Origin of the sequence: Methylobacter sp. BBA5.1 (genome assembly GCF_000746145.1) — a bacterium.
GTDB lineage: Bacteria > Pseudomonadota > Gammaproteobacteria > Methylococcales > Methylomonadaceae > Methylobacter > Methylobacter marinus.
The window spans coordinates 1-95,996 of record NZ_JQKS01000024.1 but is presented as its reverse complement, the minus strand read 5'-3'; the positions used below and the strand labels follow the sequence as shown (position 1 = coordinate 95,996).

At 50.7% G+C, this 95,996-nt stretch carries 88 protein-coding genes; 51 read left to right on the top strand and 37 right to left on the bottom strand.

Annotated features, from left to right (window positions below; translation table 11 throughout):
* Window positions 1-215 precede the first annotated feature (215 nt).
* From EK22_RS15505 to EK22_RS15490, 3 genes are all read right to left on the bottom strand, one after another.
* Window positions 216-839: a DUF1287 domain-containing protein gene (locus EK22_RS15505; protein WP_152565121.1), complete on the bottom strand. Its 624-nt coding sequence runs from the start codon at window positions 837-839 to the stop codon at window positions 216-218.
* A gap of 69 nt (window positions 840-908) precedes the next feature.
* Window positions 909-2,624, bottom strand: coding sequence for a di-heme-cytochrome C peroxidase (locus EK22_RS15500; RefSeq protein ID WP_051961925.1), 1,716 nt, complete (start codon window positions 2,622-2,624; stop codon window positions 909-911).
* Window positions 2,625-3,910: 1,286 nt separating this feature from the next.
* A complete protein-coding gene (locus EK22_RS15490) occupies window positions 3,911-4,306 on the bottom strand; it encodes a tautomerase family protein (protein ID WP_036252442.1) in 396 nt (131 codons plus the stop codon).
* A gap of 689 nt (window positions 4,307-4,995) precedes the next feature.
* Here EK22_RS15490 and EK22_RS15480 point away from each other — a divergent pair.
* From EK22_RS15480 to EK22_RS15415, 13 genes are all read left to right on the top strand, one after another.
* The gene (locus EK22_RS15480; RefSeq protein ID WP_036252440.1) at window positions 4,996-5,691 is read left to right on the top strand and encodes an HAD family hydrolase; all 696 of its coding nucleotides are present in this window, start codon (window positions 4,996-4,998) and stop codon (window positions 5,689-5,691) included.
* A 28-nt stretch (window positions 5,692-5,719) separates the two neighbouring features.
* A complete protein-coding gene (gene tkt / locus EK22_RS15475; protein ID WP_036252458.1) occupies window positions 5,720-7,792 on the top strand; it encodes a transketolase in 2,073 nt (690 codons plus the stop codon).
* A 343-nt stretch (window positions 7,793-8,135) separates the two neighbouring features.
* Window positions 8,136-9,155, top strand: a complete 1,020-nt coding sequence (rtcA, locus tag EK22_RS15470; RefSeq protein ID WP_036252456.1) for an RNA 3'-terminal phosphate cyclase — start codon at window positions 8,136-8,138, stop codon at window positions 9,153-9,155.
* On the top strand, window positions 9,152-9,916 hold the full coding sequence (locus EK22_RS15465; protein WP_235209424.1) for a DUF2272 domain-containing protein: 765 nt from the start codon (window positions 9,152-9,154) through the stop codon (window positions 9,914-9,916). The genes rtcA and EK22_RS15465 overlap by 4 nt, the downstream gene beginning before the upstream one ends.
* Before the next feature lie 18 nt (window positions 9,917-9,934).
* Window positions 9,935-11,587: a tetratricopeptide repeat protein gene (locus EK22_RS15460; protein WP_051961924.1), complete on the top strand. Its 1,653-nt coding sequence runs from the start codon at window positions 9,935-9,937 to the stop codon at window positions 11,585-11,587.
* A gap of 199 nt (window positions 11,588-11,786) precedes the next feature.
* The gene (locus tag EK22_RS15455) at window positions 11,787-12,983 is read left to right on the top strand and encodes a hypothetical protein (protein WP_036252437.1); all 1,197 of its coding nucleotides are present in this window, start codon (window positions 11,787-11,789) and stop codon (window positions 12,981-12,983) included.
* Window positions 12,984-13,244: 261 nt separating this feature from the next.
* A complete protein-coding gene (gene dusA / locus EK22_RS15445) occupies window positions 13,245-14,234 on the top strand; it encodes a tRNA dihydrouridine(20/20a) synthase DusA (protein ID WP_027147507.1) in 990 nt (329 codons plus the stop codon).
* Window positions 14,224-14,808 carry a GTP cyclohydrolase I FolE gene (gene folE / locus EK22_RS15440; RefSeq protein ID WP_255360593.1) on the top strand — a complete coding sequence of 195 codons (585 nt, stop codon included), beginning with the start codon at window positions 14,224-14,226 and terminating at the stop codon, window positions 14,806-14,808. The genes dusA and folE overlap by 11 nt, the downstream gene beginning before the upstream one ends.
* Before the next feature lie 9 nt (window positions 14,809-14,817).
* Window positions 14,818-15,801, top strand: a complete 984-nt coding sequence (gene hemH / locus EK22_RS15435) for a ferrochelatase (RefSeq protein WP_036252427.1) — start codon at window positions 14,818-14,820, stop codon at window positions 15,799-15,801.
* An 11-nt stretch (window positions 15,802-15,812) separates the two neighbouring features.
* Entirely contained in the window at window positions 15,813-16,010 is a 198-nt protein-coding gene (locus EK22_RS24335; RefSeq protein WP_036252425.1) for a hypothetical protein, read from the top strand.
* Window positions 16,007-17,605 carry a MutS-related protein gene (locus EK22_RS15425; RefSeq protein ID WP_036252423.1) on the top strand — a complete coding sequence of 533 codons (1,599 nt, stop codon included), beginning with the start codon at window positions 16,007-16,009 and terminating at the stop codon, window positions 17,603-17,605. Before EK22_RS24335 ends, EK22_RS15425 begins: the two co-directional genes overlap by 4 nt.
* Window positions 17,606-17,773: 168 nt before the next feature.
* Window positions 17,774-18,346, top strand: coding sequence for a transglycosylase SLT domain-containing protein (locus EK22_RS15420; RefSeq protein ID WP_020161034.1), 573 nt, complete (start codon window positions 17,774-17,776; stop codon window positions 18,344-18,346).
* 7 nt (window positions 18,347-18,353) lie between these two features.
* Complete coding sequence (locus EK22_RS15415; RefSeq protein WP_036252419.1) at window positions 18,354-19,217, top strand: HDOD domain-containing protein; 864 nt, start codon at window positions 18,354-18,356, stop codon at window positions 19,215-19,217.
* Here the strand turns inward: EK22_RS15415 and EK22_RS15410 are convergent.
* Window positions 19,214-19,798, bottom strand: coding sequence for a Maf family protein (locus tag EK22_RS15410; RefSeq protein ID WP_036252417.1), 585 nt, complete (start codon window positions 19,796-19,798; stop codon window positions 19,214-19,216). The genes EK22_RS15415 and EK22_RS15410 overlap by 4 nt on opposite strands.
* A 57-nt stretch (window positions 19,799-19,855) precedes the next feature.
* On the opposite strand from EK22_RS15410, the gene EK22_RS15405 reads away from it, so the two are divergent.
* The 14 genes from EK22_RS15405 to EK22_RS15345 all read left to right on the top strand — a co-directional run bounded on the left by EK22_RS15405 (window position 19,856) and on the right by EK22_RS15345 (window position 30,656).
* Entirely contained in the window at window positions 19,856-20,383 is a 528-nt protein-coding gene (locus tag EK22_RS15405; RefSeq protein ID WP_036252415.1) for a YceD family protein, read from the top strand.
* Complete coding sequence (gene rpmF, locus EK22_RS23745) at window positions 20,383-20,565, top strand: 50S ribosomal protein L32 (protein WP_081679042.1); 183 nt, start codon at window positions 20,383-20,385, stop codon at window positions 20,563-20,565. Before EK22_RS15405 ends, rpmF begins: the two co-directional genes overlap by 1 nt.
* 85 nt (window positions 20,566-20,650) lie before the next feature.
* Complete coding sequence (plsX, locus tag EK22_RS15400) at window positions 20,651-21,679, top strand: phosphate acyltransferase PlsX (protein ID WP_081917919.1); 1,029 nt, start codon at window positions 20,651-20,653, stop codon at window positions 21,677-21,679.
* Window positions 21,676-22,644, top strand: a complete 969-nt coding sequence (locus EK22_RS15395) for a beta-ketoacyl-ACP synthase III (RefSeq protein WP_020161039.1) — start codon at window positions 21,676-21,678, stop codon at window positions 22,642-22,644. The genes plsX and EK22_RS15395 overlap by 4 nt, the downstream gene beginning before the upstream one ends.
* A gap of 15 nt (window positions 22,645-22,659) precedes the next feature.
* Window positions 22,660-23,610: an ACP S-malonyltransferase gene (gene fabD, locus EK22_RS15390; RefSeq protein ID WP_020161040.1), complete on the top strand. Its 951-nt coding sequence runs from the start codon at window positions 22,660-22,662 to the stop codon at window positions 23,608-23,610.
* Window positions 23,603-24,331: a 3-oxoacyl-ACP reductase FabG gene (gene fabG / locus EK22_RS15385; protein ID WP_036252413.1), complete on the top strand. Its 729-nt coding sequence runs from the start codon at window positions 23,603-23,605 to the stop codon at window positions 24,329-24,331. Before fabD ends, fabG begins: the two co-directional genes overlap by 8 nt.
* A 145-nt stretch (window positions 24,332-24,476) precedes the next feature.
* Window positions 24,477-24,710, top strand: coding sequence for an acyl carrier protein (gene acpP, locus EK22_RS15380; RefSeq protein ID WP_020161042.1), 234 nt, complete (start codon window positions 24,477-24,479; stop codon window positions 24,708-24,710).
* Between the two features lie 90 nt (window positions 24,711-24,800).
* Window positions 24,801-26,045: a beta-ketoacyl-ACP synthase II gene (gene fabF / locus EK22_RS15375; RefSeq protein ID WP_036252411.1), complete on the top strand. Its 1,245-nt coding sequence runs from the start codon at window positions 24,801-24,803 to the stop codon at window positions 26,043-26,045.
* Between the two features lie 32 nt (window positions 26,046-26,077).
* The gene (gene pabC / locus EK22_RS15370; protein ID WP_036252409.1) at window positions 26,078-26,911 is read left to right on the top strand and encodes an aminodeoxychorismate lyase; all 834 of its coding nucleotides are present in this window, start codon (window positions 26,078-26,080) and stop codon (window positions 26,909-26,911) included.
* Window positions 26,908-27,906 carry an endolytic transglycosylase MltG gene (gene mltG / locus EK22_RS15365; protein ID WP_036252407.1) on the top strand — a complete coding sequence of 333 codons (999 nt, stop codon included), beginning with the start codon at window positions 26,908-26,910 and terminating at the stop codon, window positions 27,904-27,906. Before pabC ends, mltG begins: the two co-directional genes overlap by 4 nt.
* A complete protein-coding gene (tmk, locus tag EK22_RS15360) occupies window positions 27,903-28,526 on the top strand; it encodes a dTMP kinase (RefSeq protein WP_036252405.1) in 624 nt (207 codons plus the stop codon). The genes mltG and tmk overlap by 4 nt, the downstream gene beginning before the upstream one ends.
* Complete coding sequence (locus EK22_RS15355) at window positions 28,523-29,512, top strand: DNA polymerase III subunit delta' (RefSeq protein ID WP_036252403.1); 990 nt, start codon at window positions 28,523-28,525, stop codon at window positions 29,510-29,512. Before tmk ends, EK22_RS15355 begins: the two co-directional genes overlap by 4 nt.
* Window positions 29,513-29,516: 4 nt before the next feature.
* On the top strand, window positions 29,517-29,867 hold the full coding sequence (locus EK22_RS15350) for a PilZ domain-containing protein (protein WP_027147510.1): 351 nt from the start codon (window positions 29,517-29,519) through the stop codon (window positions 29,865-29,867).
* Between the two features lie 9 nt (window positions 29,868-29,876).
* Window positions 29,877-30,656, top strand: a complete 780-nt coding sequence (locus tag EK22_RS15345) for a TatD family hydrolase (protein ID WP_036252401.1) — start codon at window positions 29,877-29,879, stop codon at window positions 30,654-30,656.
* Window positions 30,657-30,853: 197 nt separating this feature from the next.
* On the opposite strand, the gene EK22_RS15340 is transcribed toward EK22_RS15345, so the two are convergent.
* A complete protein-coding gene (locus EK22_RS15340) occupies window positions 30,854-31,639 on the bottom strand; it encodes a methyltransferase domain-containing protein (RefSeq protein WP_036252398.1) in 786 nt (261 codons plus the stop codon).
* Window positions 31,640-31,798: 159 nt separating this feature from the next.
* Between EK22_RS15340 and EK22_RS15335 the strand changes: the two genes are divergently transcribed.
* Window positions 31,799-32,608, top strand: coding sequence for a PEP-CTERM/exosortase system-associated acyltransferase (locus tag EK22_RS15335; RefSeq protein WP_161786448.1), 810 nt, complete (start codon window positions 31,799-31,801; stop codon window positions 32,606-32,608).
* Window positions 32,598-35,531, top strand: a complete 2,934-nt coding sequence (locus EK22_RS15330) for a bifunctional diguanylate cyclase/phosphodiesterase (RefSeq protein WP_036252396.1) — start codon at window positions 32,598-32,600, stop codon at window positions 35,529-35,531. Before EK22_RS15335 ends, EK22_RS15330 begins: the two co-directional genes overlap by 11 nt.
* Here the strand turns inward: EK22_RS15330 and EK22_RS15325 are convergent.
* From EK22_RS15325 to EK22_RS15310, 4 genes are all read right to left on the bottom strand, one after another.
* A complete protein-coding gene (locus EK22_RS15325; protein WP_036252394.1) occupies window positions 35,479-36,699 on the bottom strand; it encodes a hypothetical protein in 1,221 nt (406 codons plus the stop codon). The two genes, EK22_RS15330 and EK22_RS15325, sit on opposite strands and share 53 nt — an antisense overlap.
* 11 nt (window positions 36,700-36,710) lie before the next feature.
* Window positions 36,711-37,187 carry a hypothetical protein gene (locus EK22_RS25300; protein WP_020161055.1) on the bottom strand — a complete coding sequence of 159 codons (477 nt, stop codon included), beginning with the start codon at window positions 37,185-37,187 and terminating at the stop codon, window positions 36,711-36,713.
* Window positions 37,188-37,245: 58 nt separating this feature from the next.
* Window positions 37,246-38,373 (bottom strand): aminotransferase class V-fold PLP-dependent enzyme, encoded by a 1,128-nt coding sequence (locus EK22_RS15315; RefSeq protein ID WP_036252392.1) that lies wholly within the window; start codon window positions 38,371-38,373, stop codon window positions 37,246-37,248.
* A gap of 105 nt (window positions 38,374-38,478) precedes the next feature.
* On the bottom strand, window positions 38,479-39,750 hold the full coding sequence (locus EK22_RS15310) for a hypothetical protein (protein ID WP_027147511.1): 1,272 nt from the start codon (window positions 39,748-39,750) through the stop codon (window positions 38,479-38,481).
* Window positions 39,751-39,855: 105 nt separating this feature from the next.
* Here EK22_RS15310 and EK22_RS15305 point away from each other — a divergent pair, with 105 nt between their 5' ends.
* Window positions 39,856-41,217 (top strand): TolC family outer membrane protein, encoded by a 1,362-nt coding sequence (locus EK22_RS15305; RefSeq protein ID WP_036252390.1) that lies wholly within the window; start codon window positions 39,856-39,858, stop codon window positions 41,215-41,217.
* Between the two features lie 31 nt (window positions 41,218-41,248).
* Here EK22_RS15305 and EK22_RS15300 read toward each other — a convergent pair whose 3' ends face one another.
* Both EK22_RS15300 and EK22_RS15295 read right to left on the bottom strand, forming a co-directional pair.
* Window positions 41,249-41,989 carry a class I SAM-dependent methyltransferase gene (locus EK22_RS15300; protein ID WP_020161059.1) on the bottom strand — a complete coding sequence of 247 codons (741 nt, stop codon included), beginning with the start codon at window positions 41,987-41,989 and terminating at the stop codon, window positions 41,249-41,251.
* The gene (locus tag EK22_RS15295) at window positions 41,986-42,285 is read right to left on the bottom strand and encodes a DUF1244 domain-containing protein (protein ID WP_036252388.1); all 300 of its coding nucleotides are present in this window, start codon (window positions 42,283-42,285) and stop codon (window positions 41,986-41,988) included. The genes EK22_RS15300 and EK22_RS15295 overlap by 4 nt, the downstream gene beginning before the upstream one ends.
* Before the next feature lie 118 nt (window positions 42,286-42,403).
* On the opposite strand from EK22_RS15295, the gene EK22_RS15290 reads away from it, so the two are divergent.
* The 5 genes from EK22_RS15290 to EK22_RS15270 are packed head-to-tail and all read left to right on the top strand — an operon-like array spanning window position 42,404 to window position 44,871.
* Window positions 42,404-42,733: a hypothetical protein gene (locus EK22_RS15290; RefSeq protein ID WP_020161061.1), complete on the top strand. Its 330-nt coding sequence runs from the start codon at window positions 42,404-42,406 to the stop codon at window positions 42,731-42,733.
* A gap of 21 nt (window positions 42,734-42,754) precedes the next feature.
* On the top strand, window positions 42,755-43,291 hold the full coding sequence (locus EK22_RS15285) for a septation protein A (RefSeq protein WP_020161062.1): 537 nt from the start codon (window positions 42,755-42,757) through the stop codon (window positions 43,289-43,291).
* 3 nt (window positions 43,292-43,294) lie between these two features.
* Window positions 43,295-43,597: a YciI family protein gene (locus tag EK22_RS15280; RefSeq protein WP_020161063.1), complete on the top strand. Its 303-nt coding sequence runs from the start codon at window positions 43,295-43,297 to the stop codon at window positions 43,595-43,597.
* Window positions 43,594-43,863, top strand: a complete 270-nt coding sequence (locus tag EK22_RS15275; RefSeq protein ID WP_020161064.1) for a BolA family protein — start codon at window positions 43,594-43,596, stop codon at window positions 43,861-43,863. The genes EK22_RS15280 and EK22_RS15275 overlap by 4 nt, the downstream gene beginning before the upstream one ends.
* Window positions 43,864-43,875: 12 nt before the next feature.
* The gene (locus EK22_RS15270) at window positions 43,876-44,871 is read left to right on the top strand and encodes a peptidylprolyl isomerase (protein WP_036252385.1); all 996 of its coding nucleotides are present in this window, start codon (window positions 43,876-43,878) and stop codon (window positions 44,869-44,871) included.
* A gap of 53 nt (window positions 44,872-44,924) precedes the next feature.
* On the opposite strand, the gene recJ is transcribed toward EK22_RS15270, so the two are convergent.
* On the bottom strand, window positions 44,925-46,670 hold the full coding sequence (gene recJ, locus EK22_RS15265) for a single-stranded-DNA-specific exonuclease RecJ (RefSeq protein WP_036252383.1): 1,746 nt from the start codon (window positions 46,668-46,670) through the stop codon (window positions 44,925-44,927).
* 285 nt (window positions 46,671-46,955) lie between these two features.
* Between recJ and EK22_RS15260 the strand changes: the two genes are divergently transcribed.
* The gene (locus tag EK22_RS15260; RefSeq protein WP_235209423.1) at window positions 46,956-48,302 is read left to right on the top strand and encodes an alkaline phosphatase PhoX; all 1,347 of its coding nucleotides are present in this window, start codon (window positions 46,956-46,958) and stop codon (window positions 48,300-48,302) included.
* 118 nt (window positions 48,303-48,420) lie between these two features.
* Here the strand turns inward: EK22_RS15260 and EK22_RS15255 are convergent, their stop codons facing one another.
* The 12 genes from EK22_RS15255 to prmB form a co-directional block, all read right to left on the bottom strand.
* Window positions 48,421-48,672: a hypothetical protein gene (locus tag EK22_RS15255; RefSeq protein ID WP_036252379.1), complete on the bottom strand. Its 252-nt coding sequence runs from the start codon at window positions 48,670-48,672 to the stop codon at window positions 48,421-48,423.
* A gap of 323 nt (window positions 48,673-48,995) precedes the next feature.
* The gene (thrC, locus tag EK22_RS15250) at window positions 48,996-50,090 is read right to left on the bottom strand and encodes a threonine synthase (protein ID WP_036252377.1); all 1,095 of its coding nucleotides are present in this window, start codon (window positions 50,088-50,090) and stop codon (window positions 48,996-48,998) included.
* A 10-nt stretch (window positions 50,091-50,100) separates the two neighbouring features.
* The gene (locus EK22_RS15245; protein ID WP_036252375.1) at window positions 50,101-51,411 is read right to left on the bottom strand and encodes a homoserine dehydrogenase; all 1,311 of its coding nucleotides are present in this window, start codon (window positions 51,409-51,411) and stop codon (window positions 50,101-50,103) included.
* Between the two features lie 42 nt (window positions 51,412-51,453).
* Window positions 51,454-52,638 (bottom strand): alanine transaminase, encoded by a 1,185-nt coding sequence (alaC, locus tag EK22_RS15240; RefSeq protein ID WP_020161074.1) that lies wholly within the window; start codon window positions 52,636-52,638, stop codon window positions 51,454-51,456.
* Window positions 52,639-52,760: 122 nt separating this feature from the next.
* Window positions 52,761-53,531: a 3-deoxy-manno-octulosonate cytidylyltransferase gene (gene kdsB, locus EK22_RS15235; RefSeq protein WP_081917918.1), complete on the bottom strand. Its 771-nt coding sequence runs from the start codon at window positions 53,529-53,531 to the stop codon at window positions 52,761-52,763.
* Window positions 53,528-53,719, bottom strand: a complete 192-nt coding sequence (locus tag EK22_RS15230) for a Trm112 family protein (RefSeq protein ID WP_020161076.1) — start codon at window positions 53,717-53,719, stop codon at window positions 53,528-53,530. Before EK22_RS15230 ends, kdsB begins: the two co-directional genes overlap by 4 nt.
* Window positions 53,712-54,710 (bottom strand): tetraacyldisaccharide 4'-kinase, encoded by a 999-nt coding sequence (gene lpxK, locus EK22_RS15225; RefSeq protein WP_036252373.1) that lies wholly within the window; start codon window positions 54,708-54,710, stop codon window positions 53,712-53,714. The genes EK22_RS15230 and lpxK overlap by 8 nt, the downstream gene beginning before the upstream one ends.
* Complete coding sequence (locus EK22_RS15220) at window positions 54,707-55,144, bottom strand: ExbD/TolR family protein (protein ID WP_020161078.1); 438 nt, start codon at window positions 55,142-55,144, stop codon at window positions 54,707-54,709. The genes lpxK and EK22_RS15220 overlap by 4 nt, the downstream gene beginning before the upstream one ends.
* Window positions 55,144-55,758: a MotA/TolQ/ExbB proton channel family protein gene (locus tag EK22_RS15215; RefSeq protein WP_020161079.1), complete on the bottom strand. Its 615-nt coding sequence runs from the start codon at window positions 55,756-55,758 to the stop codon at window positions 55,144-55,146. Before EK22_RS15215 ends, EK22_RS15220 begins: the two co-directional genes overlap by 1 nt.
* Window positions 55,759-55,835: 77 nt before the next feature.
* The gene (locus tag EK22_RS15210; RefSeq protein ID WP_036252371.1) at window positions 55,836-56,999 is read right to left on the bottom strand and encodes an MFS transporter; all 1,164 of its coding nucleotides are present in this window, start codon (window positions 56,997-56,999) and stop codon (window positions 55,836-55,838) included.
* Window positions 57,000-57,071: 72 nt separating this feature from the next.
* On the bottom strand, window positions 57,072-58,160 hold the full coding sequence (gene aroC, locus EK22_RS15205; RefSeq protein ID WP_036252369.1) for a chorismate synthase: 1,089 nt from the start codon (window positions 58,158-58,160) through the stop codon (window positions 57,072-57,074).
* Entirely contained in the window at window positions 58,160-59,092 is a 933-nt protein-coding gene (gene prmB / locus EK22_RS15200; protein WP_036252367.1) for a 50S ribosomal protein L3 N(5)-glutamine methyltransferase, read from the bottom strand. Before prmB ends, aroC begins: the two co-directional genes overlap by 1 nt.
* Window positions 59,093-59,190: 98 nt before the next feature.
* Here prmB and EK22_RS15195 point away from each other — a divergent pair, with 98 nt between their 5' ends.
* A complete protein-coding gene (locus EK22_RS15195; protein ID WP_020161083.1) occupies window positions 59,191-60,072 on the top strand; it encodes an HDOD domain-containing protein in 882 nt (293 codons plus the stop codon).
* Complete coding sequence (locus EK22_RS15190) at window positions 60,038-61,573, top strand: flagellar hook-length control protein FliK (protein WP_235209422.1); 1,536 nt, start codon at window positions 60,038-60,040, stop codon at window positions 61,571-61,573. Before EK22_RS15195 ends, EK22_RS15190 begins: the two co-directional genes overlap by 35 nt.
* 3 nt (window positions 61,574-61,576) lie before the next feature.
* On the opposite strand, the gene EK22_RS23240 is transcribed toward EK22_RS15190, so the two are convergent.
* From EK22_RS23240 to EK22_RS15175, 3 genes are all read right to left on the bottom strand, one after another.
* Window positions 61,577-62,230 (bottom strand): tetratricopeptide repeat protein, encoded by a 654-nt coding sequence (locus tag EK22_RS23240; RefSeq protein WP_152565120.1) that lies wholly within the window; start codon window positions 62,228-62,230, stop codon window positions 61,577-61,579.
* Between the two features lie 13 nt (window positions 62,231-62,243).
* Window positions 62,244-62,780, bottom strand: a complete 537-nt coding sequence (locus EK22_RS15180; protein WP_020161086.1) for a hypothetical protein — start codon at window positions 62,778-62,780, stop codon at window positions 62,244-62,246.
* 84 nt (window positions 62,781-62,864) lie between these two features.
* Complete coding sequence (locus tag EK22_RS15175; protein ID WP_020161087.1) at window positions 62,865-64,226, bottom strand: MFS transporter; 1,362 nt, start codon at window positions 64,224-64,226, stop codon at window positions 62,865-62,867.
* Between the two features lie 223 nt (window positions 64,227-64,449).
* Here EK22_RS15175 and uvrA point away from each other — a divergent pair, with 223 nt between their 5' ends.
* The 5 genes from uvrA (at window position 64,450) to EK22_RS15150 (ending at window position 72,953) form a co-directional block, all read left to right on the top strand.
* Window positions 64,450-67,266 (top strand): excinuclease ABC subunit UvrA, encoded by a 2,817-nt coding sequence (gene uvrA / locus EK22_RS15170; RefSeq protein WP_036252363.1) that lies wholly within the window; start codon window positions 64,450-64,452, stop codon window positions 67,264-67,266.
* A 116-nt stretch (window positions 67,267-67,382) separates the two neighbouring features.
* Window positions 67,383-67,799 (top strand): hypothetical protein, encoded by a 417-nt coding sequence (locus tag EK22_RS15165; protein ID WP_020161089.1) that lies wholly within the window; start codon window positions 67,383-67,385, stop codon window positions 67,797-67,799.
* A gap of 41 nt (window positions 67,800-67,840) precedes the next feature.
* On the top strand, window positions 67,841-68,656 hold the full coding sequence (locus EK22_RS15160) for a DODA-type extradiol aromatic ring-opening family dioxygenase (protein ID WP_036252361.1): 816 nt from the start codon (window positions 67,841-67,843) through the stop codon (window positions 68,654-68,656).
* A gap of 87 nt (window positions 68,657-68,743) precedes the next feature.
* Window positions 68,744-71,317, top strand: coding sequence for a glycoside hydrolase family 2 TIM barrel-domain containing protein (locus EK22_RS15155; protein ID WP_051961922.1), 2,574 nt, complete (start codon window positions 68,744-68,746; stop codon window positions 71,315-71,317).
* Between the two features lie 61 nt (window positions 71,318-71,378).
* Window positions 71,379-72,953 carry a phospholipase D family protein gene (locus EK22_RS15150; protein ID WP_036252357.1) on the top strand — a complete coding sequence of 525 codons (1,575 nt, stop codon included), beginning with the start codon at window positions 71,379-71,381 and terminating at the stop codon, window positions 72,951-72,953.
* Window positions 72,954-73,053: 100 nt separating this feature from the next.
* On the opposite strand, the gene EK22_RS15145 is transcribed toward EK22_RS15150, so the two are convergent.
* The gene (locus tag EK22_RS15145; protein WP_020161093.1) at window positions 73,054-73,380 is read right to left on the bottom strand and encodes a hypothetical protein; all 327 of its coding nucleotides are present in this window, start codon (window positions 73,378-73,380) and stop codon (window positions 73,054-73,056) included.
* A gap of 128 nt (window positions 73,381-73,508) precedes the next feature.
* Entirely contained in the window at window positions 73,509-74,201 is a 693-nt protein-coding gene (locus EK22_RS15140; protein ID WP_020161094.1) for a rhomboid family intramembrane serine protease, read from the bottom strand.
* Between the two features lie 299 nt (window positions 74,202-74,500).
* Between EK22_RS15140 and EK22_RS15135 the strand changes: the two genes are divergently transcribed.
* Window positions 74,501-75,841 (top strand): DEAD/DEAH box helicase, encoded by a 1,341-nt coding sequence (locus tag EK22_RS15135; RefSeq protein WP_020161096.1) that lies wholly within the window; start codon window positions 74,501-74,503, stop codon window positions 75,839-75,841.
* Window positions 75,842-75,894: 53 nt separating this feature from the next.
* Here EK22_RS15135 and EK22_RS15130 read toward each other — a convergent pair whose 3' ends face one another.
* Window positions 75,895-76,284, bottom strand: a complete 390-nt coding sequence (locus EK22_RS15130; RefSeq protein ID WP_020161097.1) for a response regulator — start codon at window positions 76,282-76,284, stop codon at window positions 75,895-75,897.
* A 281-nt stretch (window positions 76,285-76,565) separates the two neighbouring features.
* Between EK22_RS15130 and EK22_RS23740 the strand changes: the two genes are divergently transcribed.
* Entirely contained in the window at window positions 76,566-77,102 is a 537-nt protein-coding gene (locus EK22_RS23740) for a fibronectin type III domain-containing protein (protein WP_020161098.1), read from the top strand.
* On the opposite strand, the gene EK22_RS15125 is transcribed toward EK22_RS23740, so the two are convergent.
* Window positions 77,052-77,267 (bottom strand): DUF2905 domain-containing protein, encoded by a 216-nt coding sequence (locus EK22_RS15125; RefSeq protein ID WP_020161099.1) that lies wholly within the window; start codon window positions 77,265-77,267, stop codon window positions 77,052-77,054. The genes EK22_RS23740 and EK22_RS15125 overlap by 51 nt on opposite strands.
* A 210-nt stretch (window positions 77,268-77,477) precedes the next feature.
* Between EK22_RS15125 and EK22_RS15120 the strand changes: the two genes are divergently transcribed.
* From EK22_RS15120 to EK22_RS15100, 5 genes are all read left to right on the top strand, one after another.
* A complete protein-coding gene (locus EK22_RS15120) occupies window positions 77,478-78,188 on the top strand; it encodes a DUF5752 family protein (protein WP_020161100.1) in 711 nt (236 codons plus the stop codon).
* Window positions 78,185-79,426 (top strand): glycosyltransferase, encoded by a 1,242-nt coding sequence (locus EK22_RS15115; protein ID WP_036252354.1) that lies wholly within the window; start codon window positions 78,185-78,187, stop codon window positions 79,424-79,426. The genes EK22_RS15120 and EK22_RS15115 overlap by 4 nt, the downstream gene beginning before the upstream one ends.
* Complete coding sequence (gene treZ / locus EK22_RS15110) at window positions 79,426-81,273, top strand: malto-oligosyltrehalose trehalohydrolase (protein ID WP_036252352.1); 1,848 nt, start codon at window positions 79,426-79,428, stop codon at window positions 81,271-81,273. The genes EK22_RS15115 and treZ overlap by 1 nt, the downstream gene beginning before the upstream one ends.
* Before the next feature lie 6 nt (window positions 81,274-81,279).
* Window positions 81,280-84,159: a malto-oligosyltrehalose synthase gene (gene treY, locus EK22_RS15105; RefSeq protein ID WP_036252349.1), complete on the top strand. Its 2,880-nt coding sequence runs from the start codon at window positions 81,280-81,282 to the stop codon at window positions 84,157-84,159.
* 166 nt (window positions 84,160-84,325) lie between these two features.
* The gene (locus tag EK22_RS15100) at window positions 84,326-84,508 is read left to right on the top strand and encodes a PLDc N-terminal domain-containing protein (protein ID WP_020161104.1); all 183 of its coding nucleotides are present in this window, start codon (window positions 84,326-84,328) and stop codon (window positions 84,506-84,508) included.
* Window positions 84,509-84,606: 98 nt separating this feature from the next.
* On the opposite strand, the gene EK22_RS15095 is transcribed toward EK22_RS15100, so the two are convergent.
* From EK22_RS15095 to EK22_RS15085, 3 genes are all read right to left on the bottom strand, one after another.
* Window positions 84,607-85,458: a GNAT family N-acetyltransferase gene (locus EK22_RS15095; protein ID WP_036252347.1), complete on the bottom strand. Its 852-nt coding sequence runs from the start codon at window positions 85,456-85,458 to the stop codon at window positions 84,607-84,609.
* A 95-nt stretch (window positions 85,459-85,553) separates the two neighbouring features.
* Window positions 85,554-90,719, bottom strand: coding sequence for a RecQ family ATP-dependent DNA helicase (locus tag EK22_RS15090; RefSeq protein WP_036252345.1), 5,166 nt, complete (start codon window positions 90,717-90,719; stop codon window positions 85,554-85,556).
* A gap of 46 nt (window positions 90,720-90,765) precedes the next feature.
* Window positions 90,766-91,146 (bottom strand): DUF2784 domain-containing protein, encoded by a 381-nt coding sequence (locus EK22_RS15085; protein WP_036252343.1) that lies wholly within the window; start codon window positions 91,144-91,146, stop codon window positions 90,766-90,768.
* Window positions 91,147-91,389: 243 nt separating this feature from the next.
* Between EK22_RS15085 and EK22_RS15080 the strand changes: the two genes are divergently transcribed.
* Window positions 91,390-92,115: an SDR family NAD(P)-dependent oxidoreductase gene (locus tag EK22_RS15080; protein WP_036252444.1), complete on the top strand. Its 726-nt coding sequence runs from the start codon at window positions 91,390-91,392 to the stop codon at window positions 92,113-92,115.
* A 58-nt stretch (window positions 92,116-92,173) separates the two neighbouring features.
* Here the strand turns inward: EK22_RS15080 and EK22_RS15075 are convergent, their stop codons facing one another.
* The 3 genes from EK22_RS15075 to EK22_RS15065 form a co-directional block, all read right to left on the bottom strand.
* Window positions 92,174-93,247, bottom strand: coding sequence for a class I SAM-dependent methyltransferase (locus EK22_RS15075; RefSeq protein ID WP_036252341.1), 1,074 nt, complete (start codon window positions 93,245-93,247; stop codon window positions 92,174-92,176).
* A gap of 177 nt (window positions 93,248-93,424) precedes the next feature.
* Window positions 93,425-95,116: an FAD-dependent oxidoreductase gene (locus EK22_RS15070; RefSeq protein ID WP_036252339.1), complete on the bottom strand. Its 1,692-nt coding sequence runs from the start codon at window positions 95,114-95,116 to the stop codon at window positions 93,425-93,427.
* Window positions 95,117-95,714: 598 nt separating this feature from the next.
* A partial coding sequence (locus EK22_RS15065) for a transposase (RefSeq protein WP_036252337.1) occupies window positions 95,715-95,996 on the bottom strand: 282 nt, incomplete at its 5' end.

Sequence of the window (95,996 nt, the reverse complement as noted above, 5' to 3'; positions counted from 1 at the left end):
CTAGTACTCAGTCAATTTAATTATGGCGGATAAACTGTAGGTGCGAATTCATTTATGCCCTATGGGTACTTGTGCCCTTCAGGGTATTCGCACTATTCGCATGCTATGGATACTCCGCAAATTTTACTCGTCAGAACAAGGCTGACTGAGTACTAGCCTGCACGGCCGGTCAGATTGTCAATTTGAGGTTTAACGTTTGAGCTCAGGCAACCTGGTCAGCGACGGCTCGCTTGCGGCGAATGGTCAGGTGCTTCAGGCAAGTACCGGTAATGTCCGGTAATCGGATAGGCAAACAGCATGTCTTCTAAGCGGGGGCCTTGTCCGATGTTGTGTACGACCAGCGGCCGTTGTGCGTCCGAGGCTGTTTCGTCGGCGACGATCCCGATATGCGGCAGGTTGCCCGGCAGCATCCAGGAAACAATATCCCCGGGCTGATAAGTCTCCGCCCGGTCCGATACAAGCAATGCCTGCCCGTGCCGCGCGAAAAACACCTGCAGGTTGGGAACCCGGCGATGATCGATGTTTGCATCCGGCCGCTTCAAGCCCCATAGCTTTTTTGAAGGGTAGGCGCTGAAATTCGCGGCCATGTCTTCATGCACCAGCGCTTGCAGGTCAATTCCCAGCGCCCGGTAACTCCGGATGACAACATCGGTGCAGACGCCAACCCCCTCGGGAATATCGCCGCCGGGGTAGGGGATACGATAATAACTGCCGTCATAAACCACTTTGTGCGTGGTTCTCTCGATTGCCGCGGCTACAAGCTGGTCCGGCGCAATATCGGCAAGAACACTTGCCGGCAGACACAGCGCTGTCAGGATACATCTCGCAATACGTTTCATAGTCAATATCATCGATCTGGGTCAGCGGCCCGCAGGCATCGGCTGGTCTGCGAGCCGCTTGCCTGGATGCTACAAGGTCTTCATAAACTCGATCAGATCCCAACGCTCGTTGTCGGTAAGATCAGTGCCGTAATAATGCCCGGTGTTCAGGTTGCCTGGCAGGCGGGTGTCGAACAGGAAGGCGGTTTGGCCCGATTTCGAACGATAGCCGACTGTTTCCGGATCAAACTGGTGGCTTCCCACATAGAACGTTTGCTGACGTTCGCTTGGCGGCAACAGCAACTGATACAGATTTGGCACGGAACCGTTATGCAGATACGGGGCGGTTGCCCAGATGCCGTCCAGCGGGCGGGCGCGATAGGCGAGTAGATTCCTTGGCGTATACGGCGGCAATCCCTGTGCCTTAAGCCGGTAACCGATCAGCTCGGCGGTTTCCGCGGCACTGAACGGGGGCTGGGCGGTGGCGATGCCGTCGGATACGGCCATGCCGACCAGTATTGACAGCAACGCAGGCGCCGGAACTTCCGTTGCCCCGGTGAAAGGTGCCGGCAGAAACGGCGCCAAGCCGCCGGTATTCACCTTGCGGGTCGCGAAGTTGATGGCCATGGCCGGGTCGGTGCCAATCTCGCCGAGACCGGTCATCCGCGTTTCGATGAAGCTGACGCCGAAACGGTTTTCGGCCGTCGGCGTCATCGGGTAATGCCCGTTCGCGTCCGGCAGCGCATGACAAGCTTCGCAGCTGGGCTCGTCGCCGCGCGAAGCCGAATACAAGGCCCGGCCGCGAGCGGCTTTTTCGCTGTCGATCGGGCCCAGCGCCATGACCGGCCATTTGGGCGGGGTCAGGCTGTTCACCAGCTTCTCCAGTTCAAACAGCTCTCTCGGCCTGGCCGTGCTCCAACCCAGCTGGTCCAGCGGGCCGGTCAGATTGACGTGTCCGAATACTCCCAGCACCTCGCCGACATTACGGCCGAACGGATTATTGGCCGACCCGTTCCATTGTACCCAGTCCAGTTGCGGCGAGGTCCACAGGAACGGATAACTGACTGGCGCGTCGGGTACGCGGACATTGTCCGGTTGCTGCAGATCGCGGCCAAAGACCTCGTTCATGATGATGCCGAAGGCATCGACGCGGCCATAGCCGTACGGATGAGTGGGCGTGCTGCGTGCGTCATACTGCGCCAGCCAGGTCAGGTGATCGGACATTCGCGCCCGTAGCGCGGTCTTGTTCGCCTCGTTGGGGTCGGTCAATATCGCCTGGGCGAAGCGGTCGAATTTGTCCGGCTGCCCCAATGTCGCTTGCAGCGCCTGGATCAGGCTATGCTCGAACGCGGTGAAATCGCCCAGTGTCGGCGCGCCATCGATGCGGATAGTCCGGCCCTGATAGCGGATCTCTCCGGTATGGCAGGCGGCGCAGGTCATGCCGACCCAGTCCTCGCCATTGTCTACCGGTTCCCTGGCGAAGCCGATCGGTAAGCCGTCCGGATTGCCGGGCGTATAGGCCTCATCGTCGGCAAGATAACCAAAGCGCTCGATATTTTGGGTGCTGATGAACGGCTCGTCGTTGTTCGGCTGTTCCAGCGCCAGGAACCACGCATAGGGCAGAAGATAGGATCCCTGTGGCGTGAAATAAAAGCGTTGCCGTTCTGCGTCATTCCAGTTTTGATTTAAATAAATGGTTTCGTTACCGCTGGCATTGGCCGCCGCCGTTGCCGAAGCTTCGGCCTGGCCAAAACCGGACAAGATAGCGGCTAATAGACTGATTTTTTTTAAGTTGCGAAAGTGCATGTTTGACCCCCAATCATGTGAAATCCATCAAGAGCCACGCGAAGCCTCGCGGGCAATTGACTGTTTTTCGGTTATTATTTTTCCTTGTATCACTACGGGTAAAGCAAGTATCACCGCAGTAAAGTCTGGCGATTATTTAATCTCCCACGAAATTCAGGTAACGGGATGATTATTTTCAATATGGGCTGTTCCTGTAAGCCAGCCTTTCTTATCGTGTTTTAAAGAGTTGTTGTTTGGCACCGCTTTAATCGCGGCCATAATAGCTGTATCCCTCCTTGCATCGGCGACAGATAACCCATCGACTATCATGCCACTTGAGGAGCGCCTGCGAAAGCACGAAGGCGCTCATTCCTCCCAGCCACCAAGGCCATATCGGCACTTCAAGTACATATAGCATCAGGCCGGTCAGCATTAAAACTGACGAGAAGACGATAAATTGCCGAAACCTTTTCAGGCTCTCTGTCCTGGACGGTGAAAAGTCGATTGGCTCTGAGCATTTTCTGCACAGCATGTTTACATTTCCTTATTATTGTTATTAACCCGGATGTTTCATAAAACCACAGAGATCACGAAGAAAATCAAGGTATTGTCCTTTTCTTACCGTCACTTCATGAATTCATGCGAAAACATTAGCAAGCATTCGTGGTGAAATGTTCAGGTTAATCTTGACAATCACCAGGTTGAGCCCCGGCGCATTGAAGTTCCCTGTCTTATCGAGCGATAGTTCAAGTAGTGGCGAATAGCCGGACATGCCATCAAGCTATCTGCCTGATCTCGGCATAACCATTGAAGGAGATCGCTCGGGACGGAAGCTCGTGCTTGCGGCGCGAGCCAGGGTATCCAGGTCGTTCGGTGTGATGATTGGTCTGCTATCGAGAGTCGCACTGAAATAACGGTGGATCCCGGGAAGTATATATGAAAGTCCGCCGGTTATCAGTAACGCGACCACGCATGCACAGCAACTTCTATAGGTTAAGTTATAAGTTCCAATTGCCTGCCAGGCGGCCCATGCATGAAGAATCTCGTCCTCATCGAATACGCCTGTAAAGTTGTATTCTCGTGGCAGACGATTGCCCTCGCTGGCGCAGTCTACTCTAAACACTTCCGCGCTGCCGGGGACCGTATCTTCTCCGATAAGTATCTGATACGCGGCCTGGGAAGTAGCAACCGACCCGCTCCGCGGCCACCAGCTGATATAAGTGTTGCCGCAGGTCATTGCACCGTGGCCAACATTTCCACCGCTACCGATTACGCCCTCGCCGGGCCAGACATGTACTGTAACCAATTTATTTCTCCGTTCGTCTAAGGGTAAGTTTGAATCCACCGGCCTGTCCGCCTCGAATGCCCCAATTTTCTTTCGGGATTTCTCTGAGGAGAATCTTTACGTGGTCCTTGGGTATGCCGAAAGGCTCAAGGTTGTTAACGATGGATTTGTACAGATTTCGCTTTGCATCGAGAGAGCGGTCGGCAAATGCGTCAATGCTGATATGTGTATAAAAATCCGGTTGCTCACGTGCGGGCGGGTACGCGAAGCGGTGCGGTTTATGCACGATGAGGCGAACGTTCTTATCGCCCGGGACGATCTGGAAAGCTTCGCGCAAGGCCATGTGGACGGCCTCCATAAGAGCAACTTCTTGTTTTTGCGTGTATTGCCGCCGTACTTCAATTAAAACACTTGGCATTTTCTCTCCTTGTTGCGCTATCACTATAAATTTTTCGCATATCTTCCTTATTTTTTGCGCTCAAGGCAACAACGTTGTCATGGTGAGGTCATGGCTGCTAATGGCGTATGGTTTGGCCTGATTATTCAGTCAGTGTAGAGGCTGGGCACCAACAGTAGGTATCTTAAGCGACGATTTTTTGTCCGTCATGAGCGATTGATCAAGTGATGAAATTGAAGTCTGGCAAGACAATCAGACGGGACAACTTCACCAAGGCGATTACCAAGGGTACGAATAATAAAATTATGTTAATCAATGGGTTAATGCTTCGTGCTCTCGATTGCAGTTCCAGGCGCAATTCTACCGCCTTCATCCTCGGCGATTGCAAGCTTATGATTTACAGTGGCTTCAAAAAACTGGTCGAGTTATAGACTGGCTATTCAGGCAAGCGTAGCTTCGAGAACAGACTCAAGCTTTTGGAAAATGTGACCGTATGTTTGATACCGAACTGAGGCAATCGATCAAACGGTTCATCTTATGGGAAATTCAAACGATATGGACATGACCGTCAGAAGGCAATGATGCAGAACAGGAAAGGAGGGCATTGACATGGGCAGTAGCCGTAATCGCGCGGACATATCCGATGCCTGGGCGCTTGTCACCGCCGCCGCTGGCGGCAGGCTTGATTCCAGGCGCCAGAGGTCGGGGTTATGAGCGAGTCGGACGGTATTGTCTTTTTGCTGGACGTGGACAATACACTGCTCGATAACGACCGCGTGACAGACGACCTCAGGCGGCATCTGGAGCGTGAATTCGGCATTGTGAACAGTCAGCGCTACTGGACCATCTTTGAAAAACTGCGCGCCGAGCTGGGCTATACCGACTACCTGGGCGCGCTGCAGCGTTATCGGCTGGGCGCCATGGACGAGCCACAATTGCTGCTGATGTCCTCTTTTCTGGCTGATTATCCATTCGCGGATCGCCTGTACCCCGGAGCGCTTGAAGTGATCGAGCATCTGCGTCAGTGGGGATTACCTGTTATCCTGTCGGATGGCGATGTGGTGTTTCAGCCACGCAAGGTCCTGCGCTCAGGGCTTTGGGATGCGGTCGATGGCCATGTGCTGATCTACATTCACAAGGAGCAGATGCTGGATGCGGTCGAACAGCGCTATCCGGCCCGGCACTATGTGATGGTGGACGACAAGCTGCGCATTCTGGCGGCAATGAAAAAAATCTGGGATTACCGGCTGACGACGGTCTTTCCGCGCCAGGGCCATTATGCGCTCGATCCCGGCAACACCGCCGCTTACCCTCCGGCCGATCTGACCGTGGAACAGATCGGCGACCTGCTCCATGTCGATTTTTCCGGCTTGCTCGATGCCGCCGGGGCAGGGCCCGTCTCATGATCCGGCTTTTCTTTACGGGAGTGACAGCATGACCGATTCAGCCCAGCTCGACCTGCTTTGCATCAATACCCTGCGCACGCTGTCCATCGATGCCGTGCAGCAGGCGCAGTCCGGCCATCCCGGCACGCCGATGGGCGCGGCCCCGACAGCCTACTGCCTCTGGCAATGCTTTCTGCGTTTCGACCCGCAAGATCCCAACTGGCCGAACCGCGATCGCTTCGTGCTTTCGGCCGGCCATGCTTCGGTGCTGCTTTACAGTTTGCTGTATCTGTGCCGGGTCCAGGCGGCAAGCCCCAGTTACAAGGAAACCGGCCGGCTGGCCGTGACGCTTGACGACCTCAAGACCTTCCGGCAAATCAACAGCCGTTGCACGGGCCACCCGGAATACGGCTGGACATCCGGCGTTGAAACAACCACGGGGCCGCTCGGTCAGGGCGCTGCCACCAGCGTCGGCATGGCAATTGCGCAACGCTGGCTGGCGGCCACTTACAATCGCCCCGGTTACGAACTGTTCAACTATAACGTATATACATTATGCAGCGACGGCGACATCATGGAAGGGGTTTGCGCCGAGGCGGCATCCCTTGCCGGACACCTGAAGCTGTCCAATTTGTGCTGGATTTACGATGCCAACGATATCACTATCGAAGGCTCGACCCGGCTGACCTTCACGGAGGATGTGGCGGCGCGCTTTTTCGGCTACGGCTGGAATGTCGTTCACGTCAGCGATGCCAATGACCTGGAGATGCTGGCGCGCAGTTACGAGGTCTTTCTCAACACCGATGATTGCCCCACGTTGATCATCGTGCAGAGTCATATCGGCTATGGCGCCCCGAATAAGCGCGATACTAAAGAAGCCCATGGCGAGCCGCTGGGCGATGAGGAAGCTCGGCTGGCGAAGCAGGCCTACGGCTGGGACCCCGATGCGAGGTTTTATGTGCCGGATGAGGTTACCGCGCATTTCCAGTCCCGGTTTGGCCAGCGCGGCGCGGCGGCCCGTTCGGCCTGGGATGAGCGGTTTACGGCTTATCGCCGGCAGTTTCCGGATCTTGCCGGGCAGATCGACCGGATGCAGAACGGCGAGTTGCCCGAGGACTGGGATAGCGCGTTGCCTGATTTTCCGGCCGATGCGAAGGGCATGGCGACGCGTGTGTCATCGGGCAAGGTACTGAACGCCATAGCGGGAAAAATGCCCTGGCTGCTGGGCGGCGCGGCGGATCTGGCGCCGTCGACCAAGACGCATTTGAGCGCCGAACCGGCCGACGAATTTCAGGCGCCGGGGCAGGGGGGCGATTATGCCGGACGTAATTTACATTTCGGTCTGCGCGAGCATGCCATGTGTGCGATTGCCAGCGGCCTGAGCCTGTCGAAACTGCGGCCTTATGCCGCGAGCTTCTTCATTTTCAGCGATTACTGCCGCGCGGCGGTGCGGCTTTGCGCGATGATGGAACTGCCTGTCATTTATATCTGGACGCATGACTCGATCAGCCTGGGCGAGGACGGACCGACTCATCAGCCCGTCGAGCATCTTGCGTCTTTCCGCGCCATGCCGGGCATGGTTTTGCTGCGGCCGGCGGATGCGAACGAGGTGGTCGAGGCGTGGCGCGTCATCATGCGGCTCAAGGATCGCCCGGTCAGCCTGGTTCTGACCCGGCAGGCGGTACCGACGCTGAACCGTTCGAAATACGCGCCGGCAAGCGGCGTATCGCGCGGCGCCTATGTGCTTGCCGATGCCGCGGACCAGCAGCCCGATGTACTGTTGCTGGCGACCGGCAGCGAGGTTGCGCTTTGCATCACGGCATATGAACAGTTGATGTCGGAAGGCATCAAGGCGCGGGTAATCAGCATGCCGTCCTGGGAACTATTCGAGGCTCAGAGCCAGGAATATCGGGACAGCGTGCTGCCGCCTCGGATCAAAGCGCGCGTCGTCGTAGAGGCGGCCTCCAGCTTCGGCTGGGAGCGCTATGCCGGCTGCGATGGCGCCTTGTTCGGACTGCATGCCTTCGGGTTGTCCGCGCCGGCTAAAGTCGTTGCTCAACACTTCGGGTTCACAGCGGAAAATATCGTCGAGGCCGCCAAGGCGCAAATCAAGCGGCATTGAAAAAACAGTGCCGTAATTCAATAAGGCCGGTCTTCGGCAGACGCCGATAAATCTTTGCATTACCTGTTCTCATGGGGTTGGCCCGCGAACCACGGGCCATGCGCGTAAGCAGGCGGCTACTGTTCGATTTATATATTATTGTATTTATATCATAGACAAATAGGCGCCTATCCAATTATAAGACCTGAGCCATTCCGGGAGAAGCAGCGTCATGAAAAATATTCATATAAAACATATTATATCATAGACATATATACACGAGTTTGTCGCCTATTCCTTCCAAGGCCAGAGGCTTATAATGCTCGGTATGTAGTCATAAAAATACCGCTGCGAGGGTATGAATATGATCGAGATAGATGGCGCACAAGGCGAGGGTGGCGGACAGGTGTTGAGAACGTCGCTGTCCTTGTCCGCGAGTCTCGGGAAACCGATGCTTATCAAGAATATCAGACAAGGCAGAAAAAAACCGGGACTGATGCGGCAGCATTTAGCTTGCATCAACGCCATGGCTGAGGTCTGCGATGCGCGGGTTAAGGGTGCGGTCATTGGTTCCCGAATCATTGAGTTTATCCCGGGCGCAATAAAAGCCGGCGACTATCACTTTGTCATTGAAAGCGCCGGCAGCAGTACGCTGGTATTTCAGACGGTGCTGCCGGCCTTGCTGTTAACCGGCAAACCATCGCGGTTGATTCTTGAAGGCGGCACGCATAATCCGATGGCCCCCAGTTTTGATTTTATCCGGTATTGTTTTTTACCGGTTTTAAGGCAAATGGGAGCTGAATTCGATGTCGGGGTCGAGCGCTATGGTTTCTATCCGGCAGGTGGGGGAAGGTGGACAATAACCATCATGCCGGCGGCAAATTACCGCAAGATAGAACTGGACAGCCAGACGCAGCTGCTCGGTAAACGGGCAAAATGCATAGCGTCCCGCATACCCAGTCATGTGTTGGTTCGGGAAAAGCGACAATTATTGAAAAGGCTGAACTGGCCCGATGAAAGCATTACCCTGGAAACAGTTGAATCTCCAGGCCCAGGCAATATCATTTCCCTGCAAATGAATTATCAAAACGTTACAGAAATCTTTGAAAGTATTGGAACCCGCGGCATCAGTGCCGAACAGGTGGCCGATAGAGTCGTGGATGAACTGCACCGCTATCAGGCCATAGGCGCGCCGGTCGGCCGCTATCTTGCCGACCAGCTTCTGCTGCCGTTGAGCCAGGGAGCCGGCGGTTCGTTTGTGACTGGCCCGTTATCCGAGCATAGTCTGACCAATGTTGACGTCATACGGCAATTTCTTGACCTCGATATTGAGTTGATGGAAATAGAACCAGGCAGGCACTGGCGTGTAGTGGTGAACGTGTGAGAGGATATCGGCATGGTTTAAGTTTATGGCTGATTTTAATGCAGGTCGGTTGCACGCTGGTTACCGCCGGGCAACCGCCGCGAATTACGCCAAACGCAAGCATCAAGCCTGGTTTCGCCATCCCTTCCATACGTGAGCGCATGATTTATCTGGCGCATCAGGAATGGACGATATTTGGCCAGCCGGTTGCGGATTATACCAGTCAACCACCGGTGCTGGTCTTTCCGTCAGAAACGACGTTCAGCCATGAAACCCGGCCGCCGTTTTTATCACGTGTGATGTTGTACTGGTACACGGTTTCGTCATTGCCGATAGTGGGTTATGAGGGCGAACTGCGTCCCTGGTCGGGCGCTTTTATAATCTGGCTGGCGCGCAGCGCCGGCGTGCCGGAAAAAGATCTGCCTTCCACGCTACTGCATTGGGACTATATCGAACACGCCTTGTCAGCCGATTATAATGCCCGCTTCATCGCGCGCGACGCGCGTCAGTATTCGCCCAAGCCGGGAGATTTGCTTTGCGCGCCTCGCGAGGCGCGTTTCATTCAGCAGGTGAGTGCATTCGCACGGCTGAGACGAGGTCCTTATCACTGTGATCTCGTGGTGAACAGGCGCTCGGATAAACTAGACCTTATTGGCGGCAACGTGCTCGATGCGGTTTCCCTGAGCCAGGCCGCGCTGGATAACGAAGGTCACGTCATACCGACTATCGAGCGGCCCTGGCAGGTGGTCATCGAGCAGCGGGATATTGAATCCAAACCTTAAACTTATGAGGCATTAACTATGAAAACTCGACTCTTGTCACGTCCGCAACGAATTATCATTCCCCTGCTGATGTGCTTTTCGGTCAACGTGGCCGCCGGCAAGGCGACTGTGCGTTTGTTCGACGATCTGGGCACTCATCATTATCCTGTCTCGACCTTAAGCCCGCTGGCGCAGCGCTATTTTGACCAGGGGCTAATTTTGAGTTTCGGTTTCAATCACGCTGAAGCGGCGCGTTCCTTCCGCCAGGCGTACAGTCTCGATCCGGACTGCGCGATGTGCTATTGGGGCGAGGCGCTGGTGCTGGGTCCGAATATCAATGCACCCATGGACCCGGCTGTAGTGCCCCAGGCATATCAATCAGCTCAAAAAGCGCTGGAACTGTCTCAATCGAAACCGGAAAAAGAGCAGGCCCTGATCCGGGCATTATTCAAACGTTATGCACGGGAAATCTATCAGGACCGTACGGCGCTCGATCGATACTATGCTGCGGCGATGCGCGATGTAGCAAATCAGTTTCCCGATGACGCGGTCATCGCCTCCTTGTTCGCCGAGTCGCTGATGGATATGCATCCATGGGATTTTTGGACCAAGCAGGGCGACGCCAGACCATGGACGGCGGAAATCGTCTCGACGCTGGAACGGGCACTTGAGATAGATGCCAACAATCCCTTGGCAAATCATCTGTATATCCATGCCTTGGAAGCTTCGCCTTATGTCCAAAAGGCGGTCGCCAGCGCCGAGCGATTGCCGTCTTTAGTGCCCGGTTCGGGACATTTGGTGCATATGCCGGCGCATATCTATATTCGGGTGGGGCGTTATCGCGATGCGATAAGAGCTAACCAACAGGCGGTCAAAATTGACCGTGGTTACCTGAGTCATGCGCATGCCGAAAGTATTTATACGCTTGCTTATGTACCGCACAACCATCATTTCCTGTGGGCCGCCGCGATCAAAACCGGCCAAAAGGCTTTATCCTCAAATGCCGCCGCCGATACGGCATCTCAAGTCGATGCCGACATGATGCGAGAACCCGGATTCAGCGGCACATTACAGCATTTTTATATGATTCCGCTCTACACTAAGGCCTTGTTTGGCGAATGGGAGGCTATTTTGAATGAACCGGCGCCGGAAGCGGATCTGGTTTACGCCTGTGGCGTCTGGCATTACGCCCGCGGACTGGCAATGCTCAGGCAGGGAAGGGTAGATGAAGCTGTGCGCGAACTCAACAGTCTTGAAAAACTCATCGCGGATCCGGCGGCGGTTGAACTCACGGTTTTTGACTTGAATTCCGTGGCGCGGATTTTACAAATTGGGGCGGAAATATTACATGGCGAATTAGCGGCTCAGAATAAGAATTATGATGAGGCGGTTGCTCATCTCCAGAAGGCGGTAGAGATTGAGGACGCACTTAATTACACCGAACCCAAGGACTGGTATCTGCCGCCACGGCAAGTACTCGGTGCGGTACTGCTGGCGGCGGGCAGGGCAGGGGAAGCTGAACTGGCCTACCGGCAGGACCTGGTTGATCACCCGCAAAACGGCTGGTCGCTGTTTGGACTTGCTCGAAGCCTGCGAGAACAGGACAGGACTAAAGAGGCCGATGAGGTTCAGCAACAATTTGAGCAAGTCTGGGCGGACGCCGATGTCAAACTGGCAAGCTCGCGTTTTTGATATTATATTTTATTAAAGAAATATTATATCATAGACATATTTGTTTTTAATGACCCACCAGTCATATCTTCTGAGTCATCCACCAAGCGGACAAAGCTGAGGGCTTTTTGATCAAAAATTGTTTGTCGGTGGTTCCACCGCTCAGCGAGACCAGTTTTTACCGAAACGTTCAGACGTCTGTTTGTATCGAGATAAACCCATGAGTGAATATCAATATCACGAATTCAGAGCGGTCGATCGGCCGCTCACGCCACAACAACAAGCGGAACTGCGTAGCCGTTCCTCCCGCGCGACCATTACGGCGACCAACTTCATCAACGAATACCATTGGGGCGATCTCAAAGGCGATCCTCTCGATTGGATACAACGTTATTTCGACGCACACGTTTATTCGGCCAATTGGGGAACGTGCAGTTTGTTATTGCGTTTACCCATTTCGGCATTGGATAAGGCTACGCTGGACCCATTCACTCTGCCATCGCGAAGCGGTGCGCAATCCGGCTTTATCGATGCTTTTGGTGTAACGCCGACGACCGATCATTGGATAGTCTATTGGGGTTTTAATGACGATTCGCGTGAGTTAGAACGTTTTTGGAGTCATGAAGACGGCCCGGGGTGGATGGATAGTTTATTGCTGTTGCGGGACGAGTTATTGCGGGGCGATACTCGGCCGCTCTACTTAGGCTGGCTGGCGCGAGTGTGTAATGGAGAATTGGGTGATGACGATATCGAGCCGCCCATGCCGACAGGCTTGGGAACCTTAACCCCTGCACAATCCGACTTGACGGAATTTCTGCAAATCGATTCCGACTGGCTCGCCGCCGCCAGCGCCAGTCCTGCGTTACCCGATCATGAGACTATTGATCCGGATCTTGATGCATGGATTGCGTTGCAAACCCTGGAAAGCATGCAGGCAACGACACGTTTGTTGTTGGAAGGACGCAGTCAAGAAGCGGAGCGGGCACTGCGGCAGCGTTATCTGGCCTGGCAGCGGGAACATTCATCCAAACCAAAATCTTCTCCGCTTCCGCGTCGCACCGTTGCCGAAATCGATGCCGCTCGAGCAATAGCCAGGGTCCGGCGCCTTGATCTCGAACGGCAGAGGCGCGAGGCCGAGGAAGCCAAGCGTCGTGCCGAGCGCAAACAACAGCTGGAACGCCTTGGGGCTACTTCGGATATGGCTTGGGCGGCTATCGACCAAACGTTGCAACGCGGCTCAGGCCATGCTTATGATCAGGCCTTGCAAGCAGTGAAGGATTTGGCCGAGGCCATGGACCAAGCCGGGCGCAAAGCCGAATTTCAAACTAGCCTAATCAAATTACTCAGCGCACATGGCAAACGTGGCGCGTGGATGACGCGACTGGCCAAGGCAGGAATCCAGGCAGGAGAAATTTGATGGCGCACAAATACAATCCCATTCGAAAAATGGCTACCTTGCGTGTCACGCGATGTGAGTCATTAAATATTTCAGTCTAAAACAGGAGGACTTCAATAGCTTATGAATTTCGACCAAGAAATTTGTATGATAATAACTAATAGATCCCATTTTTTGGGCAATTTTGATTCTGAAATAGCCATAAATATTCTGGAAATAGACAAGAATATTCAAGATTTTTTTAAAACGAAGTAATCTTGCAAAATCGATTAAAATCAATAAATGCATTTAAAAAATTATAAGCCACATAGGTTTTGCGTGGCTCCGATGTTGGATTGGACTGACAGGCATTGTCGGTATTTTCACCGCCTGATTTCCCGGCATGCCTTGTTGTATACCGAAATGGTCACAACCGGGGCGTTATTGCATGGGGACCCCAGCCGGTTTTTACAATTCAATAACGCCGAACATCCCGTGGCGTTTCAATTAGGCGGCAGCGACCCAAAAGATCTTGCTGTCTGCGCAAAGATGATTGAAGACTGGGGTTACGATGAGGTCAATCTAAACGTCGGTTGTCCCAGCGACCGGGTTCAGAATGGGCGCTTCGGCGCCTGTTTGATGGCCGAACCGGAACTGGTGGGCGAGTGTGTGGCAACCATGCTTCAGGCGGTTTCGATTCCTGTAACGGTTAAATCGAGAATAGGTATTGATGAGCGCGATTCATATGAAGAGTTACTTGATTTTGTAATGACCGTGGCCAATGCCGGCTGCAATACCTTTATTGTTCATGCCAGAAAAGCCTGGTTAAGCGGATTGTCGCCCAAACAAAACCGGGAAGTACCGCCGTTACGCTACGATCATGTCTATCAATTAAAAAATGATCTGCCGGGGCTGGAGATTATATTAAATGGCGGTATCACCACGCTGGATCAGGCAGAAGAGGTGCTTAAACATGTTGACGGCGTCATGGTAGGGCGGGAAGCCTATCATAACCCGTACCTTTTAGCCGAGGTCGACAGGCGATTTTTTGATGAGGTGTGCAGGCCCAGATCGCGGCAAGAAGTTTTAAACTTGCTGATTCCCTATATCCAGCGGCAGCTTAAAAATGGTGTCCGGTTAAATAGCATATCACGGCACATTCTGGGGCTGTTTCATGGCGCACCGGGCGCCCGAGGCTGGCGCCGGCATATCAGTGAAAATGTTGGTAAACCCGGCGCGGACGAAAATGTCATTGTGGATGCATTAAAATCACTAATCAATGATGTATACTAGCCTGCTATTTTTTGTAATTGAGACTGAAACTATGGAAGAGCATTTTTCCAAAATTATCGAAGCAGTCGGTGAAGATCTAAACCGCGAAGGCCTGATCGATACCCCTAAACGCGCAGCCAAGGCTTTTAAATTTCTGAACAATGGCTACGATAAAACGCTGGAGGAAGTGCTAAACGGCGCTATTTTTACAGCGGACACCGAAGACATGGTTATCGTTAAGGATATTGAATTGTATTCTTTGTGTGAGCACCATTTACTGCCGTTTATCGGCAAATGTCATGTCGGTTACTTACCAAAAGGCAAAGTGCTTGGTTTGTCAAAGATAGCCCGTGTCGTCGATATGTATGCGCGACGTCTGCAAATTCAAGAAAAACTGACCAAGCAAATCGCCGATGCGATCGAACTTGCGACCGGCGCCAGAGGTGTTGCCGTGGTTATTGAGGCCAAACATCTATGCATGATGATGCGGGGCATCGAAAAACAGAATTCAATCATGACAACTTCGGTAATGACGGGGGTGTTCCGTAAGGAAATCAGTACGCGGTCTGAGTTTTTAAATCTGATTAACCGATAGGTTCTTCGCATGCCGCATCAAAGCGTCGCCACCAGGAAAACGGGCGTGCTATTGGTGAATTTAGGTTCGCCGGCCGCCCCGACTACATCAGACGTCCGGCGCTTTCTTAAGGAGTTTCTCGGCGATCCTCGCGTGGTTAATCTACCGCGCCCGTTATGGTGGATAATACTCCGTTTTTTTATCTTGCCTTTTCGTCCACGTAGATCGGCGGCGGCTTACCGTAAAATATGGGATAAAAAGGGCTCGCCACTGGTTTATCTGACCCGCCAATTGACTGAACAGGTCGCCGGGCGGTTAAACGCCGAGGGCATTGTAACGGACTATGCCATGCGCTATGGCGAGCCTTCCATCGCAAAGCAATTAAATTCCCTAAAAAAACAAGGTATTGACAATTTAATTGTTCTGCCTTTGTATCCCCAATACTCTTCGACAACGACGGCATCCGTTTACGATGATTTGATTCGGGAATTGAATCGGTGGCGATATTTGCCCAGTTTTCAATTTATCAGCGATTATTATCAGGATAAGCATTATATTACGGCGGTTGCCGAATCGATTGAGCGAACCTGGCGTGAACAAGGAAAAAACGATTTATTATTAATGTCCTTTCATGGTTTGCCTGAGCAGTTGACGAAATGGGGAGATCCTTATTTTCATCAGTGCCATAAAACCGCTGCCTTGATTGCCGAAAGACTGGGTCTCAACAAAGACCAGTGGCAAGTCGTTTTTCAGTCCCGCTTTGGCAAAGCACAATGGCTAAAACCTTATTGCGCGGAGACATTGCAAAGTCTTCCGAAACAAGGCATCAAAAAAGTTGATATGGTTTGTCCGGGATTTGCCGTGGATTGCCTGGAAACGCTGGAAGAGATCGCCATGGAAAACAAGCACTTGTTTATGGCCGCCGGCGGCGAAGTCTATCGCTATATACCGGCGCTTAATGATTCAACATCTCATGTTAATGCTATAGTTAAGCTATTCGAGCAAAGACTTTGAGAATTATAAATATGAGAGGATACGATCGAAACTGTGCAATATGCCGTCTGATGCGCAGCCTCGCTTATACAGGCATCGGTATGGGGATAGGCGGGGGAGCCGCTTATCTGATTGGTGCTTCAAAAGAAAATGTCATGCTATCCGGCATTGTTGTGGCCGCGATTATAGTTTTTGGTGTCCTTGATAAAAATAAAGAGCTAAAACGATGAAAGAAACCCTATTAGAAAGTTGGCGCGATAATGTCTGGCCTGAGGTTCAGTCCACCAAACCGCTGAAAACCGGTGAAGGCGTGATCGATGAAAGCGCCTTCAATACAATTGAAGTCAATGAAGTGTTTGATGCGGTCAATCATGCTTCAACGATGATCGGGCAAGCGGTCCTGTTCCGGTCCTTAACGCAACCGCTGGGTGTCTTGGAGGAAATCAAGGCCAAACAGGAAGCTGTCGAGGAACTGCGCAATAATTCGGCATTAAAAGAAAATCTCGAACATATTGTCCAAAACGCGGCGGCAAACGAGAAAAACTTTTATCTGCTATTATTCGGCGAATTCCTCGGTTCTTTCGGTACCGCCAGGGAAGAGCATGAAATCGAGGGTTATGGCTATTTACAGTATAAAAGAGGCATTCGTTTTATGCTTGAGCTGGTTGACCAGATTCAAATCAGCGAAGCGCCGAAAAGCGCTTATTTAAAGAATGTTTTTGACAAAATCAAAGCGTTTGCAGAATCCCGGGCCTATTCATTGATGGAAGGTCCTGCCTATATCACTGAAAACGGCATCAAATCAAAACAGGAAAGAGAAGGTTCATTATCACCAGCGATTATCTTTAAGCCCCGTATCTTCAAGCCGCTTTTGCTGACGCTGGTTTTCGGCATCATCTGGGTGTTGGCAAGTTTATTTCCAACAGACATGTTCAAAGTTTCAGTGGAAGCCATCCCTACCGCATCCATTTTCTTCATTCCTTTGTTATTAGTTTACTTTCCGGTTGTCGGCGGTTTTGACAGGGACAGTTGCATTATCCCGTTGAGAAACGAGTTCAAAAGCTCGCCGGCGGTCGGTGAGACGCTGGATGCGTTGGGCGAACTGGATGAATTGTTGTCGTTTATAAAATTTGCCGATGCTTTTGGCGGCGACATGGTTTTGCCGGAGTTGATTGAGGCCGATCATCATCGCATCAACCTGGCCGATGCCAGAAATCCGGTTTTGGGTAAGGAAAATCCTGATTATGTCGGTAACAATTTTATCCTGGATGACGACAAGCTGGTCCTGGTGACCGGTCCTAATAGCGGAGGCAAAACAGCATTCTGTAAGACCGTCACTCAAATTCAACTGCTGGCGCAAATAGGTTGTTATGTACCTGCCAGCTCGGCCACGCTTACCGTAGCCGACAGGATTTATTATCAGGTGCCGGAAATCAGTCATTTGGATGATGGGGAAGGCCGTTTCGGCACGGAACTGAAAAGAACCAAGGATATCTTTTTAACCACGACGGCTAAAAGCCTGGTAGTACTCGATGAATTATCCGAAGGGACAACTTTTGAAGAAAAAATGGAATCTTCTTCCAATGTGTTGAATGGATTTTATCGAAAAGGCAATAGCACTATATTGATCACCCACAATCATCAGTTGGTCGATAATTTTGTTGCCCAGGGTATAGGTGTGCCGCGCCAGGTTGAATTCGCCAATGAGGCTCCGACTTATAAGCTAATTCCCGGAATTTCCCGGGTGAGTCATGCTGATCGTGTCGCCAAAAAAATAGGGTTTTCAAAAGAAGACATAGACAATTATCTGTCCGATTCCAAATAAAAAACGGCACTGCTTCTGGCAGTGAAACCAAGTCTTTACTATCCTTATAAAGACGGCAAATTAATACCAAATTTCTCGCAATAGCCCCACTGTTATGGGGGACTGGTATTTTTTGGCAAAAAAAGGCTGCCCATGCGGCTTTATATCTGACTAGGGAAAATAACAAAAATGATAAGAGTCACTGTTGTTTTATTGTTTACCTTGCTTATATCCAATCAAGTGTTGGCCGATGTCTATAAATATATCGATCCCGAAGGGCATGTCTATTATACGGATGACCCTAAAAACAAGCTTTATAAGCGCATTATTCGAACAAGACCCAAGAGTTATTCAAAAGCATTGCCCTATGTAAGCGTGAACAAGAAAAAATATGCGGATATGATTGCCCAGGCGGCGGCTAAACATCAGGTCGACGAAAAGCTACTGCATGCCGTTATTCAAGCGGAATCCGCTTATGACGCCGCCGCCGTCTCATCGGCCGGTGCGGTTGGGCTAATGCAGTTAATGCCCGCCACCGCAAGACGCTATGGCGTAACTGACCGGCGTGATCCTGACCAGAATATTAATGGCGGAACCCGATACTTGAAGGATTTGCTGAAGATGTTTAATTCGAATTTGGATCTTGCCGTTGCCGCCTATAATGCCGGAGAAAATGCTGTAATAAAGTATCACAATTCAATTCCACCCTATCCGGAAACACGTAACTACGTGAAACAGGTTCTAGCGCTTTATAACAAATAAGTTTTCCATGACCGAAAATACAGCGAAGTACCTGGTGCAAGAGGGGCAGGAATTATTTTCTTTGCCGGACATCTATTATCAGCTTCGCGAGATGACCGGAAATCCTCGTTTTTCCATCAATGATATCGCCTTGGTGATAACCAAGGATCCGGCATTGAGCGCGCGATTACTGAAAATCGTCAACAGTGCTTTTTATGGCTGTCAGGCAAGAATTGATACGATTTCCAGGGCTATAACCGTCATCGGCAACGAGAATCTGCGCAGTTTGATTCTGGTGACATCGATAGTTAATACGTTCAATAGAATCCCGCATGACCTGGTGGATATGACGGCTTTTTGGCTGCGTAGCGTCAATTGTGCGGTGATAGCTCGCCTATTGGCTAAAAAATGTGCCGTGTTGCATTGCGAGCGGTTATTGTTAGCCGGATTGTTGCATGATATAGGTTCGCTGGTTTTATATACCCAAATACCTGACAAGTCGCTTCAGGTATTATTGGCGGCTGATCACAATCGCGGCCTTGTAGCCGGCCTGGAGCGGGACATAATAGGATTCACTCATGCCCAGGTTGGCGGGGAGTTAATTGAATCGTGGGGGCTGCCAGATTCATTATCGGAAGCAATACGATACTACTTAACACCAGAAAAAGCGCTGGTGCACAAGTTGGATGCGCATTTGCTGTATCTGGCAACTCGTTTGGCCGATGGTAAGGGACAACAGAGAGCCGTGCCGGAAATACTGGCCGAAATTTCCGATGAAACCTTGTCCATTGTCAGGCTGAGTGAATCGCAAATCGCTGAACTAATGAACCAGGCTGACAACGAGTTTGAACAGATATTTGAGTCGCTAGGCTCCGGCAAGCGCTTCCATTAAAGTACGTGCACATCAAATTTCTCCAATAACGAAATTAATTTTATCAACGGCAAGCCGATCAGGGCATTTGGGTCTTCACCCTGTATTTTTTCAAACAACGCAATACCCAAGCCTTCGGATTTAAAGCTGCCGGCGCAATCGTAAGGTTTTTCAAGATCGACATAATGTTCGATTTGTTGATACGTTAATGTCTTAAAGAAAACTGAGCAGATATCCAAATCGAACATGCAAAGCATGGTTTTACTGTTTACAATACAGATGCTGGTAAAAAAAGTAACTGTATTGCCCGATGCTATTTGAAGTTGCTCGATTGCCTTTGCCCGGTTGCCCGGTTTGTGTAATTGCTTGCCATTAAGCATCGCGACTTGATCCGAGCCGATAATAAGATGGGCAGGGTACTGTTGGCATAACGCCCACGCTTTGGCTTTCCCCAGGCGCAAAGCAAGATCTTGCGGTGATTCACGAGGCTGCTGCGTTTCATCTATTTCGGGACTGATCGCCGCAAAATCCAAATGAAGCTTTTTTAATGCAACTTGTCTATAGGAAGAACCCGAAGCCAGAATTAAGTTGTTGATTTTCATATTGGCAATTGTTGTAAGTTTGACGCAGTTATTGATTCCAGATATCATTGTATAGTTATGTTAGATCGATTGCCCGAATATATAGACCCTTTACAACTCGCGGACAAGCGCGCTGAACTTAAGGGCGAAATACCTTTAAGCAGTCTGGATCGTTTGGCGGATACACTGCTGAATGATACCGGGACTGTTGCTGTTGATCTTTTTTTTGGCCGAGAAGGACGACTGGCTAAAATTGAGGGACACATAGAGGCGATTTTGGAACTTGAATGTCAAAGCTGTTTGCAGGCTGTGAAGTGGCCTGTCAGTGCTGAAATCAAACTAGGTATTGTTACCTCAATAGATCAAGCAGATAGATTGCCCGAAGTTTATGAACCGTTACTGATTGATGAAGAAAAAATCCTTCTTAAGGATATTGTTGAAGACGAGTTATTGCTTGCGTTACCAACATTTCCAAAGCATCAGCATGACTGTTCTGTGCCGGACGCGGATTTTAACAAGGAAGCCTCATCATCCGAGGAAGTGCAATCACCCCCCGAAAATCCTTTTTCCATCTTAGCCAAACTTAAAAAAACTGGAGATTTATAATGGCAGTACAAAAAAGTAAAGTATCACGTTCAAGACGTGGTCAACGTCGTTCACATGATGCTTTAACCAGCAGAGCGCTCTCTCAAGACCCAATGACAGGTGAAACTCATTTGCGTCACCATGTTACTCCAGACGGTTTTTTCAAAGGTCGCCAAATTGTAACGACTGGCGACGAAGATTAATTAATCTTTCTCCCTTTTAGAATGATGATATGCCGAACCCGGCCGGGTTCGGCTTTTTTTAATACCTCCGGAGTCATTCGTAAGCGTGAGTTTAACAATTTCGATTGATGCGATGGGCGGGGACCATGGTCCCGAAGTAACCATTCCAGCATCATTGGATTGTTTGAAAAGCAATCCAGACTTAAAGCTGATTTTAGTGGGTGACGAAACCATTCTTAAACAGTATTTAGCGCAAAGCCTGCATAAATATAAAGACAGGCTGACTATCCAGCACGCATCGGAGTGCGTCGGTATGGATGAGTCACCGTCTAAAGCACTGAAAAATAAGAAAGATTCGTCAATGCGAGTAGCTATCAATCTGGTTCGTGACGGCCAGGCTGATGCCTGCGTTAGCGCCGGTAATACCGGAGCATTAATGGCTACGGCAAGGTTCGTTCTGAAAATGATTCCAGGCGTTGACCGCCCCGCCATTATTTCTACATTACCTTCGATCTATGGACATACCCATGCGCTTGATCTCGGAGGTAATGTCGATTGCAGTGCCGAGCATCTTTTTCAGTTCGCGGTCATGGGCGCCGAATTGGTTAAAGCTGTAGAGAACATCGAGAACCCGAAAGTAGGCCTGTTAAATATTGGCGAGGAAGATGTTAAAGGCAATGAACAGGTTAAAGCAGCGGCAAAGCTGTTGGATAACTCATTGTTAAACTATATCGGTTATGTAGAAGGCGATTCCTTAAATGCTGGCAATATTAAAGTTGATCTGATCGTTGCCGACGGTTTTGTCGGTAATGTTGCGCTGAAGTCAATTGAAGGTGCGGCTAAAATGATCGGGACTGCACTTAAAGAAGCCTTCGGTAAAAATATTTTAACCAAGCTGGCTGGATTGCTTGTTTATCCGGTGCTGAAGTCATTTAAAAAACGCATAGATCCTCGTCTCTATAACGGTGCCAGCTTCCTAGGATTACGTGGTTTGGTCATCAAAAGTCATGGCGGAGCCGATGTGCTGGCTTTTAAAACAGCCATTCATCTTGCCGAAGTAGAAATCAAAAAAGATGTTATCAGAAAAATAAGCGAGCAAGTTGAACAGACATTGGCCCGGAGAGAAAGCGCATGATCCGTTATTCAAAAGTAATCGGTACCGGCGGATATCTGCCGGAAGAGATTCGCACGAACGATCACATATCTCAAACTGTCGATACATCCGACAGCTGGATTTATGAGCGAACCGGCATTAAGAGCCGCCGAATCGCAGGGGTGAACGAGACCGCTTCAAGTATGGCGGAAATCGCGGCAAGACAAGCTATCGATGCGGCACAAATTGATCCTGAAGAAATTGACTTGATCATTGTGGCGACGGGAACGCCGGATCGTGTATATCCTAGCACCGGGTGTCTGTTGCAACAGCGTCTGGGAATCAAAAAATGCGTTGCTTTCGATATACAGGCAGCTTGTTCAGGCTCAATTTTTGCTTTGAGTATTGCCGATCAATATATTAAGTCAGGCGCGGCAAGAAAAGTGCTTGTTGTCGGCTCTGAAATCTGTTCGCGCGTTGTCGACTGGGCGGATAGAAGTACTTGTATTTTATTCGGTGACGGAGCAGGGGCCTTATTGCTAAGCTCCTCATCTGAAGCCGGTATTTTATCAACACATATCCATTCCGACGGCGAATACGAGGACTTACTTTATTGCCCAAATCCGCAGGCGGCCACGGAATTAAACAAAGACGAGTCCGGTTTCGTCAAGATGCGCGGCAATGAAGTGTTTAAAGTCGCAGTGAACACGTTGGGCCGTATCGTCGATGAGACATTGGCGGCTAATAATATGAAAAAGTCCGATGTCCATTGGCTGGTGCCTCATCAAGCCAATATACGTATTATCGCGGCAACAGCTAAGAAATTAAAAATGTCCATGGATCATGTTGTCCTGACACTTGAAAATCAAGGCAACACATCCTCGGCTTCCGTGCTTCTTGCTTTTAATGAAGCGATCCGCGACGGGCGCATTCAGCGCGGACAAGTGGTTCTGCTTGAAGCATTTGGAGCTGGATTCACATGGGGTTCCGCCTTAATTAAATATTAAAAGACAAACGCATTAATGAATAAACATAACTATAATTTGGCTTTTGTTTTTCCAGGGCAAGGTTCTCAATCCGTTGGCATGGTTTCAGCATTGGCGGAGAGCTATCCTGTAGTAAAACATACCTTCGAGCAGGCGTCCGATGCACTGGGTACAGATCTATGGGCTATTGTAGCCAATGGCCCTGAGGAAACACTTAACAAGACATATAATACACAGCCGGCCATGCTGGCCGCCTGTTTTGCTATCTGGGAAGCTTGGTGTAAGCAAAGCGATATCCGTCCGGCTTGGGTGGCAGGTCATAGTCTTGGCGAATATACCGCTCTGGTTTGCTCGGGTGCCGTATCTTTTGAAGACGCTATCAGACTGGTGGCCGCAAGAGGGCGATTGATGCAGGAAGCCGTGCCCGCCGGTGTAGGCGCCATGGCGGCAATTTTAGGGCTTGAAGATCATCAGGTCGTTAAAGTATGTGCCGACACGGCAGAAAATGAAGTTGTTTCCGCGGTTAATTTTAATGCGCCCGGACAGGTAGTCATTGCCGGGCATGCTGCGGCGGTTGAAAGAGCCATGACCGCAGCGAAAGAAGCTGGCGCTAAACGGGCATTACTACTGCCGGTTAGTGTGCCTTCGCATTGTGCATTAATGCAATCGGCAGCCGACAAGCTGGATGAACAATTGCAGAATACAACTATCAATGCACCGAAAATGACATTGATCCATAATGTAGACGTTACTGCCCATAGCGCGCCGGAAGTCATTCGAAGCGTATTAAAAGAACAGCTTTATAAGCCTGTGCGCTGGGTTGACACGATTAAGTTTATGCATGACCAAGGCGTTAAGCGATTCGTTGAGTGTGGCCCCGGCAAGGTGTTGATCGGCTTAAATAAACGTATCGTCAAAGATGCCGAGCATATGGCTATATATGATCCGGAAACGTTAAATAATGTATTGGAGCAGTTAAATGACTAAGCAAGTAGCTTTAGTAACAGGCGCCAGTCGGGGTATCGGCAGGGCAATTGCCGAAAGATTGGCCGAGGATGGTTTCTTTGTTCTCGGCACGGCGACTTCGGATAACGGGGCTGATTCAATTTCCGCCTATCTCGGTGAAAACGGCAAGGGTTTAAAACTTGATGTAGCCAACCCTGAATCGATTGCCGAAGTCGTAAAAGCCGTGAGTGATGAGTATGGTGCTCCCACCGTATTGGTCAACAATGCCGGCATTACGCGCGACAACCTGTTAATGCGCATGAAGGATGATGAGTGGGATGAAATCATCAATACGAATTTAACCTCAGTATTTCGCATGAGTAAAGCCGTGTTGCGAGGCATGATGAAAGCCAAAACAGGGCGCATCATTAATATATCTTCCGTGGTCGGAGCTACCGGCAATGCTGGTCAGGCAAATTACGCCGCGGCAAAGGCCGGCATGATCGGTTTTGCCAAGTCCATGGCCAAGGAAGTGGGATCGCGCAATATTACTATAAACACAGTAGCCCCCGGGTTTATCGATACTGATATGACCAAGGAATTGGGTGATGACATTAAAAACTCTTTATTAGCATCTATTCCTCTGGCCCGTCTCGGCGAAGCCAGGGAGATTGCTCACGCCGTTTCATTTCTGGCTTCGGAAGGTGCAGCTTATATCACCGGCGAAACCATTCATGTGAACGGTGGCATGTTTATGCCTTAATATTGTGACATTTTTGCAATATAAAGTATAATCCCCCCGCCGTCTGGAATTGCCGGAGACGGGATTTCTAGTAAAATTAATAACAATACTATTGTAAGTTTCGAACCAATCATTGATGAACTTACATTGTTTGAGGACAATAATTATGAGTAACATTGAAGAACGAGTAAAAAAAATTGTAGCAGAGCAATTGGGCGTTAAAGAAGATATCGCTACTGATGCTTCATTTGTAGACGATCTTGGTGCCGATTCTCTGGATACAGTTGAACTCGTTATGGCTCTTGAAGAAGAATTCGAATGTGAAATTCCAGACGATGAAGCTGAAAAAATTACCACGGTTCAGCAAGCTATCGATTACGTAGAAAAAAACGCGCAATAGTCTGTCTTTAGTGGATGAACTCTCTTGTTCATCCACTAACTAGTTTTAAAGTCTTTATTCCCTCCTATACATTTCTTACGGTACATTACATTGAGCAAACGTCGAGTCGTAATAACTGGATTAGGCGCTGTCACGCCTTTAGCTAACACTGTCGCGGAAACCTGGGACGGGATTATCAACGGTAGAAGCGGCATCACTCCAATTGATTCTTTTGACATATCTCCTTTCGCAACGACATTCGGTGGGGCCATCAGAAATTTCGACATTACTCAATATATTCCCGACAAAGATGCCAAACGTATGGATGCTTTCATTCATTATGGTATCGCTGCCGGTTGTCAGGCGATTGAAGATTCAGGTATTGAAGTTACCGAGGCAAATGCCGATCGTATCGGTGTGGCAATCGGGGCTGGCATTGGAGGTATTACCGGTATTGAAGAATGTTATGCCACTTATGAGAAAGGTGGTCCGCGCCGTATTTCGCCATTCTTTGTGCCAGGTAATATCATCAACATGATTTCGGGAAATCTTTCAATCAAATACGGATTGAAAGGCCCTAACTTTGCTATCGTAACCGCCTGTACAACAGGCACGCATAATATTGGCGATGCATCGCGCTTGATTAAATACGGCGACGCCGATGTTATGATTGCCGGCGGCGCGGAGCGCTGCACCACCTCTCCGACAGCCATGGGCGGCTTTGCTTCTGCAAAAGCTTTATCGCGCCGTAACGACGATCCTCAAGCCGCCAGTCGCCCTTGGGATAAAGATCGTGACGGTTTCGTATTAAGTGATGGTTCCGGTGTGGTTGTGCTTGAAGAACTGGAGCACGCATTAGCGCGCGGGGCAAAAATTTATGCCGAAGTAGTCGGTTATGGCATGAGTGGCGACGCTTATCATATCACTACTCCTTCCGCCGGCGGCGAGGGGGCTGCCCGTTGCATGCGTAATGCCTTGCGTGATGCCGGTTTGAACCCTGAGCAGGTTGATTATATCAATGCTCACGGCACCTCAACTCCTGCCGGGGATGTCGGCGAAACCCAGGCAATGAAAGCGGCCTTGGGCGGCCATGCTTATAAAGTCGCTGTCAGCTCAACCAAATCGATGATAGGGCACCTGCTGGGCGCAGCTGGTGGTATTGAGGCTGTGCTTACCGCATTGAGTGTCAAAAACCAGATTGCCCCGCCAACCATTAACCTGGAAAATCAGGATCCCGAATGCGATCTTGATTATGTTCCCAACACGGCCAGGGATATGAAAATCGATATCGCCATCTCTAATTCATTCGGTTTTGGCGGCACTAATGGATCAATAGTGTTTAAGCGCTACGCGTAAACGCATTATCAAATGCGACATGCTTCTTGCTGATGATTTTGATAAATGGCGAATGCAAGCGGCAAATTGAAATATCTGATCGTGGCTTTCAGTATGGCGACGGATTATTCGAGACAATAGAGGTCAAAAACGGCAAGCCAGTATTTTTTGATCGGCATTTAACGCGTTTAAACACTGGTTGCAATCGACTGCATATTCCTGTACCGGATCCTGAACTGCTTACTGCTGAAGTTTTCAGTCTTTGTAAGGATTCGGATCAGGCTGTACTCAAACTAATAGTAACGCGTGGATCAGGCGGGCGAGGCTATCGTCAGCCTGATCCAATCCTGCCTACCCGGGTATTGAGCCTCCATCCTTATCCTGATTACCCTTTTGCACACAAAGCGCAGGGCATTGCGGCCCGATTCTGCGACACTCGTTTAGGGTTGAACCCACTACTGGCAGGCATAAAACATATGAATCGACTCGAACAGATACTGGCACGAGCCGAATGGAATGATACCGCTATTCAGGAAGGAATTATGCTGGATATCAATGATCATATTATTGAAGGGACGATGACTAATCTTTTTTATGTGAAAGATAGTTCAGTCCATACCTCGCTACTGACTCATGCGGGTATTTCTGGGATTATGCGCGGCATAATCATGGAAATATTGTTACACAACGAGATTCCAATAAGTGAGCGGTTGTTTAATAAAGATGAATTTTTATCGGCTGATGAAATCTTTGTCAGTAATTCAATCATTGGTATATGGCCAGTCAACCAAATTGATAACAGCTATTTTCCGGTAGGTCCCATAACCAGGCAATTACAATCTTGTCTGGAAAAATTTAAAAGCGAAGCGGAGGCATCCAGGCCGTGAGCCATAAAATTATCGGATTTATGTTGTTAGCTTTCAGTTTTGCGGGAGGATGGGCATGGATGGATTATCAGCGCGCCGTGGAAAATCCTGTTGTGTTAGAAAAACAGGTTTATATTGATATCGAAAAAGGCGATTCGCTTGACCGAATAACAGACAAACTGATCGACCAGGACTTGGCGATAAAACCCTTGTGGTTCAAAGTCCTTGCTTACACAAGCAAATCGGCAAAAAAAATTAAAGCCGGAGAATACGAACTATCGCCTGGTTTAAATGCGCCGGAAATATTGGCGCTGTTCGTACAGGGAAAAACCAGGCAATATGCCATTACCTTTCCGGAAGGGTGGCGTTTTAAGGATGTATTGCAGGCAATCGAGAAAAATCCTTATCTTGAGCACACGTTAAACAGTACTGATTCTGAGGCTTTAATGCGGCAACTGGGAGCAGACGTAATACATCCTGAAGGCCTGTTTTTTCCCGATACCTATTTTTTTGAAAAAAACATGACCGATGTTTCTTTGCTAAAAAGAGCTTACGACAGGATGCAGCAGGTATTGCAACAGGAATGGCTCAATAAAGCCGAAAACCTCCCTTTAAAAAGTCCTTACGAAGCGCTGATTCTCGCTTCCATTGTTGAAAAAGAAACTGCGGTAGTTGAAGAGAGGCCGCTAATTGCCGGCGTATTTATCCGCCGATTGGAAAAGGGCATGCTGTTGCAAACAGATCCTACGGTAATTTACGGTATGGGTGATCATTACAATGGAGATATCACCTGGGACGATTTAAAAACAAGCACGCCTTACAATACTTATGTTATTGAAGGATTGCCACCTACCCCTATAGCGATGCCCGGAAGAGATGCTATTTACGCGGCATTACATCCCAATAGCGGAAACAGTCTGTATTTTGTGTCTCGAGGTGACGGCACACATATGTTTTCCTCAACCTTAAAAGATCATAACCGTGCAGTTGATATTTTTCAAAGGAAGAAAAAATGACCAGAGGGAAATTTATTACTTTAGAGGGCGGGGAAGGGGTAGGAAAAAGCACTAACCTGAACTTTATAAAAGGTTATTTACAGGACCATGGCATCGCTGTCATAACTACCCGCGAACCGGGCGGTACTCAACTGGCAGAGAAGATACGTCTGTTACTGTTGGATGCGGGCGACGAAAACATTTCGGAGTCAACGGAGCTCTTATTAATGTTTGCGGCAAGGTCTCAACATATCGGGCAGGTGATTGAGCCTGCGCTGGCACAAGGAAAATGGGTGGTTTGCGATCGCTTCACCGATGCCACTTATGCATATCAAGGTGGCGGGCGAAACATGGAAATCAGCACCATCAAGTGGCTGGAAAATCTTGTCCAGGACTCACTGAGCCCCGACTTGACATTGTTGCTCGATGCCCCTGTCGAGATAGGCATTGAAAGAGTGCGAGAGAGGGGAAAACTGGATCGTTTTGAATCGGAAAAAATCGATTTTTTTGAACGGGTCAGGCAGGCTTATCTGAGACGAGCCGAACTATATCCGGACAGAATCAAACTCATTAAAGCGAATCGGCCATTAAACGATGTGCAAAGTGCACTGGTTGATGTGCTTCGGCAACTAATAACATGAACTCAAATTCACTATTACCCTGGCTGCAACCGGACTGGGAACAGCTGTATAGTTACATTGCCCAGAAACGTGTTCCTCAGGCTTTGCTTATTACCGGTAATAAAGGCCTGGGAAAGCAACAATTGGCTAATCAATTCGCGCTTTCATTGCTGTGCGCAAACCCTCAGCCTAATGGTCTACACTGTGGTTATTGTGATAGTTGTAAGCTAATCAACGCCGAAACGCATCCTGATTATATCAACATTCAGCCCGAGGAAGCCGGCAAAAGCATCACAATTGCCCAAATTCGCAATTTAATTACACAGCTCACCTTAAAGCCTCAGTTTGAGGCTTATCGTGTCGTTATTGTCAATCCTGCCGAGCAGATGAATCATGCCGCGGCCAATGCCTTTTTAAAATGTCTGGAAGAACCGACAGAGCGCACTATTATTATATTAATTACCGATAAACCGGCAAAATTACTGGCAACTATAGTAAGCCGATGTCAAAAGATGGCTATAAATATTCCTGCCAAGGATATTACGCTCACCTGGTTGCAACGACATGTGCAGGAAGATACGGAACTGTTGTGCGGTCTGGCCAGAGGAGCGCCATTATTGGCCCAACAATATGCAGAAGAAGGTCATATAACTATACGTAATGAATGCTTCAAAACATGGTGGGGTATAGCAAAACAGCAGTGCAACCCTGTCATTGTTGCTGAAGATTGGCATAAACTGCCAGAAGCTCCATTGTTATTTTGGGTTACCTCCTGGATTATCGATATAATCAAGTGTTTTTATCTGGCAAATATTGAAAATCTGTACAATCCGGATTTGGAGAAACCCTTGAAAGAACTGTCACAACGATTAGAATTAACAAGAGTTTATAAATTGTACGATCTATTATTGGAGACTCGACGACGATTGGATTCTCCAGTCAATAAGCAATTGATGTTTGAAGAAATCTTAATAAAATGGTCTGAAATCAACTTGTTGAGCAAATAATACCATGGCAGAATCAGCACCAAGACAAGGTATATTGTCACTTTCAATCAAAGATAAAAACGCTTTATATGCGGCTTACATGCCTTTTGTGACCAACGGTGGTCTGTTTATTCCGACCAACCGAGACTATCAAATGGGCCAAGAAGTATTTATGCTGCTTAATTTAATGGAAGAAACCGAGCGACTTCCCATTGCCGGAAAAATAATCTGGAAAACGCCTCCGGGTTCCGAAGGCTACAGAGCAACAGGCATCGGTGTGCAATTCAGTGATCAGGATGGGGGCATGGCTCGCAACAAAATAGAGACCTACTTGGCCGGTGCTTTAGGTTCCGACCGCTCAACCCATACCATGTAATTTTATCGAATGCTCATTGACTCTCATTGCCATCTGGATCGCATAGACCTGAAGCCGTATCAAAATGATTTTTCCTGCTTCATGAAGGAAGCGGAAAATAATCAAATTGAACATATGTTATGCATAGCAATCGACTTGGAATCTTATCCGGCCATGCATGACTTGGTTTCAGGGTATTCTCAAATATCGCTGACCGTCGGCGTTCATCCCAATGTTAAGGATGGCAGGGATCCTGGCGTAGATGAACTCGTCGCTTTAGGACAGGAAAAAAAGGTTATCGCAATAGGGGAAACCGGATTGGATTATTTTCGCAGCGAAGGCGATCTTGGCTGGCAACAACAACGCTTCAGAAATCACATTAATGCAGCAAAAATATTAAAAAAACCTCTGATTATTCATACCCGCGAGGCCAAAGAAGATACATTGCGAATTTTGGAAGAGGAACGTGCTCAGGACATAGGCGGAGTGATTCATTGCTTTACCGAAGACTGGGATTTCGCCGAAAAAGCCCTGGATTTGAATTTTTTTATTTCTTTTTCCGGTATCGTGACGTTTAACAGTGCCAAGGCAATTAAAGAAGTAGCAAAAAAAATACCTACCGACCGCTTCCTCATTGAAACTGACTCGCCTTATCTAGCGCCGGTTCCGTTTCGCGGAAAAACTAACTATCCCACTTATGTACGTTATGTGGCTGAACATATAGCTGAATTAAGAAATACAAGTTTTGAACAAATCGCGAAACAGAGCTCGGAGAATTTCAAAAGGCTTTTTCAATTAGAATGTGGCTAAACAACCACCCGCTTGAGCGGGTGGTTGTTTAGCCACATTAGAGCATTTACCTATTTTGCATAAACGTAACACATATATGATCCGATCAAAAAACTTTCCTTGCCGTCAAAGACTTTATTCTGCCCCCGGCTTTGCGTTGATTGGTTTGACAGGAATCTTGCTGATGCTTGGGTAACAACGGCTCTACATGTGTCCAATTAATAAGGTTTAACTCCGTGTATCATTATTATGTTCACGCTGCAATAGAAAGCATTATCCAGAGCGGCTTGCCTCAATTCCACACGCCATTGATCTAATTCTTTTTGCGTAATGATGTTATCGGCTAAAGCTTTATTTTCAATAGTTTCCTGGACTGATAAAGCATAAAACAACTTTAGGTCATTAGTATAAAGGGGGAAAATATCAATTTGAATGTCATTGAAACGGGCATTGTTGAACAAGCGATATAAACTCCGCCCTGAATAGCCATTAGCAAAAAACTTTTCTAAACGATAGTTTAACAGTAATTTCTCTGTTTTTACTGAGTGACAATCAATAGACAGGCTAGCCCAGTCGGTATCGATGACCACGACGTTACCTTCTGGTTTTGTAACTCTGAACATTTCGGCCAGCACCTGTCTAGGGTTACTCAAGTGCATAAAAAGCCGCTCGCTTCGACAACTGTTAAAATAGTTGTCCGGAAAAGTTAAAGCGCAGGCGTTTTCTTGTTGAAAACGGATAATACGACTCATCTCTAAAACTTCTACTTGTTCCAATGCTTTTTTTAACATAGCCTCATCATAGTCCACGCCAATGACAGAGCCGTTTGGCGATACGAGTTTACCCAGCTCAATAGCATCAATGCCCGGGCCGCATCCCAGATCAAGAACTGTATCATTCTGTTTGATTTGCATTTTTTTGTAGCTAATTTGCTTAATAGATGAAAAAATTTCACCTGTTTTTTTTAGATAATCAATGTCAACAGGACCTTTAAATTCAGTCATATGATTTTTTCCTTTTAGGATAAATGTTTATTTTCTTCTATATTTATCTATAGAAAATGGACTAAAATCTCATCATAATTATATGAATAGATAAGAAATTTAACTAGATAAAATTTATGCATTATCATTCAATAATTAGGTATGTGTATTGATTATTTTATGAACTTAAAAAAAGGGATATGGATAGCTATGTTAGACAGAGAAGAAATAGGAAATCATTATTCAAAATATTTCCAGATGATCAATGTTAATACGGAAGAATTAAGAAAAATCGCCTATAAATTGCGATATAGAGTGTTTCATGAAGAATACGGCTATCACAATTTAGGCAATCCCTTAAATAACAATATGGAGATTGATGATTACGATGAATATTCTTTGCATAGTTTGTTATTTCATAAGCCCAGCAACCAGGCCATCGGTTATATACGACTAATTCCTCAAACAAAGAAACATAACAAATCATTGCCGATTAAAAAATATTATGGTGAGTCATTTGATTTCAGCAAGACTAGTCTGGATAGAATGCCGGAAATAAATATTGGTGAACTTTCGCGAATGGCTATTATTTCAGCATTCAGAAAGAGACTTTCTGATAATTACTATCTAAACCAGGAGCATACTAATCAATCTGAAAATATAACTCGTACAAATAAACGCTATCCTGTCAATTACTTACCCATGTGTCTTATTTCAGCAGCAATACATTTTTTGTTTATGGAAGATATAGAATATAGTTTTGCTATGATAGAAACGCGATTTGCAGTTCTATTACGCCATTTCGGCGTACAGTGTGATCAAATAGGAAAGCCCGTTGAGTGCTTTGGAATACGAGCCCCTTATGTATTTTATCGAGAAAATACCTACAGAAATTTAACGCCCGAATTTCGCAGTCTGTTTGATAAAATAAGTAGCGAATTAGCTGAACAAAGCGCTATAAAAAATACTCTAAATATTAATGCAAGATAAAACCAAGAAAAAAAGCAGATTCCTGAGTCTCACCTGGAAAGCAATTTTAGCCGTCAGCATTGCCATTCTGACATCTTCAGGCAGTGTTTTCATGTTCGGCAACCTGACATTAGAAAAAAATTATACACAGGAGCGTGATAGGGTACACCGGTTTTACCAGCAAGCATTTAACAGTATTCTACAGCAGTCAAAACTTGATCAAATCGATATCACCTGGATCGTTCCCGCTATTATTAGTCTTGACCTTTCATCGCATCAGGCATTAAACCAGATAGAAAAAATTATTAATGCCAATTGGTTCAAAATCGAGCTTGAGTCTGACATAAAATCCGCTTATTTATTTTCTAAAGGTGGTGGGTTGCTTAATAGTTGGGGCGATACCACACTTAAGGCGGATGTTTTTTCCCCCTGGCTCAATTACGTACTTGAAAATGAAGAGCCATTTGAAAAAATTCTCTGTAATATCAGTTGCGTACAATATAAAGCTTATCCTTTCTTACATAATGGGGAATTTGCCGGCGTGTTCATATTTGGAAGAGACCTGGCAGACATGGTGCTAAGAATGAAAGCGATTACCGGGAAGGAAATTGGGATTCTTGTACAGAGCAATGAAAATAGAACAGTCTCAACAAGACCTATTCTTGATAAATGGTCAAAGACGATTATCGCACTAACGGAATATCAAAAAAGCTTTCCTATCTTGCTGGCTGTCATGAATAAAATACCAAATGGCTTGCCGGAAAAAAAAGCACGCTTTGAATACAATAATAATAATTATGAGATAATTGTTTTTCCATTTAGTAATGACAGTAGCATTGCCGATCTTGTTATTATCGATAACTTAAGCGAAGAATTAATTGATATTAATAAATCTTCAATGCTATACGCATTAAGTGGTGTAATAAGCTTAATATTGGCAGGTATAATATTGTTATTATTGTTAATTAAACCAATGCGGCGCTTAAATGCCTTCATTGCTTTACTGCCATGGATAGCCAAGAAAAATTACATAAAAGTAAACGATATTATGCCGGCAACTTCCGCACATAAACTATTTAATGATGAAATCGATATATTAAATAATGCCACACAGGATTTAATCGTCACTCTGAAAAATTTAGACAGAGATGTCGATTTGCGTACACAACGATTGGCCGAGAGAACTGTTGAACTGCAGCAGGAAAAAAATCTGGTTTCCAATATACTTAACACAGCTCAAGTTATTATCATAACCATTAATAATAATGGAAAAATATTAATGAGCAACAGGTATGCAGAGAAATTGATTGGTTATAATGAAGAAGAATTAAAGCAACAATTGTTCGTTGACCTAGTTTTTGGCCATGAAGATTTCAAAACTATTTCTAGTGCTATTAATGAAATCGCCAATCGACAACGAAGAACCTTCCGTTATGAATGTATTATATTTTCTTCAAAAGGAAACGAATTATACATTTCATGGTTTTTTACCCTTATCAAAAACAATAAAAAAACCGAAATATTATCGGTTGGGCTTGATTTAACTGAACGCAGAATAACCGAAAAAAAATTGTCATGGCTTGCAGATCACGACCCATTGACCAACTTATATAACCGCCGGCGGTTTGACCAGGAATTGACTCATGCTTTATCTGTCGCCACACGTTATAACCAGAAAGGCGCTCTTATCCTGTTTGATATCGATCAATTTAAAAATATTAATGACAGTAGCGGTCACAATGTGGGGGATGAATTATTGATCAAAGTGGCCGATAAGCTGCTTTCGATAATTCGTGATTCGGATATTGTTGCCAGATTAGGTGGTGATGAGTTCGTGGTTATTTCTTATTGCATCGATCAGGACCATGCAGAGAAATTGGTACAAAAAATTTGCACCGAGATTGCGACCGTTAAAGTGGCGGTTAACAATATTGAGCTGGGAGTCACTATTAGCGCTGGTGTGCTGATTTTTCCGGCCCCCGGTTTCTCGCCTCAAGAATTGATGGCCACCGTTGATATTGCCATGTACAAAGCAAAACAAATGGGCAGAGGAGGGTGGTGTCTTGCCTCAATGGAGGATTTGGCCAGAGATGAAATCCGACACAGGGTGAATTGGAAAGCGAAAATTGAAAAGGCGTTGGAAGAGGATAGATTCGTTCTTTATTATCAACCAATTATGAGAATTACCGATAAAAGCATTTCCCATTATGAATGCTTGTTACGGATGGTTGGAGAAAACGGAGAAATTATTCCGCCGGGCATGTTTACCGGTATTGCCGAGCATTTCGGACTGATCACTAAAATTGACCAAAGAGTGATCGACCTTGCCTTTAAAAAGCAGTCTTTATTTATAAAGCAGGGATTAGAAATTCATTTGTCAATCAATCTTTCAGGTGAAATGCTTTCTAATCCCAATGCATTTTCCATTATTACTGAGCATCTTGATAAATGGAATGTTCCGGCTCATAAGTTCATTTTCGAGGTTTTGGAAACTCAAGCGGTAACCAATATACAAGCGGCTCGTGATTTTATGACCTATGTAACGAATATCGGTGGCAAGTTTGCCTTGGATGATTTTGGTGTGGGATTTTCATCAATGAGTCATTTAAAACAACTGCCTGTGCAATATTTAAAAATCGATGGCGGTTTTATTAAAAATCTTGCTAACAATAAGGAAGATCAGCTTTTCGTAAAAGCAATCAATGATGTCGGGCAAGGGATGGGAATTAAGACAATTGCCGAGTTTGTTGAAAATGAAATGATATTAAAAGAATTGTTGGACATGGGCGTGGATTATGCACAAGGTTATGGCATAGGTAAGCCCATGCCAGAACCAGAGTTTAATCCGTATAAAGGACACTCCCAGCCTACGCAGGAAACGTCAAATAAAATTAAAAATCATAAGACAACATCACTGAATATAAATCCCAATGCTGTTTTGTAGGGCCTGGATTTTCTAAAGTGGATATTGCGCCAGTACCGTTTATGCGATGATATTCCGTGCTCAGAAGTAAATTAGGTATTATTTTTAACCGCAAACCGACAGTCCAGTCCTTAGCAAATCGTGAATAAGCCGGTCTGCCATATTTCATAGCAAATTTTTCTCCATTTTTATCATCTTTATCCCAGATAAGTTCGTCATATCGAATCATTCCCTCCAGATAGGATGTAAATTTATAAATGCCTTGAAGATAATAACCTGTGCCGGTAGTATCAGAATCAGGAAAAAGTCCGAAATTATTTAATCGCAAATTTCGAAACTCATATTCTCCAGTCAGAGACCATTTCTCAGCATTATATTGAGCAGAAAAAATTAATGGTTTAAGTTGGATTTGACCTGAGCTTAAACTAGTCGGAGAAGGTGCAGGGGAAAAACGACCGTTAAATTCGATATATGTAACCGCAAGTCGCACTTCACCACCTCGCCATTCATAATTTAAACGGCCGCCCCAAGATGCTTCGCCTTCCATTTTTCCTGGAGTATTACCTACAATTAATTGTTTAAAATCAGGATCATCATTGCTACGAGGACTTATGGCACCGAAATTAAAAGAAAAGTCTCCCCAATCAGTGTTTTGCTCGCCATATATATAACCTCCATCAGCGGATAATGCAATATTCCGATTAATATCAAAATAAATCGATTGAGGCAAAAATATACTAGGTCTGGTAGAGGCAACATCCCGAGTATCATTATATAAACCTAATGGCGTTGGGACTCTTCCTGCCTTAATCCCCAGCAAACTTTCCTCAGAAGAGTACAAACGATAGTCAGCAAGCCCATAATCGATACGTAGGCCTTGCTCATCGGTTAATCCCGCATCCCGCCATACCACCTGCATCGCTATCTGTAAATCAGGGATGATGCGCCATGAACCATTAATGCCTAATTCCCTGAAATCGGTAGAAATACTATCGTCGGAGTTGCCGAAAAAATTATTGTCCGATGTATGAATAATTGCTTGAGAAAGGAAACCGTGAATTTGAACCGAATCCGGCAACCAGTTTTTTTCACCTGCAATGCAATTGCTGGAAATAAAAGACGCTGCAATCAATGTGTTGCAGACGATAATTCTCTTGATTTTATTTAAATTAAATTCCATAACATACATATCGTATTTCCTTATTTAATATCCAATTTCTTGATGCCATCAGTTAAGTCTTTTAAATTTAAATAGCCTACAGATCCTGGCGTGTTTGCTATTTTTTCAATCATTTCCGTTTTACTTTCTACAAGAATTGGAGCTTGTCCAGAACCGCTGAATACTAATTTATTCCAGTTTCGGCGCATTTGATGAGGAAAAACATTTAATATTTGTTTACAGAATTGTTTATGTAACGGGTCATCATCGTTTAATACAAAAACTGTCACGGCTGATCCATCATTCCAGCGCAGCAGGCGCATTTTAAAAATAGCACTCAAACCGTTTCGGCTTATGGAGTCTTGTTGATTAGTGCTGTTGATGACTGGAATAACAATATTTTGTTGCTCATTTACAGGTGGCGCAGCTGAAGCAAATTGATTCAGAAGAAGGACGAATAGAGTGAGTATCAAGCTCAATCTGGGTCGTAACTGAGAGAATAGGGCAATTTGTTGCAAACTGGATAACCGGTTATATATAGATTCGACTTTATAGAAAACGCCTAATGGGAAATTGTTAGCTGTAATACAATTCCATTATGGTTAACGCTTTTTCTAATTCTTCATTATTATTATAAAAATGTGGCGACAACCGTATTCCACCACCGCGTAAGGCGCAGATAATGCCGTTTTTCTGCAGGTATTTGTAAAATGCATTATTCGGGATTGTTTTGTGTTTGAATACTATGATACCGGAATTAAATTGATTTTGCCGTTGCGATAATAATATTAGCTGATCATTTCTATCAATTCGATCCATTAAATAATTTGATTTTTCCATAACCAATGATTCAACAGCGGCCATTCCCGTTTCCAGTAATAGGGATAAGCTGGCTGAAAGCGCATGGATGCCAAGCATATTTGGGCTGCCGCATTCAAAGCGACGTGCCGTAGGATGAATTTCCCACGGTTTGTTCTCATAATTATAGGCGTCTTTCATCATATGCCAACCGTACTGAGTCAATTTCAGCTTATTCCTGGCCTCCGGCGTGGTATAAAAAACACCCAGACCTTCAGGACCTAGCATCCACTTATGACCATCGGCCATAACGAAATCAGCATGATAAGCCTGCACATCAAACTGAACGGCTCCCAGGCTTTGAATAGCATCGATACAGAACAGGATATTGCGCTGTTTGCAGAATGCTCCTATTTTTTCCAGGTCCAGACGCAGGCCCGTGGCAAATTGAATAGAGCTGATCGTTAACAATCGGGTATTGTTATCCACCAATGCAAATAAAGCGTCTTCAGGGGAAATGGCGCTCCTTAAGTCCGCTTGACGAAATTCCACACCCAGATTTTCCAGGGATTGCCAAGGTAACCTATTAGAGGGGAATTCCTCGTCGCTGGAAACGATATTGTCGCCGGATTGCCACTCCAGACCATAAGCGACAAAGGATAAAGCTTCCGAGGTGTTTTTAACTAAGGCAATATCATCGACGGAAGGCGCATTTAGCAATGTTTGCAATTGGCCGCGTAATTCGGATTCCTTAGCCAGCCAATCAGAATAAAAATGGGAACCGTACTGGGTGTTTTGTTCTGCAAACTTAATAACCGCAGTACTGGTTCTTTTGGGCCACGGTGATACGGCGGCATGGTTTAAATAAATTAAGTCATCGGTTAGCGGAAATTCTGGATGTTTCATAACAGGTTAATCTCGAAAATAAAGACGGATTAATAAACAAATAACTTCGCATAATGTATATTATGTTAAATTATGGTGTGCTGACATAAATCTAATGCTTTTGTCTCAATCAATAGTATCGATCCAACGACAACGCTCGTTAACGATGTTGGATGTCTTATCGTTACCGATTCCCTTGGCGATCAGAGCTATTACCCTGTCATCGGTATCGTAGCCTATATGCGCATTAATTGGATTGGCCAACTTGCCAAGGCCGAACGCGTCAAAAATTGTGGCAACATTGATATTAATATTGGTTACGTCTATACATAGCCTGGAATCCAGGTATTTTTCAACGAACCCTCTAGGTACGGCATAACTGAGAAGATCATTAGGATCGCTGAAAGCAATAATCGATGTTTTAGAAAGCATGCGCTGATCATATTTATCCCCTTGGGGCCGGCAATAAGATGCTTTTTGGTTGTTCACTTCAGGCAGTTTTCGACCCAACTGCAGCATAGGCAATTGATTGGACATCATATAAATAGGGATTTCCTTGCGTTTTAATGCTTCAACCAGTTCCCTTGACTCGATTGAGTCGTCCTTATATTGACTGTTACGGGTATCCATTAAAGAAGCAATTCGCTGCATACCATCAATCGTGATGCGACTGCCAAGACTGTGGGAAATGAAAGCATACTGGTCATTATCAATATTGGTCGTTAGCGAGTTGTCATTAAATGAGCAGGCTTGTGCCTCATCATTCGGCAAGTTTTCCCAATTACTTTTAGTCATCCAGCAGAATGATTGTGTAAATGAAATCAGGATCTCTTCCCTGCTATCGCCCAAATAAATGATAGGGTCTGGTCCTGTGTCATTGGAAAATTTTTTCATCAGATCATTGATTTCCGCTCGGCGAAAGGAATATTCTCCGGAGTTGTCATAAGCCAGTACTTCCTTTTGCTTGGCGGTAATGACTGACCAGGTTAACTCGTAAAACATTAACTCCTTGGTTCTGTCCCTGCTCAGCAAACGGTTGATTCTCAAGTTGCCGAGATTCTTGGTGGTATCAAATGGGTCGGTCAAGGTAATATTCTTGTACTGCGCCGACATGACCGGCAAATCAAGTTCTTTAGCTAACTTTTCTACAAATTGTGTCGAATATCCCGGCAGATGATCCCCTACTCCGTGCACCATGAGCACTTTCATTTTTCCTTTCTGCAGATTCAGAAATGGCATAATTCCATTAAAGGATTTTCCCCATACTTCACAAAGACGCGTATCAACGGCTTGCTGCTTTTCCATGACGGCTTCGACAACACCTTTGCCAAAACTGGAACAACCACTTATTTGCGCGGCAACAACTGATAAAAAGAAAATTTTAAATAGTGGGTTCATGCGATATATTGATAAAACTCGTGCGATAAAACAAAAGTCAGAAATATTACCACTTACCTATAAAAACTGATAATCGATCTCAACCAGTAAACATTTCATGGAAGTATGACCCAGCATTCTTTATTAAAAAAACTATTCAGCTTTATTATTGTTTTAACAGGTATTCCATCATTACATGCGCAAAATTTACTGGAAACTTATGAACTGGCATTGGAAAACGATCCTGTTTTAAAGCAGGCCCTGGCTAATCAATTCGCCACCGGTGAATTAAAAGATCAAAGTATCGCACGCTTTCTTCCGAATATTTCAGCAACCGCAACCAGCGGCAGAAATCGGTTGCATAATAAAAAAGCCAAGAATGCTCAATTTTCGGATTTTCGTGGCTTGCAAGTTAACCAAGAATACTGGAACCATACGTTTAGTCTGGATCTGGCTCAACCATTATTTCATTGGGATCACTGGATACAGTTGAGCCAATCCGACAATCAAATCGCCCAGGCTGAGGCTTCTTACCAAGCGGAGTTGCAGAACCTGATGGTCAGAACAACCGAGGCCTATTTCAATATTCTATCGGCCGAGGATAATCTGGAATTTACCCGGGCGGAAAAAACCGCTATAGCCCGGCAGCTTGAACAGGCGAAGCAACGATTTGAAGTCGGACTCATCGCCATTACCGATGTTCATGAGGCGCAGGCGGCCTTCGATCAGGCCAGCGCCAGTGAGATAGAAGCCGTTAATAACCTGGATAATCAAAAGGAAGCCTTAAGGGAAATAATCGGTGACAACGAAGCATTATTGGATTCACTTGACGAAAAGCTGCCTTTGGCCCAACCCGAACCCATGGACATTGCAGCCTGGAGTAACTCTGCGGAAATAAATAATTTCAATATCATTTCCGCGGTCAATGAGGCTGAAGTTTTTCGTAAATCAATTGACCTGCAACGTAATGGACACATGCCTCAATTAGATCTGGTTGCCTCTTACGGGGTATCCGATGATAACAGCAGTTTTGGTTTGCGCGGCGATATGCAATCAGTGGGTGTGCAGTTAAATGTACCTTTGTTTGAAGGCGGAGCGGTCAATTCACGTACCCGCCAGGCCGGTTATGAATATGAAGCCGCCAAAGAAAGACTGACCGCTGTCAAGCGCTCGGTAAAACGCCAGGTAAAGGATGCATTTCGGGGCGTAATGTCCAGCATAAGTCGGGTAAAAGCCTTGAAGGCGACGATAATCTCGGCTGAAAGCGCCCTGGAAGCGACTGAGGCAGGTCTTGAAGTAGGAACACGGACCATGGTGGAAGTGCTGGCCGAACAACGTAATTTATACCGGGTTAAACGGGACTATGCACGTAGCCGGTACGATTATCTGATTAATAGCATTAGACTCAAGCAGGCCGCCAGTAACCTTGCAATAGAAGATCTTGAGCAAATTAACCAGTTGCTGATGACCGATGCAGGCAAAAATTAGAGACTGCCGAAGCAGTCTCTTACAACAGTCACTAAGCCGATTTCACGGCTGTCACTAGCGCATTGGCGGCCATCCTATGACTCAGATTAATCTGAACAAACCCGGCCTCTTGCAGTTGGTTTAACGCTACGGACTCGCGCATGATATGGTTTTCGGACTCGTCACTGAATAAATGCACTATCCAGTTTTCCAATAGTTCAAGTTTATTGGCTTCGGTTAATATTCTGAAATAATCATTGACCTCTTGCTGAACGATACGCGTATGCATGGAAATATCATCCAAACCATAACGATCGCCATTAATAAACTGCCCGCCTGGCTTCAGTACCCGGAAAATCTCCTCTATCACTTCCTGGCGGTAGGTATTCAGGAAATTGTGCAAAGTATAAGCCGAAGCCACGATATCAACGCTGCCGTCCTCCAGATTCTTTAAGGCAGTCAAGGCATCGTCGCCACAAAAAGTCAGTCTCCCGTCATCCATCCACCTTTTCAGATGCTTCTTGGCTTGATCCTGCATAGTCGGCTCATTATCGATACTGAAAACGCTTGAAGCTTCCCTGGCGGTTAATATTGATAATGTGGTGATGCCTGTTCCACTACCCAGTTCGACGATGTTTAATTTGTCTGTATTTAGTTCAGGATATTCAGCTACTTTGGCGCCGACCAGTCGACTCATTTCCGCTGCTAAGGGACTAATCAGTTTCAACATTTCATAGTCCTGCCCTATTACTCCGGAGAACATTGCATCGTAATGAGATTTTTTATTTGTCATGATTTAGATTCCTGTTTGCGCGCGTAAGCAGCTAATTGCTCAGTTGTCGCTTCGGTTTGGAACTTATCCTTCCACTCGCTGTAAGGCATTCCGTAAATCACTTCCCTGGCCTGGTCATAATCCATGTCGATTCCGCGCTCTGCCGCAGCGGCCATATACCATTTCGCCAGACAGTTTCTGCAGAAATCGGCCAAAATCATTAAATCAATATTTTGGACTTCGGTATGCTTTTGTAAATGGCTGATTAACTGCCTGAATGCAGCGGCCTCTAATTCAATTTGTGAATTGCTATTCATAGATTTCCTCCAAAAATATTGAATATTCTAGCAGATACGTACATCGAGTTATGTACATTCACGAGCAAAAATTTTACAATGACACGTTATCAAGTTTGCCTAGCAGACGAGTCAATATATGGAAATTCACAGTTCATCGTTAACGTTTTCGCCTATCGGCCATAACCGACAATTCATCGGAAAAAATGACGGCGCGCAAAACAAAAACGAAGCAAATGAACTTTCTATTGTTAAAAAGTCTCATAATCCACGGTTTAATCGGGTCCTTTCGCCCGATGAGATAAAAGAAACGCTCGATAATGCCAATTTAAGTCTTGATCGGCATAATACGTATAGACCAACTGATATACGAATTTTAAAGGCGCTTGACGCCTATCGTCAGGAAATTAATCAGCCTCTACTCGATCAACGTATTGAATTGATCACAGGAATAGACACTTATGTCTGACAACTTTCATTTTTAGCTTCTATGAATCAGCTTTTCGAATTTTTCCCTATTATCTTATTTTTTATTGCGTTTAAGCTTTACGATATCTATGTCGCTACCGCGGTTGTTATCGTAGCGACGATTATTCAAGTTGCCTATGCCTGGTTTAAACACCGCAAAGTTGAAACCATGCAATGGATCACCCTGATTCTGATTCTTGTAATGGGCGGCGCCACCATCTATTTACAGGATGAGCAATTTATCAAATGGAAACTTTCCATTATAGAGTGGTTGTTTGGCCTTGCGTTTTTAGGTAGTCAATTTGTCGGTAAAAAACCTTTCGTTGAAAGAATGATGTCCCGTAGCTTGACGTTGCCCGCCCAGATCTGGAAACGATTGAATCTTATGTGGGCCAGTTTCTTTATCAGCGTCGGCTTTATTAACTTGTACGTCATGTATAACTTCAACACTGACGACTGGGTAACTTTTAAGACATTCGGCGTGCCGGGACTAATGGTTATTTTTATTTTGGTGCAAATGATTTTTATCTACAAATATATCCCCGAAACAGAGGAATAAATCGTGTTATACGCAATTATCAGTGAAGATGCAGCGAACAGCCTGGAAAAAAGAATGACCGCGCGACCGGATCATCTTAAAAGATTGCAAGCCCTTCAGGATGCCGGTCGATTGATTCTGGCCGGTCCCCACCCTGCCATAGATACTGAAAACCCCGGGGAAGCCGGTTTTACCGGCAGCCTCGTGGTGGCTGAGTTTGATAACCTGGAAGCAGCCCAGCAATGGGCCGATGCCGATCCCTATATTGATGCCGGCGTATATACACAGGTCACTGTTAAACCATTTAAAAAAGTCTTACCTCAATGACAACCCATACCATTAAACAATTATTAAATGACGCCTTCCAGCCCGAGCTTCTGGAGATTATAGACAATAGTGCCGCTCATGCCGGACATGCCGGCGCACGCAGCGGGGGCGGGCACTATCATGTCACTATCGTAGCCGACGCTTTTGAAGGTAAGTCTTTGGTTCAAAGGCACCAGCTAATCTATAAGGCGCTGGGCGATATGATGAAACACCAAATTCATGCTTTAGGCATCAATGCTCTCTCACCCTCTGAACATAGAACATAAGGAAAAGTATAAATGAAAAAAAAGATCATCCCTTTACTGCTTGCAGGTACCGCGCTAGTTTCAGGTTGTAACGAAGAAAAAGCGACCACAGCCACCCCTTCTGCGCCCGTGGTGCAAAAAGAGGATGCCGTTGCTGTTGTAAACGGCAAATATATCAGTAAAGATACATTGGCAGAGTTGGAAAGTGAAGTTGCCGAGCGAGCTCATGGGCAGGTATTCCCTAAGGAAAAACTGATAGAGGAACTGATTCAACGTGAATTACTGGTCCAGGAAGCTTTGAAAAAAGGACTGGACAAGTCGCCTGAGGTTGTGCAACGTCTTGAAACGCTCAAAAAATCTTTATTATCGCAAGCCGTTCTGCAAGATTATTTAAAAGCAAATCCGGTAACCGATGAAGAGATAAAAGCGGAATATGACAGCAAAGTTGCAGCTGAAAAAGGTACTGAATATAAAGCACGTCACATTCTGGTCAAGACTGAAGATGAAGCTAAAAAATTGATTGCAAAACTGGACAAAGGCGCAAACTTTGCCGAGTTGGCAAGCAAACACTCTACCGATACTTCGTCCGAGGGCGGTGACCTGGGATGGTTTACAGCCAACCAGATGGTCGCCCCTTTCTCTCAAGCGGTAGAGACACTGGAAAATGGCAAATACACAAAAACTCCGGTACAAACACAGTTTGGCTGGCATGTTATTTTGAGAGAAGATTCTCGCCCGCAAACACCTCCGCCGTTCGAAGCGGTGAAAGAACAACTGGCGCCTTACCTGCAACGACAGAAAGTGCAATCCATGATCGAAAACCTGCGTAAGCAGGCACAAGTGGAAGTTCTGGTGCCGACGGCGGAAGAACAACCTAAACCTGAAGCCGCAGAGCCAGCGGCACCCGCCGGCGAGCCGGCGACTACAGAAGAACAACCGGCTGTTGAACCGACGCAGGAAGGTGCCGCCCCAACTGAAGAAGGCGCTGCTCCTGAGGCAGAAGAACCAGCGGCCACGGAGACAAAATAAGCGGCCTGCGTATAAAAAAGGGCGGTTTACCGCCCTTTTTTTACGCCCTTTTTTTATGCTATTTTTTCCAGATATTGCAAAATAAACTGAACACTCCGATTCCCTCTGAATTCATTAATGTCCAACTTGTAAACTACCCTGCAAGTTCTCAGACCCAACCATTGTTCAGGGCGATCCACATAAAAAGCGATAGCATCGACCAGCAGGTCGCCAGCAGGCTTTCTTAACACCAGTTTAAGATGGCGCTGTCCGACTATACGCGCTTGAATAACATCAAACACCCCGTCAAAGACAGGCTCCGGGAATTCCTGCCCCCAGGTGCCGGCATTTTGTAATAACTCGGCAAATTCAATCGAGAGTTCGTTTTCAGATAGTTCGCCATCCGAATAAATCTTTAACTCCAGATCAACATTCGCTAAACGCTTTCTGACCATTTCATCGAAGGCCAGGGCGAAAGACGGATAATCATGCATTTTCAAGCTCAGCCCCGCAGCCATGGCGTGACCACCAAACTTGCTCAGCAATTTGGGATGCTCGGCGGCGATATCACTTAACACATCACGAATATGAACACCGGGGATCGAACGCGCGGAGCCTTTTATTTCGTCTTTGCCGGCCGAAGCAAAGGCAATAACGGGGCGATGCAGCCTATCCTTGATTCGCGAAGCCAATATGCCGATCACGCCCTGATGCCAGTCCGCATTGAACAAACAGACTCCGGCAGGCAAATGGTGTTCATCAAGGGTTTTCATTTCTTTTAATAAGGCGATAGCCTCATTTTTCATTTGTCCTTCAATTTCCCGCCTGTCATTGTTGAGATCATCAAGCTGAAGCGCTATTTCCCTGGCATGTGCCGGATCATCGGTTAACAGACATTCAATGCCCAATGACATATCATCCATGCGGCCTGCCGCATTGAGTCTTGGCCCCAGCGCAAACCCCAGGTCCGATGAACTGATGGATTGCAGCCGTTTGCCCGATATCTCGATCAGTGCATTCACGCCCGGATGCCCTCTTCCCGTACGTATCCTTAACAAGCCTTGATACACCAAGATTCGGTTGATTTGATCCAGCGGAACCACGTCGGCAACCGTGCCTAAGGCCACGTAATCGAGTAACTGACCCAGATTCGGTTCCTGGATTTGATGCCGATCAAACCAGTGCTGCTCTCTTAAGCGGCTACGCAATGCCATTAACACGTAAAAAATCACCCCCACACCCGCCAGAGAACCGCTCGGAAATTTATCATCGGGTAGATTGGGATTGACGATGGCGTCGGCGGCCGGAAGTTCATGTCCCGGCAAATGGTGGTCTGTTACCAGAACGGTTAACCCTGATTCCTTGGCCGCTTTGACGCCGTCAATACTTGAGATGCCGTTATCAACGGTAACAATCATGTCAGGCTTTTGCAGCTTGACCAAATCAACAATTTCAGGCGTCAGACCATAACCGTATTCAAAGCGATTAGGGACAATGAATGAAACCTGCCCTGCCCCCAGCAATTGCAAGCCTTTGACCGCCACGGCACAGCTGGTTGCGCCGTCCGCATCAAAGTCGGCTACGATGGAAATTCTTTTCCCCGCATCGATTGCAGTAACCAAATGTGTCACCATCGCTTCCATGCCGGACAACAGCCATGGCGATGGCAGCTTTGTCAGCGTCCTGTCCAGATCAGCTTCAGACGTTAAGCCTCTGGCTAAATAGATCCGCTCCAGTACGGGATGAAGCTCGCCGAACTGAGGACGTTTTTTACCTATGGGCCGGGCAATGATGTTTTTTCTCGCTTCTGGGTAATACATGTAATTCAATAAGTTAGCGGAATTAACGCAACGGCGATTTAAACGATATATGGGCAGGCAATGTGGTTCGAATCAACAAATTGCTGGAAATTCAGTCGGTATCGCTCTGTAAGCCATTGTCATCAGATAAAGGGATGACCGCCTATTATAATGGATACAGCATCATGGTCATCAATTCTTCCTGATTCCTTCATATTTTTGTCATTTCCAGAATCTATAGTATAGCCGAAGCCCAAGCGATCCCGGCTTACTCAAAATCTTCATAAAAATCCACGGAAAATGAACATGAATAAAATCTTTTTAACCTCTCTTCCCTTGCTGGCAGCAGTTGGGGCTTTCCATCCTATCACCAGTGCCGCGAATGATGTCAAGGGACCGATGGCCTTTAAACCCATCCCCGGCTCTGCTTATAACGAGTTAACCAATGATCCCGCCATTTTGAATGAATCGACATGGTTGATTCCGGAAGGCTTCAAGCAGTCCATTGTGTCTGATGAATCCGATTTGAATATCTACATCAACCAGGACTGGCCCGATATGAATACGGTCAATGAGACCCGAATCCAGGCTGGCCGTTATTTGTATCGTACTCATGAAGTCCGTCCTGGCAATGATCAACGCAATGACGGAAAATTAGGTGGAACGGTTTCCGTGGTCGATTTACGAACCGGCATCGCCAAGGAACTGGCGGCAAGAGAAGATTGGGAAGCTCTGGATGGTCTGGTCTGGACACCCTGGCACACGCTTCTGGTTGCCGAGGAAACAAACGCGGGCGGTTATCCAGATCCCGATTATCCACTTGCTACAGGAGGCCTGGTTTATGAAATCGAGCTGGACAAAAAAGACCCCTCAACGGCAAAAAAAGTGACCGCGCGTCCATTGCTGGGCTCAATTGCTCATGAAGGAATCGAGACCGATGATGAAGGCAATGTTTATGTGATCGATGAGGACCGTGCGCCGGGCGGATCCATTTTCAAGTTCGTGCCGGATAACTACGGCGATTTGAGTAGCGGCAAATTGTTCGCGTTGCGGGTTAAAAATGGCGGGCAAACCGGAGAAGCCGAATGGGTGGAGCTACAACTGGACCCGGTTACATTTGATGCACAAGCAGCGGCGGAGCAAGTCGGGGCAACGAGTTACTGTCGTCCTGAAGATTTGGAGCGTATCGGCAAAACGTTATACGCCGCATTAACCTGCGAACCGCGTATCGGCGGTAAAGATGGCCCTGGCGCCGTGTTAGCCATTAGCCTGAATGAAATGCCGATGGTCAGTTACTTCGTTGAAGCAGGCGTCAATATGGCAACGGAAAACAAAGCTGCCGGTATAACCGGACTTAAGAGTCCTGACAATTTAGCCAATGGCCCTGACGGCAAGTTATGGATCGTAGAAGATAACGTGCCCAGCGATATTTGGGTGGCTGAACCTGATAACGACGGCGATGGCCATGCGGACGGCGTGCATCTGTTTGCATCACTAAAAGATAATGCGGCAGAAGGGACCGGTATCTATTTCGGCAAGGACCCACAGAAACTGTTCGTGAATATCCAGCATTCCGGAACAGGCAATGATAAAACGATGGAAATCACTAAAATCAAAAAACTTCATAAAAGCGATAAAAAACATAACGATTGATTTTATACGCGTTACGTCGTTATTCGATCAGTAGCGCAATCCGCACATGCCGAGCCGCATCTTTATCAATTAGGATGCGGCTTTTTTATTGCCTGTTCCGATGGGCCTCCCGTTCAGTTTAACTTAACGGAAGCGGCTCGGCCTGACCGAGTAACAGCTGAAGAGAAAACAGCACCAGCCAGAGTCCGGCCAGGCCATAAAGCAAAAACATCAGCCAGAAACCGGTCGGCTGCTTATCCTTGCTGACTTCCAATCTCCCTTTGAAGCCATTCGGTCCGCAAGGTAGCCATCCGGTGCCCAAGGCACGATAATCCACGAGCAAAAGGCCAGCCCCCAGGCAAAGAAACAAGACTCCCTGAAACAGCGCCATCAGATATTCCCCCGGTTTTAGTTGTAAACCGGACAAATGCCGGTCACATGGAATCAATCAGCATGAACTAGTACTTAGTCAGTCTTGTTCTGACGAGTAAAATTTGCAGAGTATTCATAGCGTGCGATTAGTGCGAATGAATTCGCACCTACAATTTACCCGTCATAATTAAATTGACTGACTACTAGACTTTGACCAGAGGCGCATGCCAAAACGGCAACACATAGCACTTAATACGGTTCATGCGGAATTCACCGCCTGGATGCCATTCAAAATAAAAAGCCGGCAATCGCCGGCTTTTTATAAACGGTTCAGATTACAGATTACATGTTATCCAGAATCGCCTTCTTGACAGCATCCAGACTGGCTTCAATCGTAACAGGATGGGCGGCTTCGCATTGCTTGATGGCGCTATCGGGATCTTTCAAGCCATTACCGGTTAACGTACAGACAACTTTGCTGCCCTCTGGGATTTTTCCGGTGCTGATATCATGCAATGCTCCCGCTAATGAAGTGGCCGATGCCGGCTCGCAGAACACGCCTTCATATTGAGACAGCATTTTTTGGGCCGCCAGAATCTGCTCGTCCGAAAATTTATTGAACCAGCCGCCGGATTCTTTTTGCGCCGCCCAGGCCAAATCCCAGGATTGCGGATGGCCGATGCGGATGGCTGTGGCAACCGTTTCCGGCTCGTCAACCATTTGGCCGAGCACGAACGGCGCCGCTCCGGCCGCTTGGTATCCGCACATGATCGGACGCGTTTTGGTGACCGCTTGATGTGTATCGGTATCGGTTGAATATTCCTTATAACCTTTCCAGTAGGCGCTGATATTGCCGGCATTGCCGACAGGCAGGCAGTGGTAATCGGGAGCGCAGCCGAGTTCGTCAACGATCTCGAAAGCCGCTGTCTTCTGGCCTTCGAGCCTGAACGGATTGATCGAGTTGACAATCGTGACGGGAGCATGATCGGCTACTTCCTTAACCAGCGCCATGCCTCTATCGAAATTGCCGTTAATCTGGATGATTTCAGCGCCGTACATCAAGGTCTGCGCCAGTTTGCCCAGGGCGATCTTGCCTTCGGGTATCAAGACAAAAGCTTTGATGCCGGCGCGAACCGCATAAGCCGCGGCGGCGGCCGACGTGTTGCCTGTCGATGCACAGATAATAGCCTTGCTGCCATCTTCCACGGCTTTGGTCACAGCCATCGTCATGCCGCGGTCTTTAAATGAACCAGTGGGATTCAGCCCCTCGTACTTGACATAAATGTCGACATCCTTACCTATCAGCCGAGGTATGTTTTGCAGCTGAATAAGCGGGGTGTTGCCCTCGCCCAGACTGATCAGACGCGTGGTTTCACTGACCGGTAAACGGTCTCTGTAATGTTCGATAAGACCGATGTAACGTTTACGAATAGACATGTTTTTTTATTTATCCCAAAGTTTCTAGGCGGATTCGGTTGACTTTACCGCTAACCGTCGGTAAAGCTTCAATTTCAGCAATGGCCGCATTCATCTCTTTTTCAAGCGTGATCTGGGTCAGCATGATGATCGGCAACGATGTTTTGCCATCCAGTGCTTCTTTCTGAACAATAGCTTCTATACTGATCTGGTGATTGGCAAGAATTCTTGTCACTTCAGCCAGGACACCGGGTTTATCCTCGGCATGCAAGCGCAGATAATAAGACGTCTTAAATCTGTCCGGCGACAAGACCGGTATATTTGCCAGCGCATTGGCCTGAAAAGCCAAATGCGGAACTCTGTTTTCAGGATCGCCGGTTAATGCCCGCACGACATCAATGACATCGGCGACCACGGCGGAAGCCGTCGGTTCCGCGCCGGCACCGGCACCGTAGTATAACGTCGGGCCGACCGCATCGCCTTTGACCAGTACGGCATTCATGACGCCGTCGACATTGGCGATCAGGCGGCGCGCAGGTATCAGGGTCGGGTGGACTCGTAATTCAATGCCCTCAGGCGTTTTGCGGGCGATGCCTAAATGTTTGATCCGGTAGCCCAAGGCATCGGCATATTCGACATCTTCACGCGTGATCCGGGTAATGCCTTCGGTAAAAACCTTGTCGAATTGCAGCGGGATGCCGAAAGCAATGGATGCCAGTATCGTTAATTTATGACCTGCGTCGATGCCTTCAACATCGAATGTAGGGTCGGCCTCGGCGTAGCCTAATGCTTGTGCCTCAGCCAAAACATCGGAAAAATCACGGCCCTTATCGCGCATTTCGGTCAGAATGAAATTGCTGGTGCCGTTGATAATGCCGGCCAGCCACTGGATCTGATTGCCGCTTAAGCCTTCACGTATAGCTTTAATGATGGGAATGCCGCCGGCGACAGCCGCTTCAAACGCCACCATGACACCTTTTTCGCTGGCTTTGGCGAAGATCTCGTTGCCGTGCAAGGCAATCAGGGCTTTATTAGCCGTGACGACATGCTTGCCGTTGACGATTGCCTTCAGGATCATTTCCTTAACCAGACCGTCGCCGCCAATCAGTTCCAGAACAATGTCGATTTCCGGATCGTTGATGATTTCAAAAGGGTCTGTTGTTAAGGTAATGCCTTGCGTGTCGCAAATGCGTTCCCGGTTTAAATCCCTCGCCGATGCGCGGGTGATTATGATTTCGCGGCCTGCCCGGCGTGCGATTTCCGCAGCATTACGCTTTAAAACATTGACGGTACCGCCTCCGACTGTACCTAATCCCAAAACCCCCACTTTTACCGGTTTCAACTCAAACTCCTGCACAAAGTATTATTCTAGATAAATTCAACATTATATAAGGTTGTCTTTCTTCAACATATTACGAATACCGCGAACAGCTTGGCGGGTCCTGTGCTCATTTTCAATCAGACCGAACCGGACATGGTCATCTCCATACTGGCCGAAACCAATACCGGGAGAAACCGCCACTTTGGCTTCCGAGAGCAATTTCTTCGAAAATTCCAGGGAGCCCATTTCCTTGTAAGGTTCCGGAATGGGCGCCCAGACAAACATCGTGGCCTTCGGTTTTTTAACCGGCCAACCGGCGGCGGTCAGGCCGTCGCACAGTACATCGCGGCGCTTTCTATACATCTCGGCAATTTCAGTCAGGCAATCCTGCGGGCCTTCCAGCGCGGTAATCGCCGCGATCTGGATAGGTGTAAAGGTACCGTAGTCCAGATAAGATTTGATACGAGCCAAAGCAGCGACAAGTTGCTTGTTGCCGCACATAAAACCGACCCGCCAGCCTGGCATGTTGTAGCTTTTCGATAGCGAGAAAAACTCGACAGCCACTTCTTTTGCCCCCGGAACCTGAAGAATGGACGGAGCCTTGTAGCCGTCGAACACGATGTCGGCATAAGCGATATCGTGTACTATCCAGATCTTGTGTTCCTTGGCCAGGGCGATTATCTTTTCAAAAAACTCCAATTCCACGCACTGTGTGGTCGGATTACCGGGGAAATTGAGAATCAGCATTTTTGGCTTAGGCCAGGAATCGACAATGGCTTTTTCCAGTTCCTCAAAGAAATCAATGCCGGGGACCAGAGGAATATGCCGCAGATCGGCGCCGGCGATAACCACGCCGTAAGGATGAATCGGATAAGCTGGACTGGGCACCAGCACGATATCGCCGGGACCTAAAGTCGCCAATGCCAGATGCGCGAGACCTTCTTTCGAGCCTATTGTGACAATCGCTTCGGTTTCAGGATCCAGATCAACATCGAAGCGGTTTTTATACCAGTTGCAAATAGCTCTTCTGAGCCTGGGAATGCCTTTGGAAACAGAATAACGGTGCGTATCCCCTCGCTGCGTCGCCTCAACCAGTTTCTTGACAATATGCTCGGGCGTAGGCTGATCCGGGTTTCCCATGCCAAAATCGATAATGTCTTCTCCGGCTGCGCGGGCTTTAGCTTTAAGCTCATTAACAATGTTAAAAACATAAGGAGGTAAGCGACTTATTCTATGAAATTGTTCCATTAACAGCCCTTGAGGAATAGAGTGTACAAGTGATAATAAAAAAACAGCCTAAAGTACTGTTGTTGCTGAGCCATGTCAAATATTTGACTTAAGGATAGGCCAGTGAAGCCGGGGCATACAGTTTAATGTGACGCGGATAATACCTGCTCCACGCGGATCAAATCCTCAGGCGTATCGACCCCGGCCGTCGGTGTCTGGGCGACGACTTTTACCCGTATGGATTCACCGTTCCATAGAATTCTCAGCTGCTCCAAAGATTCAACCGACTCCAGCGGTGATGCTTCCCACTGACAGTAACGGTTCAAGAAATCAACCGTATAAGCGTACATGCCGATATGCCGAAGATACGGCATCTTTCCCGATGGCATGCCGCCGGCATGATCAAAGCCGCCTCTTTCCCACGGGATGGGCGCGCGACTGAAATAAAGCGCCAGGCCGGCTTTATTCAATACGACTTTAACGGCGTTTGGATTAAAAATTTCCTCGTTGTCCACGATTTCAGCAGCCAGCGTGGCTATGCCCGCCTGCTGCTGTCCGGCCAATGCCGAGGCCACCTCGCGAATATAAGCCGGTGGTATCAGCGGCTCATCGCCTTGCAGGTTAACGATAATCTCTTCATGTCCCCAGCCGCACAGTCTGGCCACTTCGGCAATGCGCTCGGTACCGCTTTGATGATCCGGGCTGGTCATGATGGCTTTAATACCCTGCTCATTGACCGTTTGCAGGATTCTTTCGTCATCGGTGGCGACGATAATTTCATCGGCATCGGCTTCGCGAGCACGCTCGCAGACATGCGCAATCATGGGTTTGCCGGCAATGCTCAATAACGGCTTGCCTGGCAACCTTGTGGAGGCGTATCGGGCGGGGATGACAACTTTGAAACGCAGACTCATTTATGTAAAGCGTCGATTTCATCAAGGCTTAATTCGCGCGCTTCATCCTCCAGCATGACCGGAATGTCATCACGGATGGGAAAAGCGAGATGATCGGCTTTACAGATTAATTCCTGTTTGGCTTTATCGTAGAGCAACGGGCTTTTACATAAAGGACAGGCCAGAATATCGAGTAATTTTTTATCCATTGTGCTTTGTTTTCAATAAGTTTAATAATTGTTCGGAAAATTCCGGTGCAAGGACGGCTTTTACCGGCACATACCAGTGTCGTGGGCCTGCGAAAGCCGTGCATTTTACCGCATCCTTTTCAGTCATCAACACCGGTTTGTCATCATTGAATTCGATATCATGCGGTGCAAATTTGTAATGGTCGGGAAAGCTGCGCGTTATGCAGGACATACCGGCAGCCTCCAACAGCTTGAAGAAACGCTCAGGATTGCCAATACCCGCCAAGGCATGGCATTCACTGGCGCTGAAATCCTGCAATGGCTTTTGTCGCCCGGTGGCTAAATTGATCGCATTGTCGCCGGTCAGCCGCATGGGGAATTCATTGTCTTCCGCTTCTCCGCCATTAACGACCCTGAAATCGACGCTTTGCAGCCTTTCTATCGGTTCTCTGAGCGGACCGGCCGGCAGACAGTAGCCGTTGCCAAACCGCCGTTCGCCATCGATGACGGCGATCTCGATAGTACGTGCCAGGGCGTAATGCTGAAGGCCGTCATCCGAGACAATGACATCACAATCCGCCTGCGTCAGCAGCAGCTTGGCGGCATCCGCGCGTAAAGGACCGACCGCCATGGGACACCCCGTTTGTTTGGCCAATAACAAGGCTTCATCACCGACCCGTTCAGCGCTGCTGTTTGCATCAACCCGCTGAGGCCATGATTCAGCCGTGCCGCCATACCCCCGGCTAATGATGCCGGGTCTGTAACCGGCTTCCATCAACAGTCGAGTCAGCCAGATCACGAGAGGCGTTTTACCGGTACCGCCTACGGTAATATTGCCCACGATGATAACCGGAACGGGTACGGCCTGTGTTTTTAATAGGCCCAGACGGTACAAAAACTTGCGAAACCTGACCAGGTCACCGAACAAAAAGCCCAATGGACACAGCCAAACGCCGATGAACGGATCCTTATACCAGATATCTTGCGCCCATCGAGCCAGCGTCTTTTTCATTCTCCGGTTTTCGGCTCTAGCGTCGGAAAGGTGATATGCGTAAACCCTGCTTGCCCCGCACTGTCCAACGCCGCAATGACCGCCTGATGCGGCGTCTTGCCGTCGGCCTGGATAATAAAAGGAAGATGCGCGGCATGTTTGGCGAGCTTTTGCAATTCCTGTTTCAAGGCATCCCTGTTCTGATTGACCAGTTCATGCGGCAGGCCGTCCTCGCCTTTCAGGGAATAAACGCCGTTGGCATCGATAGTCAAGGTAATCATTTTCTCATGCGTTTCAGGTTCTGATCCCTTGGCTTCCGGCAGCTTGATATTGACTTCCGTTTGCCGGTTAAACGTGGTCGTGACCATGAAGAAAAGCAGCAACAAAAAAACCACATCAATCATGGGCGCCATGGAGATTTCAGGCGCTTCCCTTTTTTTACGGTGAAAATTCATCAGGCCTCCTCGCGCTCCCCATGCAAGACTTCGATCAGTTTTAACGCCTCCTCTTCCATATCGACGACGTATTCATCGACCAGTCGCTCAAAGTAACGATAAAAAATCAGACTGGGGATGGCGACGGTCAAGCCGGCGGCCGTGGTAATCAGGGCGACGGAAATACCGCCCGCCAAGGCATTGGGATCACCGACGCCATTGACCATAATGCCGGAAAAAACCTCGATCATGCCGAGCACGGTGCCCAATAAGCCAAGTAAAGGCGCAATCGAGGCAATAGTCCCCAGCGCATTGAGAAAGCGATCCAGGTCATGCACGACTTGCCGGCCGGCTTCTTCAATGCATTCCTTCATGACTTCGCGTCCATGATCGATATTGGCGAGACCTGCCGCCAGAATGCAGCCTAAAGGCGAACTGGTCTTCAATCGGTGCAACGCCATTTTGTCCAGCTTTTGTTCTCGGAACAGATTCCATACCTGCGGAACGAGCTCCGGCGGCAAAATTTTCTTTTTTTGCAGAGTCCACAATCGTTCGGCAATAATACCCATTGCGCCGATTGAGCATAGAATGATTGGCAGCATCATCCAGCCGCCACTTTTTATCACTTCAAACACATTATTTCCTAAAGTTCAGTATTGTTAACTAAAAACCACACCGGAAAGTATAGGTCACACACCGTAGTGTTGCCATTTTAACCTAAACTTGTCGGGTGTTGAGTATTTTCAAGGCCAATCAATAGGTAAGCGATTACAAAAGCCAGGCCGCAGGCCGCGGCCGCTATTGAATACACAAACGCAGGCCCCATTAATTCCCAGTAATAGCCGCTGTAGAGACTTCCGAGCATCCCCCCCAAACCGAAGCTCAGGCTGCTATATAAAGCCTGTCCTTTTCCCTGATGCCTACGTCCAAAATACAGATGGACCAAATGAATGGCCGCGACATGAGCGGCCCCGAAAGTGGCGGCATGCAGTACCTGGGCCAGAATCAGCAGCCCTAACTGGTCCGCATACCAGGCAATCATCAGCCACCGGCCGACGGCCAGCGTAATGCTGACCAGTAAAATATGCCGCAGCGAATAGCGCGATAACAACCGGTTCATGAACACAAACAAAACAATTTCCGCGCAAACGCCCAAAGCCCAGAGCCCGCCGGTCATCGTTGTCGAATAATGATATTGCTTAAGATAAACGGAATAAAAAACATAATAGGGCCCATGGGCAATCTGCAGCAGCAGATAAACCGTCAAAAAAGCCAGGACTTCCGGTTTTTTCAGGATCTGCATGATGCCCACGGCGTCTGTCTCGTGGGTGACGGCATGGGCCTCCGGTGTCGTTAAGGTCACCAGCCAGATTAAAGCCAGCAATACCGCAATAGCGGCCGGAAGCACTGACATGCCCTGACTGTCCAGCAACCAGCCAATGCCCAGCACCGTGGCAATAAAACCGACTGATCCCCAAAGCCTGATCTGACTATAACGGTGGGGCTGGCTTTTTAAATGAAATAACGTTACCGCCTCAAATTGCGGCAAGGCGGCGTTCCAGAAAAAACTGAAGCCGATGGTAATCCAGGCAAACCAGACATAATTGTGGGCGATTAAAAAACCGACAAAGATCAGGACCGCCAAAAACGAGGCGATGCGGATAATGCGCAGGCTCTTGCCGGTATGGTCGGCAACCCAGCCCCACAGATTAGGCGCAATGATTTTGGTGCCGACCAGCAAAGCGGACAGTTCGCCAATCTGGCCGGCATTAAAGCCGCTATCTTTCAGATAGAGGCTCCAATACGGCATGAAGCCGCCCAGCGTGGCAAAATAAAAAAAATAGAAACCCGAGAGACGCCAGTAAGGAACAGCCATGAGATGCCTTATTTGTCGCCACAAAACATGGCGTCGTGTCTTATGGCGGTGATGTGAGTCATAAACAATGGCTTATCTTAAAACCGGCAATCCGGAATGAACGTCGATATTTTGTGCCCGATGGCGCAACAAGTGATCCATCAACACAATCGCCATCATCGCTTCGGCTATCGGCGTGGCGCGAATGCCGACGCAGGGATCATGGCGGCCTTCCGTTACCACGTCAATGGCTTCGCCCTGCAGATTGATGCTTCTGCCGGGCAGACGCAGACTGGAAGTCGGCTTCAGGGCGATGCTGGCGACTATGGCCTGGCCGCTGGAAATGCCGCCGAGAATACCGCCGGCGTGATTGCTCAGGAATCCGTCCGGCGTGATTTCATCGCGAAACTGCGTACCCTTGCTGTCGATGCAAGCGAAACCGTCGCCTATTTCGACCCCTTTAACGGCATTGATGCTCATCAACGCATGCGCCAGATCGGCATCGAGCCGGTCAAAAATCGGCTCGCCCAGCCCCGGCGGGACATTGCTTGCCATGACATTGATTTTGGCGCCTATTGACTCGCCCTGTTTGCGCAGCGCATCCATATAAGCGACCATCTCCTCGATTTTATCGGCATCCGGGCAGAAAAACGGGTTGCTATCGATAATCGACCAATCGAGTTTTTCTATTTTTATCGGCCCCAGTTGCGACAGGTAGCCCCTGACCTCGATACCCGCCTGCTCTTTCAGATACTTTTTGGCGATGCCGCCTGCCGCTACGCGCATGGCCGTTTCGCGGGCCGATGATCGGCCGCCGCCGCGATAATCCCTAATGCCGTACTTATGCTGGTAGGTATAGTCGGCATGGCCGGGTCTGAAGCTGTCGGCAATTTTTGAATAATCCTTGGAGCGCTGATCGGTATTTTCAATCAGCAGGCCGATAGGCGTGCCCGTGGTTTTGCCCTCGAACACACCGGACAGAATCCTGACTTCATCGGCTTCACGGCGCTGGGTCGTGTGCCGGGATGTGCCGGGTTTTCGGCGATCGAGATCCTGTTGCAGGTCTGCTTCGGTCAATGGCAGTCCCGGCGGGCAGCCATCGACGATGCAACCCAAAGCCGGGCCGTGGCTTTCGCCGAATGTGGTGACAGTAAATAATTTTCCTATAGTGTTTCCAGACATTATGTTAAAGCCGCTAAAAATTGTTCGTGATATTGATTAACCTGTTCGGCCGTCAGTAAAAACACGCCGTCGCCGCCGCGCTCGAAATCCAGCCAGTAAAAAGGCACGTCGGGGAATGTGTGTTGCAGCGTTTCCGCGCTGCTGCCGACCTCCACGACCAAAATGCCCTGCTCCGTCAAATACTGACCGGCTTCGACCAGAATACGCAGCACGATATCCAGACCGGATTCACCGCCCTTAAAGCCCATGTCGGGCTCGGCGCGAAACTCGGCGGGAAGCTGTTCCCATTCGGCATGGCTGACGTAAGGCGGATTGCTGACGATGACGTCATATTGCAGCTTGGGCAATTCATTGAATAAATCCGACCGATATAATGCGACAGCATCGGCGATCTGGTGCTTCGCCACATTCATTTCAGCGACAGCCAACGCATCGACGGATAAATCGACCGCATCCACGTAGGCATCGGGAAATGCGTAAGCGCAGGCGATGGCAATGCAGGCGCTGCCGGTGCATAAATCCAGAATACGCAGCACCTGGTCTTCCTCGACCCAGGGCGCGAAGCGCTGCTCGATCAGTTCGGCGATCGGTGACCTTGGCACCAATACCCGTTCATCGACATAAAACGGCAGCCCCGCAAAGATCGTTTCATGCGTCAAATAAGCGGCCGGCTTTCTTTCGCTGATGCGTCTGCCGATCATATCGATGACCTGTTGGCGCTCGTCCAGCGTCAAAGCGGCTTCCAGGTAAGTATCGGACAGATTGTAGGGTTGATGCACGGTATACAGGACCAATGCCGCGGCTTCATCCAGCGCCGTTGCCGTACCATGGCCGAAACACACGCCGGCTTCGGTAAACCGGCTGGCGCCCCAGCGGATGTAATCACGGATGGTCGATAATGTGCTTAAAACATCGGATGGAGTTGTTTTCATTGCTCAACAAGAAATAATATAGAGACGATCAATCTCGATTGAAACGGGGATTTTAAACTAAACTTTTACAGCGTGTCCGAATAATCAACAAACAATGCATGAGTGAAATAGATAACAACCCTGGCAACACCGCTATCAGTTTGGCCAAAAACAAACTATTGTCGGATTGTTATTCCTATATGCTGTCGGATAAACTGGTGCTGCCCACGATTCCCGATGTGTCATTTAAAATCCGCCGGGCGATCAACGACGAGAAAGCCAATAGCACTAAAATCGCGCGTGTCGTGCAGATAGACCCGTCCATTACCGCCCGCTTGATCAGAATCTCCAACAGCCCGATCTACAGGGGGCGCAAACAAATCGAAAGCTGCCCGGAGGCCTTGACTCGTCTGGGATTAAGGGCGGCGCAGGATATCATTACCGCGTTTGCCATGAAATCGGTATTCAACGCCAGATCGCCGGTCATTCGCCGCAAAATGACTGAGTTGTGGATGCACAGCAGTTATGTGGGCGCCATCAGTGCCGTATTCGCCCACAAAGTCTCCGGCTTTGATCCGGATCGTGCCATGTTGGCCGGGCTGCTTCATGACATTGGTGTCGTGCCTATTTTGACCCATGCCGATAATCATCCCGATATTGTTTCCAGCCCCAAGGATCTGGCCGAAACGATTAAAGCCCTGCGCGCGGATATCGGCGTGCAGATTATCCAGCGTTGGGATTTTCCCGCTGATTTTGAGGATGTGATCATCAATGCCGAAAACTGGTTTATCGATAACCCGAACCCGCCCAATTACGCGGACATCGTCATGGTCTCGCAATTGCACAGTTACATCGGCAAGATTGATATCAAGAAGATGCCCAAGATAGCCGAATTGCCGGCCTATAAAAAACTGGCCGGGCATCTCGATGCCAAAGACAGCATTAATATTCTCGATACCGCGAAGGATGAAATCGAGAATATCCGGCAAATGCTGGCTTAACCGCATGGATGTCAAGGCATTCATCAGCGCTCAAGGGCAATTGCCGCTAGCCAAGCCGGCGGCAAGCCGGCTGAATCTGACTGTCGGCCAGGACATCGATGTCAAAGTCATCAGCGCCGGCATAAGTGAGGAAAAAAGCGCCATTCTGTTGAAGGTGGCCGACCGGCATCTGCAACTGCAAAGCTCTCATCCCATCGAGCTCACGCCCGGGCAGGCGCTGAAACTCCAAGTTATTCAGCTGTCCCCGGTTGTGGCATTCAGGATTCTTACTCAGTTGCCCAAGTCAAAAGCGCAAAATGCAGTGCTAAGCCTGCAATTCGTTCAGCCGGCGGATGAAAAGCGTAACACGGTTAATAATAGCGAGGCGCCTTTAGCCTTAAAACAGCGACTCGGAGTGAAAATAATCGGATTGACCGCTCATGAAATTCAGCTGCAAGTGGTTAGCCAAGCCAATGCCAGGCATCCACACCCACCTGTGCTCACCCTTGATCGCTCGCAGTTGCAGTTATCCAACACAACTCTGCCGACCATGCCTTTTGCAGCTGATCCGGATACGGCAGTTACCGCCTCGGCATTAAAAATCGGCCAACTGTTAACGCTGGAAGTCGTCAGGACCGGTATCCATCCTGAATTCAAACTGCTCCCTGCCCTTCCTGTTATTGAAGAAAAGATAAGCGACTGGATAAAACAAGTGTTGCCTCGTCATGAAGCGTCATCCGTGGTCTTGAATCAGTTAGTGCAGGATTTGCCGCACTTGCTGAGCAGTGAAACCGTTTCCCAGACGCTCAAGCAGATAGCCGCGGCTCTCTTGCAAACGCTTCCAGAACGGCCGCAACTAGCCGATCAGCAAGGGATCAAGCATGCGGTCAGCCAGTCAGGGTTATTTTTTGAAGCCAGGCTGCAGCAGTCGGAGGAGCAACCGGCATCAGCCTTCAAGGATGATTTTAAAGCCAGGCTGCTTAAATTCGTACAGGCCTTGAAACAGGAGATCGCGAAAAACGCCGGTGAAGCCTTCGATGACGCCGAACTCGGCCTGCTTAAAAATCTGGAGCGAAAGTCCGGGAACGCCCTGGCTAAAATCGTGCTGGACCAGTTGGCTTCGCTGCCCAAGGAAGACAGTCCAAAACAGGTATGGACGCTGGAGATACCTTTTGTGGAAAACACAAAAGCCGACACCGTAAAAATTGCAATAACGCGGGACAAGAAAAACAAGGCGCAGGCTAATGACGACAACTGGTCGGTTAATATCACGGTTACCCCGCCCGGACTCGGCACCATCGCCTGCACCGTTTCATTGCTGGATGACGGGCTGCATGCCTATTTTCTCGGCCAGAAACCGCAAACCGCCGATTTGATAGATCAGCATCTTGATTATTTCAGGGAACAGCTTGAACGATCCGGCTTAAAGACCGGGCGAATCGTTGCCCGGACCGGACAGGCAAAAACAGAGCCGGCGCCCGGGGAAATCGCCGGAAAACCATTATTTGACGACCGGGCCTGACGCTTAGAAACCCGCCGCTTTCGCTCTCGCCGCCCGGGCGCCTTCATAATCCTTCTGCATGACCCTGGCATTGGCAATCAATAACCAGCTCTGCCTTTTCAACCGGGTATCCTTGGACGCCAGTAATGCCGATTTTTTCGCCAGGTCTTCGGCCAGACGCGGCTTGGACTGCTTGATTCTTAACTCCGCCAGTTTATAAAACAAGGCGGCATTGCGCGGCTCGATTCTGATGGCACGCTCAAGCGCGGCAGCTGCCGATTCCAGATTGCCGGCCTGACTGTTCCGGTCCGCGGCTGAAACCAAGGCGCCTACGGCCGGTGATGGCGATACAAGCGCCAGATTTTCCAGGGGCTGTATGGATTCCGTACGCACCTCGGGCGGGCTAAAGGGTTCTTGGGTTAAAGGCGGCGCGTACTCCGGCGCCCCCTCCATCGGCGAGGTCGCGATCGAACCGGATTCCTTCAGCGGCCGGGTTGTGACGGTCGGCGGTTTTGGCTTGGCCGGCCTGGGCTTTACCTGCGGCCTGGGCGCGGGCTTGGCATAGACATCCGGCTGCCTGCCGGATACCGGTGCCGGCCGCTGGGTACCGAAAAAATCGGCACAACCGGTAATCAAGGAAGGTAGGGAACAGATTAATACAACTCGTTTAATTGACATCGGCGTCTTACTATCAAAATAGCTCTATGTTATTAAATTGGCTTTGTTGATGAGCTTCTTTTAACGCGAGAGCCTCATCCACGGATTTACCCTGAAAAATGGCATCGAACAGCAGCTTTTCCGACTCCATCGTATAGCGTGCCCGGATGCCTTCCTGAAAGTCCTGCCATTCCTTGGGATTATGAAGACCTTCGGAATTTTCCACCAATCGGGACAGGCTCCTTAAATTCGATGCCACGTGTTCCAGGCACTGCTGCATACGGTCATAAAACTGAAAAGCCACAACGGCGGCCTGGATTTTATCGCTGGTCTGAAAACAATGCGCGATAGCAGAATTCCTGGCCTCGCTGGACTCAAGAGACAGAAGATGGTCATTGATCGCCTGCATATGATCGACCATGGCCGTAAACGATTCCGTCAGCGTATTGACGGACGTGTCCGCCTCTTTTAACGCATCGTGTACCTGGGCGGCCGATAAAGACAACAGCTTGACCGTCTCTCGCTTTTGGCTCCAATCAGGATCGTTTTTTTTCGAACTGGAATGCGGCATGTTTCATTCCCACAATTAAGATTATGCAAAAAGGCCCAAGAGTGTAACACTCCCGCGTCCTGGCGGGTAAATTAACATCATTAATCAGGCACGAGAGTAGCTTGAGATCAGATATTGCAGATTGTCCCGGTCCAGCTTCTGATTATCCACCTTGAGATAGGCGACGGCCTCCTCGTAATGCAGCGTAACCTCCTCCACGCCGATGATTTTCACCATCTCCGCCATAAATTCATTGGCTTCCTGTTCCGATAATCGTTCCAGTGAAATGAGCAGATTCGCCCAATACCGCGGCGGCTTCATGGAAAAGGATAAAAGCAGCCAGCTGCCGGCTGCCGCGGCAGCCAATAAAAACACCGCGCCGGCACCAAATGCGCCGTAACACCAGCCGCCGACCGCGCCCCCAATCCCCGCCCCCAGAAACTGACAGGTTGAATAAGCCCCCATGGCCGTGCCGCGTAAATCTGCCGGTGCGGTCTTGGAGATTAATGAGGGTAAAGTCGCTTCCAGCAGATTAAAGCCGCTGAAGAACAGCCAGAGGAAAACGATGATGCCGGGCAAACTGTTATTGGCCAGCATCAAGCCGATATTGGCCAGCACCAGGGCGGCGATGGCGCCTATAAACACGCTTTTCATCTTGCGTTTTTTCTCGGCCAGAATGACGAATGGAATAATGGCGGCCATGGAGACGACGAAGACGGGCAAATACACCTGCCAGTGCCGGGCGGGGAGCAAGCCCGCATCGCGTATCAGCAACGGCACGATGACAAAGCTCGCGGTTAAAATGGCATGCAGAATAAAAATACCGTAATCCAGACGCAATAATTCGGTATTTTTCAAGACATGCGAAAACTGCGTCGGCACCAGCTCCGCATCCCGATGTTTCTTGGTGTGCCGGGGATTAGGCACGATGAACAGAATAATGGCTATTGCCAGTATCGCCAGCGCCGCCGTCAGCCAGAAAATACCGTTCAGGCCGATATGGCCGGCAATGACCGGGCCGGCGACAATGGCCACGCCAAACGATACACCGATGCTGGCGCCGATCAGCGCCATGGCTTTGGTACGGTGCACCTCTTGCGTCAAATCGGCGACCAGCGCCATGGTTGCCGCGGCTATGGCGCCGGCCCCCTGTATGGCGCGGCCTAAAACAACCCCGTGGATAGTCGTGGAAACGGCGGCGATCACGCTGCCGGCAAAAAACAGCAATAACCCGATGACAATGATTTTTTTGCGGCCGAATCGATCCGACAGCAAGCCGAAAGGAATCTGCAGCAGCGACTGGCTGATGCCGTAAATGCCAATAGCCAGGCCGATTAGCGAGGGTGTCGCCCCTTCAAGCTGTTCGGCGGACAATGACAATACCGGCATAATCAGGAACAAGCCGAGCATGCGAAAGGCGTAAATGCTGGCCAGGGACCAGGTGGCGCGTTTTTCCAATGGACTCATCGGACTTGTAATGTCCTGCACTTGTGTCAAAACCAGTTTCTCCTTATGTGCCAGAAATTAAATAAAAGCTCTACTTCGGGTTTATTTCAAAAGCGCGCATTATAACAATCATTCCGTCGTATTCACTATTTGTGCTCGCCCAAATTCCTGATCCAGCGTTAGTTTGTCTTAGCCTGGTTTTGAACGTATATTATGCGGTTGTTTAGATTGACGGAATTATTTGATGGATATCATTAGCATCCGCGGTGCCCGAACGCATAACCTGAAAAATATCGATCTTGATCTGCCCCGGGATTCACTCATCGTCATCACCGGACTTTCCGGTTCGGGCAAGTCATCGCTGGCTTTTGACACGATTTATGCCGAAGGCCAAAGACGCTATGTAGAATCGCTTTCCGCCTATGCCCGCCAGTTTTTGTCGATGATGGAAAAGCCCGATGTCGACCACATCGAAGGCCTGTCGCCGGCGATCTCGATCGAACAGAAATCGACCTCGCACAATCCGCGCTCAACCGTCGGCACCATTACGGAAATTTACGATTACCTGAGGTTGCTATACGCGAGAGCCGGCACGCCGCGCTGCCCCGAGCACCAGGTCTCGCTGGAAGCGCAAACGATCAGCCAGATGGTCGATCAGGTGCTTGCCCAACCCCGGGAACAACGCTGGATGCTGCTGGCGCCGGTCGTTAGCCAGCGCAAGGGCGAACATACCCAGTTGCTGGACGACCTGCGCGCGCAGGGCTTCATCCGTGCCCGCATCGATGGCAGCGTGTACGATCTGGACGAAGCACCGGCACTGGATCTGAGAAAGCAGCATACCATTGAAGTCATCGTCGACCGCTTCAAGATCCGCGACGATCTCGGCACACGCCTGGCCGAATCCTTCGAGACCGCCCTGCGCATGGCCGACGGCATTGCGATTGCCGCCTGCATGGATGACGGCACGGAACTGCTGTTTTCCGAACGCTATGCCTGTCCGCATTGCGGCTACAGCCTGAACGAACTGGAACCGCGCATCTTCTCGTTCAACAATCCCAAAGGCGCCTGCGGCAGTTGCGACGGACTGGGCGTGCGCCAGCACTTCGACCCCGAGCTGATCATTCACAACCCCGACATCAGCCTGGCCGGCGGCGCGATTCGCGGCTGGGACCGGCGCAACGCCTATTATTACCAGATCATCTGCTCGCTGGCCAAGCATTACGATTTCGATCCCGAAGTGCCGTTTTCACAATTGCCCGGCGACATTCAGTCCGTCATCCTTTACGGCAGCGGCAATGAGACCATCGAGTTCAAGTTCATGACCGGCACGGGCGGCGCCAAAAAAAGACGCCACAGCTTTGAAGGCATTATCGCCAATATGGAGCGGCGTTATCATGAAACCGATTCGCAAATGGTTCGGGAAGAACTGGCCAAGTATTTATCCAACAAGCCTTGCAACGTCTGCGGCGGCGCCAGGCTCAACATCGCGGCCAGGAACGTCTTCATCGTGGATCTGGCGATTCATCAACTGACGCGCTTGCCTATCCGCAGAGCGCTGGCGTTCTTCTCGCAGCTCGGCCTGACCGGCAAGCGCGGCGAAGTCGCGATAAAAATCGTCAAGGAAATTCAGGAGCGGCTGGAATTTCTGGTTAACGTGGGGCTGGATTATTTAACCCTGGACCGCAGCGCCGAGACGCTGTCCGGCGGCGAGGCGCAGCGCATACGCCTGGCCAGCCAGATCGGCGCGGGACTGGTCGGCGTCATGTACGTGCTGGACGAGCCTTCGATAGGCCTGCACCAGCGCGACAACCAGCGGCTGCTGAATACCTTGTTCCGGTTGCGCGACCTGGGCAACACCGTGATCGTGGTCGAGCATGACGAGGATGCCATCCGCTCGGCGAACCACATCGTCGATATCGGCCCGGGCGCGGGCGTCCATGGCGGACGCGTCATCGCCCAGGGCACACTGGCCGACATACTTGCCAACGAAGACTCGCTCACGGGCCAGTATCTGTCGGGCAAGGTCGACATCGCCGTGCCCCAGTCGTTGACGCCTGTCGATAAGGACAGACAGATCGTCGTGCGCAACGCGCATGGCAACAACCTGAAAAACGTCGATATCGCCTTCCCTGTCGGCTTGCTGATCTGTGTCACGGGCGTATCCGGGTCGGGCAAGTCAACGCTGATCAATGACACGTTGTATTGCCATGCGGCGCGCTTGATCAACCGTGCCGGCGCCATCCCGGCCCCCTGCGATGCCATCGAAGGCCTGGATCATTTCGACAAGGTCGTCGATATCGACCAGAGCCCGATCGGCCGCACGCCGCGCTCGAACCCGGCCACTTACACCGGCCTGTTCACGCCGATACGGGAATTGTTCGCCGCCACGCCCGAAGCGCGCTCGCGCGGCTACACGCCGGGCCGGTTCAGCTTCAACGTCAAGGGCGGTCGTTGCGAAGCCTGCAAGGGCGACGGCGTGATCAAGGTGGAAATGCATTTTCTGCCCGACATCTTCGTCAACTGCGACATCTGCCATGGCAAGCGCTACAACCGCGAGACGCTGGAGATACGCTACAAAGGCAAAACCATCAATGAAGTGCTGGACATGACCGTCGAGGACGCGGCCGCCTTCTTCAGCGCCGTTCCGGCCATTGCCCGCAAACTGGCTACCCTGACCGAAGTCGGCCTTAGCTACATTACCCTGGGGCAAAATGCGACGACCCTGTCCGGCGGCGAAGCGCAACGTGTCAAGCTTGCCAAGGAACTTTCCAAACGCGATACCGGCAAAACCCTGTATATTCTCGATGAACCGACCACGGGGCTGCACTTCCATGATATCAAGCAGCTACTGTCCGTCCTGCACACCTTGCGCGATCACGGCAATACGGTCATCGTCATCGAGCATAACCTGGACGTGATCAAAACGGCGGACTGGATTATCGACATGGGCCCCGAAGGCGGCGACGGCGGCGGCACGCTGGTGGCCGAAGGCACGCCGAAACAGATTGCCGAAAATCCGGCCTCGCACACCGGTGTCTACCTGAAGCGGTTTTTTGCCTAACCGGCATGGCCTCCTGATCAGCCCGTAAGGGAAACTTAGCCCCCATGCCGCTGTCAGATTTGCTGATGCTTTCCAAAGCGAACCATTAACGTAACGCTATAGAGAGAGGATGAGTCATGAGCAATCTGACGTCAGCGAATGAAGCACACACCGCACCTACAACAGACTTCGGTATTTTTTATCCGCTCGGTTATCTTGTCGTCGCGTTTCCGAACCAGGAGGATGCGCGGCAGGTGCAGCGGGATCTCATGGCCGGCGGATATGACCCGGCCGATTGCGAGTTTTATACAAGCGAGGAAGTGGCTGATGCGGCACAGCGTAATCTCGCTGACAACAAGGGTTTTCTGGCGCGATTGGGCTGGAGTGATGAGGCCGTAAAAACCCATCTGGAGGCAGCCAGGCAAGGCTCCGCATTTTTGTTGATCTATGCGCCCGGCGATACGGACGCGGCTCGCGCGATGAATGTTATTCGGCGCGTACCGTTCGATTTTGCGCATCGTTATCAGCGTTTCACGATCGAAAAAATGACGTAATCGCATTGCCTGACCAGTGCGGCGTACCAACACGGGCTATCATGAACGGCAAGTTAACAAATACCGGGAAAGGTTCGGTCTTATACCTTTCCCATGGCGGCGGTCCCTTGCCCTTGCTCGGCGACAAAGCCCATGAAGAACTGGTAGCCCTTCTTAAAAAAATAACGCCTGCTCTTGGTCATCCTTCGGCTATTCTGGTGATCAGCGCTCACTGGGAAGAAGACAGGCCGACCATTACCAGCGGCGCGTCACCTTCATTGATCTATGATTATTATGGGTTCCCGGATGAATCCTATTCTGTCGAGTATCCAGCACCCGGTGCGCCGAGGCTTGCGCAAAAGACAGCCGATCTCTTGCAAAGCCATGGCATTGACGCAAGCCTGACCGATCAGCGGGGCTTTGATCACGGTTTATTCGTGCCGTTAAAGATCATGTATCCCGAAGCCAACATTCCCTGCCTTCAATTGTCCCTGGTCAAATCCTTGCGGCCCGATGAGCATATCCGGATCGGTCAAGCCCTGGCCGCCTTGTTGGCACAACAGGTGCTGGTTATCGGTTCCGGGTTTTCCTTTCATAATCTCAAGGCTTTCTTTGCGCCATCGACAACGGAAACGCAAGCCATGAATGACGTTTTCGAACAGTGGCTGATCGATACCTGCACCAACCGCCGGATAACTGAATCCGAGAGAGAACAGCGGCTGATCAACTGGCAGAGCGCCCCGGCCGCAAGGTATTGCCATCCGAGAGAAGAACACCTGTTGCCGTTGCATGTTTGCTACGGTGTCGCCGGCGCCCCGGCCCGGCAGGCTTTCAGCTTTGAAGTAATGACAAAAAAGGCGAGCGCTTATCTTTGGTAATCGGAACTTTAACAGGCATTCTTGCCGCGCATGATGGGATCGCGCTGGCAATGAATTCTGGCATTAGCGATTTACGGCTGTACCGGCATGGTTGATCAGGGCGCCAGCGTAAATGCCCGGGAACTGCGGACGACGACGCCTCTGGTTGGCAACTGGAAGTTCGTTCAGGATGATACGCTGGCGGCCGACTGGCAACCGATATCCCTGCCCCATGCCTGGAATGCCGCGGCGCCCTATAGGCGTGGTATTGGCTGGTATCGGCTCACATTCGAGACGCCGACAACGGGCGCACGCCACTGGCTTGAGTTCGGGGCCGCCAGCATCGTGGCCGATGTCTGGCTGAACGGCCGCAAACTGGGCCGGCATAGAGGCGCTTTCACGGCTTTCCGCTTCGATGTCACCGACAAACTGATTGCGAATGGCGGCAATGTATTGCTGGTCAAAGTCGATAACCGGGCGCCGACAACGGACAGCGATGTAACGGCCATTGCGCCATTGAGCGGTGATTTCAATATGTCCGGCGGCCTTTATCGCCATGTCGCGCTGATTTCCACGCCGGATCCGGTCCACATCGCCCTGGACGATATGGGCGGTCCGGGCGTCTATGCCGCCACGACCGGCATTTCGGACAGCAGCGCAACGGTCAATGTGCGGAGTAAGCTGAAAAGCGATTCCGGGCACGACGCCGACTATACCATCCGTGCCGCCTTGTTGGCGGACAATGGCCGGCTTGCAGGCATGGCGCAAAAAAACGTGTCGCTGGCGGCCGGCGCCCGCCTGGAAGTTCCGCTTGAGCTGATCGTTGACAATGCTCGCCTGTGGCAAGGCCTTGACGACCCTTATCAATATCAACTGGTCGTCGAACTACTGGCAACCGACGGCACGCCTCTCGACAAGGTTGTGCAGCATTTCGGCATTCGCCAAATGCGCTTCGATGCCAATAAGGGTTTCTTCCTGAACGGCAGGAATATCCGTCTACACGGCGTTGCCATGCATCAGGATTATCCCGGCAAGGGCTGGGGTATTACCGATGAAGATATTGATGAGTCGCTGGCACTGATCAGGGATATCGGCGCGAATACCGTCCGCCTGGCTCACTATCCGCATAACCTGCGCACCCTGGAGGTCGCCAGCAGACTGGGGCTGGTGGTCTGGGCGGAAGTGCCTTTCGTGAATGGGGTGAGCACGGTGCGCTGTTCCGGGACCGATGCCACCGATGCCTTTAAGGCCAACGTGAAGCAACAACTGCAGGAATTGATTCGCCAGCAGTACAACCAGGCCGCAATCGCCATGTGGTCCGTCGGCAACGAAATTGCGATGATGAGTACCGGTTGCCCGGCCGCACCGTACGACAATGTCACGCCGCTGTTGCGGGAACTGCACGCGCTTGCCAAGGCCGAGGACGCTAGTCGAGTCACGACCGAGGCGGATCTCGGCGAGGAATTGGCCGCCATGGGCCGGTCCATCGCCACCGGCGGCATTACTGATGTCTGGGCGCTTAACCGGTACTGTCTCTGGTATTACGGCAACAGCGTCTCGGAGCTCGGCGCATTACTCGATACCCTGCACGACAAATATCCCGACCAGCCCATGGGTATCAGCGAGTACGGCGCGGGCGCCGCCCTGAGCCACCATAGCGACAATCCCCTGGGCGGCCCCGCGGAGGTGTTCAATACCGGGCAACCGGTGGTCTATCAGCCGGAGGAATACGCCAATTATGTTCACGAGCAACATTACCGGATGATTACGGAAAAGCGCTACCTGTGGGGCAGCTACGTCTGGAACATGTTCGATTTTGGTTCTGCCATGCGCAATGAAGGCGATATCAGGGGCGTCAATACCAAAGGCCTGGTAACGTTCGATCGGCGGACCAAAAAGGATGCGTTTTATTTCTACAAGGCCAATTGGAGCAGCGACCCCGTGACCTATTTTACCGGTCGGCGCTACACCCATCGAGCCTATGCGGTCGCCGATGTAAAAATCTACAGTAACGCGGATTCGGTGCAGCTGTCGGTCAACGGCAAGGTCATCGGTTCAACCAGCAAGGCTCAATGCCCGATGAGCATCTGCCTATTCAAGGATGTCAGGCTGAGCCCCGGCATTAACGAACTCACGGCACTGGGCGATCACGGCGGCAAATTCGTCAGTGATTCGGTACAGTGGTCGCTGCATACCCGCGACGTCAATATTGCCGCCGGCCAGCTGACGACCGGATTCACCGCATCCGACGGCGCGCTGTTCGGCTCGGATCATTTTTTCACGGGCGGCCGGGGCGACTGGCTGATCGCCAGGGCATTAGCGGCATCGGATGATAAAACGCCGCCTCGCGTTACGCCGGACCCGCACCTGTTCAGCAATTTCCGGCGCGGTACGTTCAGCTACGATATCCCGCTCGATAATGGCGACTATTCCGTCACGCTGGGCTTTCTTGAGCCTGACAGTCATGCCGCCGTCGGTGACCGGGTCTTCACTGTCGCCGTCAATGGCCGGCCCCGGCTAAGCCATTTCGATATTCTGAAAGCGGCCGGCGCCTATCGCGCGGCGGTTGTCAGGACTTTCCCGGCGACGGTTTTCGAAGGACGGCTCCGGCTTGCTTTCATGCCGAACAAAGGCGAAGCGATTGTGTCGAATATCAGAATAAGGAAACTACAGTCGCCGTGACTACCCGACGGCGATCAACCGCCGACATAAAGGTACTTGAATATGTATAACAGACTGCCGGATGAATAATGGCATCAGCACATGCAAGGGCGTCGCTCGATATCTACTGGCATTTAGCCTGGGCACAAGCCTGATCGCAGGATGCAGGCCCTTACCCTCGCTCGAAGGACGCAGCGTTTCCGTAGCGCTTTCCATCAGCGAAGCCAGGAGGACCCGGCTTGGGAAGGCGATTTCTCCCTCGGCCGAGGCGCATCCCGGAAAATCCGGCATTTATCCCCTTCCTGACCCCCATGACGCGTTTGCCGTACGCGCGCTATTGGCCAATGCCGCCGAGCGCACTCTTGATATCCAGTATTACATCTGGCACAGCGACATGACCGGAATTCTCCTGCTTGAAGCCCTGCACGCCGCGGCCGACCGGGGCGTCCGCGTGCGGTTATTGCTTGACGATAACAATACCGCCGCTGAACTCGATACGGCGCTAGCCGCGCTTAATTCTCATCCGAACATCGAAGTTCGCCTGTTTAATCCGTTTATGTTCCGCAAGTGGCGTCTGCTTGACTATATCACCGACTTCTCCCGCGCGAACCGGCGCATGCATAACAAATCCTTTACCGCCGATAACCAGGTCACGATCATCGGCGGCCGCAATGTCGGGGACGAGTATTTTGGCGCGGCTGAAGGCGTGTTATTTGCCGATCTGGATGTCATGGCCGTGGGGGCGGTCGTCAAGGAGGTATCAAACGACTTTGACCGTTACTGGGCCAGCGAATCCTCCTATCCTGTCGACTGCGTGCTGCCGCCCGCCAAGCCCGACCTGATCGAACAAGTGGCATTGGCAGCATCGGCGGTCGCGGATGATCCGGCCGCCGCGGCCTATATGGAGGCGATACGCAATTCCGCGTTGATTCATAAATTGGTTCAAGGACACCTGGAGCAGGAATGGGGGGTAACCCGCATGGTCAGCGACAACCCGGCCAAAGGCCTCGGCCAGGCCTCAAAGGAAGAGCATTTGACCCATGAGCTTAATGAAATCATCGGCGAACCTGAAGCTGAAGTGGAACTCGTTTCGCCTTACTTCGTGCCGACCGCCGCCGGGGTCGATGCCTTTGTGGCGCTTGCCAACCGGGGCGTGGACATCAAGGTCTTCACCAATTCCCTGGAAGCCACGGATGTACCTATCGTACACGCCGGTTATGCGAAATGGCGCAAACCGTTGCTCAAGGCCGGCATCACGCTCTATGAAACGCGGCTTTTGTCTCCCGGGACCGAGAGAGACAGAAGAACCGGCATACTGGGCAGTTCAGGGTCCAGTCTGCACGCGAAAACGTTTTCGGTGGATCATTCAAGCATTTTCATCGGCTCGTTCAATTTCGATCCGCGCTCGGCAAGGCTGAACACCGAATTGGGCTTTATCATTGACAGCCCGACATTGGCAAAACAAATCGACGCCGTGTTCGCTAACGGTATTCCCGAGAATGCCTATGAGGTCCGGTTGTCCGAAAAAGGCGATCTGTATTGGTTCGAGAATCGGGATGGCCAGCTGGTGCGGCACGACACAGAACCCGGTACCCGTTTCTGGCAACGTGCCATAGTGACTGTTCTGTCTTGGTTGCCGATCGATTGGCTTTTATAAGCGGGATGGGATTTAAAAAATGCTTAATGAAAAAAAGGCGTGTCGAACTGATTCGACACGCCTTTTTTGCGCCTGACTTTCATAAGGCAGGGAAAGGAAATTAACCTTTTACTGAATCGGCAATTTCATTAAACGCTTCAACCCTTGATTTGCCGGTATTGACCAGATCAACGCCTGTATCGACAACCATTTTGCCAAGCCCCGGTATTTTGTAAACTCTCATGCCCAAGTAACCGACAATCGGAACGGCGATAAAAGCCGCGATAAAGCCATTAAGACCAATCGCGGACATGAGTTTGATCAGTAATGCTATCGCATCCAGTGGCAATAAAACCATGGCGCCGAAATAGGCCAATACCATGAACGTGAACAGTACAAAAACGACGAATTGAAGCAACCTTACCAATGCAACATTAATATTTTTCATATTACTTTAATTTCCTGATAGATCTTTAAGAAGCCTTTCTTAGCCAGAATGCGCCTGACCCTAGTTATTTTTGTCAAAAAGCCCCACTTTTTGAGACCGGCAATTATACCTTAAAGCCATCAAAAAATTTAATTTTCTTCCATCGGCTCATTTCGAACAAACAAGCGATACAGAATGGAACCGGTAATGAAGCCGCCTAAATGCGCCCACCAGGCCACGTCGACGGTAACGCCTTCAAAAATGACCGAAGTGGTCGCTTCATGCAGTTGGATGATGACCCACAGCCCCAAAAAAGCCACGGCCGGGATATGGATGACAATCGGCAAAAAGAACAGCGGAATCCAGACGATGACGCGAGCGAGAGGATAGAGAAAGAAATAAGCCGCCAGCACGCCGGCAATGGCGCCCGAGGCACCGACTACCGGGATAGCAAGGCGGGGATCGAAATACCATTGCAGAAACGTGGCGCAAAGCCCGCACAGCAAATAAAAAACCAGAAACGGCCCATGCCCCATTCTGTCTTCCACATTGTCGGCAAAAATCCACATAAAAATCATGTTGATGGCCAGATGCCACCAGTTCCCGTGCAAAAACAGACTGGTCAAAAAAGACAAGAAGTGGTCATCCGGCAAACCGAAACTGAGCGCCCAATGTGGGTCCGAATAGCGAATAGGCACCATGCCATAGAGATAAATCAGCCGATAACTTAACTCATGCGGCATCACTTGCATGGCAATGAAAACGACAATGCAAATGGCCATGATCACCCAGGTGACCCAAGGTCTTATATTGCAAGGCGCGGTATCTCTAATCGGTATCATGGATTCTCCTGGTATTAACTGACATGGATTCTCCTGGTATTAACTGACATGGATTTGCGGTAAGGCAAGCATGATTATTCCCGTGGCTTTTGATCTTGCGTTTTAGTCATTATTGCTCGAATCGATATGAGATGAAAAACCGCACCTGCGCAAGATCAATTATCAGATCAAGCTTATCAGTTAAAAATATCGGCAGGCAATGAATCTGTATTTATTGATAAATCCCCGGCCCAAAAAGTTTATAATGCGGAAAAAACCGCTCCTTCCCATCTTTGCCTTTCGGCGGCGACTGACCATTCATGCAACCTAATTCAACAAATAATACCGATTTATCCTTTTCAAGCTTATCCCTGAACGAGCATTTGCTTGCGGCGCTGGACAAACTGGGCTTTGATCAGCCCACGCCGGTTCAACTGCAGACCATTCCCCCCGCTCTGGCGCACCAGGACCTGCTGGTAAGCGCGGAAACCGGCAGCGGCAAAACGGCCGCGTTCCTGCTGCCGGCCTTGCACCATTTGCTGACCATTCCCGCCACCCATGCCGGAACGCGGGCGCTGGTGCTGGCCCCTACCCGGGAATTGGCACGGCAGATTTTTCAGCAATGCCGGCAATTGTGCGAATTCAGCGACCTGCAGGCCGGCCTGGTTACCGGCGGCGATGACTTCAGGCAACAGCAGAAAACCATCCGTAACAATCCCGATATTGTCATTGCCACGCCGGGGCGGCTGCTCGAACTGTTGGAGCAGGAGGTTTCGAATCTCGATGAGCTGGAAATACTGATACTGGATGAAGCCGACCGCATGCTGGACATGGGCTTTAGCGAGGAGGTGCTGGCCATTGTCGAGCACTGCAATTCGCAACGGCAAACCCTGCTGCTTTCCGCGACGCTGGTCCATCAAGGCATCAAGAAAATGTCCGACCGGGTACTGACAAAACCTGAAGTGATTGCCTTAAACAGCCGGCACGATGAACACAGCCATATCGAGCAGCAAATTGTCCTGGCCGATGACCACGAGCACAAACAAAAACTGCTGGCCTGGCTGCTGCTTAACGAAACCTATGACAAGGCCCTGGTATTCACCAACACCAAAATCCAGGCCGACAGCCTGCGCGGCCCGCTGCGCGGCCAGAAACTCCGTGTCGGCGTACTGCATGGCGATATGGATCAGAAAGAACGCAACCGGGTCATGGCTTTATATGGCCAGGGCGAGATTAATATTCTGATTGCCACCGATGTCGCCGCGCGCGGGCTCGATGTAAAAGGCATCAATCTGGTCATTAATTTCGACATGCCGAGAACCGGCATCGATTATATTCACCGCATTGGCAGAACGGGCCGTGCCGACGCACGGGGGCTGGCGATTGCCCTGGTGAAAAGTACGGAATGGAACTTGATGGCCGGCATCGAGCGCTTTTTGAAGCAGAAATTTAAACGCCGCACGATCAAGGAAATGGAAGGCAAATACAAAGGCCCTAAAAAGCTCAAAGCATCGGGCAAGGCCGCGGGCAGCAAGAACAGGAAAGAAGCTAAAAAAGAGGCCGTTAAAAAGACCAAAATGCGTCATCGCGACAAGAAAAACATCGGTAAGCGTCGCGTGCCGAGCAATAAACCGGCAACCGGGCAAGCCGGTTCCGAGTAACAAAAAAGCGGGCAACCCGACACAAGAGTTGCCCGCTTTTTCAAATCAATCGTTCAAGTCAGTTTACTGACCACCTTGGCGATCAGATCCACTGGCTTGAAGGGTTTTATCATGTAGGCGGTAATGCCCGCGACAATGGCTTCCTTAACCTTGGTGCCTTCGGACGACGAAGTCAGCATGATAAAAGGGATCGCGCTTAACTCCGCGTCCGCCTTTGCCGCCAGGAACAACTCCATGCCGCTCATGACCGGCATGTTCCAGTCGCATATCACCAAATTGACTTTCACCTTCTTGAGTAAGGCCAGCGCCGTCTGCCCGTCCTCGGCTTCAAAAACATGCGTAAAACCGCCTTCCCGTAAAATCGCCTTGGTCAGTTTACGCATTGAAGATGCATCATCGACAATCAAAATCTTTTTTTGCAGTAATTCTGCTGGTATTTCCATTCTTGTCCCCAACCTTATGTTTATAAGGGTTTTACCCCCACCCTTTAGTCTTGAAATTATATAAGAACCATGGCGCCATCGACAAATTGATTGCCGAAAATTGCCAAAAACGCCACATTGGCCGTGTTTGCAACGCTGTTGAATTCAGTATCTTTACCTAGGCGTTGATGCGAATTTCATTATCGAATTCAGTCGGTTATTGTGCCAGTCAATGCATCCGACCGGGATAATTAAGCGGCTTGACCGGAGAAATTCGCGGACCACTGAACACAGAAACGATTATGAACAAGCATCCTGTAAAAGCATCAGTATTGCGTAAACTGACCCGGCAGTTTGGATCGGCCGGGCTCAGCCTGTCTATTTTCAGCGGTAATTTATTCGCGGGAAGCGTGAATCTCGCCTGGGACGCCAGTACCTCAGCCAATGTCGGCGGTTATATAGTGTCTTACGGTCAAGGCAGCGCTAAATACGCCTCAAGCGTTGATGTGGGGAATAAAACCGCTTTCACAATAGCCGGATTACAGGAAGGCAGGCAATATTATTTCAGGGTGAAGGCCTATGACTCAAACCGAACCGTCGAAAGCGCTTATTCCAATGAGATCAGTACGACGGTTCCGGTCACGACGGCTGTGAAGGCTGGCGGAGTCCCTGCCGGTATGGGGACCGGCGACCTATGGCTTCCGGCATCTGCCGCCATGTTCATAGGTGTCTTACTCCTTTTGATCTCAAGGTTGTACAAAAGAGCGGGACGTCATCGATATACTTTTTTATCTGCGAAAAACCAGATTGATGATCAGCGTCAAAACCAGGCTGATTAAAACCATGGAGGTGATCGGGATGAACACAACTTTTTTTTCATCCCTGATATGAATATCGCCGGGTAATTTGCCAAACCAGTTGATCAGCCAGGGGGCATAATTAAAGACAAGACCCGCAACGATCAGGATGGCGCCGATAATCATCAGTACTTTTCCGGTGGTCATACATTGCCTTGTCACTGTTGTTGATATCAAAAATTATAACGGTTTATACCCCAGCGCTTAGTCAGTATCTTTACCTAGGCATTAATGCGAATGTTCTTCTCGCGACCAATCGGTTATTTTGGCCTAAAAATCCATGCATCTCTTAAGGTTCCAGACTGGCCGCCGACTAAAGTGCGCCAAGGACCGAATGACAGCCGATTTAGAGAGGCCATGGCAATAACCGAACCATCCACCGAGGCGGCCATGACGCAAGAAGCCCCCCGATTCACGCTCAGAGATTGCACGCTGATTGCCATTGCCACCGGCAAACGCGCGCGCACGCTGACAGAATTCCGCGACCATATTATCCAGCTCAGTCCGGATAGCCTGTATTATCATTTCTGGGGCAACCTGCTCCAGGCCCGCTTCGAGGAGCGGGAATACAACAATGATTTCGCCGCCTGGGTCCATCACAGCCTGCACGATGCAAAACTGGCGGAGCAACTGGCGGTCGTCGATCCGAGCCAATACGCCGACATGTCGGAAATACGCCAGCAGTTGCTGGAGTATATCGAGGTACGCCTCGAGGAAAGCGAATATCTGCACTGGGTGATCGCCAGCCAGCCGTTTGAATTCATCCGTTCGCAGATTGTCGTTTTTAACGCGCACGCCGATATCGCCAATCCCCGCGAGATGGCCAAGCTCATGCCCAAGCTATCGGTCAGCAGTGTTTTTTATCATTTTATCGATGCCCGACGCCGCAGCCCGGAAAGGATCGACGATTTTCATGCCTGGCTGAACGGCTATGGCGAAACCTATCAAACCCTGATTGAACTCTTGTCGAATATTGATCCTTATTTCGGTTCCTTGACGGAACTTCGCCAGCAATTGGTTGACGTTTTTCAGGATTATTTTGACTATTCCATGGGAGCGACGGAATGACCAATATGTTGGATGCTTATGCCGCCATTGCCGGCGCCGATGTCATTCGTCACTTGCGGCAACTGGCCGAGCCCTTGCAGGGTAAAACGGTCGTGCATGTGAACTCCACGCGTCAGGGCGGCGGCGTCGCCGAGATTCTGGAGAAACTGGTGCCGCTGACCCGCGACCTGGGCCTCAATGCCCATTGGGAAGTCATTACCGGCGATAGCGACTTTTTCCAATGCACGAAAAGCATGCACAATGCCCTGCAGGGCAATCGGCTGACCATTCCCGGCACCTTGCTGGACCATTATCAGGACGTGAACGCACAGAACGCTCAGCAATTGTGCCCTATGCTGGAGGAGGCCGACTTTGTCATCATCCATGACCCGCAACCGGCCGCGCTGTTGAAATACTGCGCCAATCGCAAGGGTAAATGGATCTGGCGCTGCCATATCGACGCCAGCCGCCCGCATCGCGGAACCTGGCGCTTTCTTGAGCGGTTCGTGCGCGATTACGATGCCAGCATCTTCTCGCTGCCGCAATTCGCCCAGGCGCTGCCGCACCCCGAATACATCATTTCCCCCAGCATTGATCCCCTGAGCGACAAGAACATCGATTTGCCCCTGGCCGAACTGGATGCGGTGCGCGCGCGCTTCGACATTGATCCCGACCTGCCGCTGATCGCCCAGATCTCGCGCTTTGATCATTTCAAGGATCCTGTCGGCGTCATCGAAGCCTATAAGCTCGCCCGGCGCTTTATTCCCAAACTGCAGCTGATACTGGCCGGCGGCGGCGCAACCGACGATCCCGAAGCCGAGGCGGTGCTCTCCGATGTGTACGCCGCGGCGGAGAATGAACCGAACATCAAAGTCCTGGTCTTGCCGCCCGATGCGCATCGGACCATCAATGCCCTGCAGCGCATCACCGAAATCGTCATTCAGAAGTCCACCAAGGAAGGCTTCGGACTGACGGTGACCGAAGCCATGTGGAAAGGCAAGCCGGTCATAGGCGGCGATACCGGCGGCATTCGCCTGCAGGTCGTCAATTTTCATACCGGTTTTCTGGTTAACACGCCGGAAGGGGCGGCGCTGCGCATCCGCTATTTGTTCAATCAACCGAAAAAAACTCAGGAAATGGGAGTTACGGTGAAAAATTTTGTGCGCGAAAATTTTCTGCTGACCCGGCAGTTGCGCGAACATCTGACGTTGATGTACGCGCTACAAAACGGCGCGACCAATCGCATCGAGCTGGGCTGATGGCTGTCACCCGTCGCCATTTGATGCCTTTCGGCGCCCAGCTCATGGATGATGGCCGCGTGCGTTTTCGCCTGTGGGCGCCGGGAGCCGATACCGTCGAGCTTAGCCTGCGAGGACTGGAGCCTGAAGAGCATCTGTTGATGACGCCGGAAGACGACGGCTGGTTCGGCATTATCACCGGCTTCGGCAGCAGTGCCTATTACTATCAGTATCGTATTAACGGCACCGATTATGTCCCTGATCCGGCCTCGCGCTATCAACCGGAAACCGTGCATGGCGCCAGCCAGATTATCGATCCCGGCGATTGGGAGTGGCAGGACCAGGATTGGCGTGGGCGCCCCTGGGAAGATGTCGTTCTGTACGAACTGCATATCGGCACGTTCACGCCCGAAGGCACCTTTGCCGCTGCCCGGCAGCGGCTCGATCACTTGGCCGATCTGGGCGTCACGGCCCTGCAGCTCATGCCGATCGCCGATTTTCCCGGCAACCGCAACTGGGGTTATGACGGCGTACTGCCTTTCGCCCCAGCCAGAGCTTACGGCACGCCGGACGATCTGAAGGAATTCATACAGACGGCTCATGCCAAGGGCCTGATGGTTTTTCTGGATCTGGTTTACAACCATTTCGGCCCGGAAGGCAATTACCTGAATCTGTATGCGCCGGCATTTTTCACCGATCGCCACCAGACGCCCTGGGGCAGCGCGATCAATTTTGACGATGCCGGCAGCACTTGGGTGCGCAGCTTCTTTGTCCATAATGCCCTGTACTGGCTGGAAGAGTATCATGTCGACGGGCTGCGGTTTGATTCCGTGCATGCCATTTTCGATGATTCCGATGCCTCGCGTCCGCCGTTTTTTGAATATCTGGCCCAGGAAGTGCGGCATGCGCATGGTTATGACCGTCACATTCACCTGGTTTTGGAAAACGACAATAACGCCGCTTATTATCTAAGGCCGAACCCGGCGAAGTCCCATAACAGTCACTACAACGCCCAGTGGAATGACGATATCCATCATGTGCTGCATCTATTGCTGACCGGTGAAACCGCCGGTTATTATCAGGATTACGCCAGGCATGCCATCAACTGCCTGGGCCGCTGCCTGACTGAAGGCTTTGCCTATCAGGGCGAAGTCTCCGCCTATCGGGACGGCAAGCCGCGCGGCGAACCCAGCGCTGACTTGCCGCCTACGGCTTTTGTGGCTTTTTTACAGAACCATGACCAGATCGGCAACCGCGCTTTTGCCGAACGCCTTTCGACCCTGTGCTCCCAAGAAGCGCTGCGCGCGGCAACGGCCATTATTCTGCTGGCTCCATCCGTACCCTTGCTGTTCATGGGGCAGGAATGGGGCGCCTCCACGCCCTTCCCTTACTTCGTCGATTTCTCTGAAGATCTGAGCGAAAAAGTCGCGCAAGGTCGGCTGCGGGAGTTTTCCCGCTTTCCTGAGTTTAACGGTTCGCGCAACATACCGTTGCCCCACCATATCAATACCTTTTTATCGGCAAAGTTGGACTGGCAGGAACGCGACCAGCCGATCCATCGGCAGTGGCTCAATTACCACCGGCAACTGCTGAACTTGCGCCAACAGTACATTCAGCCCCGGCTTTCGGGCCTGTCCGGCGGACAATCCGGCTATCGGTTGTTAGGTGAACGGGCGTTGGCGGCGAACTGGCGGTTAGCCGATCATTCGCAACTTGAGCTGATCGCCAATTTGGACGACGAACCGATAGCGATCGACAGTTCCAGCGCCGGCGAAGTCATTTTTACAACCGATAACGCGATCGCCGACCTACGGCAACCCGCGATGCTTCCGCCCTGGTCTGTGCTTTGGCTGCTGACTGAAAGTTGATCGGTCATGGCATATGAGGCAAACATCAAGACCATTCCCGACGCCACTTATCGACTGCAATTCAATAGCCGCTTTACTTTCGCTCAGGCCACCGGACTGGTGCCTTATTTATCTAGCCTGGGCATCAGCCATTGCTATGCGTCACCCTATCTGAAGGCTCGTCCGGGCAGCACACACGGCTATGATATCGTCGATCATGACTCACTGAATCCGGAAATCGGCTCGGAAGCCGATTATGAAAACCTGGTGGCGGAATTGCGCCGGCACCGGATGGGCCTGATTGCCGATATCGTGCCCAACCACATGGGCATCATGGGCAGCGACAACAGTTGGTGGCTGGACGTGCTTGAAAACGGTCCGGCTTCCAGTTATGCCGATTTTTTTGATATTGACTGGCATCCCGTCAAGAAGCCGCTGCAAAACAAGCTGCTGATTCCGGTGTTGGGCGATCATTACGGCAACATGCTGGAACAGCGCGGACTGACGCTGAATTTCGATGCCGACGCCGGAGAATTCAGCATCTATTATCATCAGCACCGCTTTCCGATCGATCCCCAGACTTACCCGCTGATCCTGAATGCCCAGCATTCGCAATTGCTCGACCGGTTCGATGCCAGCGATCCCTTGCTGCTGGAATATCAAACGCTGGATAGCAGTTTCGGCAAACTGCCCGAGCGAACAATGGCAACGCCGGCGCAACGGGATGACCGTAACCGCGACAAGGAGGTATTTAAACGGCAGCTGGCACGTCTTTGCAGCGACAATGCGTCCATAAAACAATTTATTGACAGCTGCGTAGCAAAAATCAATGACTCCGCCGACAAGCTGCATATATTGCTGGAGCATCAAGCTTATCGGCTGGCCTACTGGCGGGTGGCCGGCGATGAAATCAATTACCGGCGTTTTTTCGATATCAATGAACTGGCCGGCCTGCGGGTCGAACAAGAACAGGTGTTCGAAGCCTCGCACCGCTTTATTCTGTCGTTGATTGAACAGAACAAAATACAAGGCTTGCGTCTCGATCATGCCGACGGCCTGTACGATCCGGTCGGTTATAATCAACGCCTGTGCGAACGCATCGCGGCTATTTCCCATAGCTATGCCGACGGCAATACGCCGCCTATTTATATCGTCGCCGAGAAAATCGTCGCCAATTACGAATACCTGTCCAATGACTGGCCGATACACGGTACGACCGGTTATGAGTTTGCCAATATCGTGAACGGCGTGTTCGTCGATGCCGAGGCGGAAGACGCCTTTACCGTCATTTACAACCGGTTCAGCGGCCAGGAGAGTGACTTTGAAGAACTCGTCTACCAGGCCAAAAAACAGGTCATGACCACGTCCATGGCCGCCGAATGGAATGTGCTGGCCAATCGCTTGAGCCAGATCGCCGAGTCCCACTCAAAAACCCGCGACTATACACTCAATGCCCTGCGCGATGCGCTGCTCGAAGTGAGCGCCTGTTTTCCGGTTTATCGCACCTACATCAATAGCCCCGAGGTCCGAAAGGAAGACGTGCAATATATCGAATGGGCAATCGCCCAGGCCCGGCGCCGCAGCCATGCCGCCGACAAAAGCGTGTTCGATTTCATACACCGGGTGTTGCTGATCCAGCCCCATTCGCCCGACGCCGAAGGCGATCTGATCGGGTTCGTGAAAAAATTCCAGCAATACACGGCGCCGGTCATGGCAAAAGGCCATGAAGATACCGCGCTGTACCAATACAACCGGCTGATCACGTTAAACGAGGTTGGCGGCGACCCGCGCCGATTCGGCTATTCCGTCAACGCCTTTCATTTTTTCAATCAGGAACGCGTCAAGAAGTGGCCGCATGCCATGCTGAACCTGTCCACGCACGACAGTAAGCACGGTGCCGATGTCCGGGCCCGAATCAATGTCCTGACTGAGCTTCCGGAACAGTGGCAGCAAGCAGTATTTCACTGGCACCGGCTGAACCATCTCAGGATAACCGGTTCAACCGTCATAAGCCGCAATGACGAATACCTGTTTTATCAGATCCTGCTTGGCACCTGGCCCCTGACGGCGCTAGATGAGGCCACGCTGGAGGTTTACCGCGAGCGAATCCGCGCTTATATGATCAAGGCTGTGCGCGAGGCCAAACAATACAGTTCATGGTTTAATCCCGACCAGGAGTATGAGCAGGCGGTCAGCGACTTTATTAACCATTGTCTTGACCGGAAAGCCAATCACGTGTTTCTTTCCGATTTCGCCGCCTTTGAGACACAGCTTCGAAAAGCCGGCCTCCATAATGCGCTTGCTCAAACCTTGCTGGAACTGACTTCGCCGGGCGTGCCGGATATTTATCAGGGCAATGAAACCTGGCAATTCTCGCTGGTCGACCCCGACAACCGTCGACCTGTCGATTTCGACAGAATCCGGCAGTTACTGACCTCTATAGACGAGGCTGTCGCCAGTGATCGGCGGCAACTGCTGAAGTCGTTGATGAATACGCCGGAAGATGGCCGGATCAAACTGTTTTTGACCGCGCAAACCCTGCGCCTGCGCAGAAATATGGCCGCCCTGTTCGAAAACGGCGAATACCTGAAGCTGACTATCAGCGGGCCAAGGCTGGACAATCTGGTAGCGTTCGCGCGTTGTGATCCGGACCATTTCGCCGTGATTGTTGTGCCTAGACTCATGAAGCATCTGTTGGACGATGGATTCACTTGGTCTTGCACCCGGCTGGAATTGCCGTCCGACGCCCCCAGGTATTACCGTAACATTTTTACCGACGATAAGTTATCGGCGAATAAGGTCGATGATCATCTGGAATTGAATATTCGTGAGTTATTTGGCGCCTTTCCGGTGGCCTTGCTGGTATCGTCAACCGGTTCAGCAACACCGAATACGGTTGGAAATTAATCCCTTAATTTCCTTTATTTATTAATGCTGAAAGAATGCTGAAAAACGAGAGGCGAGCTGAGCAATGTGCGCTAACGAACAGAACCCGCTTGCTTTTATGCGTAGAGTCTGAAACTGATGAGAAAGATAGCTTACATATCAAAAACTAACCTGTTGAGGAGGAAATATGGATATTGAAGTTGGTGGTTTTCTTGGTTTTATCATACTCGTCCTGGATATTTGGGCCATTATAAAAGTCGTTCAAAGCGGTGCTTCAACCGGAATGAAAGTGTTATGGGTGGTTTTGATCCTGATGCTGCCGGTGGTCGGTTTGATCATTTGGTGGTTTGCGGGACCAAAAGGCGATTAACTGATTTGTCGATATGGAGATAGAAGCTGTCAGCCAGCGGGCGGGCTTTTAGCCTTGATGACGATCAGGACTGAAATCTCTCCCACTGGTATTATTTATTACCCTAATTCGAATGAAGTCACACCGAACACACGATGCAGCGACCGATCAGGCTGTTCGCCGCTGTACATCCGGGCCGTTTCGAACACCACATTCATACCATGATGCTCCGCCAGTGACACGGCGGCCGGATTGACTTCCGGAATATCCAGATAAACCGGCTCATCCGGCCTGGCTTCGGATTTTAGCGCTCTGAAAAGCGATTGCGCCAATTCCGGACAGTCGGCAAAAAGAGGACCGATCTTGTAGCCTGCCCGGCATTTTCGCATGACGCCGTAACCTGCCAGCCGCCCATCCTGCAAAATGCCCAGAGCCGCACTATCCGGCTGGTTTATCCAGGACTTGAGAAATGCTGACCGGTTTGCCGGGAAAAACGGGCGGTCATAGGATTCAATCTGTGCAAACGGCAGCGTTGACAGCTTTATGATCCCGTCATGTTCGTCAGGCCCGCCGCCCCCTATCCCCTGGTAGCGTATATTGCGATAAGCCACTTTGAATCCCCATTTTTTATAGTTTTCCTGCCGGGCCACGACTCCGTCCAGCCCGATGTTGCACCCTTTCAGACGGTTTATCCCCTCTTTCCATAGTTGCAGGCCATAACCTTTGCCGCGACAGTCGGGCTTTACAATGAACAAACCGAGGAAGCCGAATGAATTGTCGTATTTGACCGCCGATATGGCGGCAACGGGTTCATTGCCGAGATATCCGATGAGGAATCCGTCCGGATCGGCCGTATGGTAACAATCGGCGTCATGAAGCCCCGGATTCCAGCCCTCTTCCGCCGCCCAGTCAATCATGATGCTCACTTCAGCGTGTGATGCTGTTTTGATGGTGTAGTTTTTGTCAGTCATTGGAGTAACCCGTCAACATGTGGTCAATTAATAGCTCAATATGTCTATGATATAATAAACTTGTTAAAAATATAGCTGCCTGGCTTAAGCGTTAGTCAGCCAGCCAACATCAATTCCACCATCGGCACTTCCCACTGCTCGACCTTGCATCGGGACCGGTAGCTTTCCTCGCCGTCATCCCGGTAGCGTCGGATCATGGCCAGTACCGTAGCGGACTCGATGGCATCCAGCCTGTCCCGCCACTGCGCAGCGGCTTTTCGCGACAGCGCCGCCACAATAATTCCGTTAATTTTCAGAAACACTTTTTCGCCATTGGTTTCAATGACTAGCCGGCTGCCGAAACGAAGCGCGGACAAGCGCTCATGAATCGGATGACCCGGCATGAAACCGCCCGCATAGCCGATATCGATGTCCTGCATACCCAGAATCGCATAGCGCCGCAGGGTGGTGTGCGGCATCGATTGATCCACCGCTTCCGCGTTGCGCCGCAGCAGAAAATCGCCGTCCAGCGCGGGCAGAAACGGGTTGCGCTGGTCTTCGCGCCGCATCAGGCACAGGGTTTCCCGCGCTCGCGTCATGCCTACGTATAAAAGCCGCCGTTGTTCTTCAAGCCTGTTCGGGGTCCAGCCTCCGTCCAGGATCAGCACATGCGGGAATTCCATGCCTTTGGCCGAGTGGATCGTGCTCAGGAACACGCCCCTGCCCAGCCGCCTGTCCTGGCGCTGGGCGGCCAGCGTTTCATAGAGAAACTCCAGCGTCTGCCGGTTCGGGACTTCGCCGTCGCCGGTTTCGCATTGCCAATCCGCCAGTATTTGCTGGAGCAGTTCCTGCCATGGATTGCGGCTGTCCGCTTCCGGTTGTTGCCGCAGAAAATCCAGCCAGTGCGAAGCCTTGTCCAGTTCCATCGTGCGCTGTTTCAGCGCATCCAGCAGCCGCGCGGCTTCCCTGACTCTGAACGGCGGCGGCTGTTTGTTGCGATCCAGCATCAGGCTGACCGGAATGTCATGATCTTCCAGCAGCGCCCTGACCGGACTCAGCAATTCCCATTGACTGGCCAGCACCGCGCAATGCGACCAGTCCAGCCGCGCGTCCAGCTGGCGCAGGCGCAACAGATCCGCAACCGCCGCCATCGCCTGATGTGTTTCATTATCGGCCGTGATGACCTGCACCCTGCCCCGCGCCAGCGTATCGAGCATTTGCCAGCGCCCGCCCGGCTCCAGCGTTTTGCGCCCGTGATTGATGCGAATCGGCCGGTCCGTTTTCATGCGGTCGCGATTGTGTGCGATCAATTGATTGGACGCGGCGATGATATGGGCGCTGGAGCGGTAGTTTTCGACCAGGAAATGCTCCCTGGCCTGATAGTCCTGCTGAAACCGGCGGATGAAGCCGACGTTGGCGCCGCGGAACTGGTAGATATTCTGGTCGTCGTCGCCGACCGCCATGATGGTCAGTTTGCTGTCGTCGTCAAGACTGCGCCCGGCGATGGCCGAGACCAGGCGGTACTGGTCCTCGTCGATGTCCTGATACTCGTCCACCAGAATGAAGCGGTAACCGTTCAACAGGCGTTCGCGCGTTTCATCGGCCTCGATGCCGAGCAGTTGCCGGTTGCCGCTCAGCAGATCGACGGCCTCCTTCAGCAGCGCATCGAACTGTGTAGTCACGGCCTCGGCATCATGGCTTGACGTGCTCATCGCGTGTCCGGTCAGGCGCAGGCACAGGCCGTGATAGGTCTGCACGGTCACGCCGCGCGCATCGTCGCCGACCAGATCGGCCAGCCGCCGCCTCAGTTCGGTCACGGCATTGCGGTTGAAGCACAGCACCAGAATGCTGGCCGGCGGCACGCGCTTGACCCGCAGCAGGTAAGCGCAGCGGTGCACGATGACGCGCGTCTTGCCCGAGCCCGGCCCCGCCAAAATCAGCGTGTTGTCGTCCTCATGGCCGGCCACCAGGGCGATCTGGTCCGGGTTTTGCAGATCGCCGACGATGCGCTGAAAGGACTGCTGGCTGGTGGCCCGTTCCAGCACGTCCTTGCGGTCGGCGAAATAGCGCTTCACGAATTCGCTTTTGTCCGTGGAGAAATAGGCCACGACGAAGGCCAGCGCCTGGCCGATTTTGTCCAGCGCCTGACGCGCGTATTCGTTGATGACATGCACCTGGAACACGCGCTCGCTGTAATGCTGCGACAACGGTTCGTAATCGCCCTTGCTATAGCGGCGGCCCTTGGCTTCCGGCAGCACCTGAATGGTCATCGCCTGCCGGAATACCGCCAGCCCCTTCTGCAGCGTGATGACGCGCTGCTCATGCAGGAAATTCAGGGCCCGCTCGACGGCCGCCAGCGGATCGCGGACCTGGGACATAGCCACCATATCGGCCTGCAGGCCGGCCAGCAGGTCCTCGGCGGCGAATTCGACCAGCAAATCGGCCGATCCCGGCGTGCCGGCGGGAATGCGCGCGATGATGCTGTCCAGAACGACCTTGGCGATGGCCTGCCGTTTCTCGGCCGTGGCGATCAGCGCCGGCCAGCCCCGGTTCAGCTTGACGGCGTATTGATCGATGCCGCGATAGCGGAAAATCAGGCTGCCCTTGTTGCCGGCCAGCCCCAGGCCGTCCCGGGACAAACTGCTCAGCAGGCTGCGCAGCACTTCGGGATTGCTCGCCTCATGACCGGCGTCGAGCAGGCGCTGGTTGACATGGCGCAGCGACAGCACCTGCCAGTCGTCGGTTCCGGCATCGGGCGCTTCTTCCTGCAGCAACGCCAGCATGGCCCGCTCCAGGCTGCAAATCTTGTCCAGCATCGCTGTCGAGGCATTGGCGACCTTGTAGCGGACATAAGCCGTCAGCAGCAGGCTTTTCCTGATCAGTCCCGCTTCTGCCATATCATGCAGGGTGCGGATGACGCGCTGGCCGGCCGTCTCGTTGCGCCGGCCCTGCTCGCGGTCGGCGGCATCCTCGGCGAATTCGCCCAACTCGGCCAGGCTGTCGGCGCTGAAGCCTTCGTCGCTTTCGGCATTCATCAGCGCTTCCAGGATGGCCAGCCAGCGTTGCCGCTGGCGTTTCGACAGGCCGAGCGCGGCAATTTTCTGCTCCGCTTCAGCCAGGTTTTTGACCTGCGGCCTGCCCTGGAAAACCTGCGTGCGGTTCTCGTTGCGTTCGATGAAGCCGGCCCGCTCCAGCCAGGAAACGGCGGTCAGCACCTTGGTGTCGGCATTGTGATCGTCGCTGTCGAAGGAAAGGTCGACATTGTCGTCGCGCAGCAATTCGCCGGTCGTGATCACCACGTTGCCCTGCTTATCCTTCCTGGTTTTTCTCAAACCGCCCAAAATCCGGGCGATGTCTTTCTGGCTCAGTTGGGACATGGCCGACATCTTGAACTGCGTATCGATATCCTGCTCGTCGAACAGCAAAATGCATTCGGCGTCCTGCTGATCGCGCCCTGCCCGCCCGGCTTCCTGCAGGTAATTTTCCAGCGATCCCGGAATATCGGCATGAATGACCAGGCGTACATTCTCCTTGTCGATGCCCATGCCGAAGGCGTTGGTGGCCGTGATCACGCGCGTCGTGCCGCTGATGAAGTTTTCCTGGATATGCTTTTTCTCGGCCGCGTCCTTGCCGGCATGAAAGGCCTCGGCCTGCCAGCCCTGCTGCACCAGATAGTCGGCAACCGCCTCGGTATTTTTGCGTTTGGCGCAGTAAATGATGGCGGCGCCCTGATCGTCGGACAGCCGTTCCGATAACAACTGGTTGATGCGCGGGTATTTGTCGGCCTGATTGACCGTCTGCACTTCAAAATGCAGGTTGTTTCGCTCGACGCCGCCCTCGAAAACGATTAGCTCCTGCCCCAGATTGGCGCGGAAATAATTGATGATCTCGTCCTTGACATCCTGCTTGGCGGTCGCGGTAAAGCATTGCACCGGCGGCAGCGGCGTCTTCTGTTTTTGCGAGAACTCCTTGATGAAGCGCGCGGCGTACAGGTAATCAGGCCGGAAATCATGGCCCCATTTGGACAGGCAATGCGCTTCGTCGAACACCCAGCAGCCGATTTCGCGGTGGCTGATTGCCTGCTGGAAAGTCGTATTGCGCAATTGCTCCGGCGATACGTAAAGCACGGCGATATCGCCCATCTGTATCGCTTTCAGCACCTCGCCGCGCTCCGGCGCCGTCAGCATGCCGTACAGCGCGGCCGCATTGGGCGCGCCGGTTTTGCTGCGCAGGTTGTCGACCTGGTCTTTCATCAAGGCCTGCAGCGGCGAGATAACGATGGTCAGTACGCCGCGGCGCTGGTAACGCACCAGCGCCGGCAGCTGATAACACAGCGATTTGCCGCCGCCGGTCGGCAGCACGGCAAAGACTGGATTGTCGGCCATGGCCGACTGCACGATCGCCTGCTGCAGGCTGCCGCCGTCCGTCGCAGCCGGTTCACGCCGGAACGCGGAAAAGCCGAAAAAGCGTTGCAGCTGGGCGACCGGATCATGGATTTGCCGGCAATGCTCGCAGTCCGGCTTGTTGCAGGGAATGTCTCTCAGCTGGCCCAGCGCCGGCGCCACATCGTGAAACCGTTGCCGGACCCACGGCGGCAGCACCGAATTGCCGCCGGCAACCCGCAGCCAGGCCAGGCAATACGCCAGCGCGGGGCGCAGCTTCGGGTCGGGTAGGTACGACAGGATGACCTTATTGAACGCGGTCCGGCAGACTTTGCCCCGGGTCAGCTCATTGAACACATCGAAAGCTCGGGGCGCGCCGATGCGCTCGGCGCCCATCGCCGCCAAAGCCTGTTGCAAGCCGGAAAACTGCGCATCGCCGGCAAAAGCGTAATGATAAAAGGCCAGCAGGCCGCCATGCTGTTCCTGCAATGCCTGCCACTGGTCCTGAAACAGCGAAAGCGCCAGCCGCGCATCGGCGAGCGGATCGTTCAGACTGTCACGCACCAGCTTGTAGTTCTTGACCAACCGGTGATAGGGATTTTCGGGGAACGCGAGCGGCGACAGGAACAAGGTATCGACGACAGGTTTGTTTAAAAACCTCAAGCCGGAATGGACGAACCGGCACACCGGCAGGTCGTGATCGAGCAGGTTGTGGCCTAGCAGATACTCGGCGTCGCCGGCGAATTCATCCAGTTCAGCCAGCGCCCGGCGGCTGTCGAACGGCGCTTTGCGATGAAAAACCTTGTCCCTGAAAACGGCGCCGACGGCGAAGATGGCGCCGTTTCTGTCGGTTTCCAGATCCAGGCTGCAGCAGCGGTTTTGAAATGCGTGCCACTCCATTGAAACCCTCATCTGGTAAAGAAGGCTGTAGTCTAGCAATTGCAAATCAATGTTTACAAGGCGGACAACGCCTTCTGCGGGCAAGCCATAGCCCATAAATGATGCCGTTAAGTATCAGAACGGCGATGCCGAACGCGATTTGTATCTGGTGCGTCAGACCGCTGGGATAAATCACCGGCATGATGTAATGGTCGATGAAGTCGCCGGCATACGTATCACCATCGGCGGCGGACCGAAGCCTGTTTTCGAGCGGCGTCAGCGGACAGATGCCGCCGCTGAGTTCGATGAACGCGCCCCATGCGGCGGCCGGCAGGTGCAGCCAGGCGACCCATGGCCATCTGAAAACGAACAGGCCGCCGAATACGACAAATACAATGAAGGCGAAGTGCAGCAATACGACCAGATCGGCGGCTAATTGATTCGACATGGGGCGGCCTCTTTAATGTGCTGTCTTTGAACTGAATATTTCACCACGGAGGAAATGTATGGAGCGACGGGAGGAACATGACAATACCTTAGATTGTCTCTGTGTCCTCTGTGTCCTCTGTGTCCTCTGTGGTTTTATGCAATATCCAGGAATAGCTCGGAGTCCTGACGGAATCATCCCGTTCCGCAAAAATCCCTTATTGACGTTAAAATGTCCCTTCCCCTGTTCACACGGCAAGTTTTTATGAAAACCATTTTAATAACAGGCAGCAATTCGGATATCGGCATAGCCGTTGCCAAAGCCCTGTCTGAACAGCCATTGCAATTGGCGCTGCAGTATTATTCCAACCATTCCAAAGCTAGTGAACTTCAAGCCTGGCTGGATGCAAAAAATGTTCGAAGCCGCCTGTTTCAATGCGATCTGACAAAGTCCGAACAGGCCGAGTCGCTGATTGCCCAAACCCTATCGGAATTCGGGGCGATTGACGTTCTGATCAATGTCGTCGGCCCTTTTGTCTATAAAAACGTGCTGGACGTCACGCCGCAGGAATGGTTCGATGATATCAATCTGAATCTGCACACCTGCTTTTATGCCTGCCATTATGCGATGGATGAACTGCGTCGCAATCAAGGGCAGATCATCAACTTCGCTTTTTCCGGCGTGGAAAACATCAAGGGCTGGCCCATGTCGGCCGGTTACTGCGCCGCCAAAACCGGTGTCGCCGCATTGACCAAAAGCCTGGCCGTCGCGCTGGCTCCGCACAAAGTCCGCGTTAACGCGATCTGTCCCGGACTGGTCGAAGAAGGTCATATCAGCGCGGAGGAACGCCAACAGATGGCGAGCCAAATCCCATACGGCCGCCCCGTACATCCTGACGAAATCGGCAAGACCGCTGCCTGGCTGGTGTGGAACAGCCCGGAATCCATGACCGGTTCACTGATCACGGTTGCAGGCGCCTGGGAGTATTGATTCAAATGCTCAGGTTTGCCGGCATCGATGCAGGCAAACCTGAGCCGCATACGGGCTTCTAGACTTTTGCTTCAAGCACCAGATTGGTTGGTGTCGTCGCAGCGCGCCTCACCTGGCTGAAGCCGCCGGCATTGAGCACTTCGGTGAGTCTTTTTTGACCGGCCTGGGCGCCCAATCCGAGGCCGACCTCCTGAGACTTGGAGGCGGGCACGCATACCATTGTCGAAAACGAATAATAAATCTGCCCCAGAGGATGGAGGTTTTCTTCCAGACTGTCGCCGGCAAACGGCTCGACCAGCATAAACGATCCGCTCTCGGACAAGGTGCTTGCGATATGTTTGGCCGCGCCGACGGGGTCGCCCATGTCGTGCAGCGCATCGAACATCGTGACAAGATCGTAATTTTTCCCGGGATATTCTTTCGCCGTCACGACTTCGAAAATCGTGTTGCCTGCGACGCCCGCGGCTCGGGCCCGTTCCCGTGCGTGTTCGATTGACGGTTCGTGATAGTCGAAGCCATGAAAAGTCGAATTAGGGAACGCCTGCGCCATGAGGATGGTCGAGGAACCGTGCCCGCAGCCGATGTCGGCGACTCGGGCGCCGGCTTCCAGCTTTTCCCGGACGCCATCGAGCGCCGGCAGCCATGAATCGATCAGATTCATCGCATACATGGGCCGGAAGAAGCGCTCGGTACCGCAGAACAGGCAGGGACTATGATCGCTCCAGGGCAAGCCTTTGCCGGAGCGGAAAACCTCAGTCAGTTTGGGTTCGTCAACATATGCCGACATGACCGCCTGAAAGAAGCCTTGCATGCAGGCCGGATGACCCTCGGCGGCAAAAATGACGGCCTGCTCTGGCGACAAGGAAAATCTGCCGGCAGCGGCATCGTAATTCACATACCCGGCTGCCGCATTGGCGGAAAGCCATTCCCTGAGATAGCGTTCATCCATGCCGGTGCTGTCGGACAGCTCCTGGCTGGTTGCGGGGCTGATCTCGGCCAAAGCGCTGTACAGGTCCAGCTTGTCGCCGATATAAGCTATCAGCAGGCCCAGTGACCCGGCCACATCGCCGATCACTTTACCCTGCAGCTGTTCCAGTTTGCTTTCATCGATATCTGTTAAGCGTATCGCCATCTTTCGTGCCTTTTGTTTATTAATGGAGTTGGAAGGCCATGGAGCGGCTAAAGTGATCGGTGCCTGACTAAAAACGTGTTTATCACGCCCCACCTATGACCGCCGATGATTGTATCATCGCCCTGTTCTGCCGGATAGGCGATCAGATCCATCTACCGTTTGCCAGGCAACCTCTCTTTACAATTGATCGACGGTCCGCGTCCGGGCCTGATGCGTCTGCATGCCGCCGGAAAGCACTTTGACCTGCAGACCGTTCTGCTCCAGGAGACGATACGCGTAATAGGCCCGCTGACCGACACCGCAGATCAGCCAGATTTCCCGCATCCGGGGCAATTCGTGCAGACGGTCGCGCAGGGATTCCAGGGGAATGTTCTGTGCGTCCGGAATATGACCGCCGGCGTACTCGGCCTCGCTGCGCACATCCACCAGCAGGGCCGCTGTGGAATCTAGCGCCTCCCAATCCGCCAGCTGCAGATCGCCGCGCAGATGGTTGGCGGCCACCATGCCGGCCATGTTGACCGGATCCTTGGCGGCGCCGAACTGGGGGGCGTAGCAAAGTTCCAGATCTTCCAGGTCATACACCGACGCCCCTTGCATCATGGCCGTAGCGATGACATCGATGACTCGCGTCACGTCAAGCTCGCCGACGGCCTGTGCGCCCAAAATCCGGCCGTCGGCTTTGGCGAACAGCAATTTGATGTGGATCGGCCGTGCGCCCGGAAAATAACTCGCGTGGTGGCCGGGATGCAGATAGACTTTCTCGAAATCCATGCCGGAGCGCTTGAGCTGCTTTTCGTTAACGCCGGTACAGGCGACGGTAAGTCCGAAAACGCCGCACACGGCCGTGCCGAGCACGCCCTCGAAATCCAGAGGCGGCTGCGTTCCAATCTCCTGGCATGCGAAATGATGGAGAATGGCGGTGGCCGCCACGCGCCCCTGCCGGTTAGCCGGGCCGGCCAGCGGCACGAGCTGCCACTGCCCGGAGATCCTGTTTTTCACTTCCACCACGTCGCCTACCGCCCAGATGGCATCATCGCTGGTGCGCTGGTAAGGATCGACGCGAATGCCGCCGAGTTCGCCCAGCTCCAGTCCGGCATCACGGGCCAGCGCGGCATCGGGGCGCACGCCGATGCCCAGGATGACCAGATCGGTGACCAGTGTCGCGCCCTTTGACGTGTGCACACTCAGGCCGCCCTCGGGGAGTTGTTCGAAGGCATCGACCGCTTCACCCAACCTCAGCTTGACGCCGTTGGCTGTCAGGCGTTCGGCGGCGTAGCCGGCTATTTCCGGGTCCAGCGGCGGCATGACCTGATCGGCCAGTTCCAGCAGGGTCACGTCAAGCCCCAGCCCGACCAGGTTTTCAGCCATTTCCAGCCCGATAAAGCCGCCGCCCACGATCAGCGCGCGCGAGGCATGCGCGACGGCGGCCTTGATCTTTCGGCTATCGGGGATGTTGCGCAATCCATAAATGCCGGGCAGATCGATGCCAGGCAGGGGCGGACGAATCGGCTGGGCGCCGGTTGCCAGGACCAGCGCGTCATACGATTCTTCCCGCGTGGCGCCGGTCTTGAGATCGCGCACTTCGATCACTCGGGCCTGCCGGTCGATGCGCGTGACCTCCGTTTCCGTATGGACCTCGATGTTAAAGCGGTGCTGGAACAGTTCTGGGCTGGCCACCAACAGTTTGGCTTCCGACTCGATGACATCGCCCACGAAATAAGGCAGGCCGCAGTTGGCAAAGGATACATGCGGCCCCCGTTCGAACACGACGATCTCGCAGGTTTCGCAAAGCCTGCGCGCACGCGCCGCACAGGTGGCGCCGCCGGCTACGCCGCCGATGATGAGAATACGTTTGTTTGCTGCATTCATGAACTTAAATCTCCTGATTAAGTTATCAGATAGCTTTCGCGTCGAATGAATTCGACCCTACATCTCTTGATCAAGTTATTGGGTGATTTCACGCACGGGCCGTTTTTTATCCCGTTTGCGGTGTAGTAGCGACGGGGATTATATTTATAGTATTTTCTGCGCAATATCCGTTATCAGATTAACGCAGACCTTGGAAAGGCCTAACCGCCGGAACGGCCTGTTTTCCAGGAAAGACTAGTACTTAGTCAATTTAATTATGACGGCTAAACTGTAGGGGCGAACCTATGTGTTCGCCCTTGCTCAACGGTTCCCCCTCGGCCAATGGTTTCCCGGTAACCTGTCGTGCACCGGACACAGGGCGGACACGCAGGTCCGCCCCTACGGTTCATCCCGAAATTGGAAATGGACCTTGCGGTTGTTTCGGCAATCCCGTAAGGGCGAACGGCCTCCCAATGAACGATGACAGCTTAATCGGTTTTTTGGGCTATCGGTTGTTAAAATTCAACATACAAGGTGTGAATCCACCTGTGCCCTATGGGTATTCGCACTCTGCAAATTTTACCCGTCAGAACAAGGCTGACTAAGTACTAGTACTCAGTCATTGTTGTATTGTCGGATAAAGTTTTTTCAATTTTACCCGAGCATCTTGATTGGTAAATTGCCATTCCATGGGTTTTGAAATCGAATTTCGTTTGTCTTGCCAGGCAGCGACTTCGTTTTTCAAGACCTCTTGATTCGGAATGCGCCGATCCAAACATTGTCTTGATAAGATGCTCAACTCGATTTCCGCCATATTAAGCCAACTGCCGTGCTTGGGCGTGTAATGGATTTCCAGTTTATCCAAAATTCGCCGCGCCTCTTGTGGTTCAAAGGCCTTATA

Bases quoted from the DNA above. Each gene is read 5' to 3' on its own strand.
- recJ (WP_036252383.1), bottom strand. From the start codon at position 46,670: ATGTATTACCCAGAAGCGAGAAAAAACATCATTGCCCGGCCCATAGGT.
- fabD (WP_020161040.1), top strand. From the start codon at position 22,660: ATGAATAAACATAACTATAATTTGGCTTTTGTTTTTCCAGGGCAAGGT.
- tmk (WP_036252405.1), top strand. From the start codon at position 27,903: ATGACCAGAGGGAAATTTATTACTTTAGAGGGCGGGGAAGGGGTAGGA.
- fabG (WP_036252413.1), top strand. From the start codon at position 23,603: ATGACTAAGCAAGTAGCTTTAGTAACAGGCGCCAGTCGGGGTATCGGC.
- EK22_RS15075 (WP_036252341.1), bottom strand. From the start codon at position 93,247: ATGGCGATACGCTTAACAGATATCGATGAAAGCAAACTGGAACAGCTG.
- EK22_RS15210 (WP_036252371.1), bottom strand. From the start codon at position 56,999: ATGGCTGTTCCTTACTGGCGTCTCTCGGGTTTCTATTTTTTTTATTTT.
- EK22_RS15175 (WP_020161087.1), bottom strand. From the start codon at position 64,226: ATGAGTCCATTGGAAAAACGCGCCACCTGGTCCCTGGCCAGCATTTAC.
- EK22_RS15130 (WP_020161097.1), bottom strand. From the start codon at position 76,284: ATGGAAATACCAGCAGAATTACTGCAAAAAAAGATTTTGATTGTCGAT.
- EK22_RS15270 (WP_036252385.1), top strand. From the start codon at position 43,876: ATGAAAAAAAAGATCATCCCTTTACTGCTTGCAGGTACCGCGCTAGTT.
- EK22_RS15255 (WP_036252379.1), bottom strand. From the start codon at position 48,672: ATGGCGCTGTTTCAGGGAGTCTTGTTTCTTTGCCTGGGGGCTGGCCTT.
- EK22_RS15290 (WP_020161061.1), top strand. From the start codon at position 42,404: ATGGAAATTCACAGTTCATCGTTAACGTTTTCGCCTATCGGCCATAAC.
- EK22_RS15455 (WP_036252437.1), top strand. From the start codon at position 11,787: ATGAGTGAATATCAATATCACGAATTCAGAGCGGTCGATCGGCCGCTC.
- EK22_RS15340 (WP_036252398.1), bottom strand. From the start codon at position 31,639: ATGACTGAATTTAAAGGTCCTGTTGACATTGATTATCTAAAAAAAACA.
- EK22_RS15345 (WP_036252401.1), top strand. From the start codon at position 29,877: ATGCTCATTGACTCTCATTGCCATCTGGATCGCATAGACCTGAAGCCG.
- EK22_RS15425 (WP_036252423.1), top strand. From the start codon at position 16,007: ATGAAAGAAACCCTATTAGAAAGTTGGCGCGATAATGTCTGGCCTGAG.
- prmB (WP_036252367.1), bottom strand. From the start codon at position 59,092: ATGAAAACAACTCCATCCGATGTTTTAAGCACATTATCGACCATCCGT.
- EK22_RS15135 (WP_020161096.1), top strand. From the start codon at position 74,501: ATGCAACCTAATTCAACAAATAATACCGATTTATCCTTTTCAAGCTTA.
- EK22_RS15220 (WP_020161078.1), bottom strand. From the start codon at position 55,144: ATGAATTTTCACCGTAAAAAAAGGGAAGCGCCTGAAATCTCCATGGCG.
- EK22_RS15490 (WP_036252442.1), bottom strand. From the start codon at position 4,306: ATGCCAAGTGTTTTAATTGAAGTACGGCGGCAATACACGCAAAAACAA.
- EK22_RS15410 (WP_036252417.1), bottom strand. From the start codon at position 19,798: ATGAAAATCAACAACTTAATTCTGGCTTCGGGTTCTTCCTATAGACAA.
- EK22_RS15195 (WP_020161083.1), top strand. From the start codon at position 59,191: ATGAGTGAAATAGATAACAACCCTGGCAACACCGCTATCAGTTTGGCC.
- EK22_RS15350 (WP_027147510.1), top strand. From the start codon at position 29,517: ATGGCAGAATCAGCACCAAGACAAGGTATATTGTCACTTTCAATCAAA.
- treZ (WP_036252352.1), top strand. From the start codon at position 79,426: ATGGCTGTCACCCGTCGCCATTTGATGCCTTTCGGCGCCCAGCTCATG.
- EK22_RS15500 (WP_051961925.1), bottom strand. From the start codon at position 2,624: ATGCACTTTCGCAACTTAAAAAAAATCAGTCTATTAGCCGCTATCTTG.
- EK22_RS15070 (WP_036252339.1), bottom strand. From the start codon at position 95,116: ATGAATGCAGCAAACAAACGTATTCTCATCATCGGCGGCGTAGCCGGC.
- EK22_RS15330 (WP_036252396.1), top strand. From the start codon at position 32,598: ATGCAAGATAAAACCAAGAAAAAAAGCAGATTCCTGAGTCTCACCTGG.
- EK22_RS15100 (WP_020161104.1), top strand. From the start codon at position 84,326: ATGGATATTGAAGTTGGTGGTTTTCTTGGTTTTATCATACTCGTCCTG.
- EK22_RS15140 (WP_020161094.1), bottom strand. From the start codon at position 74,201: ATGATACCGATTAGAGATACCGCGCCTTGCAATATAAGACCTTGGGTC.
- aroC (WP_036252369.1), bottom strand. From the start codon at position 58,160: ATGTCTGGAAACACTATAGGAAAATTATTTACTGTCACCACATTCGGC.
- EK22_RS15180 (WP_020161086.1), bottom strand. From the start codon at position 62,780: ATGCCGCATTCCAGTTCGAAAAAAAACGATCCTGATTGGAGCCAAAAG.
- thrC (WP_036252377.1), bottom strand. From the start codon at position 50,090: ATGTCTATTCGTAAACGTTACATCGGTCTTATCGAACATTACAGAGAC.
- folE (WP_255360593.1), top strand. From the start codon at position 14,224: ATGTATACTAGCCTGCTATTTTTTGTAATTGAGACTGAAACTATGGAA.
- EK22_RS15115 (WP_036252354.1), top strand. From the start codon at position 78,185: ATGACCAATATGTTGGATGCTTATGCCGCCATTGCCGGCGCCGATGTC.
- EK22_RS15505 (WP_152565121.1), bottom strand. From the start codon at position 839: ATGAAACGTATTGCGAGATGTATCCTGACAGCGCTGTGTCTGCCGGCA.
- EK22_RS15310 (WP_027147511.1), bottom strand. From the start codon at position 39,750: ATGAACCCACTATTTAAAATTTTCTTTTTATCAGTTGTTGCCGCGCAA.
- EK22_RS15145 (WP_020161093.1), bottom strand. From the start codon at position 73,380: ATGAAAAATATTAATGTTGCATTGGTAAGGTTGCTTCAATTCGTCGTT.
- EK22_RS15315 (WP_036252392.1), bottom strand. From the start codon at position 38,373: ATGAAACATCCAGAATTTCCGCTAACCGATGACTTAATTTATTTAAAC.
- EK22_RS15125 (WP_020161099.1), bottom strand. From the start codon at position 77,267: ATGACCACCGGAAAAGTACTGATGATTATCGGCGCCATCCTGATCGTT.
- EK22_RS15355 (WP_036252403.1), top strand. From the start codon at position 28,523: ATGAACTCAAATTCACTATTACCCTGGCTGCAACCGGACTGGGAACAG.
- tkt (WP_036252458.1), top strand. From the start codon at position 5,720: ATGACCGATTCAGCCCAGCTCGACCTGCTTTGCATCAATACCCTGCGC.
- EK22_RS15305 (WP_036252390.1), top strand. From the start codon at position 39,856: ATGACCCAGCATTCTTTATTAAAAAAACTATTCAGCTTTATTATTGTT.
- EK22_RS24335 (WP_036252425.1), top strand. From the start codon at position 15,813: ATGAGAGGATACGATCGAAACTGTGCAATATGCCGTCTGATGCGCAGC.
- EK22_RS15480 (WP_036252440.1), top strand. From the start codon at position 4,996: ATGAGCGAGTCGGACGGTATTGTCTTTTTGCTGGACGTGGACAATACA.
- EK22_RS15275 (WP_020161064.1), top strand. From the start codon at position 43,594: ATGACAACCCATACCATTAAACAATTATTAAATGACGCCTTCCAGCCC.
- EK22_RS15420 (WP_020161034.1), top strand. From the start codon at position 17,774: ATGATAAGAGTCACTGTTGTTTTATTGTTTACCTTGCTTATATCCAAT.
- EK22_RS15285 (WP_020161062.1), top strand. From the start codon at position 42,755: ATGAATCAGCTTTTCGAATTTTTCCCTATTATCTTATTTTTTATTGCG.
- EK22_RS15230 (WP_020161076.1), bottom strand. From the start codon at position 53,719: ATGGATAAAAAATTACTCGATATTCTGGCCTGTCCTTTATGTAAAAGC.
- alaC (WP_020161074.1), bottom strand. From the start codon at position 52,638: ATGGAACAATTTCATAGAATAAGTCGCTTACCTCCTTATGTTTTTAAC.
- EK22_RS15300 (WP_020161059.1), bottom strand. From the start codon at position 41,989: ATGACAAATAAAAAATCTCATTACGATGCAATGTTCTCCGGAGTAATA.
- EK22_RS15120 (WP_020161100.1), top strand. From the start codon at position 77,478: ATGGCAATAACCGAACCATCCACCGAGGCGGCCATGACGCAAGAAGCC.
- lpxK (WP_036252373.1), bottom strand. From the start codon at position 54,710: ATGAAAAAGACGCTGGCTCGATGGGCGCAAGATATCTGGTATAAGGAT.
- EK22_RS15095 (WP_036252347.1), bottom strand. From the start codon at position 85,458: ATGACTGACAAAAACTACACCATCAAAACAGCATCACACGCTGAAGTG.
- EK22_RS23740 (WP_020161098.1), top strand. From the start codon at position 76,566: ATGAACAAGCATCCTGTAAAAGCATCAGTATTGCGTAAACTGACCCGG.
- EK22_RS15090 (WP_036252345.1), bottom strand. From the start codon at position 90,719: ATGGAGTGGCACGCATTTCAAAACCGCTGCTGCAGCCTGGATCTGGAA.
- uvrA (WP_036252363.1), top strand. From the start codon at position 64,450: ATGGATATCATTAGCATCCGCGGTGCCCGAACGCATAACCTGAAAAAT.
- EK22_RS15150 (WP_036252357.1), top strand. From the start codon at position 71,379: ATGAATAATGGCATCAGCACATGCAAGGGCGTCGCTCGATATCTACTG.
- EK22_RS15260 (WP_235209423.1), top strand. From the start codon at position 46,956: ATGAATAAAATCTTTTTAACCTCTCTTCCCTTGCTGGCAGCAGTTGGG.
- EK22_RS15155 (WP_051961922.1), top strand. From the start codon at position 68,744: ATGGTTGATCAGGGCGCCAGCGTAAATGCCCGGGAACTGCGGACGACG.
- EK22_RS15415 (WP_036252419.1), top strand. From the start codon at position 18,354: ATGACCGAAAATACAGCGAAGTACCTGGTGCAAGAGGGGCAGGAATTA.
- kdsB (WP_081917918.1), bottom strand. From the start codon at position 53,531: ATGAGTCTGCGTTTCAAAGTTGTCATCCCCGCCCGATACGCCTCCACA.
- EK22_RS23240 (WP_152565120.1), bottom strand. From the start codon at position 62,230: ATGTCAATTAAACGAGTTGTATTAATCTGTTCCCTACCTTCCTTGATT.
- EK22_RS15160 (WP_036252361.1), top strand. From the start codon at position 67,841: ATGAACGGCAAGTTAACAAATACCGGGAAAGGTTCGGTCTTATACCTT.
- EK22_RS15085 (WP_036252343.1), bottom strand. From the start codon at position 91,146: ATGTCGAATCAATTAGCCGCCGATCTGGTCGTATTGCTGCACTTCGCC.
- pabC (WP_036252409.1), top strand. From the start codon at position 26,078: ATGATTTTGATAAATGGCGAATGCAAGCGGCAAATTGAAATATCTGAT.
- hemH (WP_036252427.1), top strand. From the start codon at position 14,818: ATGCCGCATCAAAGCGTCGCCACCAGGAAAACGGGCGTGCTATTGGTG.
- rtcA (WP_036252456.1), top strand. From the start codon at position 8,136: ATGATCGAGATAGATGGCGCACAAGGCGAGGGTGGCGGACAGGTGTTG.
- EK22_RS15295 (WP_036252388.1), bottom strand. From the start codon at position 42,285: ATGAATAGCAATTCACAAATTGAATTAGAGGCCGCTGCATTCAGGCAG.
- rpmF (WP_081679042.1), top strand. From the start codon at position 20,383: ATGGCAGTACAAAAAAGTAAAGTATCACGTTCAAGACGTGGTCAACGT.
- EK22_RS15460 (WP_051961924.1), top strand. From the start codon at position 9,935: ATGAAAACTCGACTCTTGTCACGTCCGCAACGAATTATCATTCCCCTG.
- treY (WP_036252349.1), top strand. From the start codon at position 81,280: ATGGCATATGAGGCAAACATCAAGACCATTCCCGACGCCACTTATCGA.
- EK22_RS15190 (WP_235209422.1), top strand. From the start codon at position 60,038: ATGAAATCGAGAATATCCGGCAAATGCTGGCTTAACCGCATGGATGTC.
- EK22_RS15405 (WP_036252415.1), top strand. From the start codon at position 19,856: ATGTTAGATCGATTGCCCGAATATATAGACCCTTTACAACTCGCGGAC.
- EK22_RS15080 (WP_036252444.1), top strand. From the start codon at position 91,390: ATGAAAACCATTTTAATAACAGGCAGCAATTCGGATATCGGCATAGCC.
- EK22_RS15335 (WP_161786448.1), top strand. From the start codon at position 31,799: ATGAACTTAAAAAAAGGGATATGGATAGCTATGTTAGACAGAGAAGAA.
- EK22_RS15165 (WP_020161089.1), top strand. From the start codon at position 67,383: ATGAGCAATCTGACGTCAGCGAATGAAGCACACACCGCACCTACAACA.
- dusA (WP_027147507.1), top strand. From the start codon at position 13,245: ATGCATTTAAAAAATTATAAGCCACATAGGTTTTGCGTGGCTCCGATG.
- EK22_RS15325 (WP_036252394.1), bottom strand. From the start codon at position 36,699: ATGTATGTTATGGAATTTAATTTAAATAAAATCAAGAGAATTATCGTC.
- acpP (WP_020161042.1), top strand. From the start codon at position 24,477: ATGAGTAACATTGAAGAACGAGTAAAAAAAATTGTAGCAGAGCAATTG.
- EK22_RS15395 (WP_020161039.1), top strand. From the start codon at position 21,676: ATGATCCGTTATTCAAAAGTAATCGGTACCGGCGGATATCTGCCGGAA.